Source organism: Natrinema sp. CBA1119, assembly GCF_002572525.1.
Taxonomy (GTDB): Archaea; Halobacteriota; Halobacteria; order Halobacteriales; family Natrialbaceae; genus Natrinema.
Genome location: NZ_PDBS01000008.1, coordinates 229567 through 342747, shown reverse-complemented (window position 1 = coordinate 342747; position 113181 = coordinate 229567). Strand labels below are relative to the sequence as shown.

The window sequence follows — 113181 nt, the reverse complement described above, 5'->3', positions numbered from 1 at the left end:
GAAAACGGTATCCGTCGGCTGCCCGTCTGTGAGGGTGATGAACTCGTCGGGATTATCACCGCCGACGACCTGACAGAACTCATCGCCGACGAGGAACAACAACTTGCCGAGATTATCCGAGCACAGCGGCCTGAGTACTGACCGTTTGCACCAGCGATAGACCGCATCTCCCCTTTTTCGCCCCACGTGCGCATCCGGAGTCACAATCGAAATCGACCTCGGTCTCTTCAACGGGGACGACCGCCACTGGCGACCCGTGTCCGTGCCGTCGCGGCTGATCGACGGGAAGACTGCTCGGCTCAGACGGTTTCGTTCACTGGGGTGGCGTAGTCACGGACTGTCAGTCGACAGGTCACAGGCGTGGCGCGCCCCGTATCACCGTCCTTGGTACCGCGACCTACCCCTCGTTGTCGGCAAGGCAGTTCACTGGAACATTCCGGTTTGTACCTGCTGTTGCTGATCCTCTCCCTCTTCGGTTATCTGCTGATACTGCTGTGCGACCTGTTGCATCCGCTGTTGGATATCGTCGGCCTGCTCGTCGAGTGCCGTCGTGTCGATATCGAAGTCGACGAGCGGCTCGAGCGCGGTCTCGATCACGGATTTGGCCGCCTCCGGATCAGGAAGGAACGGATGCGAACGGACGATCAGCAAGGCGGCCGGGACATCGGCTTGGTAGCATTCTTGGACGAGCGAGCCGGTGATCCCGCCGACGAGTCCCCGGTCGTCGGCTGTCGGAATCCCCGCGTCGACGAGATCGTCCCGTATCGAGTCGGTCGTCGCGACGCCGGTGACGTCACCCAGTTGTTCTTCCGCTTCAGCCGGCGCACCCGCAAGGAAGATCGCACGGCCGAATTCGTCGGCGAGGTCCTCGAGGACACACCGTGACAGCGGCTCGAACGCCGGTTGCGGAATCGCGAGGTCGCTTTCTAAGGACATCACCGCCGGATCGGATCCGGCCGAAACACGAACAAGATCTTGAACGAGTCCGTCTTCGAACGTCACGACCGGCGGGAACGCCTCGGACGTGATGGTTCCACAGTGTTCGAGGCCGAGCTGGTCCGTGATCTGATCGACCGCGATCGCCGCGACGAGCCCGTGGCCGGGTAAGCCCTCAATGAGTGTCGGCGAATCGGCCGGAATATCTGCGACCCTCTCGAACGACGCCTTCGTTGTTTGTTCGGTCATGCGGATACCGATACGTCGGCGCGGGATATGATTCTAGAGGGTGTTTTCAATCGATTAGAAGTCGGATGTTCGATCGCCGCCCGATCGACGGCTCCGTCCCGCATACTCGTACTCGAGAGGTGCTGGACGGTCGCTGTCGGTTCGATCGCGATCGACCGATCGCGGTCGACGGCAGATCATCCGCAGGACCGAGAACGGTTTCGGATCGGTCGCGACGGGCGGGGACGATGTCCGCGAGATGACGTTGCTAACTCGCCCAACGGAGCCCCACGTTCCGCCTTGGAACTGGACTACTCGATATCGATCGAGGTCTCCTCCGGTTCCGTCGGCTCTGTCTTCGGCAAGGTGACGGTGAGTACGCCGTTCCGGTACGATGCCTCGACGGCCTCCTCGTCGACCGACTCCGGGAGTTGGACGGCCCGACTCATCGATCGCCGTGTCCGCTCGTTCCTGATGTATGACTCGTTTTCTTCTTCGGTCGATTCCTTCGTTCGTTCCGCGGTGATGTGGAGCGTGTCGTCAGCGAGTCGGAGGTCGATATCGTCGGTCTCGAATCCCGGAACGTCGGCCGTCAGGACGAACTCGTCGCCTCGGTCGGCCAGATCGATTCCCATTCCGGCCGTCGCGATCTCCGTCGTCGGACCGTACCGATCACCGTCCCACGCGTCCAGCACGTCTTCGAGTTGCCGTTGCATCTGCTCGAATCGCCGTTCGAGACTCCTGAAAGGATTTTCATCAGAACTCATGCGTTCCCTTGGGGCGTACCCCGACTCGGAGTCCGACGACGGTCATGTTAAACCTTTCACTGGTTTCCATCGTGCGGAATCGTCCAGTTCGGATCCGCGTAGACGAAACGCAGACGGCCCAGTTGGAACTCGCCCGTTCGATTCCGAGTCTCCCGTCGCCCATCGGAGCGGATTTCGAGTGCCCCGAATCTCGTCGTCCGCACGCTGCCATCCGAACGAATCGTCGGTCTCGAGACGGCATCGATTCGCGCCTCGGCCGTTGCGTTGGTGATGAGGAGGCGAGACAGGAACGTCGTTGTCGGCCCTCACGTAGCTTTCACTGCTCCTCACCCCTCTCGACTGGACGGTCGCCTCCGTGGCGGGCCGGCCAATCTGGCGATTCGGGCCGCCCTCTTCGTTTTCCCGCGACTGTGAACAAGTCGCCGTCGTGATTCACGAACTCCATCGTCGTGGGCAGCGACGATGGGGCGCGCTATCCCTACACCGGAGAGTGATACCGTCTACGGGGGACCGGGGGCCGATCGGAACGGAAACGGCGTATTTCGAACGCGGAACGTGTGGCCGTCGATCGTGCATCGTTCGGCTCGGCTGCTCGCGGCGACGCGACCGTCGTCCGCTATTCCTGAACTGTTACGCTGTTTCGTCTGGTATGCCGAGAATATACCCGCTGTTTGACGGGGATTCAAGTCATATTTACATTAATATGCTTGTAATCTTTCTCGGTGCGAAAATAGATCCTTACCTGCTGTAGCGAGCCGTTAGATACCGATCAATACGCACGTTGAATCGGGAACTACTGCGAATGGCGGGGACTCTCTCGCTGTTGAAAGGTAGCACGTAGCTTGAAGTCCGTGGTCGCCGAGTAGACTGGTGCCATGAACTTCGACGAGTTCATTGGAACGGTACAGCACTGACTCGAGTTACCGGACACCGGCCGAACGGTTCGGACAATCCGGGCGACGCTCACGACCCTCGGACAGCGAATCCCGGAGGGCGCGGCCGAGGATCTCGCCGCATCGCTCCCGATGGAGATCAAGTGGTACATCACGGGGGCCGTCGACGACCACGGCCAACGGTTTGACTGGCAAGAGTTCATCTCGCGGGTCAGCGAGATCACGATTGATATAAATCTGCGGGAGCAGGCTATCGACACCAAGTCGTCGCTCGACATCGATTTCCTTCCGAATTCCTCAGCGTGTTCCGCCTCGAGACGTGTTTCAGGCCGTCATCACGGGGCGATCGACGTACCTGACGACGCGTTCTGCGGTGCTCCCGATTTCACCACCGGAATCCATACCGCGGTTGCCGAGGAGAAGCAGGTCCGCATCGATCTGGTTGGCGTACTCGCCGATCACTTCGTGTGGACGTCCGTCGTGAATTTCGATCGTTACATCGATGTCCGCCTGCGCGGCGATATCGTCTAAGATGTCCTGACCGCGCTCTCTCAGGCCTGTGATAACGTCCTCCGTGTCCGCCAGCGTCGATTTCCCGTACCGACGAGTGTCGACGACGTAGATCGCGTGGAAGTCGGCGTCAAACGTCGACGCGAGATCGAGTGCGTGATCGGTTGCGCGGGTCGCTGATTCGCTTCCGTCGGTCGCGACGAGGACTGTCTCGTACATGGCCGTAGTGGGTCCACCACTGGACCGTACAAATAGGTTCAGGCGCTGTCTCACTGCAGAGTGACGGTACCGTCCAATCTTGGATCGGCCTCAGCGGTCGTTCATCTATAGTAGCCACTGAAAGCCACTACACACCTGCTCACACGACGGTTGTGCGATCAGTGTGTGAATCGTTTCAGTTGTTACTATAGTGTTCTGTCGCGTCTGCTGCCGGCACGTCGCGAACGTCGTCCGGAGTCTCCTCGAGGAGTTCGTCGTGAACCGTTCCCGACTCGCCACAAGCGGCCCCGGCCGAACCGTCGCGATCACGGGAACATACCGGGAACGGTTTCTCGAAGGCCATCGAGCCAGCGAGCAGAATTACGAATCGGACTCGAGTACCGTCCTCGCTCGCCGTGCGGTGTCGCGCAACAGCGTGACGTCGTCGGTGAAGACTTCGACCGCGACGGTTCCCTCGAATCCCGCGAGGTGATCCGTAACGACGCCGTAGTCGATTTCGCCGGCACCGATCGGGAGATGGGTATCGCCCCGGCTTCGGGCGTCGTGGACGTGGAGATGCGAGACGAGGTCACCGTACCGCGAACAGAATCGATCGACGCCGTCGTCGCCGTCTTCCATGTACGCGTGACCGACATCGAAACAGACGGCCGTCTCGGTTTCGCGTGCGAGATCACCCAGAACGGTAAGCGGCAATCCGCGTTTTTGATGCCCGACGTTCTCGACGACGAGTTCCACGTCGGCGTCGGCGGCGGCCGTTCCGATCGCCTCGAGCTGGTCGGCAAAGACGGGTCGAAGGTCCGTATCGTGCGGGTTCCGAGCCGTTCCATGAAGAACGGCTTTCTCCGCATCTGCAGTCCCGGCCCACTCGAGCAACCGCGACAGGTAGTCGACGATCGCGTCGTTGATTTCCGGGACCGGCGTCGCGACGACCTGCTTGAACGGCAAGTGAACACACAGGTCGGCATCCGCAGCAGCGAGTATCGTTTCGAGTTGGCCCACGTCGATCTCGTCGGGATCGGTTCCGTCGCCGACCGACAGCTCCGCGAGGTCGAATCCCTCGATCGTTCGTTCCGTCCGCTCGAGCGAATCGCCGACCGTGAGACCAACGTCCATACGGACGCATTCGCCGCCATGGATATAATATAATGGCCACTGAAACGATTCACACACTGATCGGACAGCTGTCGTTCGAGCAGGCGTGCAATGACTTTCAGTGGCTACTATAGACTCCCGATCGTCTCGTAGTCTGTGTTCGACGGGATAGCGCTGGGCTCGGGCTACGTCGGCGGAACGGCGTTGACCGTTCGCGCGAGACCGGGTTCGACCAGCGATCGACGGCGGTGTGTCGAAACTCAGTACCGCTCGTACTACCGATCCAGAACGGTGTCGAAGAGCGCCAGCAACACGCCGAACGCGAGTAGCGCGATTCCGATCTGGTGGGGGACGCGACAGAGAAGACCACACGTTCCGTTGTCGTGACTGTGCCTCTCGATGGGAACGTGTTTCGAAGTCGTACCCGATCACATACATATACCATTATAGTCGCTCCTGCAGTCCATCTCAGTATGAGCGGGCGAATCCTCGTTCCATACGACGACTCCGGCCCTGCCGAAAAGGCACTCGAGTACGCCTTCGAAACGTTTCCCGATGCAGCAGTCACGGCCCTGTATATCGTGCCGATTCCTGCGGGGTACTGGGCTGCATTCGGAGACGCCGGGGAACTCGGCGCCGAACAAGGCCGCGAACACGGCGAGGAGATCCTCGAGAATGCGATGACAATCGCGACGGAATACGATCGCGAACTCGAAACCGAGATCGATACCGGAAAACCGGCTCAAACGATCGTCGACCGAGTTGAAGAGGGAGAGTTCGACACTATCACCATCGGCAGCCACGGACGGGAAGGAGTATCGCGGATCCTCCTCGGGAGCGTCGCGGAGATGGTCGTCCGACGCTCGCCGACCACCGTTATTGTCGTCAGATAGCCGTTCGTCGATCGGCCGGTCTGCAGCAATCGAACACGTAAGCGCGATCGTACACAGACGGTCCGTTGCGGTTCGACATCGAACTCGTTCAAGAACTCGAGCGTGCGAAAGCGGTCGCAGGTCCAGCCGGTGTGAATCCCGACATCGAGGTGCTCGACCAATGACGCCAGATGACCCTGATCCACAGGACATCCCTGAGTTCGACCGAGCTCTCGATGTTGACCTGGTTCCCGACTCTGAGTACGGCGATCAGGGATATCACCCAGAACGTGGTGCCGTGGAAGACGGGCAGATTCCCGTCGATGAACTGCACGAGATAGTCCTCGAGGCCGAACAGACGCTGAGAGAATCGACGAATTACTTCCCGAGCCACTGACGCTCAGCAGCTTACTCACTGAATTACGCGCCTCTGCAGACGCGTCTGCTCGGCTTAATTCTGAGCACCGCAACGGCGGGGACTAAGTTACTGTACGCAGCGCAGCCGCTCGTCGGAGGTAGATTCCTGTCTCTTCCGGGTTTGTGTTCTCCGCTGCAGGAGGGTGACTGAGTTACCCAACGGGTCCGAGGGATGAGTCCAAATCGTTGGTTAATACACCCGAAGCTTTGGGCCCTGCTTCACTACCCTCATTTGGTACCGATACTGAGTCTTTCGGCACCGTGAGGGGGCCGTGTTCAGTTTCGTTGATTCCATACGTAGGCGTAGCGCTGGAGCCACGTTTCGGCGGTATTCGGCTCGGCGTTTCTGAAGCAATTTCGAACTGGTAGGTCCACCGTTTTACCCATTGAAAGAGATGTTTGGCGGCGTTTCGATTTCCGTGTGTCTCGTGACGAAATCGGAGGCCATGTTGGTTGCGTGCAGCTTTCAGTCAGGGTCCGAAATCGACGAGAAACACGGCGTCGTCGACGTCGTGTTTCTCGGGGAATTCAGAGAGAAAGATCCAGGTAATACCCTCGTTTCGCGTTGGAAAAAGCCTGAATTGGAGACATTAGTTCGTTTTGGGATCGACAGCAGCGTACAGCCAGTAGCGCTGATCGTCGAGATGGATCACGGTCTCGTCGAGCGCGTTGTGATCCGACTGGGCACCGTCTGTCGGCTGTACGTCGGCCTTTTGGACCCACTTGTGAACAGTCGAGTGCGCCCGTTCGACACCGAAGCACTCTCAGATAGAGATAGTATCCAAAAGTGATGATTCGTACAGCTGGATACTGAGTTCCATGAGCTCGCGCGGTGTCTGCTCGCGATCCACAAAATATAGCTCGATCCCGATGCTAGATCCGTCGAGGCGGTCGAATTCTGGCATAGCACAACGAATTCCACCGCCTCACTCCTTCACACTCTACTCTGAACAGCGTCTAGAGCCGAGGAGGAACGTAAAGTAGAGTCACGTCTCGCCGTCGTAGCCGAACGTCAGCGGAAGGAGGTACGGGGCGTCCTCCTCGGTGAGGCCCAGAACGCCAGTTTTCTGGGTCGACAGGAAGCTCCGGATTTCGGTGTCACTCATCTTCTCCAGGTCGTACTCTTGCAATTCGTTAACTGATGTGTTATGGCGCTCACCACGGCGCTCAAAAAACCACTCTGCCGTGTGCACACCGCGAGAGGGAACCGAACGATGCCGGCAGCAGACCGCGGCGGGCCCTCGGTACCGTTTTCGCCTGGCTGTCGAAGAGTATCATATCACTGCCGATTCGATTTTGCTGCTCCGACGCGTAGTGGCCGCTCGCAGTGTCGGAAGCGGGGGGCAAGAATTACCCACTTCCACGTGGTCCGTTACCTATGGACGAACCACGTGACTTCGACGATATCCTTGTTCCAACCGACGGCAGCAAAGCCGCTCGCAACGGGGCCGAACAGGCGATCAAGTTCGCGCGGCGAAACGACGCGACGCTGCACGTCCTGTACGCGATGGACATGGGCGACGCCGACTACGTCGCGGTCCCGAGCGACATCGCACAGACGCGACGCCGCCTCGAGAAGAAGGGTGAAACGTTTATCTCGGAGATCGAGGACCTCGCCGCTGACGCCGAGGTCAACTGCGTCACGGCGGTCAAGGCGAATACGCCCGTCGAGGCCATCCTCGAGTACGTCGACGAACACGACATCGATCTCGTCGTGATGGGCAAACGCGGGCGTTCGGATCCCGACAAGCCGCTCATCGGGTCGATCACGAACCGGGTGGTCGGCTCGCTTGATATCCCCGTGTTCACCGCCTAAGAATCCCGATAATAAGCCTGATCTCGGGTGACTCCTCGAAACTCGATCCGGGATCCGACCCGGTTGTGCCGACCGAAACGGATCAATAACGGAGGTCCGCTCCGGTGCGCTCGAGCCGACGGCGGTCAGGTCTCCAGACCGAGCAGGAGGCCCAGGAGACCGATCCCGAACGCGTAGATTGGAATGATAGCGCCAGATCGCGTTCGGAGGGACCCGGACCGCGTGAGGGAGGATAATCACCGCGAGAGGAGCCGCCCCAGCGTGACGACGGGCCCGTAGCCTCCGCTACCGATACCGTTGTTCACACCGGCCAGTAACGCGAGCGCCACGGACCCGAGCATGGCGACGGAACTGGTGCCGACGAGCAAAACGAGCAGTTTCGCCTCCTCGTTGAGCGGACTGACGGAGAACGCGAGCGGCAATCCGACGACCATTGGCGAGGTACGTTACGCCCAGCGCCTCAACAGCGGGTGAGAAGCTTCTCGCAGCCGCCCGCGGACCAACAGGTGGGAGAGGACAAACGGCGTCGGAGCACCACCAGCCGGCCCCGACGCGGCTCTACGACCAGAGTGGGAACGGCATCCGCGACGAATCGCGCCCCAAAGTAGCCCTCGAGGACGCCGACGACGAGGGGGAGTTGGTTCCAGCGATGGCACTCACCGAGACGGCTGGCGCGGGTGAGTCGAATAGGCAGCCTCCGTCGGGGCCGACGACAGAGTACCTCGACTGTTAGAACTGCGGGAAGGCGACCGACCATCAGTTCATGACCCATGAATCGATCCCTGATGAGACGTGGACAGGGAAACCAATCTGGGAGTGCCAAGTGTGGTACAGCCCGCTACGGGCCTGCTCTCGAGTAGCCCAGAGACGAGCGTCCCGAGTAACCAACACAGATGAGTGGGATCGAGTTTCGGTGGTTAGCTCGGTAATCTCCCTCGATTCCGGCGACAACGAGATCGCTGGCATCCACATGGCCGGACCCGTGCTGCCGGTATAATCAGGGAAGCAACGTTGGCGGTGAAGTTCGGCCTGACCGTGGACGATATCATCGACACCGTACACCCGTTCTCGACGTTCAACGAGGCGTTCAAGCAGGCCTGCCAGGCGTTCCGACGCGATACGTCCAAGATGAGTGGCTGTATCGAGTGACTCCTCAAGCAGAGCCGTCCGGCGCAGTATCTCGGAGGAGCATCGTCTTCACGCGACCGACTCCATCGAAATCACGGAGCCGATACACGAGTTCCCTGACCCGCGCCGCATCGCCGTGACAGAAGACCGTCTCCAAACACCAGTCGCCCTGGTGAGTGTGGCTCATCGTTTCGATGACGTCCTGGAACTGGTGTTGGGCTGAGTGGAGGTCATGAATCACCTCGTGGTGCTGGTAATCAAAGGCCAGAACGGCGACGACCTCACCCGAGACCTCTTCGAGTTGTGAATGCCCTTCGATGTATTCCTGCATCGCTTCCCGAATCGCCCGTGAGCGAGAGTCCAATCCCTCGGCCTGCCACGTCTCGTCGAACTCGTCGAGAATATCCTCAGACACGTTCAAGCTCGTTCGCATAGTTCCCAGTTGGTCTCCGACTGTCTTGAGCCTTCGATTATTACGGAAGTCCCATTTCAGTCGTAACAACCGCTATACGATGCAGCGATAGAGGTATAAGCGAATGTTCCACGGTGAGGCAGTTCCACTACTCGCCGGCGCGATAGCGCTCGGATTCGTGCACGGCGTTGAACCCGGGCACGGATGGCCGGTCGCCGCGAGTTATGCGCTCGACCAATCCAACAAGTGGCTCTACGGGTTCGCCGCCAGCTTCCTCATCGGCATCGGACACCTCATCAGCAGTCTCGCGATGGTCGGCGTGTTCTTCTACACGAAATCGTACTTCCAGCTGACTCAAGTAAACGAGCCCATCTCGATTCTCGGCGGCAGCACCATCGGAGGCCCGGTGAGTATCGTTGCAGGGGTATTACTCATTGGCCTCGGAATTCGAGAGTATACACACAGCCACTCCCATGATCACGAGCAGAATGAACATACGGGGGACCATTCTGCTCATCACGATCACGCCACGTCACCGACGCGGGAACACTCCCCAAATGGGGTCCTTAAACACGTGAGAATTCGGCTTAGAGGTATCGGTGGACATTCTCACGAGCACGGAACAGAGCCAGCTACTGACGCCGACCGCGGACTGTTCGGAATCGCTTGGTTTGCATTCGTCCTCGGATTCGCCCACGAGGAGGAATTCGAAATCATCGCTCTCTGTGCCAGTTCGACGTACTGCTTAGAACTGATGACCGCGTACGCGCTGACGGTCATCATCGGTATCGTCGGGTTGACGATGCTGCTCATCGCTGGTTATCAGGAGTACGAGAAAACCGTTGAGAAGTACACACCGTACCTTCCGCTGTTCTCAGCGACCGTCCTCGTCGTCATGGGATTCGGATTCATCGCTGGCGTCTTCTGAACCGGAACGTGCCGTCCCCAGCGTCTCACCTCTCTGTGAGGTCTTTTGCGCCGCCAAAGGGTGGCGGCGTCCAGAATGGGTAACTCGTCAAAGGAATCCGAATCATCAGCAGAATTCTCACCGGAGAAGCGGCTTGAAGCGCCGAATACACGACTGATCGACGCGGGTATCGCGACGATTCCGGACATGAAGACGCTACGGGATTACTGCCGTACAGGAGGGACTCGGGTGGCCCCTATACTGCAAGTCCGTATAATCGAGTTTTCGGAAATTGGAATCGGACCCTTCGGCGAGTTGGGTTGGAGGTCCACCATGCATGGGACGGAAGCGAAGACGAGTCGATTTCGGAACTCGAGAGACTCGCTGAAGAATTCGGACGCGTTCTGCGGAGAGATGAGGGCGTCCGTGCGATCAGCTCCGGCATCGCGGAGCGTCTCCGTGGAGGCCGCATCGTCATTGAGAACAAGACAGTTGTACTGCCTCGACCCCCGCTCTGCGCGTTCCTCGTCGCGCTCGATGACGATGACCTCGTTGCCGCTCGGTCGGGAGTTCGACGGGCGGTGTCCCGATGTTGCCCGCACCCACGACGATCAGATATAGTCGCCACTGAACGTCACTGCACACCCGATCGCACGATTGGAGCGCGGTTCGGAGCGAGCGCGGTTCGGAGCGAACGGAGTGAGCGAGAACCGCGGGAATGCGAACGGCGAGCAAAGCGAGCCGTGAGCGAACGGAGTGAGCGAGAACCGCGAGCGAGAACCGCGGACTGTACGATCGGTGTGCAAACCGTTTCAGTTGTCACTATACACGTGACTGCCATTCAGAATTTATCACCGAAAGCCTATCGTTCCGTGACACGAGAGGGGGCGCGGACGGTGTCGGTGACGCCGATCAGTTGTCGGTTTCGCCGCCCTCGACCGGCGGCGTCGACGGTTCGGGCGTGGCGTCGGTATCGGCAGTGGGACCGTCGGAGTCGTCCGACCCGCTCGGCGCAGTCGCCCGGGCGCCGCTTCCGAACAGCCGGGCTCGGATACTGCGGTTGTCGCGCTTCTCGGCGAGGAGCACGGAACACTCCACGTCCTCGAGCACCTGCAACACGACCGATCCGCGGAACAGCCGCGAGAGCAGTCCCTTCTGGGTCGCGCCGATGATCAGCATCGTGGCGTCCCGCGCGGCGCGGTCGATGGCCGACTCGACGTCGCCGCTCTCGATTCGCATCGTCGCGTCGGCGAGGTCGTGCTCGGCGGCCCACTCGGTGAGGAACCGACGGCCCGCCGCCTCGTCGTCGGCGACGTGCAACAGGGTGACCTCACCGTCGAACTCGGTCTGGAGCATCTTCGCGACTGCGCCGGACAAGTCCGAGGCCGGACCGCCGGCGGTCGGCACGAGAATCTGCGAGGGGTCGAACCCGCGGTCGCGAAACACGAGGAAGTCGGACGGCAGCGAGTGAGCGAGCTCGTCGACCGCCGTCTCCGCGCGCCCCGGCGCCCCATGGGAGTCCTCTCCCCAGCCCATCACGGTGAGGTCGGCGCCGTAGGTGCGGGCCGCGTCGAACACCTCCTCGAACACGCGGTGTGATAACACGACGTGCGTCTCCACGTCAACGCCGAACGTCTCGGCGTCGTCACGGGCCCGGTCTAACAGGTCGTGTGCCGCCTCGTGGGCGCCGCGGTCACGCGCGGCCTCCAGCGACGTCTGGTCGGGGACGTTCGCGATGTTGACCGCGACGACTGTCCCGTTGCGCTGCTTGGCGATGGCCGACGCGAGCGTGATCAGGTGCTCCTCAGTCGCGGGGTTCGCGAGCGGCACCATCACGCGGTAGTCGTCGCCGCTCGGCTGGACCGACGTAGCCGCCGACACGGCGGCCTTCGGCAGCTCGTCGGAACGGTCGAGGATCCACGTGCCCAACACGCCGCGCGACTCCACCTTTCCGCGGGCATACAGCAGGTACCAGAGCACGGCGAAGGCGACGAGGCCGAACGAGATCAGAATTATCGTCGGCTCAATGTAGACAATCAGCGCGAACGACGACACCGTCCCGATTATCGGGACGGCGGGGTAGAAGGGGACCTCGAAGTCGGGATCGTACCCCTCGACCCCCGACTCCCGCATCACGATGAGCGCGAGGTTGAGCAGGCCGTAGACGATGAGGTGGAGCACGGAGCCCATGGTCGACAGCGACTCGACGCCGCCGGCAACGAGGAAGACGAGGATGAGCGCGCCGGTAAGTGCGATCGACTTGTAGGGAGTCCCGAACCGCTTGTGGATCTCGTTGAGCTTCGGGGTGACGATCTTCTCGCGCCCCATCGCGAAGTTGATCCGCGATGACGAGAGGATCGATGCGTTCGCCGACGAGGCAGTCGCGAGCAGTCCGCCGAGCAGGAGCATGCCGGCGCCGACGGCGCCGAGCGAGTAGCCGAACACCTCGTAGTTGCCAAACAGCAGGCGAGCGGCGTCGACGACTGCGGTCTCATTGTTCGCGACCAGTTCGGTCGGCACTGCCGCGAGTAACACGACCAGGAACAGCGCGTACACGACCGTGACGATGACGACCGATCCGAGGACCGCGAGCGGGAGGTTCCGCCCGGGGTTTTTGATCTCCTCGGCGACCGAGGTGATCTGGACGAACCCCAGATACGAGACGAAGATGATCCCTGTCACCGGGAGGACTTCGCTCGTCGTCCCCGGCGGCGCTAACGGTCGTAGCGATTCCATATCGGCGTTCAGCAGACCGACGACGGTGAAGACGGCGAGGATCCCCAGAAGCGACATGACGATGACGATCTGGAGTCCGCCGGTCTCTTTCGCACCGAAGTAGTTGACCGCGATAAAGAGCAGCGCGCCGGCGAGGCCGATCACCTGCGCGGCCTCCAGCGACACCGGTCCGAGTCCGACCGATCCGAGCCCGACGAGCGCGTTGACGTACTCGCCGAAGCCGTACATGTAGAACGCGGAGGCGAACGCGAGCCCGAGCCAGTTCGCCCACCCCGCGATGGAGCCGAACATGGGTCCGAGCGCCCGGTTGACGTAGAAGTACGCGCCACCGGACTTGGGCATCGCCGTACCGAGCTCGGAGGCCGACAACGCCGTGAACAGGGCGATGACGCCGCCGAGGACGAAGGTGAACGCCGCGAGGGGGCCGGCCCGCGAGACCGCGGTGCCGGGGAGAACGAAGATCCCGGCGCCGATCATTGTCCCGATCCCGATGGTAAGCGCCGCCAGCGGGCCGAGGTCCTTCGCGAGCTCTTCGTCGCTCATTCGGTCGCTCCCTCGCGCGGAAGCGCGATCACGGGCACGTGCGATCTCGTCACGAGCTTGATCGAGAGGTCACCGGAGAGGAACTGCATCAGGCGGTTGCCGTCTCGAGAGCGGTAGGCGATCGCGCTCGCGCCGACCTCGTCGACGGCGTCGAAGATCGCGCCGACGATGTCTCGGTCGTACGCGGTGTGGTCGTCGGCGTCTGGGAACACAGTTCGAACCGCGGCGTACGACTCGGCCGCGAGCTCCTCTGACTGCTCGACCGGCGTCTTGTCGGGGACGCCTCCGCCTTTCTCGACGACGTGCAGCGCGGTAACCTGCTCCGGGTCGTAGGGTTCAAGCACCCGTGCCGTCGCCAGCGCGTCCGCCTCGTGGGCGACGGGCAGGAGAATGTGGTCGAGGAGGTCCCGCTCGTCCGGTTGATCAGTCCTCGTCATACGAGCACTCATATCCTCGTCAGTTAAGAAGGTACGCTCTGCGCCACTGGAGCAGCAGAAGAGTTTAAAATACCTCTCCAGCGCTGAAAACTCGTCGTTTAGGTTCACCTCGGCTCGTCCGTCACCGACTGTCAATCGCGGAGATGAACACCGCCAGCACGGGGACTATCTCCAGTCGACCGATCCACATCAGGAAGACCAGAGTCGAGTCCACCCGTTCCACGACGAGTCCGTCGCGGCCCCGACGCCGCTGAATACGATACCGGCGCTGTCTGTGGATACTGCAGTTACGAGTGCTATAGTAGCCACTGAACGTCACTGCACACCCGATCGTACGACAGCAGCGCGGTTCGGAGCGAACGTAGTGAGCGAGAACCGCGGGGATGCGAACGGTGAGCGAAGCGAGCCGTGAGCGAGCACCGCGAGCGAGCACCGCGAGCAAGAACCGTGGACTGTGTGATCGGTGTATAAACCGTTTCAGTTGTTATTATATTTCCACCGCCATCGGAGGATCTTGAAGAGATCGGCAGCGAGCGGAGCGTCTACTTCCCGTCCGGATGTACTCTACCGGACTGAACAACCAGCCCATCCAGAGTGTCACATTGAGGGAGCTCGCGCAGAACCCATATAGCGGCTGAGCGATTACGACCTGGTGATGGAAGATTCGCCCTCAACACAGACGCAACCTCGTATCCACACGTCGCCGCGAACGGACATCTCGCAGAACCAGGGCACGTTCAGAATCCACCTCAACTTCCCTGGGAGGGCAGTCCCCGAACACGACGACCACGGATACGGGCCACTTGCGACCGTCGTCGAGTCGTTCATGGATCCGGAGACACTCATCCGAATGCACCAGCACCGCAACGAGGAGATCATCTCCTGGGTGCCCGACGGCGTGATGCGCCACGACGACCGGCAGGGTAACAAACTCGTAACGGACCCCGAACACCTGATGGTGATGAACGCCGGCAGCGGCTTCTGGCACGCCGAGGAAACGCTCGCGGACGACCCGCCGCTGCGGATGCTCCAGATCTTCGTTCGGCCGCACAGCCTCGACCTCGAGCCGAACATCCAGCACGAGCCGATTCCTGATCCCGTTGCGAACGAGTGGCGCCACCTGTTCGGGCCCGAGGGGACCGATGCACCACTGTTCGTCCGCAACGATGTCGACTTCTACGACTGCCGTCTCGGCGCCGGCGCCACGGTCACGCTACCGTCCCAGTCGGACTGGCACACCTATCTGTACGTCTTCGAGGGAACCGTCAACGTCGGCGAGGAGTCCGTCGGGTACACCGAGAACGCACTCGTGACTGACGACGGCGACGTAACCGTCACTGCAACCGAGGACTCGACCATCGTCGCATTTACCATCAACCCCGACGCCCCGATCACACGCCAGGGCACAATCGGCCGCTGAGACGCCGGCAAGCGGGCTACTGGTGATGTTTTTTGTCCCCTGTTGAGGGGTGCACCGCGGTCTGCACTGACGCAGTCGCCGTGAACTCGATTCGGTGAACACAATGGCTACGATCAGTGACTCGTCGGTTTCCTCGAAGGATACCGACACGAGATCCCAGGAGATGAACAGCACTATCGGAGCATGGATTGCCGAGCTCGTCGCCGGCGTCGACGACGCGGCAGGCCAGCGCAGAGTTCCTGGAGTGGCTCGAGGTCCAGCGTCGCTTCTATGACTCCTTGTATCGGAATACGCTCCTGATCAAGCGCCAGTGTCCACTTTGATTTCTGCAAAGCACGTCTTGGAAGCAGGAACCCCAGCTGCTCACGGGCGCGAAGCGCCCGTTCGCTTGGCCCGTGAGACCTTTGGTCTCCCGCTCCCCTCACGGTGCGAACGGCGTCAGCCGTGAGCAAGTTGGATGGGGAAGCTCGGTTTTCGGTGTCGGTCGTCGAGATGCAGCGGAACACACGTCAGATCGTTGGCGATAGAAACTGTTATATTACGGTCAGAATTAGACAAATACAACCAACTTCCGTTGTCGTACTCTCGCACAGATTCGTCGACGGGGTGGGTTGCCGCAAACTCATGGATTGTACGATACAGGAAGTTAGGCCTGGTGAACTGGTGGATGCAGTCGAACCGGACGAGGTGACGCTCGTTCTCGGTGCACCCGGTATCGGAACGTCACAGCGGCTGCGGTCGGTCGGTCGAACTGTCCGAGAACTGCCCGAGACAGTAGCCGTCGACGACGAACTCGTCATCCTCGAGGACTTCGTGTCCGCGGTGTTCGACCTCGACGATGAGAGCGTAGCGACCTACACGTACGAGTTCGGCGAGAAATCGCTGTTCGCCGGATCGGGTGGTGCAGTACTCCTCGCCCGACCGCGGAGTTTCGACTGGCTCTGCCAGCGTGATCTGGGGGTCGCCGGACAGTTCGTCGAGACGGTCGATACAGTGTTAGTGGTACGAACGCCGCCGACTGCTGCTCCGGCGGCAATAAACGAGGTTCGGCAGCGTCTCAGCAAGCGCGGTGTGGGCGACCTCCGAGAGGACGAACTATCGGTCGTGCTGGACCGGGCCAGATATCCGCCGTACTACTTCGAAACCCCGCAGCTCCAGGCACATCTCGGCTGGTACGATGCGACCGTCACGCCGGAAGCGTTTGCCTCCCTCTCGAAACAGGACGCTGCGTCGGTGATACTGCCCGGAGATGTCAGGCGAGCGTTCGGCGGCTACGACGTTTCGATCGACCCGTTCAGCGAAGAGTTCGCGGACGCAGTCTCACCACTCGTTCCGAGCGGTGGCCTTCCAAGCCGGATCCCCAACGAACGCGCACCACCGGTCCTCGCCGCGGTAGCGCTGGTCGCCGTTGGACTGGACGAGGAGGCGGACTGGCTCGAGTCACTCGCTCGGCTTCGAATAGTGTCCACGGCCGCTGAAGCACTGGAGATCGCACTGGATCTCCCGCCTGGAACGGTTGATCACCTCACGGTGTTCGCCGCCGATCCCGCACGGGCACTGATCGGCGACCGTCTCGCTGACGACGGCGACCGGGAATCGGTACTCGACGTGGCACGTGAGGCGGTCAGTGAGCCAGTCGACGTGCTCCAGTCGGCCAGTTCAACGTTCGGAGCGATTTCGACGGACCCCGAGGAGTACGGGTTGTTTAGACTCGTCGGTTCCTGGTACTGGGACGGGCCGCAGGCATTGTACGACGCTGCCGCCGAGCGCGAACTGCCGGCGCAGTTCCAGGAGACAAACGGTGAGGGCGAGAACGGGAGGGACTGGAGATCGTTCGCCGACGACACGGACCTCCTCGACGCACTCGATGGGGGACTGGTCGTTCTCTCCGGTCCCAAAGCGAGCGGGAAGCGTCACGTGGCCGCGTCCCTGGTCACGGAACTCGCCGAGTGGGGAGCAACTATCAGACTCCCCGCTCTCAACAATCCCGATCACATTCGCGAAGGGGTCGAGGCGACGCCGAACGCCGTCGTCGTCGCGACGTACGGTGCCGGGCCTGCGAGGATACCAGGCGACGACGGTCTGCGAGCACTCCCCGAGTGGGTCGACGAGGGGAGTTGTGTGGGTGCACTGCTCATTTGCGATGACGCCTACCGCGACCGACTCGACGACGTCTGTGAGCGGGCCGGCTGTGAGGAACTGACAGCCTGGACCGACCGCGTCGAGATCAGCATGGACGACATGTACGGCTCGCCCGATCGAGAGCCCGCAGCCGTCGCTGGGGACCTGCTCGATGCGATCGGGTGGAACGAGGTGCAGTCACCGTCCCGTCGGACAGTCGACGTCGAGTCGGTCACGGACCAGAGCACACTGGCAGCGATTGCGGGGGTTCCGGATCACTCGCTGGACGGGGAATACGTCGGGGCCACCGTCGCCGAGGCAGTCGACGCCATCTCCATGACCCACGGGCCAACCGCTGCCGGGCCGTGGCTCTCCGTCATCGACGACCTCGTGGCGGAGGTGGGCCTGAACCGGACTGACGACTCCGACGAAGCGCTCCTGTACCGAGGCGAGGTCTACGGGGCCGCCATTGCGGCCGTGGCGAGAGCGAAGTCAACGACCGACGAGTGGGTTCACGCCGTCGCACGCGGCGTGCTGGAGGTCACGAACGAGACCGCCGCTCCGCACGGTCGCGAAGCCGTCGGCGGCGACCTGGAGCCGTTTGCCACCGCTTTTACGGGCGCACTGGCGAGGCTCGCCCAGCCGCCAGACGGGTCGATCGTAAACCACGGCGCGATCGGATGTGTCGACGCGGCACTTCACGAGATGGTCGACGACGGGTGGCAATTCCCGCTCCACTTCGTCTACGGAGGCGCAGTCGGACGGATCGTCAGACGGGCCGACGATCCAGCGGCGGCCAACGGGGGCATCTCCACCATCGTCTCGCGCGTCCGCCAGTACGGGATGAGCCCCAACGACCGATACACCATGGGCATCCTCGGAAACAGTTTCGCGTCCATGCTCGGGGCAGTTGCGGATGTCGAGTGTTCGGCTGAGAAACTGTCGGCCTGGGTGGCCGATATCGCGTCCCGCGCCAGGGAGGCAGCCCAGGACATCACTGACCGGGAGAGCCAGTGCGTGATGCTCAAAGATGTCTACGTCGCCGGCCTGGGCATGTGGGTGTTCGAGCACGGCTGTCCTGACGAGGTGTTCGCCCCCTTCATCGACGCCGTCGGCCAGAGCGTGTGCCAAACGGCGACAGCGACGGAACTCATCGAGGACCCCGAGACGTTCGTCCTCGACGCGTATGGGCAAGCCGTTTGGGTCGTCGTCCGATCCGGTGATATCGACCACGCCGAGCAGTTGTTTGCAGGGTGTCACCGAATCGTTGATTCGATCGCCAGTGCAGAACCGTTCGAGAACGAGCGAACGGTCCGGGCAGGCCTCCATGCAGCGGCGCTCGCTGCTTTCGGCGAGGTCGAGAACGACGATCCGGATCAGGTCAGTCAGTACCCGTACGGTAGTAAAACGATTCCGTTCGAGTCCTCCCTCGGTTTCGAGGACTGGATGGAACGATACGACGCGTCGGTGATGCGAGGGATCGCAGCCGACGGACCTCCCGAGGAAACGACGCAGTATCTGACGGACGTGTATCGCGGTGCGCTGTCGACGCACGTTCGGGGGTACGAACCAGAATCGGCGGATTCGGACGGCGGCGTCACACCACGCGGGGAGCACACCTGGTATACCGGCCTCACGGATCGGATCGAGGCGAGAGCGACCACGAGCGACTCGGTCGACGATCCGACTACGTTCCTGGCCGACGTATTCGGCGGGGCTGCCAGGAACTGGGCGGCCAACGGGGAATCAGATCGCACCCAGGAGTGGATCGAAGTGCTCATCCACTCGTTTCGGACCAGTCGAGAGTCCATCGACGGGCCCGACAAGACGGACTGGTTCGACGCCTTCGCGGCGACGGACGCCGAGATCCTGGCGGCAGTGCTGACCCGAACTGACGTCAGCGAACGGACGCACGAACGGCTGGTCGAGTCGGTGTTGTCCCAGATCAAAACGGCCGCGAACGCGCCGGATAATCCGCCCCATCCGGTAGTCTACGTGGCTTCCGTCTTCGGCAGGGCACTCGCACTCGCTGCCGACGCCCGGCCGGAGGAGGTCCGGTTCGGAGTGACCCAGGTCCTTGCGGTATTCGACGGGGAGTTCTCGTTCGACTGGATCGATATCGAGCGAGTCGGAATCTTCGAACGGATCTACGCCGAGGCACTCGCGATTGTCGGCCGAACGCAGACCGATATTTCGGAGCTCGACGAATGGCTCGAGATCGTGAGCGCCAGGATCGAAGCGACCGCGACGAAAGAACTGCCGGAGCGTCCGGCCGAGTTCGTCGCCGCCGTGTACGTTCAAGCCCTCCTCGAAGCAGTCCACGACGGTGCCGACGAGTGGCGGCGACGGCTCGATGCCGAACTTCACGAGTTCACGAGGGGGCCTCACGTGAACGATCCAGCGGCGTTTCTGGAGGGTGTGTATGCCGACTTGGTCGTGGAGTCTGTAAAGAGCCAGGGGCCCTGGACGGAGATCGAAGTGTACATCGACGCCGTGAACGATTCGATCCAGGCCGCGATCGACGCGGACCTGCTCCGTGCCGACCTCGCACACGAACGAACGTTCTCGCAAGCGGGCGACACGCTATCGACGGCGAATGTCCGGGCCCGCGCGGACTACGTGGCACGCCTCGATCAGGGACTACAGGCGACGGGGAACGGCGACATCGCAAGCACCGTCTTCGTCGCGGAGGGGATCGACGAACCGGATGGCCCCAACATCGAACCGGACTCGACTACTGACGGCGGACCCGGACACAACCAGCCGGAACAGGAAGACCAGTGAGAGCGATGCTGCTGGGCACCGTCCGTAGCTGATCGTTTGACGACCGTCCAAGACCCGAAACACATGGATATCGAACGACGAGACGACGATATATCGTACTTCGAATCGCTGGAGGGAGCAGTGCTCTCGATCGATATCGACGGCAGTCTGTGTACAGTCGATCCGACGAGTCTGCAATCACTCACCGAGATACGGGACCACGCATCGGACGTCGATCCCGATGAAATCGCGGCCGTCCTCGGGTACCCTGTGGGAACGTTCGACGGCGTTCCCATCTATCACGGCCGAGTGGACGGGTCGGAACTGTCGTACGCCGTCGTCGATTCCGGAGCCTGGGTGACGATGCTGGTCGTCTCGTTCGGCGAAGTCCAGGCTGGCCGGTACGCCGCTACGGCCGAGGCGCTAGTGCGAACCAGTTCCGATCGGTCCTGAATACGGGTGGAGCGGACGAGCGGCCATAAGACTGCTGGGGCGATGTGCTGGCTAGTCGTTAGTCGACCCCCTAGTCGCACCGGAATCGGCGTACTCCCGTAGCACCTTCCGAATTCGAGGGACAGTCCCTACGCAGCCAGAACATATCAGTTGGTCCTAGACTGAACTTATTTTCTTGCTTAACGTGCGATGAGATCATGTGGCACAACAGCCGAGAAACGGGAGGGAGAGTGTAAATGTGTACCCGATTAGTATATCTCGGACCAGAGAACATCGTGCTCACCGCTCGGTCGATGGACTGGCACAGCGAGATTGGTACCAACATCTGGGTATTCCCACGCGGAATGGAGCGAACGGGCAACGTCGGCCCGGCCTCGATGGAATGGACTGCTGAGTACGGCAGTGTTATCGCGTCGGCGTACGACATCGCGACGACCGACGGGATGAACGAGGCGGGTCTGGCCACAAACGTCCTGTGGCTCACCGAATCTGATTATCCCGAGTGGGATGGTAACACACCCGGACTGGCGGTCTCGCTGTGGGCACAGTACCTCCTCGACAACTTCGCGACGGTGGCCGAGGCGGTCGAGAACCACCGGAAAGAGGACTTCGTCGTCGTTTCCGACGAAATCCCGGACGAAGGCCGGTTCGCCACCCTACACCTGTCCATCTCGGACGCCACGGGTGACAGCGCCATCCTCGAGTATGTCGACGGTGAATTAACAATCCACCACGATCAGGAATATCAGGTAATGACGAACTCCCCGCCGTTCGACCAGCAACTCGCACTCGACGAGTACTGGTCGGCAATCGGCGGCACCGTCATGTTACCGGGAACGAATCGCCCGGCTGACCGATTCGCCCGCGCAAGTTTTTATGTGGACGCGATCCCGCAAACCCAGAACCGTCGAACCGCAACGGCGAGCGTCTTCGGCGCGATCCGCAACGTTTCCGTGCCCTACGGCATCAGTACACCGGACGAACCACATATCTCCTCGACGCGTTGGCGCACGGTCGCCGATCACCGAGATCGACGCTACTACTTCGAGTCGGCGCTCTCACCGAACGTCTTCTGGTTGGATTTCGATGGAATCGACTTCGCCCCCGATGCCGGAGTTCGATCGCTACCACTCGGTGAGAATCAGGGGAATGTCTTCGCTGGCGATGTCGCTACTGAACTCGTCGAGACTGAACCGTTCGAGTTTCTTGGCGTTTCCGCTTCATCGAGTTGATCCGAACTGCGGGCACGTCGGCAGTCACGGACCTAACGGTCTGTGACGACCTCGCCTTTGTTACGTTCTACACAGACGACCGCAACGACCACCTCCGCGCCATCGTCGACGACGTATCGGGGACAGGCGGGCAGCTCACTTTTTCTCGTACTACCAATTCCGTCAACCCTCTCACTTATAAGAGATGAGACGCTTCGTTTCGTCTGGTATATTCATCTTTCTCGAGACAACGTTCGAACAAAAGAACAAGCGTATCGATACACTCCAAACAGAGATCGAGCGTCTCACGACTGAATTATAGTAACAACTGAAACGATTTATACACCGATCGCACAGTCCGTGGTTCTCGCTCACTCCGTTCGCTCACGGCTCGCTTCGCTCGCCGTTCGCATTCCCGCGGTTCTCGCTCACTCCGTTCGCTCCGAACCGCGCTCGCTCCAAACCGCGCTCGCTCCGAACCGCGCTCCAGTCGTACGATCGGGTGTGCAGTGACGTTCAGTGGCTACTATAGTTCTACCCCGATACTCTCCGATATCAGGCCTTGAGCAACCAATCGATCAGTATAGGCGAACCAGTTGCCAGATTGGCTATTGACTTCTCTGAAATCTCCTAAAAGTCGTCTACTGGATACAGGTCGCGAATGCACCACGACCTCTTCCATTATCGGGTGGGTAGAATCGCTCAATACAGGACGAGATAACGTGCACGGATGTTTACTAATGAAATGCGTTAACAGGTGAATGGGGAAGTCAACCCAACGATTTCACCAGGTGGTATATTTTCACTAGATAGCTTTATCGTGTTACTTGCTGGCGTATCTCACGGTGTTCATCAATGGTACAAGAATGGACCATCAAGGGAGACTACGTTGAAGCCTGTAACTGTGATGTTGCATGCCAGTGTGTATGGATGGAATCACCGGACGATGACGTCTGTACCGTCTCACTGGCGTGGCATATCGAGGAGGGAAGCTACGGCGATGTCGACCTAAGTGGGGTAGATGTCGGCATGCTCATTTCGACCGATGAGGGGGTCATGTTCGCCCCGAGACGGAGTGGGACATCGTGTTACTCATCGACGAGACAGCCAACGACGATCAGCGCGAGGCCCTCGAGGACATCTACTCCGGCCGCGCCGGTGGCATCTGGGCGCCCGTCGCTGACACACACGTCCGATCCGCCGACGTCACAACCGTTCCGATCAGCTTCTCGCGGGACGGGGCGGACTTCTCCGTTGAGATCGGGGATGCCATCGAAATGGATGCGAGCGGTGCGGTCGGGTTCAACGAGGAAGTCGGTACGATCTCACCCCACCCACTGACGAAGAGTACGGAGGTACAGACCGGGAAGTCAACCACGGCCACGGTCTCCTACGATGACCAGTTCACGTGGGACGTCTCCGGAAACAACGCCTATCTCGGCGACTTCGAATTGGCGAACTCCTGAGGGCGGTAGGACAGCGAGATAGTCACTCGATCATGGGGACACATGACTCATTTCGGAATCGGATCACTCACCGGCGAATCCCGATTATCGCGCTCATCACCTACGTAATCGCGCTGCTCGCGTGGGCAGCAGTCATTGGTCGCTGGCTCCCGATGCCTGGCGGACAGAGGGGTGTGCAAATGCACATGTCCGACCCGGGAGCACCGGAGGCGATGGCGCTCTCGAATGGGGTGACTGGTATCAGCTTGTACCTGCTCATGTGGGGGTAATGATGGTCGCCATGATGTACCCGTCGTCGGTCCCGCTCGTCCGGCTCTACGCCGAGACGCTCGAGGGAACGACAGCCACGGGTAAAGCAACGCGAGTTGGGGCGTTTATCGGGACGTACGCACTCGTTTGGACGTTGACAGGACTTGTCCCGCTTGCTGTCAATGCGCTGGTGCCGATTGTCGGTCTCACGAACGCCCACAGTGGGCTTCTGATGGGTGGGTCGTTGCTACTCTTATCGGGGTACCAGCTCTCACCATACAAATATCGGTGTCTGCGGTATTGCCGGTCACCGCTCGGGGTCCTTTTGAGCCATTATCGGACGGGAGTGCGCGGTGCCGTCCGGATGAGCTGGCAGTTCAGCGTCTTCTGTGTCGGGTGTTGTTGGGCGCTGTTCGCATTTATGGTGATCGTGGGTTCGATGAATATCGTCTGGATGGCACTCATCGCAGTTGTGCTCTCGCTCGAACGGACGGTTACGTGGGGTGAGCAGCTGGCACGTGGGGTCGGTATTCTTGCTGGTATTGGCGGCAGTGTCGTTATCGTGATCTCACTGGTTTAGGACAGCCTTTCGCCTGAGAAGCATGCACACGTAGTTATCGTTCACTACAGGGGACTCACATACCAGTGCAGGTCGAGATCTACCCGGTTCCTGTCAAGAACCGGCTACAAGATACAGATGGTGTATGCAGCACGTTTCTGCCTACCCTAGTATTGCCGGATGAGGGACGTCAAAAAGTGGACGAAGGATTACTCCGTCGAGAGGTCGACGACCCCTAACTGGCCGAGGGGGCTCAGATTATTCGCGCGACTCCAGACGTCTGTTATCTTTCCATCCTCGACCCGAATCAGTCTCAGCCCCGAGATGGTGACTTGCTTACCGGCTGGCTCGACGCCGCTATATACACCTTCGTGCGTGCCAACACTTGAATACCGGACGACCACCGTATCACCTTCGGCAACCATCTCTTCGAAGGCGACGGTCAGGTCTGGGAATGCCTTAAGGAGCTGTTCCAGGTATTCTACGTATCCGTTAACGCCGTGTATCTCCTCTATAGTAGTCACTGAAACGATTTACACGCTGATCGCAATGCAGTTGCGCGATCAGGTGTGCAGTGACTTTCAGCGGCTACTATAACTCTCGTTCGAGTACGAAGTCGTTCGCGAAAATCTCGCCAAAGGCGTCGTAATCTCTGGCATTTACGGCGTCTTCCGCCCGCCGGACTTGGCCTTTTATCTCTGTTGTTGACATTCTCTTCGCCTCCGTTGCGCCCGTTACAACTGTTCTCACCTCCCGACTATTCGCCGCAACGAGCATATGAGAATACAACCTATCCTTGCTAAATGTTACCATGAGTAAGAGTCTGGAGGTGAGTCTATAAAGTTTCGATACGGACTCTCAATGAATTCTCGCCGTCGATGCAGCAGAAGCAGTCATCAGGGGTACAAGGGTGTAGCCCCTGCACCGCTACAGACACTGATGGGTTGGAGTGCCCGTGCGACTGATCAGAAGTACATCCGGATCTCCGGAACTGCGACCGCCGACGCACTCCGTCGAGTCCACCACAAATAACGGAACGATCACCCCGCTGCCAAATCACCCGGTGCTGCATAGAGAGCATGAGTTCACCACGACGATCCCGTTTTATGCTTAATGAGCGTCAACTGTTCTATCAACGCGTACCGGCCCCTAAAAATCTATGCGGATATAGTAGCCACTAAAAGTCAATGCACACCAAATCGCACGAGTGCGTTAGGATCAGTGTGTACATCGTTTCAGTGGCTACTATAGGACGTCTATGGGTTTGGGGTAGCACTCTCAGCGGCTCCTTGCACACTTTCAGTGAGTTCGATAGCTGCCGGTAATTTAGCGCTAGCATTCATTAACTTCCGGTCGGACTCATACTGTAGGACAGCAGCATCGGCCAGTTTTGGAAGATGTTGGTGGTGGAGTTCGATACGAATCCGCCGGTAGGATTCCCTCTCTGATACGGGGCTATCGCGTTCAGTCTGTTCGTTCGTGGCGACGTGTGTCGCTACCTCCTCGAGCGTCACCGGGGTATCCTCAGTACCTTCCAGGTACTGACAAACTTTACGACGCCGTGGTGCCCCAACCGCTTCGTAGATAGACGTTTGAACTGCCATCAGTATAGAGAAAGAACGCTCGTAGACCTATCGCCTCGGTGGGGGAATATTCTGGGGTTTAAGTTCTATGGGGAGATGTCTGTGGCCTCAATCAAGGTTCGTATCCCTCGCTGGAGCCGTTCGGAGAGTGCCTGAGAAGAGATACCGACCTCTGCTGCAACGTCAGTTTGCGACGCAGTTTGCGGGATATCGAAATGCCCGATCTCATAAGCAGCGACAAGGGCCTCTTTCTGTTTGTCCGTTAACAATGCATCAACATCATTCCGTGCTTCAGACTCACGATAAACCGTTTGAAGGTGGAAAGGCCATCCCTGCTCCTGAAAAATCCTGTTATATTGTGTAAGTGCCTCCCGATCAGGAAACCGCATCCGATGTATCCAACCGTCAAGAGTTCCTTCTCCGTCAAGCAGCACAAGGTTAAGGTCACGCCAAACCTGGAGTCTCCCTGAGTCTCCTCCCTGTTCAGTAGATGTGACCCGGTACAGCTTACGCGTTTCCAGCTCGGTCAGAGTTTTCGAATTTGTGACCGTCGGGTCAGCATCAAGGCCCTCCTCAAAGGCATTGAAATCCCCGCCACTAGCCCAGAAAATATAGTGTGCCCTCTCGTCAATATACCCTTCTTCAGGATACACACTTATCTCTGGGACGTATTCGAAAGCGGTTTTCAGCAGAGGGGTATCTGTCCAATACTCCACGATAAGCATACAAAATGGTAATAGAGAAACGCAGAAAAAGAGCAGGAATGGACACGTATATGAATATTCCCACGCTTAGGACACTCCATGACGAGTTCTGAGGTTCCTCGTAGAAAGTAAATTACTCCCCATATACTATTGGTTTCATTCATATAAACGATATCCAAAAAGTGTTTTATGTGATTTTAATATCATCGGATATCGACATGTCTAGAGTAATTTCGGTCATGCTTTCACCTGTACTGAGCGATCACGACTTTCGTAGATTGGTCACTATCTCGTGCCGCATTCGCGCACTTTTTCTCGCACGAAGACAAGAACATCTGTCGCAGCTGGGAGGTTGACCGGCAGTACATTCACAGATATCCTTACCACCATTTCTCAAACCGCGCAGAGATAACTGACTCAGATGGCCACTCCAGCGTTCGAATCCACGAGTGTCCATCGCCCGACGACTGCGACTTTACGGCCGGCAATACAACCGGACGCCTCGAGCACGTCAACACCGAACATGCTGAAGAGTATCAACGGGAGGACTGGCCGGCTACCGACGTCGCCCAGAAAGAACGGCACCTGAACGAGGATGAGAACGACGAATCGGCTGACGAGTAAACGAGGCTACTCTTACGATCAGCTGCCGGTAACATCATTGTTACCAACGTATCCAGCCAATAGAGCTATTTGAAAACGGACATCACATGATGATGACGAGGGGGAATGGGTTCAGTCGTTACCTGACAGAACCCGTCCGACACGAGACATACGGTCCCTCGTCTTCCGAGATCGAATCACGTTCCGACGTGAAGCCAATCGTCACGCACACCGGTCTCGGACCCTCCCCTGGCGACAGATCACCTACAGGGGATGGGGGCTCAACGCTGGCCTCTGGCCGGCGTTTTTGTAACGCGAGAGTTTCTAGATGGGAAGCCGCGGCCAACGACAGCGATGTCCCTCACCGATAGACGCGAAGGTCCCTTGATCGCCGTCGCCCTGACCGAGTTTAGCGTCCACTACGAGCAAGCTAATCCCGAGCTCGCGGAACACGTCTTGCAGCTGGCCGCCGATCGCCTCGTCGGTCACGACGGCGAGCCCGCCGGAGCCGTCGACGCACTCGAGATCGGATAGCTATCGCTCGGCGTTTGATCGCTGTGAGAAACCTCAAAATGCCGCCCGGATAGGCACAGGGGGATGGCCGCCTGGCGGCATGGAAACTGGATCAGTGGGGATGGGTGGTGATTGGATCGTGTCGCGCCGTGGGAACGCGACAGTGAATGTGTTCGTCCTGTCCTATATCAACCCCGCTCCGATTCCAAGTGTGTTGGAATCGCCCTACTAACCCATTCATATCCCGCTGAGGACGGGTAGCCACTCTTCTGTGAGTTCGATACGCCAGCGATCGTCCTTTAGTAGCCACTGAAACGATTTACACGCTGATCGCAATGCAGTCATTCGATCAGGTGTCCAGTGACGTTCAGTGGCTACTATAGAGAACACCTCAAGTATACTTGAGTTACAGTACTGCCAATATGTATGACTGGAGACAATATTTATACCAGAGAGAGGATTACGGCACTCCATGAAACTCCTCGAGTTCGTCCGAGAGCGCCAGTGGATCCCCATCACTGGATATCTGATCTACGTGTCTGCGCTCACGGCCGGGTACTATTACAACCTCACGTTCGTCCAACTGGGACTGACCGACCTCGGAACACAGGAGATCGGTATGCCCCCGGGGACGTGTCGATAGTGATGGCCATACTTGCGCTTTTCACCCTCGTTGCAGCCGTCTCCAGCGGCGTCCTGATGGATCGCCGTGGATGGAGCACGGACCTGTACGTGAAGTTCCGGTTGCTCTTTCTGGTCGTTTTCGTCCAGTTGCTTCTGACGATCGCTGCCCCATACGTGAGTACGATCGAACAGTTCGTGCTTTGGGTGATCGTCTGTTCGATGGCGCTCGGCGTCGGAATTCCGGTGTCGTTTAGTTTCATGCTCGATTTCGTTCCTGTGAGGGATCGGGGATACGTCGCTGCTATCGTGGCAGGGTTGTCGTTTTTCGTCGCGGCCCTGTATCCAATCGAGTGGCAGATCGACGAGTTCAGTCTCGTCATGAGCGCGATGATGGGTCCAGCTGTCCTCGTTCTCGCCGTTCTCTCAGTCAAGCGGTTCCGATTCGTTGATAGTCTCGCCAGTCAACACGAACGCGACGCGTTCGGAACTGGCCGATTCTGTCGGCCAATACCGGTTCGAACGGTTAGCTTCGCGTTCTTGGGACCGGTTGTGCTGATGTTTGGCGTCTTCTTCATCGATAGCCTGGGCTTTCTCCGGATCATCGAAACGCCGTTGTATATCTACACGTCCTGGCAATCCCCCGACCTAAGCGTCCGGTTGTTTATCGCTGTCTTGCACGTCATTGGGGCGCTCGCCGCTGGCGTCATCTACACGAATTTCGACCGGAATTGGCTGTTCTTCTGGGTGTTCGGCCTGTTCGCGTTCACGCACCTCCTGTATGTCTTCCATATTCAGTTTGGTGCGGGTGATACCCCACCACTGGTACTGCCGATGTTCTACGTGCTCGCGGTCAGCTTCTACACGACACTCAACTTTGCACTCTGGCCGGATCTTTCGACGCCCGAGACGATCGGCACGCACACGGCCCTCGGTGTCGGGATAACGGGGTGGCTAGCGACCTTCTTGAGTACCTCGCTAGCGCTGTACTCCGAGGGGGTGGGACTCTCACTGCTGAGCCATCTGACGTACGTGAACGCGCTGGCACTGCTGTTCGTCGTTACACTGCCGGTGGTGCTATACGTGCATCGGATGGTTGAATTGGCTCGTGGAGGGATGACGCCATGAATCTGGAACTCATCCCGCTCTTGATAATCGTGTTGCTCATGATCTCGGCGGGTGGGGCAGACGTCGAGACCACTGAGTTCGTTATCGAAGGTGACCACGAGATGACCGAGCACCGAGGTGCATTGATCGTCGGGGACGCGACGGTCACGGTGCCGGCCGGCGAAGTAGTGTCCGGTCCGGTCTACGTTATCGGTGGCGAGTTTCGGGTCCATGGAACAGTCGAGGGTGACGTGACGCAACTCTCCGGATTACTCGTCGTTGAGGACGATGCAACGATCGGCGGAGAACTCCAGCATATCGGTGGGAGCGAGGAACTGTCCGCCGAAGCAACCATCACGGAGCGGACCACTGTCGCGTTTGAATCCTCTGAACCCGGTCCGATCGCCGCGTATACGCCGGTCGTGGTGACAACGCTAATACTAGCGCTTGTGGGGGTGTTACTCTCCCGAAAATATGAACCACTGCTCGATACTGTCGGGGCAGCCGCGCACGATCATCCACTGATTAGCCTCACCGTGGGAGCACTTCTCTCCGTAACGTTCCTCTCCGTGTTCGTCTTCATGGCGTTCACCCTGATCCTCCTCCCTGTGAGCATACTCGGCCTTCTAATCGGTTTCTTGACCATTGGTTACGGAATCATCGCACTGGGATATCTCGCTGGTCAACAGTTGAACATCCCACAAGTCGGACTAGCGACCGGTCTCGGAGTCGTTGGTATCATGGTGCTCTTACAGGTGATCGGAGTGATTCCGATCCTCGGGGACCTGATTGCGGGCGGACTTCTCCTGACCGGACTGGGCGCTGTCGTACTGACGTACTTCGGACTCCAAGAGTTCGAACCGGTATCGCTTCCGGAGTGACAATGGGATTAACAGGCAAGAAGTCGACGAATCGTCTCCTCACTTTCTAATTGAAACTGTTCCTGTATCGTCCATCTTGAGATGAATCGTCTCATCGTTCAGCGTAATTTCGAACGTAGCTGTAACCGAATCATCGGAGACGATATTCGTCACAATTACGTCAGATGTAATATACTCGAAAAACTCCCACAGTGGAACGTCCAGTAGCGAAATGTCGTGCTCCCAAAACTGGTAGAGGACTGTTGGGTGAAACGCAGCCGTCACTTCAATTGGAATGCTTATTATATGTTTACATTCTCGACACGTACTACTATAGAGGTGATGTGTTTTCCCATTGTGCTCGTACACATCAAAAGCCGTATCAACGCGGCCAAAACACTCCGGACAAACGTCCCCTCGTAGCTGGATGTGCATACTCCAGATGCGGTAGCCAACGCTTTCGAGAATCTCTGCAGTTGTCCGGCCACGCGTCTGACTCTTCGGAAAGAAATCGGTTACGAGGATCGCGTCACACGAGGTGCAGCGAATACGGAATTGCTCGGCGTCAAGTGTTGCTAGAAGTGACGCCTCTTCACAGAACAAACAGGTACCGGAGACTTCGCTGTCTTCGAATTTGGAAGTGCTTTCATACACATCGGAGACGACCGTACGAACGATTTTGTTCCCACTATATGTAAGTCGGTATCCATCAGGCGTTTCACTGACGAACTGTCCGACGAGTTGATCGAGGTGATACGAAAATTGAGACGTGCTATCGACGTCAACCGCGTCGTACAGTTCCGTAAAGGACATCGTATGCCATGGTTTCTGATGTTCTTGTTCCACCGTATCCAACGCGAGTAATATTTCCAGCCGTTTGGCATTTCCGAGCGCGGTAATAGCGTCAACGACGCCCTGATCGATTTGGCTATTCTGATCGGCTACCATATTCGTACGTGTTTAGCCCGAGCTAATTTCGGTACTGTCTCGTAGGAAGCGTTCAACGGACACGATATGAACAGGCAGCAGACATCGGATACGACTCTCAGGGATGGGCTCCACTGCGGAGCCCATCCCGTTGCCTCTGCTGTCATAACTCGTTGGTGGAGTCTGTGAACGCAGACGATTTCACCAAAGAAGAGCTCCTTTCTCGACTTCTTCAACTTGAACAACAAGTCGAAGAACTTCAACAGGAAGTCGATCAGAAGGACGAGCGGATAGAAGAACTCGAAACACGTCTTCGCAAGTACGAAAATCCGCACACGCCACCCAGTAAGCGACGGTCGGGGACTGACGAGTCCCCGACCTCGCAGGACGACGAAGACGAGAATGTTCGAACCGACGGCGGCACTCCTGGACGGAAGGACGGTCATGATCCAGAGTGGCGTGTAACAGCTGGTCCCGACAAAGAGATCGAAGTCACCCGTGACTGTTGTCCCGAATGTGGCAAACACTTCGACGAGTCGGTGGGCGTCAGCCCCCGACTCGTTGAGGAGGTTCCTGATCCGCAGCCTCCTGAAGTCACCCAGTACAACCGCCACTGCTACCAGTGCGACTCTTGTGGAACAGAAACTGTTGCTACACACCCCGACTGCCCCAATGAGGGGCAGTTCGGGGTGAACGTCATCTCTCAAGCAGCACTTTCTCGGTACGATCACCGCCTTCCCTACCGGAAAATCGCTGATCGCTTCGAGCAACTGCACGGGCTAGAACTCTCAGGCGCGTCCGCGTGGCACGCGACCGAGCGCGCTGCGCGCGCCGGTCGCTACGAATATGAACAGATTCGAAGACAGATTCAGCAAGCAGAGATCGTTCACGTCGACGAAACTGGTATCAAACGCGAGGGTGAGCAAGCGTGGATCTGGACGTTTCGGACGAGAGAGCACACACTGTACGCCGTAAGAGAAAGTCGTGGGAGCGATGTCCCCGCGGAAGTCCTCGGAGAGGACTTCGCGGGAACGGTCATCTGCGATGGGTGGACGGCGTATCCAGCGTTCACCAGTAATCTTCAGCGGTGCTGGGCACATCTTCTCCGGGAAGCCGAGGACATTGCTAGTGACCACGAGGAGGCAGAGCCGGTTCACCGGTATCTCAAACAGATGTTCGTCGGTCTCCAGTCGTGGCTGGAGACCGACCCGAGTCCTCGTGAGAGAGCACAGATGCACCGATCATGCCAGAACGGGCTTAGATCGCTCGTTGAGCGGTCAGTAACCGACGAAACAGTGGCAACACTACTCGGGAAGATCGAAGGAGGGATCGACCACTGGCTCACCTTCGTCGGTGAGCCAGCGGTCTCCCAGACGAACAACGCAGCTGAGAACGCACTGCGTGAACCAGTCGTTCTCCGGAAAATCATCGGCACACTCCGTAACGACCGAGGTATGTTCGTTCACGAGACGCTCTTGTCCCTGCTGGCGACATGGCGCCAGCAGGGACGCAATCCCTACGAAGAACTTCGTCGAGTCGTCAGCAACAATGAGATGATCTTACGGGCTCACGCTGTGCCGGCTGTCGAGACTTCGGGGTAAACACATACCCATATTCAATCTACTACTATCCATCTCTACTTCCACCGAGATAAGAGCGTCCAACTCCGTCAAATCAGTTTCTTCAGAAATCAATTCCAAATCGTGTATTTATTGTATAGTAACCACTGAAAGTCATTGCCCACCCGATCAGACCCCTCCCGGCTCGCGCCGTCGGCGCTCGCTGAGGAAGGGGGCTTACCGCCCTCAATTACAGCTAAAATAGACTCTTCACAGAAAGTGTGGCGCAGTTGTCCGTTTGCTCTTGGAAGCGATTGTCTCGACGCCGGGACTGTACAGATGAACCGGATCGGAATTCGGAGTCGTGAACCCGTTTGCCTCGAAAAGCCTGTTATCCCCGATCTTGACATCAGCGTCGTACAGCGGCCATGGTTCGTGCTGAATGTCAGCGTAACGGATGGCCCCGTTCGGGGCTTCGGTGTAATAGCGGTACCGCTCCGTAAGGAAGTGAGCGAGCGTTCCTGATTTCGCATCGATTCGACCGCCACTCGGTCCGTACGTCGCTTCGAACGCAACCGGTCTTGCTCCAGGGTGACGGCGACGAGACGTGAATCGAACCCGTCCGTTTTCTTCGGTGAGATCGATGTTGGCGTAGTAGTACGGGAGGTGGTGAAAGAGGCGGGCACCAACAACTCCCACGATGCCATCAGCATCGAGACTGAAGAAGTACACTCCTGGTTTCCCATCGTACGTAACGTAGGTTCGAAGGTTGAGTTCGGGGAGTGGAACTCCCGTTCCGGAGGGGAAGACCCGTGGTCGAACGTCGACATTCGTAAACGGTACCACCGACAGCCACGCCTGCCCATCCCGGGTATCGAGCGTCAGTCGTTCCGGGAGGTGTGGCTCGACGAGCCCCGGATCGATTGGCCAATTGGCGAAGCAAACGTGACGCCATTCCATGAAGAGTGATACTACCATGCTTTCTATTCCCGAATTGTGTGAACGATATTACGGAGATACGTCATAGTTCCTTTCCATTACGTGGTCTCTATGCACCTCTCTCGTGCGCTGGTGTCTTTTCTGATGAACACGGGGCCATTTCGAGTCGGCGAACGAGATGGCTGCGGCTGACCACACGGACCCCGTTCGGTTTGCGACAGCTCGAGATAGACTGCGCGACCGATGACTGCCACAGATACCGTTTCCACTGTGGGACGCGACGGAAGCAATGCCGTCCGAGACTATTCCTTCGAGGTCCGTCGATGATGAAGACGTTAAGTTAGATGAGTGTCTGTTTATCACCATCCTCGAGGCATTACGATAAAGGTTATACGATACGTGTAAAACACCATCCTATGAGCGATCAGCCTGCCGTCTTCACGAAAGGATTAACAAAGCGGTATGGCGATACGACCGCCATTAGTGGTCTAGATCTTTCTATCACAAGTGGATCGGTCTACGGATTTCTCGGGCCAAACGGCGCAGGGAAAACCACGACGATGCGACTGTTAACTGGACTGATACGTCCAACCAGGGGAACCGGTTCCGTTGCTGGCGTCTCAATCACGGACCGAGACGGCCTCCGCACGCACATCGGATACTTGCCCGAGGAACCACCACTGTACGACCAGGCGACGGCCTACGAACAGCTCGAGTACGCCGCCGGCCTCCGTGATCTCCCCACGGAAGCGACACGCGATCGAATCGATGTACTCCTCGACGAACTAGATCTCACGGCGGATGCTGACACGCGGATCGCGGATTATTCGAAGGGAATGCGGCAGAAAACCGCCTACATACAGGCCGTCCTCCACGAACCCGATGTGGTTTTCCTTGACGAACCCACATCCGGGCTAGATCCACGCGCTGCACGGACGCTCCGGAGAATGATTACGGAACTCGCCAACGCGGGAACGACCGTCTTTCTCTCGACGCATATCCTCCCTGTTGTCGAAGCGGTCGCCGACACGGTCGGAATTCTCTACGACGGAGGGGTGGTCGCTGAAGGTTCGCCCACTGCTCTCGAACGCCGCGCAGAGACCGGTGAGACGCGCTCGCTGGAGGATGCGTTTCTCGAACTCACGACCGACGAGCGCAGTACCGTGGGAACGGCGGACGGTGAGGCCAGCGTCGCCGATACCGATAGCCAGCGGGACGTCAAGGAGAACACCGATGGCTGAATCTGGCTGGTTCGGGCATGCCATTCGGATGGGCTGGTTCGACTATCAGCGTTCTGTCCGGGCGATTCGGGACGACACTGGTCGACTGATCTTGATGGCTGGCGGTGTCGTGCTCCCGACGCTCCTGCTAACGGGACTCGCGGTCCTGTTCGTTCCAGAACTCCGGGGGACGGATCCAGAGGTCTCGATAAATCGGGTCGGGAGAGGAACGCTCGCCATGCTCTGGATATTTGGTGTATTCATGCTCGCCCAGCGGACGACAACGGCACACAGTAAACCGGTCGCCGATGCGTTCGTGCTGACGTCCGTCTCACCTAGAACCGCCGTCGTCGGGGGAATCGTCGCCGAAAGCCTGCGAGTGCTGACGTACGCGTTTCCGGTCGGCCTCCTCCTCGCCATTGCCGGGGCGTACGCCTTCAGTTCACCACTGACCCTTCTGACAGTCCCGCTGGTCGGCAGTCTGTATGTCGCCAGCGCTGTCACGGCCGGTCGCCTGCTAGGGTACTGTGCCGCATGGCTTGTGGCCAAGGTGGCGTTCGTTGCTCGTCACAAGGGCGTGCTAGGCGGGACGGTTATGATGCTGTTCTTCGGCATCTACTTCTTGTTCCAAGTACCGCAACTGCCCATCTCTCTCAGTCAAGCCACGCTCGGAGTGATCCCGACTGGGTGGCTCGCGGACTTGCTGGTGGTTGGTACGCCCATCGACTGGTCGTCGACACATGCTTTCGGGGGAGTGGCCACGGTTGGTGTGGTGCTCGTCGGTGGAGGCTGGCTGGCCGAGCATATTGCAACCTCGTTCTGGTTCGACGAACCAATCGACGTTTCTGACACCGACAACCCCTCCGTCTCCACCCGCACCGAGGGCGATCAGCGAGCCCTCGAGCGGGCCATCAGTCCCCTCGGCGTACCGTTCATCACCGGTCCAACCCGTCACGTTGCTGAATGGTCCCTGTTGCGAGCCCGTCGGGAACCCCAGCGGTTAAACTTCCTGCTGATCCCGGTATTCGGAGGCGGCTCGGCAGTAGTGAACATGATGCTACAGGGGTACGGCTCGCTCGCGATACTGGGACCAACTACCGCCGTATTATTGGGGTGGGCCGCCGGCGCGGCGTTCGGTCTCAACCCGTTCGGCGACGAGGGAGCCGTCCTGCCGACGACCCTGACCGCCGTTTCGGGTCGGGCGTTCGTCCGCGGACTCATCGTCCCGAGTCTGCTGTTCACGCCCGCCATCACCGTCGTCACGCTTGGTATGGCACTTGTTGGAGGATACGGACTACTGGCAGCGATAGCGCTGGCACTGATCGGATGCTTCCTCACCGTCGTTGGGGCGACACTCGCACCGATAATCGGGATGTGGCTCCCGCGTTACAGCGCCATTCGCATCGGCAACAGCGACGGAGTACGACCACCCCGGTTGCTTGCAGGTGTGCTTCACGTTGTGTCACTGTTGCTTCCCGGCGCGGCGCTGGTTGGGCTCGTGGCAGCACCGGAACTGGTGAGGCTGGCGCTCTCTGGGATCGGTTACGTTCCGGGACTCATTCTCGGGTTGGTCGCCAACGGCGGAGTGCTCACCACCCTCGCGCTGTCGCTGAACGATGCTGGTGCGACAATTCGGGGACTCCCGCTCACTGCCTTCCAGGGCGGATTCGGCATGCTGCTGGCTTTCGGTGGGCTACTAGTCGCCTGGCGCGCCTATCACAGGGCGATACGACGGTTCGAGACCCACGAACTGTACTGACAGCACACGACAGCACGAGTGTTACCACCGGCACGACACAGAGGGTGGGCATCTCGTAGCTGGCCGACCCTGCGCAGTGGTCGTGCGCATTAAATGTGAAATACACCAGCGGGAGTGAACAGCCGAACAGCTCAACAGCGGTGTGATCGTCGTGTCTGAACCATGTTTGTACGACGGTCCGCACGTCCGATTCCAGCGCGGGGAGCGAGGCGCGATCATACAACGGCGTCGAATCGTATACTGGCCAGTCAGTGTCTGATTGGCTAGCGATCTGCCGAAAGACAGTCCGGCGAGAATCGAGCGTCGAAGCCACTACGAGACGCTGGCAACGACACGGTCAAGAATCCGTCTAACTGATTCGTATAGAGCGGCCGTATTGAAACCCTTGCTGAGAAACATAACGTGTGAGTAGCGCGGGATACTCCCCGCGAAAGAGCGTCGTCTATTCGAGCGTTTTCCACTCCAGTCCGTCCGGGTTGGCCGGTGGCTCGAGGGGGCTCTCGATCAGTTCTGTTCGAACCTCCGGTTCGTTGTATGCGCGCGGCGCTACGTCGTTTGGACCGTCGGGGTAGAACAGCGACGCGAGCAACTGTATGTGTCCGCGGCCGACACAGAGTTCGAACTGACCGCCACCATACATACTGATCCCCTGATCGTTGCAGTACTCGATCGTCTCGAACAGCGACTGAACCGTTCCGAACCGCGACGGCTTGATGGTACACCAGTTCGGCTCGAAGGGTCTGTCGCGAAGGTCGGCGACCCCTTGGATCGGCGCGTCCCAAGAGAGGCGGTCCGCGTTCGCTGCAAGCAGATTCTGGACGTCGTCGGAGACGGCCGGATCCTCCACGAGCGCATCGGTGAACGTCTCGAAAACTCGCCGATAGCGGTCGGAATCCGGAGGCTGTCTCCCAACGAACCCCTCGGCCTGCCCGTTCAGGTTGAGGACGCGAACCGCGTCAGTCGCTGCAAGCGTCGCGAACGTCTCCTCGCTCCACGCAGCGGTCGGACCGAGTTTGAACTCGCAAGTGGGGTTGACCGCGAGCGTTTCCTCGACTCGCGTCGGGTTTCCGTCCGGCAATCGGGTGCTGGCAACGAATCGGACTGGCGACCGTTCTTGACCGAGCAGCGACGCAAGGGTGGTATCGTTTTGCTTGAGCGCCAGATCGAGCGCGGCGCTCTCCATTGCCCACCGCCGATAGTTCCGGGATATCTCCCGCTCAGGCGGTTTCGTCGGAAAGAGGTCGATGTCCTCGAGCGTCCGGGAAAACTCGTCCAGCGTGTACTCGCCCGTGAGGTCGAACACCGATGGCTCGGGCAACACCTCGTGATCGACGGTATCGTAGGTGATGTCTTCCCCGGCGCCGAACTCGTCTCCGGCCAGCAGGACGAGCGTCGACGTAACGCGGGTGAAATCGCCTGCCAGCTCTCGGCGACGGCTGGTCCGGTCAGTGGTTTCGATCCTCAGTGTCAGGTCTGCAACGCGATCGTAGAGTGTCATCGTCGTTCTCGGCGACCGGGACTGGTTGCGATAGTCAGAGCGTCTGTGCCTCTCTCGATAGCGGGAATGAGAGCTGATTCTCGACGGCACGTCCGATGATTCTGATTCCTGTGTTCCATCGTGTATAGTATAGTGGCTTCTACACATACCTATTGGGATATGATTTACTCTCGGTGCAGGCTCGTGCTGTGTTCTCCGCCTACCGCTACCGCGTAGGAGCCGTTGTGCGAAACTGCCTCACAACCCCCGCTGACCAGCGATCAAACACCCCGCTAAAGCCTCTCTCAGTAATCCGTGATGTGGGGACATGAGATACGCGCTATGTATTCAGCAGGTAGTCTGAGAATTGTCACCGATTGAGGATTTCAACAAGGCCTATAGTGCCCAACGGCGGCATCGCTTCTGTACAACAGTGTACACGGGTCCAAGACGATTCCAGCCGGACGAACACTGCTTTTACTATTCAACCACTGTAGTTTTCGGTATGAGACAGCCAGAACGTCCCGAATTGGCGAGTCAGATGTCTCTTCTCGTGGCCAAGAGCGAGTCGTTGAGACTCCCGAACGAAAATATAGTAGCCACTGAAACGATTCACTCACTGATCGGACAGCTGTCGGTCGATCAGGCGTGCAATGACGTTCAGTGGCTACTATAGGAATCAGCCATGGTAGCGTTTCCAGATGAGTTCTACTGGATTGCAGCGTTTGCCATTATCGCGGCGCTGGTGAATAGTGCAGGAATCATCGCGATATTTCGACACCGGGAGTGGGCGGAACGATCGCTCCCGTCTCTCATGTGCCTTGCTGCGGGGATTCTTATCACGACGCCGTTGATTCATGCCCTCCCGAACGCGGTCGAAAACAACGCTGACGCGGGCTTCACCGCCTTGGCTGGCTTCCTCTTCATGTATCTCTCCAACCACGTGATCAAACGTCGCACCGGAGCGGAGACGCTCGCGTTCGGGGTAACTGCTGCGGAGGGCATCGGGATTCACTCGCTGGTTGACGGCGTCGTCTACACCGTCACGTTCAACATCTCGCTGCTGACCGGCGTTCTGGCCGGAACCGGACTGGTCGTCCACGAATTCGCTGAGGGGGTCATCACGTATCTCGTCTTGCTGAAGGCGGACGTGACGGAACGAACGGCGGCAACGTACGCGTTTTTCATCGCGGCATTGACGACAGCGATCGGTGCCTTCGTCGCTTATCCACTGGTGAGCGGGTTGGGACAAAGCGATCTGGGCCTCTTGCTGGGATTCGTCTCGGGCGTGCTGATCTACGTCTCCGCAGCCCATCTGCTCCCTGAAGCACAGTCCTACGAGACGGAACATTCGATACTCACCTTCCTGGTCGGCGTCGGTCTGGCGTTGTTCATCGTGTTCGCGCGGACGATGTGAGGCGATTTTGCACGTACACTCCGGGTTCAGCACCGATACGCGCCGACTGAAGCGCCAGAATGGCAGACTCAATCTGCTGAACTCACCTATAGTAGCCACTGAACGTCATTGCACGCCTGATCGCACGATGGCTGTGCGATCAGTGTGTGAATCGTTTCAGCGGCTACTATCGTCTTCTGGCGCCGTCACACGGAGTTCACCGTCAACCCCACAAAAGTAGCCTCGCTCGATCAACCGGGTCAGTGGGGTCGCATCCTCGAGTTCGAGTATCAGTGCACCGGTACTGCAGCGCTGTCTCAATCCGTGTCTCGAGTTGATTCGGCAATTACTGTCACGGATCGACCGGAGGAAGCGAATAGACCGGGGTTGTTCACACGAGGAGTTGGATGTCGGATTCGGCCATGTGTTGCAGCGCGGTGGCCGCGCCGACGCCCGTCGTGACGCCGTCGTAGAAGTCGTCCTCGTCGTAGTCCATGAGCTCGATCGTCATCTGGCACGCCTGCAGGTCGACGCCGCTCTCGAGCGAGAGATCGATCAATTCCTCGATGGTGGCGGTCCCGTTCTCGTCGATCTTCTTCCGCATCATCCTCGTTGCCATCGCGTCCATCCCGGGGAGTGCGGCGACGGCGTTCGGAACCGGCATATTCGGATTCCCGACGGCACTCAGCTTGAGGTCCCTCGACTTCTCCTCGTGGAGGATGTCGAGCCCCAGAACGTGTGGAAGACGACGACATCCCAGCCGAAGGCGGCCGCCGTGCTCGCGAGGATCAATGGCGGATACGCCATGTCGAAACTTCCCTGCGTCGCGACGATGGTCATCTTCTTCTGGTCGTCGCCAGTGTCCACCGCTGCCATCGATTCTTCTAGTTCCTCGACGCGCTCGCGCAGCGCCTGCAACTCGGCGGCGTCGAACTCGGCGTCCGTCTCGTCGGCCGACGTCGTTGGGTTGTCCGTACTCATTATTCCGTCTTCTTCACGTAGTGGGTGTAGAGATCGCCGTCCTCGACCTGGTCGAGGAGTTCGACGCCGCCGGTACCGTCGGCCCACCCTTGAATGTCACTTATGCTGCCCGAGTCCGTTGCGACAACCTCGAGCACGTCGCCGGCCTCGAGATCGTCGATTGCTTGCTTGGTCTTCACGATGGGCATTGGGCACGACTGTCCTTTCACGTCTAGCGTCTCAGTGGTTTGGTATTCCGAACTCATTGTTTCCTGTGCCCCGTATTGGAGCTATCATACAATATTGGGCGGTGCCACATAAGGGCATCGATTATTGTACAATACATGAACACCCCCACCGACCGCTAAACGAAGGTATGCGACAGTATTAGTGGTTTTAACGCCTATTAGCGCACAAACAACACTAACCACTGTCGATCTGTCCCGTACTTGCTGTGCTCAATGTATTGTAGGTATTGCGAAATACTATGCAAACCCTTAAGTGCCAGTAGCCGATACTGGAAACCGTACAACATGGACGACATGGACCTGCCAATGCCGGATGTCGAAATCGAATCGGTCAGCTCTGAGGAGCTGAAAGAGCAAATCGATGCGGGCGAGGAGGTCACGCTCCTTGACACTCGTATGGAATCGGAGTACGACGAGTGGAGCATCGACGGTGAGACCGTCGAGTCGATCAACATTCCGTACTTCGAGTTCTTGGACGACGAGATCGACGACGACGTTCTTGCGCAGATCCCCGACGACCGCGAAATTACGGTTCTCTGTGCGAAGGGCGGCTCGAGCGAGTACGTCGCCGGGACGCTGAAAGAGCGCGGCTACGACGTCGATCACCTCGAGGACGGGATGAACGGCTGGGCACGCATCTACGAGCGCGTCGAAGTCGAACGCTACGACGGCTCGGGGACGCTCTATCAGTACCAGCGGCCCTCGAGCGGCTGTCTCGGCTACCTCATCGTCGACGGCGACGAAGCGGCCGTGATCGATCCGCTGCGCGCGTTCACGGATCGCTACCTCGAGGATGTCGACGACCTCGGCGCCGACCTGCAGTACGCGATCGACACGCACATCCACGCGGACCACATCTCGGGCGTCCGTAATCTCGACGCGGACGGCGTCGAAGGCGTCATCCCCGATGCGGCGGTCGACCGCGGCGTCACCTACGCCGACGAAATGACGCTGGCCGCAGATGGCGACGAGTTCGCGGTCGGTGACGCGACGATCGAGACCGTTTACACGCCCGGCCACACCTCCGGGATGACCTCGTACCTGATCGACGACTCGCTGCTCGCCACCGGCGACGGGCTGTTCGTCGAGAGCGTCGCCCGCCCGGACTTAGAGGAGGGCGACGACGGCGCACCCGAGGCCGCAAGTCAGCTCTACGAGTCGCTGCAGGAACGCGTGTTGACCCTGCCCGACGACACGCTCATCGGCGGCGCGCACTTCAGCGACGCAGCCGAGCCCGCCGACGACGGCACCTTTACGGCACCGGTCGGCCAGCTCACGGAAGAGATGGACGCCCTGACGATGGACGAAGACGAGTTCGTCGAACTGATCCTCTCGGACATGCCGCCCCGTCCGGCCAACTACGAGGACATCATTCCGACGAACCTCGGCCAGCAGGAGGCCGACGACGAGGAGGCGTTCGAACTCGAGCTTGGTCCGAACAACTGCGCCGCGAGCCAGGAATCGCTCGCCGGTGACTAACGCCCAATGGTAGCTGATCCAGTCCCACTCCAGTTGGCCGCCGAGCTGTTCCCCAACGGGATCAGTCGCTACGCCGTCGGCGGGTTACTCGTCGGTCTCGGCGCGGTCGTGATCTATATAGGGACCGGCATCCCGGCCGGAGCGAGCACGTTCCTCGAGTCGACGCTGTCGTATGTCTCCGGGCAATCGCGGTTCCAGCAGTACGTCTCGTCCCGGGACTGGCGCGTCGTGTTCACGCTCGGCATCATTCTGGGCGGGCTGGCGTTCGCAGCGACGGTCCAGTCTGGAGTGATCACAACCTCGCTCTACCAGCCCGGGACGACTGGCGAACTGTACGAGGTCGGCGGCGTGACGCTTTGGTCGACCGACGTGCAGGCCTGGCGGCTGCTAGTCGGCGGCGTGTTCGTTGGGATCGGCACCCGAATTGGCAAAGGATGTACGTCCGGCCACGGAGTCTGCGGCGTCGGTTCGGCGTCGAAGACTTCACTCGTCGGCGTGGCGACGTTCCTGACGGTCGCGATCGTGACCGCACAGATCGTCGCGGCACTGGGGGTGTCGCCATGAGCGAGAACCGTCACCCGCTGTTCATGCCGCTGATCCTCGTCGGCGGCCTGATCTTCGGGTTCGGGCTCGGGTTCAGCCAGATGGCGCGTCCGGAGGTCGTGCTGAACTTCCTGCAGTTCGAGGACTTCGGACTGCTGTTCGTCATGTTCGGCGCTGCAATCGTCTCCGGGATCGCCTTCGCTGTGATGCCCCGGATCCGAGACAGCGCGCCGCTGACAGGTGACCGGTACGAACGGCGGCTGAAGCCGTTCGACCGGAACGTTCTGATCGGCGGCACGATCTTCGGCGTCGGCTGGGGGCTCTCGGGAATCTGTCCCGGCGCTGCCTACGCCAGCCTCGGCGTCGGCAACGTCTCGATCCTGTGGGCACTCGCCGGTATGTTCGCCGGCGCCTACCTGCAGGGCGTCTGGCGCAGCAAGCGCGCTGCGGCCGACGCAGCCCCAACGGGTGCCGACTAACGCCGTTCACATTTCGTGTTCCGCAAACTGAAACAGAGACTTTTCGTACACTAATGGATCCGGGAACGATACTACTGTTCGCAGCCGCCGCTCTCGCGAGCCTGTTCATGGCGTGGGTGATCGGCGCCGGCTCGAGCGGCGCAACGCCCTTCGCACCGGCCGTCGGCGCGAACGCGATTCCGACGATGCGCGCGGCGTTTCTCGTCGGCATCCTCGGTTTCGCCGGCGCGGTGACACAGGGCGGGAGCGTCTCCGAAGCCGTCGGGAGCGGCCTCATCGACGGAATCAGCCTCCCGGTAAGCGGCGTCATCGTCGTCTTGCTGATCGGTGCCGGACTGATGGCGATCGGTATCTTCACCGGGTATCCGATCGCGACCGCGTTCACCGTGACCGGATCGGTCATCGGCGTCGGATTCGCGCTCGGCGGCGATCCGGCCTGGGGGAAATACGCCGAAATCGGTGCGGTCTGGGTACTCACGCCGTTCGTTGGCGGGGGAATCGCCTACGGTATCGCGAGCGTTCTTCCGCGACCGGACGTTCCCGAGGACGTCAGCGTTCCACTCCTCGCCGGAATCGTCGGTACGGTCGTCGCGAACCTCGAGTTCGCGTTTCTCTCATCGGTCGGGGGACGCTCGCCGCGGCCGGAACCACCGCGATACCGTTCGACGGAACCGCCGCCACGGCCGCGGCCTCACTGGGCCTCGGAGCCGTCGCAGCGGCCCTCGTCCGCTGGGACATCGGTCGCGATCAGCCCGGCGGTCTGCGCCGATTCCTGCTCTCGCTGGGCGCGCTCGTGGCGTTCTCGGCGGGCGCGAGTCAGGTCGGGCTGGCCGTCGGGCCGCTGTTCCCGCTGCTCGAGGACCTGCCGTCGGTGTCGCCGATCGCGGTGTTGCTCGGCGGCGGCGTCGGGATCCTCGTCGGCTCCTGGACGAGTGCACCCCGAATGATCAAATCGATCTCGCAGGAGTACGCGTCGCTGGGGCCGCGCCGATCGATCTCGACGCTCGTCCCCTCGTTTCTCATCGCACAGACCGCGGTCCTCCTGGGAGTACCGGTCTCGTTCAACGAGATCGTCGTGAGCGCGATCGTCGGCAGCGGACTCGCGGTCGCCGGTGGAACCGGCGTCAACCCCCGAAAGCTGGGAGTTACCGTCGCCGCCTGGGTCGGGTCGTTCGTGCTCGCGTTCGGACTCGGCTACGGGTCGATGCAGGTCGCCGGTTTCTGACTGTCGAGCGTCGAACCATCTCGGTTCCGCCATCCAATACGCTCAACCCGATCGGTTCGAGTAGTAGTCGTATGTCGCTACTGAAATCACGTCGTACCGGCTACTACCTTCTGTTGGTGGCCGTGACGACCGTTTTCTTCACGCTTTTGTACAACCACGGAATGGGCGCGTGGGAGGACCGCCCGCAGCCCCTGTACCGGTCCCTCGAGATCGTCTTCCAGACGTACACGACGACCGGATACGGCGAAGACGCACCGTGGCAAACGCCACAAATGAACCTGTTGATGATCGGAATGCAACTCGCCGGGATCGGGCTCATCCTCACGGCGGCCGACGTCTTTGCGGTCCCGTGGCTTCGGAACGCGCTCTCGCCGTCGGCACCGACGACGACGGACGCGGTCGACCACGTCGTCATCTGCGAGTACACGCCGCGCGGCGAGGAGTTCGTCGCGGAACTGAACTCCCGGGGACAGGAGTACGTGATCGTCGAATCCGACGTCGAACGGGCGACGGCCCTCCACGAGGCTGACAACCGGGTCGTCCACGGCGATCCGGAGTCGATCAAGACCCTCGAGAACGCGGGTGTTGATCGGGCGCGGGCGGTCGTGGCCGACGCGGCCGACGACGTCAACGCGAGCATCGTTCTCTCGGCGAAAGAGGTGAACCCGGACGTCCGAACCGTAACGCTCGCCGAAGACGTGGCGCTCGAGGAGTACCATCGAATCGCTGGCGCGGATAGCGTCCTATCACCCCGACAACTATTGGGCGAGAGCCTTGCCCGGCAGGTCCCGACGGTCGTGACAACGGTCGTCGACGACGGCATCGAACTCGGTAACGACCTGGAACTGGTCGAACTCTCCATCGAGACGGGAAGCGAACTCTGCAACCGAACTGTCGACGAGGCGCGACTCAGGGAGCGGTTCGGGGTCGACATCGTCGGCGTCTGGGTCGACGGCGACTTCAAGAGTCCGATCGTTCCTGAGATCGAACTGAACGAGGACATCCGGCTGTTAGTCGCCGGCGAACCGAAACGGATCACGGCCCTGCGCGAGGAGGCGACGTCGTCCATCCAGTCGCTCTCGGTCCAGCGCGTCCTCGTCGCCGGATACGGCGAGGCGGGGTCGACCGCAGCCGACGTCCTCGCCGAGACGAACACGGAGGTGACCGTGATCGACAGCGAAGAGAAAGCCGGCGTCGACATCGTCGGCGACGCGCGAGAGCCCGCCGTCTTCCGCGAGGCCGGTATCGACGACGCGTCGGCCGTGATCGTCACTCTCAACGACGACACGACAGCGATTTTCACGACGCTGATTGCCAGCGACCTGAACCCGGACGTCGACGTGATCGTGCGGGCGAACGAACCGGAGAGCAAGGGCAAACTGTATCGAGCGGGCGCAGCGTACGTTCAATCGCTGGCGACGGTCAGCGGCCGCATGCTGGCGTCGACGATCTATGAGGACGAGTCGGTGTTAGCCGTCGGCAGGCAGATCGACGTCGTCGAACTCCCCGTCGGTCGACTGGCGGGTCGAACGCTCGTCGACGCTGACGTCCGTTCCGAGACCGGCGCGACCGTCCTCGTCGTCGTCCGCGACGGGGAGACGATCGCAGATTTCGATCCCGACACGTTTACTTTCGAGCCGGACGACGAGGTCGTCCTCGCGGGGACTGACGAGAGCGTCCGTCGGTTTGAAACGGAATTCCTCAGCGGGGTGTAGCAGTAGCCGGCGAACTCGAGGTCGACGGACCGACAGCGCTCTCACACGACCGACGGAAGCAACCGGCTGATCAACGGTCGGTTCGACGCGACGAGTCGATACACGAACTCGCGAACGCGGCCGTATCCCGGAACGCGACGGAACAGCGGGAACAGCTGCGACGGCGGGAGGCCCGTTCGTTCGTAGGCACGCTCCATCGCTTCGCCACAGGAGTACGTGGTCCGGTCGGTGACGAGGTGCGCACACTCCTCGTAGTCGGCCGGCAAACGGGCTCGTCGGTCGTCCGAGAGTTCCGAAAAGCCGACGATATCGATCGCCGCGCGGCGGTCCACGAACCGCGCCGCGCGAGTACAGACGCCGCAATCGTCGTCGTAGACGAGCGTCGGTGGTGGCATTCTCGAAACCCGCTCTTCGATGTGGCTGTGGCTCCGGAGTCACTAAAATCCGGTCCCAAAGATTACCGCCATGCTTCTCGTTCGGGTTCCTATGTCATCTGAGTCGGGGTCGGACGACGTTCGCGTGTGGCTCGTCGAACGCGGGTACAACAACCGCGATCTGATCATCCTCACGTACGCGACTCCCGACGGCGCTCGAGCCTTTCGGCGGGAGATCGCAGCGCAGGCGATCGACATGGACACGGTCACTGCCGCACGGGACGTCTCTCCCGACGATCTCGCGACCGTCGAGGACGCTGACGACCGGGAACGGTATGCCGAAGAAGCGACGCGGATGGCAGCTGAGCACGATCCTGACGAGACGATATGAACACGACGAGATTCTGAAAGTCGGCGGATACTGTCCGTCGTTATCTCCCGTCCCGCCCGTTCTGCTCGGAAATGGCTCGTCCAGCGCTTGCGTATTCGATCACGACGAAATTCGAACTCGAATACCCTGCGAGTCGCAGTATACTTTTCACCCCTGAGACTGCTATCTATGGTCGTATGCAGAAAATCGATATCGACGACATGAATCCGGAATCGGGACCCCAGAATCGACAAAGTGTGTCGGAGCCACTCGACGCCCAGGATTTCTCGATGAACTATTACGCACTCGAGCCGGGCGAGGAATTCGCTGGCAGTCTTCACACGCATCTCGACCAGGAGGAGTCGTTTTTCGTGCTCGAGGGAGAGGCCGCGTTCGAGACGAAGCCGGAGCTAGCGGCGGATAGCGAAACCGTCACCGTCAGCGAGGGAGAGATGATCCGGTTCGATGCGGGCGAATACCAGCAGGGTCGAAACGAATCGGACGACACCCTCCGCGCGCTCGCCCTCGGCACTCCACAGGAGTCGACCGACGTTCGGGTCGCAGTGCCGTGTCAAGACTGTGGTGAAAGCGAGTACCTGGAGTTCACGATGGTCGACGGGGAACCAGCAATGGAATGCCCGGACTGTGGCACCGAACTCGAGGTCTAGTACTGACGTCCTCTCCGCGCTACCGTGTACGGATCCAGCGTGGGAGGTTGTGGGCATCGAACGGTGTGTAACCGGCCGAATCAATCCCGACCGGCTACCTACCAACCTACTCTACCGCGCTCGAGGCTACTCGTCCCTCGCTTGGTGTATGTATAGTAACAACTGCAACGATTTACACACTGATCGCACAGTCCGCGGTTCTTGCTCGCGGTGCTCGCTCCGAACCGCGCTACTGTCGTGCGAGCAGGTGTGCAGTGACTTGCAGTGGCTACTATCGGTTTTCCTGTTTCTGTGTCGGTACGTACAGAACCGGTGAGCGTGACTCGGCCGTCGCGCTTCGTCCGAATTCACACGTCTGGTATGGACGTGTTCTACGACTCAGTGAAACGCCTGTTCGCCGGCCTCGATCGGGACCTCGAGCCAGTTTTCCGTCGGCGGGAGCGGACACTCGTATCGATCGGAGTAGGCGCACGTCGGGTTGTACGCCTCGTTGAAGTCGAGGACCCAGTTTCCGTCGTTCGTTCGATGGCTGTCGTACTCGAGGTCGAGATATCGACCGGCACCGTAGGTCTCGTCGCCGCTGGTCGTATCTCGGAACGGGACCCAGAGCCGCTCGTCGTCCGGATCCGCCTTGTAGGCCTGCAGTGCGACGTCTTCGCCGTCGACGGTGAACCGGAATTCACCCCAGCGCAGGTACTCCCGCTCGCCGTCGGTGCTCGTCCCGACGGTGACCGATTCGGGGTCGTCGTACTCGTCGAGGGGGAGTTGGAACCGGTAGTCCTCGTCGATCGGGTAGTACTCGAGGCCGTCGAACGACTCGCGTTCCGCGTCCGGGATCGGCGAGTGCGGATCGTCGCCGAAGTACCGGTCTTTCTCTTCCCGTTGCGTTTCGATCGCTCGTCTCCAGTCAGTGGACATGGGTGAACGTCAGTATGTCGTGGTCGCGTCGCCGGTCCCGTGTCGGGAGTCGGACCGGGGGAACTGTTCTGGTGGTCGCTATCGTCCGCCGTGAGCCGGGTCGGCGCTTCGCTACGCGTGTTGCTCGATCAATCCCTCGAGCGTCCCGCGGTCCTGGGCGCCGACCGTGCGTTCGACCGGCTGGCCGTCCGCGTAGAGGACGAGCGTCGGGACGCCGCGAGCGCCTAGTTGCTGGGCGATCTGCTGATGAGCGTCGACATCGACCTTCGCGACCGCAGCGTCGGTCTCCACGGCGAGGGCCTCGATCGTCGGCTCCATCATCTGGCAGGGGCCACACCAGTCGGCGTAGCAGTCCACGAGGACGACGTCGTGCTCCGCGACGACCTCGTCGAGGTGGCCCTGACCCGTGATCTCGATCGGCTCGTCGGGCGTGGTGCCCTCCCCGCCGGCATCGGCCGCGTCGAGGCTCCCGCCGTTCTCGAGGCGCTCCTGCAACTCTCGCTTCCTCTGTTCGCGGATCCGTTCTCGTTCGTCGTCGATGGACTCGCTCATCGGTCGACGGTACGGGCTCCACGATTATAACGATTTTGTGTATCGAGGACAATATTGAACCGGCGGAGCGTCCGGGGTTCCTCGCCGCGGCGACGTGACCAACTGATCGATGCTCGCGGCGGTCGTCCCGAGCAGCCCCGAACGGAGGGAAATACTACTCCTCCCGACACGGATCCTGTTGGGGAAGGGTGCCCGATGCGATCGCTCACTGCGGATCCGTTACGGAACGATCCGGTGAGCGGGAATCTGCTCGAGACCGGTTGCCGGGATATATTTATCGCCTATTCCTGCACAGGTGGTTTTTTCGATAGTGGCATTACTATACAATACTACTCTTCGAGTGTGATCGAACGATGACCGACCCATACGAAACGATCGGGCGGTATGCGAGCCGAGCGACAGCCTTCGGCGCCGTCCTCCTCGTCGCCGCGACCGCGACGGCGTCCGCACAGCCCCACGGCGGCGGTACCGGCGGAGCGATGGGCGGCTGGGGAGCGTTCGGCGGCTGGATGTTCCTCTGGCCATTCGTCCTGCTCGGCCTACTAGCCCTGCTGGTCGTCTGGGCCGGCAGTCGGCGCCGGGGTGACCGAACCGACCGCACCGACCGCGCCGACCGCGCTGACCGATCCGACCGTGCGCTCGAGGAACTCCGCGAGCGATACGCACGCGGCGAACTCTCGGAAGAGGAGTTCGAGCGACGACGACACAACCTGTACCCCTAGACCAATGACTGACGCACACAATCCGGACGTAACGATCGACTCACGAGACGCAACGTGTCCCGGCCCGCTAATGGACCTCATCGGGAAGGTGAAGAATCTCGATCCCGGCACCGTGGTCGAACTCCAGACCACCGAGCGCAACTCCACGACGGACGTTCCGGAGTGGCTCGAGGAGGCCGGCCACGACTTACTCGAGATCGAGGAGCGCGACGAGTACTGGAGTATCTATCTGGAGGTCAACTGAGATGCACCGAATCGCTATCGTCGGCGGCGGAACGGGCGGGACGGTCCTCGCGAATCGGCTCGCAAGCGAGCTACAGAGTGAGATCGAGGCCGGGGAGGTCGAGGTCCGGCTGCTCACGGCCGATCCGAACCACGTTTACAAGCCTACGTTCCTGTACGTGCCCTTCGGGAAGAAGACGGTCGACGACGCGAAGCGGCCGATCGAGGAGCTGGTCGACCGTCGCGTCACCCTGACGATCGAGGAGGTAACTGGCGTTGATACGGATCGAAACCGCCTGTCGTTCGCCGATCGGACGACCTCGCTGCACTACGACCAGCTCGTGTTGGCGACCGGCGCGACCCTCGAGCCCGAGGCCGTCCCCGGACTCGCCGAAGGCGGCCACCACTTCTACGGCCCCGACGGCGCCGAGCGGCTCCGGGACGCACTCGCCGACTTCACCGAGGGCCACCTCGTCCTGAGCGTCGTCGGCGTCCCGCACATGTGTCCGGCGGCGCCCGTCGAGTTCCCGCTGATGGTCGACGCCTGGCTCCGCGAGCGGGGCCGGCGCGAGGACGTCGAGATCACCTATACGTACCCGATCAACCGCGCCCACGGCCTCGAGTCGGTCGCCGACTGGGCCACCGACCTGTTCGAGGAGCGTGACATCTCCCTCGAGACGTTCTTCAACGTCGACGAGGTCGACCCCGACGCGGAAGTCATCGAGACGGTCGAAGGGAACGAACTCGAGTACGACCTGCTCGTGGCCATCCCGCCCCACCGGGGCAGCGATCTTGTGACCGACGCGGGGCTGGGCGATGACGGCTGGGTCGACGTCGATAGACACACGCTCGAGGCCACGGCGGCCGAGGACGTCTACGCGATCGGCGACGTCGCGGACGTCCCCACGAGCAAGGCGGGCAGCGTCGCCCATTACGAGGCAGGCGTCGTCGCCGATCGGATCGCCAGCCGCGCCCGCGGACGGTCCCGACGGCGACCTACGACGGGAAGACCGTCTGCTTCCTCGAGGCCGGAATGGACGAGGCCACGTTCATCGAGTTCTCCTACGGCGAGGAGCCGTACGTCCGCGAGCCGTCGAAACCGCTCCACTGGGCGAAACTCGGCTACAACGAGTCCTACTGGCTCACCGCACGGGGTTGCTGTAGATGTCCGAACCTGAATCCGAACCCGCGCCGGAAGCCGCCGAGGACGCAGCGACCCTCGAGGATCTCGTTGCCGACAACCCCGACGAAGTCGCTCGATTCCTCGAGCGCCTCGGCGTCGTCAACGAACTGCTCGACACCGCGGACCTCGCGACCGCCGCGATGGACGACCGGATGGTCGAGGAACTCGCTGGAACGGCGACGAACCTCGGCGCCGCGGCCGACGGACTGGCGACGCCCGAAGCCGCGCGACTCGGCGAGGCGACCGGCGAGAACGCCGACGAGTTGGCCGACGCGATCGAGACTCTCGCTCGCCTGCAGCGGTCGGGCACGCTCGACGACCTGCTGGCGATGGCGGACCTGCTCGCGCTCGCATCGAATGCGATGGACGACGACATGGTTACGGACCTCGCGGCGACCGGGACGCGCCTCGGTGAGGTCGCCGACACTGCGACCGACGACGACGTGGCCCGGACGCTCGAGGACGTGCTCGAGGCCGTGGGTGAAGCGGGTGACGAACCGACGAAACCGCTTGGTGTACGCGGGCTGGTGCGTGCCCTCAGAGACCTCGACGTTCGGCGGGGTCTGGGGTTCGTGATCGCCATCGCTCGCAATACGGGGCGGAGGCGACGGGAGCAGTCCGAGCGATAAGGTCCGCCACTGCATTCGCCTCGAGTATCAGCGCGAAATCCGTCGAACTTCTCGCACGCCAGACTCGATACCACGATCGGCGACGGTATTATCGGCTCGCGACGTGTTCGTGCATGACTTCGAGGGGAACGCCAAGTCGGGATGAACCAAGAGCTATGGTCCGTCCAACATAGGTATATCGGAGCGAAGAATCCGTTCTCGGTCGGCTCACGCCGCGATACCGACACAGATGGCCGCCCCCGACATCGGAGCCCGACAACAAACGAGGACACTGTCGGCCGGAAGAGGCAGCGTTCGGCCCGGCATGCGTCCACCAGCGTACTACTTCTCCCGTCGCAATCGTTCGCGGCGCTCCTCGAACTCCTCGTCCGTGAGGTCGCCGCGGGCGTAGGCGGTTCTCAGTTCCTCGAGTGCAGGATCCGCCCGTTGCCCGCCGGACTGGCGAACCGCGCTGTACAGGAGATATCCGAGACCGAGTATGACCAGTAACGGGATGATCGACATGAGCGGCCACATCCACGTGGCTCCAGTGCCGTTCCACATCCCGCCGTCCCACATATGACCCCCGCCCCAGACGCCCATCATGGGCATCGTGATCGCCATCATGAGAACCGGCAGGAGAAGGATCGCAACGATAACGATCAACAGTGTCCGAATCAGAGAATCGTCGGTTGCCATATATCCCCCTTTGGTTGCCACAGCCTTGAACGGTATGGTGGATACCGGTCACTGAAAACTGGTCGTCTGTCTGCGTCAGGGAAAGCAGTCGGTTTTCCGCGACGGCCACGCTCGAGCGTCGGACTCGGAGTCCGTACAGCAGCCGCCGTCGCGCTTCGAATTCGTCAGGGGCGATCTCGAACTCACCGTCCGACATGGTCGGAATACCCGCCTCGTAGAGGGAGCGGGCGACGAGCAGCGAGCCCGCGAGCGCGATCGGAAGCGCCCAGCCGAGGAAGAGAAAGTGCAATGCGCCGGTCTCAATCCACGGGTCGGGGATGCCGAGTGGCACGCCGAACAAGATGAACGGGGCAAAACTCGCCGGGCCGAGGATCCATAGCTGCACGACGAACACCTCGGCGCTCGTGGGCGCACCTGATGATACAGGCCGGGTTCGGTTCCAGTTTCGGGTCGCCGATCAGACTCGGCGGGCACGAGCGCGGCCGCCGTCGCGGCGGTAGACTCCGACGGCGGTTATCAGACCGACGACCGTGCCGACGACGATGGTCAGTGCAGTCCCGATCGGAAGGAGCAGTCCTGCGACGATCGCTACGAGAACGGCCATCGCGAAGGCGCCAAACGAGGACGCGATCCGCCGCCGCCGTTCCGGCGCGCCGTCGGCGTCTCCCCAAGCGACGAGGCCACCGGCGACCGCGCCGGCGACCAGCCCTGCCGGGATACCGACCAGCAGCGAGAATTCGATGCGCGACTGGAGAAGTTCTGTCACCGTAACGGTGACGAGCAGGAAGGTCGCCAGGCCGGTGGCGACGAGACGACCGATCGATCCGAAATTCATGTGTATCACTGGGACAGACGTGTCGGTACGGGATATACTCGAGTCCACATTCCTCCCAGCTGAGATTCAGCCTTCGCGCGGCGGAATCCACCTCGCTTTTCGTCGTCGCTCGAGAACGATCAACAACGATGGACAGAGAGTCGACGAAAGACGTCGATCCGAACGACGCAGAACACCGGGAGATAGGGGCCGGCCTCCTGGACGAAGACATGGGACCGAGTTCGGCCATGGCCCACCTCTACCGCGGCGAGATCCACCGGATGAAGTTCTGGCGCGAGCGGCTCGATCAGACGACGTACTGGGCGATCGTCGTGATGAGCGCGATCCTGACGTGGTCGTTCTCGAGTCGGAACAATCCCCACTACGTCGTGTTGCTGGGTGCGGCGGCAGTGACCGCGTTTCTGGTCATCGAGGCCCGTCGCTACCGCGGGTACGACATCTGGCGCGGACGCGTCCGAACGTTCCAGAAGAACGTCTTCGCGTACGGGCTCGACCCCTCCGCCGGTGTCGTCGATCCGTCGTGGCGCGAGAAGCTGAGTCAGGACTACCGACGACCGACGATCAAGATCTCAATCGAAGAGGCGATCGCCCATCGCCTGCGGCGGATCTACCTGGTTCTGTATACGATAATCCTGGGTGCGTGGGTCATCCGCGTCACGTCGTTCGCCAGCCGATCGTGGCCCGAAAGCGCCGCAATCGGCGAGATCCCCGGTCTCCTCGTCTTTGCGGTGGTCGCCGCGTGCTACCTCCTCGCCGTGTTCGTCACGGTCCGGCCGCGAACGTGGGAAGCCGAGGACGAACTCCACGAGGCGGAGATCGGCCGGCACCGCTGAGCCGGGAGCGACGACACCGGTCGGGGCGGAGCCGGAACGTGCCCCACACCGGCTGCGCCGCTTTTTCGAGGTACCCCTGCAGTTTATCCCCGTTTCTCGCGTATCGGACGGTCATGGGACGCCGCGAGACGGAACGACGACTGTCACGGGCGAGAATCGGACCTGAACCCCGAAACGCGACGGCAGGTGTCCGAACGTGACCGCTCCCGAAACGAGCGCGACGTTCGATCGCCTCCTCTTCCCAACCGACGGCAGTGAGGGGGCGGCCACCGCGCTCGAGCACGTCCTCGATATCGCTGCCGAACACGGGTCGACGGTGCACGTTCTCACCGTCATGGATACGGTGCTGTACAGTCCGTTTCAGATGGAGGGCGACGTTGTCGATGCCCTCGAGCGGGAGGCCGACCGAATCGTGCGCGACGCCGCCGACCGAGCAGAGGGCCGGGGAATCGACGCGGTCACCGCGGTCGAGAGGGGAGAACCGTATCGGGAGATTATCGACTACGCAGCGTCGCACGATATCGACCTCACCGTCATGCCGACGCACGGACGTCGGGGGCTCGAGCGGTTCCTGCTGGGCAGTACCACCGAGCGCGTCGTCAGGCGTGCGGACGGCCCTGTACTGACGATACGCCCGGACGCCGAAACCGAGTTGACGTATCCGTACCGACACGTGCTGGCCCCGACCGACGGAAGCGAGTGTGCGAGGGACGCGCTCGAGTTAGGCGTCGACGTCGCGAGCACGACCGGCGCGGCGCTTCACCTCCTTACGGTCGTCGACGTCGTCAGCGTTGGCGTCGACGTCCGCTCCGATATCAAAACGGCGATGCTCGAGGCGGCCGCGGACGAGATCCTCGACGAGGCGTCGTCGGTCGCGGAAACCCGTGGCGTCGAGCCGGCCGCTGAAACGGTTGCGTACGAGTCATCGGTCCAGGAGGCGATCCGCTCGTACATCGAGGAACAGGACATCGATCTCGTCGTCGTCGGGACCCACGGCCGGACGGGCTTCGATCGGTACGTGCTGGGAAGCGTCACCGAGCACCTCATTCGAACGGCTCCGGTTCCCGTCCTAACGGTCCGTGAATCGGCATCTGAGGGGTCGTAGTCGCATTCACGTCCCTCGGAAATCCCTCTTCCGAAACGTGTGCGTCGAAGAACGCTACTCGAGAGCGGACTCCCTTGGCGATGGGCGTGCGACGAGGTCGACGCGACGTCACCCTCGCCCGCTACACTCCGATAGCGTCGGCGGTAGCCCACCAACGATCACCGTTCGAGAGATCGTCCTGCAAGGCCGTCTCGAGGGAGACGGTCGACCGGGACCGGTTTTTTTCTCGCCTGACGTCGTACGATGCGGTATGTCACCAGACATCGGTGTCGAACTAGACGCCGAGGAGATCGACGCGTTTCTGCGGGAGCAGGGCCTCGGCGTACTGGGTATCGCGAAAGGCGGGCAGGCCTACACGATCCCGATCGCGTTCGCGTACGACAGCGGTTCGAATCGGTGTTTCTTCCGGTTCATAATGGATAATGACAGCACGAAACGATCGTTCGTCACGGAGACGAACGTCGCGAGCCTCACGGTCTACGAGTGGGCCACCAAAGATCAATGGAAGAGCGTCGTTCTCCGGGGACGGATCCGACAGGTCGATCACTCCGATCTGACCGACGCGGCGACACTGTTCTCCGAGGTCGGCGAAGAAGCAGCCCTCGAAGTGTTCAATAACCCGGTCTCCGAATACGAGACGGTGTGGTACGAACTGGACGTTACCGAAAAGACCGGCCGCGGTCAGTTCGTCGGATCGCGCGAGAGCGTCGTCTGATCGGTTCACTGACCGACACAGACGACAGTCACGCCGTTCGAAAAGCGCTCGCGGTTTCGAGCCAAGCAGAACTCGGAGCGTTCTGATGACGATGCTGATACCCAGCAGAAGGCGCGTGGAACGCATTCGTCTTGAAATCTCGAGCGTGACGGTTGACGTCTCGCTGCTATCGATGGGGAACGAGGACGAATTCGGCCATGTGACCCGTTCGAGTGGGAGCCGTGTATCCCTGTTCGTGGGTCGATCGTAAGCGACGTGGTCGCGATCCGAACGCTGCCGGTCGGCCTCCGTGGTGCGTTCGGCTGGCTCGTCCGGGAGTCGCTCACCGATGCCGGTCAGCCACGAAGTCCACCGTGTCGAGCGGATCGTCGAACGCACCGACCAGTTCCTCGAGCGCGTCCGTCGCCGTGAGGAGCCCGACGATGTCGCCGTCGGCTTCGACGAGTGCGAGTTCCTGATGGGCCGCCTGGAGGTCGTCGATGGCGTCACTGACGTGCGTGTCAGCAGAGAGCGTCATCGGCGGCGTCGCGAGGTCATCGAGCGTGACCGAACCGGCTCGGAGGTCGTCGATTTGGTCAACGACCGTCGGGACGTAGACGATGCCGACGAATTCCTCGGGTTCGTCCTCGATCAGCGGAAATCGCGTATGGGGACTCGATCCGATCCGGGCCAGGTTCTCCTCGACCGATGCCGTCCGCGAGAGAAAGACGATGTCGTCGATGTCGGTCATGACGTCCTCGACGGGCCGTTCGCCGACGGTGAACGCGTTGAGTATCTCCTCGCGCCGCTCGTCGGGGAGTTCGCCCCGCTCGAGGACGGACGCGAGTCGGTTCCGGAGGTCGGCCCGCGTCTCGATGATCTCGGTCTCGGTCTCGAGCCACGCGCCGGTCATCTCGATGCCGAACCGTCGGAGCGTCCACTTCGCGACCGCGTCGCCGAACCAGATGACGGGCGAGAGCAGCCACGCGTACCAGTACAGCGGTGTCGCGCCGTATTTCGCGACGAACTTCGTCCGCTCGACGCCGAGGTAGGTCGGCGTCTGTTCGCCGTGGGTGAGGTGAAGGAGGTTAATGATGACGAACGCGGTAACGGCGCCGGCGCCCGCGGACGCGAGGGTCGTGGTCTCGAACAGCGGACTGACCAGCGTCGCGAGGGCCGGCTCGGCGACGATTCCGACGGCGATGCTCGTCGCACTGATCCCGACCTGGCAGCTCGTGAGATAGACCTCGAGGTCGTCCGTCATCTCCCACGCCCTCCGGAGTCCCGGCTCGTCGAACACCGATTCCGGGTACTGTCGGACGCGGGTGAGGGCGAACTCGATCGCGACGAAGAAGGCGTTCGCGAGTATCAGCCCGATTCCGGCGAACAGCCTGAGACCGATTTCGAGGGAGTTCACTCGATCGGGGCTTCGCTTTAGCGTCGTATAAAATTGCCGTCACCTGTTTCACCGTGGGAACGCAAGCGCCGGTGACCGGCGTCCAGACGGCGGTCGAGAGTCCGGCCGGCGCATACAGCTATGGTGTTTCGGCTGTAAAATCGCGTCGTGTCCGAAGGCCCACATGAGCTGCCCGCCGAGCGCGTCGTCGAGCGGTTCGAGTCGAGACGCGACGGACTGACGGACGACGAGGTCCGACGCCGACTCGAGGAACACGGCGAGAACGACGTCGTTCGAAGCGGCGGACGGTCACCGGTCGACATTTTCGTCACGCAGTTCGACAGCGTCCTGATCTGGGTGCTGCTGGCCGCGGCCGTCCTCTCGGTCTGGGCGGGACACACCGTCGATGCAGTCTTGATCGCGATTATCGTGGTCGCCAACGGCATCTTCGGATTCGTTCAGGACTATCGCGCCGAGCAAAGCCTCGAGTCGCTGCGCGAACTGGCGTCCCCGACCGCGAGGGTTCGCCGGAACGGCGAGGTGCGCGAGGTTGACGCCACGGAACTCGTCCCCGGCGATATCGTCGTTCTTCGCGGCGGTGACGTCGTTCCCGCGGACGGCAGACTGCTCGAGGCGACCGACCTTGAGGCCGACGAGGCGGCGCTGACCGGCGAGAGCGTTCCGGTCGCGAAATCCGCAGCGCCGGTCGAGTCAGGGGCGCCCCTCGCGGAGCGCGAGAGCATGGTTTACAAGGGGACCAATGTCACTCGAGGGAAGGGCGTCGTGGTCGTCACCGGGACGGGGATGGCGACCGAAGTCGGCGGGATCGCTCGGGAACTCGCCGCGACCGAGGAGACGCGAACGCCCCTGCAAGATGAACTCGACGAACTTGGTCGGACCCTCGGACTCGGCGTTCTCGGTCTCTCGGCGCTGGTCGCGCCGTTGTTACTCGTGCGCGGAACGACCGCGGTCCAGGCCGCGCTGACCGCGGTGTCGCTCGCCGTCGCAGCGATTCCGGAGGGGCTGCCGGCCGTCGTCACGCTCACGCTCGCCCTCGGCGTCCGGAAGATGTCCGAAGAAAATGCGCTGGTCCGTCGGCTTCCGGCGGTCGAAGCGCTGGGCGCGGTCGACATCGTCTGTACCGACAAGACGGGGACGCTGACGAAAGGACAGATGACCGTCAGCAAACTCTGGGTGAACGACGCCGTGATCGACGTCGATTCGGCCGACACCGACGCTGCGGTGCGCGCCGACCGGACGGAACTCCTCCTGCGAATCGGCGCGCTCTGTAACGATTCGACGCTCGAGGACGACGGCGGCGATCCCACCGAACTGGCGCTGCTCGAGGTGGCCGATGGTCGCGGACTCGACCTCGACCGCCTCCGGTCCGACAATCCGCGGACCGACGAGGTACCGTTCTCCTCCGAACGCAAGTGGATGGGAACCGTCCACGACGACGTCGGCTACGTCAAAGGTGCGCCGGAGGTCGTGGTCGAGAACTGCGACCGGATCCTGACCGCCGACGGGGCGAAACCGATGTCCGACGATCGGCGCGAGCGAATCGAAACGACGGTCCGCGAGTTCGGCGACGACGCGCTCCGCGTGCTGGCGATGGCCTATCGCGACGACCCGGCCGGGGCCGACGACCTCGCTGACGGGTTGACCTTCGTCGGTCTGACCGGGATGATCGATCCGCCCCGCGAGGAGGTCGCCGATGCGATCGACGTGACGAAACGAGCGGGCATCGCCGTGAAGATGGTCACCGGCGACAACGTCCGGACCGCGCGGGCGATCGCGGAGTCGCTGGGGATCGGGACGGACGTACTCGAGGGCCCGGACATCGAAGGGATGGACGACGAGACGCTCCGCGAGCGAGTGGCGGCCGTCGACGTCTTCGCGCGGACGTCGCCCGAGCACAAGGTGCGGATCCTGCAGGCGTTACAGGCGCGGGGGAACGACGTTGCGATGACGGGCGACGGCGTCAACGACGCGCCGGCGCTGAAAAACGCCGACGTCGGCGTCGCGATGGGGATCCGCGGGACGGACGTCGCCAGACAGGCCTCGGACATCGTCCTGCTGGACGACAACTACGCGACGATGGAACGGGCCATCGAGCGTGGACGAGCAATTTTCGACAATATCTGGAAGTTCGTCGCCTACCTCCTCAGCGCGAACGTCGCGGAGGTGGCGATCGTCTTCATCGCCTCGCTGTACGGCTATCTCATCCTCCCGGCCGTGCAGTTACTGTGGATCAACCTCCTGACCGACGGACTGCCGGCGCTAGCGCTGGGCGCCGATCCGGAGAGCGGTGACGTGATGGAGCGGCCGCCGCGGGAGCCCGATCGAGGGATCATCGGGCGGCCGATGCTCGGACTGATCGGCGGGACCGGGGCCGTCACCACGCTCGTCATGCTCGCGCTCATGGTCTACACGCTCGAGGGAGCCGCCGAGGTGACGGCGTACGCGATGACGATGGTATTCACGGCGTTCGTCGTCCTCGAGTTCGGGAAGCTCTACGTCATCCGGTGGCTGCGTGAGACGCCGACGCTGTCGAATCCGTGGCTCATGGTCTCAGTCGCGGCGTCGATTGGTCTCCAGTTCGCGGTGCTGTACACGCCGCTCAACCGGTACTTCGGGACCGTTCCGCTCGAGCCGGCGGACTGGGGACTCATCGGCATCGTGCTCGCTGTGTGTCTGCCCGCCTACGTCGCGGTCGCCGCGCTCGTCCGACGAATCGATCGATGAAAGCGTCCCTCGACACTAAGGGTGTCGAGACCGACCATACGCGTCATGAACGCAGCTATCAGACGGCTCGTTCTCGACGCGATGAAGCCACAGGAGCCGGATATCCTCGAGTTCGCCGACACCGTCGCCGACAGTCCGGGCGTCGAGGCCGTCAACGTCGTTCTGGTCGAGACCGATCGCGAGGTCCAGAACCTCAAGCTGACGGTCGAAGGCGACGAAATCGACGCAAACGCTCTCGAGGAGGCCATCACCGACCTCGGCGGAACGGTGCACTCGATCGATCAGGTCGTCTGTGGCGATCGCCTCGTCGAACAGGTCGAGACGCCGCAGGACAAGTGACCGGAGGCGACACGTGAGTTCCATCGGCGACCTCCTCGAGGACGACGAAGTCAGGTCGATCTCGCGGCGATACTTCATCTCCAACGGGTTCGACGGGACGCTGACGAGCATCGGCGTCGTCGTCGGGGCCTACCTGTCGGGCATTTCGGACGGGCTCACCGTGATCACGATCGGTCTCGGCGCGGCCGTCGGATTGGGAACGTCCGGCGTCTGGAGCGTCTGGGAGATCGAACGGGCCGAGAAACAGGCCGAACTGCTGGTCATCGAGCGAGCGATGTTGACCGATCTCGAGGAGACAGCGGTCCAGCAGCGGCGGGTGGGCGCTCGCAAAATCAATGCGGTCGCGAGCGGAATCGGACCGCTCATCGGCATTTTGCTACCACTGGCACCGTTTCTCGCCGAAGGCATCGCCTTCTCTATGCTCGAGGCGACGCTGGTCGCCATCGCAGTCGGCGTCGCCGTGCTCTTTACGTTCGGTGCGTATCTCGGCTCGATCTCGAAACAGAACTGGATCGTCGCCGGGATCCGAATGGGGCTCGCAGGGATCGTGGTCGCGTTTCTGAACCTATTCTTGCCCGGGTGACGTCCCGAGGCGGCCGCGGGGCCTCGTTAGCTCTGCAACAGCGGTCGGTACAGCCACGCGGCGACCGCGGTAAACAGCAGCGCGACGACACCGAGTCCGACCGCGTTACCGACCGCGGCGTGGGGGTCGTCGTTGAGTCCCGTCGCTATCGACATCGCCGAGACGGAGATCGGCACCAGCGCGAACCAGCCCACGATCCCGGACACCGCCTTTCGAGCCCACGCCGCTCCTCGGACGAGGCCCCAGCCGGCCCCGAGCGTGACCGGTACCACGACACCGAGATCGAGCAGGAAGATCGACCAGTACATCGACGGATCGTCGCCGTACTCCGCGGGTATCGCGCCGCCGGACCCCAGCCCCTGAAACGCGGGTGCGTAGCGGGAGACAGTAAAGCCCGCAAGAAGGAGCAACACCGCGGCGAAAACCAGTTCCTGGCGCCGGGACAGCACCGGCAGGTGATCGACCGAGATCCGGTTCCACGCTCGGAGGAGTACGCCGCCACTGAGGACGAATATTCCGAGGCGAAGCGCGACTATCGGACGGTACTCGAGGGACTGCGGACCGACGACGTACTGGAGAAACATGTACGCCGCGTACGCGGCCGGCGGGACAGCCGCTACCGGGTCCCGCGCGATGCCCTCGAAACGCGAGTACCGCCGCCGCAGCGCTCCACGGAGCGACGATCGTTAGCGAGACGGCCCGCGGCCAGCCACCGGTCCGGTTCCATGACTGACGTCCCCTCGGGGTACGACCCTGCTACGTCGCGCACCGTGGAAAGATTTCCGCGACCGACGGGTCGAATCTGACGCCGTCCGAACCCCGTACCCGCAGGTCCGAGTTCCGGCCGAATCCACACGCGTCGCGAACCCGTCGCTATCGACGGCACCGTCACACTGACGGGGACACTTCCGCCGATTCCGCCCGTTCGGCGCGGTGTTTGATCCCCCGAAGCATCTTCCACTCCATGACGAAGTGCGCCGGCTCCCAGCAGAGGTACTCGATCGCCGCGGCGAGTCTCGGATGCGTCGTTCCCAGTCCGATCGACGATCGACTCGAGGCCGACCGCGTGCGAGCGAGCAGTCGCGTCGTCCCCTCTTCGAGCGGCTCGAGGACGAACGCCCACGTCCACGCCGGCGAGTCGCCGGGCGGCCTGAGGACGAGCGCTCGCTCGGGCTCGAGACGAGCGACTTCCGGCGCCGATTCGGGCGACGAGACGGGATAGTCCTCGGGCGCCAACCTGACCACGTCACCCTCCGCGAGGTCCTGGTATTCCGGAATGATTCGATCCACGTTGTGAATGTCGGCACCGACGGCCCGCTCGAGCAAATCGTAGCTGTAGAAGCCGCCGCGCCCCTGACCGATCTGGACGAGCCACGGCCAGACCGACTCGGCGGGCGCATCGATCTCGATCGCGTGGGTGACCTGATCCGTCGCGTCCGGGAGGAGGTCGTCGCCCGGGAGGGGACCTCGCGCTTCGCCTTCAGTCGTGCCCCAGCGACGGTGCCAGGGGCGTATCGCGACGTGGTACGCGCTCGCGGCGAGGAGCGCCGCGGCCGCGACGGTACCTCGGACGAGTCGGCTCGAGCGGCCTCGGTTTTCGCCCCCGCTGCCGGACGCCGTCTCCGGCGGTTTCCGATTCGGACGGACTTCAGCGTCGGCCGCGATGCGCTCTAGCGCACGCGACATCAGGTAGCCCGCGAACGGGCCGATGACGCGCCAGTACCGGCGGAAGTTCCGGCGGGCGGGGTCGTCGGTCGTCGCAGTGCGCGCCTCGTAGGACAACAGCGTCCGGTCCTCGCCGTACGGTCGGACGGACAGGCCGATCGCGAGTTTCGCGTACCCCGGCTCGTCGAACGCCGAGAACTCGTCTGGCTCCACCTGTCGCCACTCGATCGCCGGTCGCCAGAACTTCCCGACCGCACCGAAGACGAACTCCTCCCCATACGTTTCGTCGAGCAGCGTCCACTCATCGGTCTCCGGAACGTCGATGAACCGCATTCGTTCGGGCGGTGGCGATCCGGAATTCCCCCGAATCCGGCGCACGATCACCATCGGTGCGTTTCGCAGCGCGCCGAGGGCGCTGACGATCGGCCCGGTGTCCAGCAGATCGGCGGTGAGCATCGCCTCGTACGTCGTCTCGGGATTGGCGTCGACGACCGCGTGTCTGATCGTCGTGACGTCGTATTCGGGGAGTTGACGGTCGATCAGCATTGACGAATCGGTGCCGACTGACGGATCGCTCGCGAAGGGGTTTCGTCTCATGCGAACTCACCGGATCACTGCAACGGCAGTGGACCTAAATCGGGTGCCTCGATTCGCTGAATCCGTCCTCGAGCACTCCTCGACGCGAATAACGGCGAGACCGTGAGAACACGCCGGCTGTCGGCCACTGGGCCGGTATTGTGCCGTCCGGTCGACCGCGCTAGTCGCCGGTCCGCCGCCCGGTAATCGACTCGACCTCGAGTTCAAAGATCTCGAGATCGACCGCCGCGACGTCCTCGTCGAAGATCCGAAGCTCGAGGAACGACTCGTTGACCGCCGCCTCGTCGAACTGCGTCCGCTCGCGACCGGTTAGTTTCCGGAGCGGCCCGGTGACGACGATGCTCCAGGAGTCGCCGGACTCGCCGATGTCGTACAGCGTGAAACACGCGGTTTTCGTCTCCTCGAGGTACGAGAGCTTCGTGCTCGAGCCGTCGGTCGATAGTCGGACGTAGAGTGAACCCGAGTCGTAGTGGTGTGCGACGGGAATCGCGTACGCGTCGCCGTCGGCGGCGAGCGCGAGTACACCGGTGTCGACGCGCTCGAGGTGCTCTCGGACCGCTTCGTCGGTCATCCCGACCGTGTAGACGTACTCGACGTGCTCCATGCGGAAACGAACGCGCGCAATCAGCATGAAGAACGGGGGTAGGGTGTTCGTCCTGCGTGCCGATAGCGGCTGACCCCGCCGTGTGGGGATCGCGTCGGAGACGGAGAAGCGAGCCGTCGAACGCGTCGCGTTCGACGAGCGATCAATCGGCGTGCTGTTCGGGCCGTCCCGACCGATCGACCCCCAGCGGATTCGCCGCGGTCCCGGACGTCACCAACCGCAGATACGTGCCGGCGTTCGCCATGAGCTTGTTCTCCGCCTTCCGGAGGTGTTCTTCGTACGTCGAGCGGGCGACGGATGTCCGGGACGCCAGCTCTCGGAGCGACGTTCCTCGCGGCTGTTCGTAGTAGCCCTGCTCCAGCGCCAGCTGTAACGCCGCCAGCTGCCGGTCGGTGAGGTCCTCGAACAACCGATCGACCGGTGCCAGCATGCTGTGTGGGATCCCTTGCTCCGTGATAGCGGTCTTGGAGAGCAGTTCGATGTCCCGATCCGCATCGAGGTCTCGAAGCAAGGCCCGAACATCGGACTCGTCGAACGCGATCACCGTGTAGTGCTCCCACCCCTGCCGGTGAATCGTCGGTGGCTGGTAGAGGCAGTCGTGTTCCTCGAACCGCTCCAGGATCGACCCCTCGAGCGCGCAGAGACAAGACTGGGTGACGACATGGATCCCCGAGTCGTCGATTGACTCGTGGAGGACCGTCCCGATCTTCCGGATCTCCGCCAGCAACTCGTCGGTGGGGCCTCCGCGGAGCTAATCTCGAGCACCTGACAGTCACTCAGGTACCACTCGCGAATCGTCAGATCCGGAAATCGCTCCGAGATCTCCCGGTAGGGACACTCGTGTTTCAGTCGAAACGAGGCCTCGTACAGACTCATATGCCGTCGTTCGGTCTCGAGAGAATTAACGGTGCCGGTCATGTCCCGCACCACTCCTATTCGGGTACTGACCGTACGAGTGAGTATCGATGGCAGAAATCAGTCCGACGGAACTCAGTGATCGGTTGCGGGACGGCGACGACGAGAGTGAGGACGTCCTCGTCCTCGATATACGCCACCGGGACGAGTACGACGAGTGGCACGTTCCGGACAGCGTCAACGTCGACGTCTACGACGAACTGACCGACGATCCGGAGACGGCGAAAGACGCCCTCGAGGATCTCCCGGCCGACCGCGAGATCGTCACTGTCTGTACCGCAGGGATCGTTTCACAGACCGCAGCGGAGGTCCTGCGCGAGATGGGCTACGACGCCAGCACGCTCACCGACGGCATGAACGGGTGGAGCCGTGTTCACCGGAGCGCCCCCGTCCCGACCGACCTCGAGGGGACGCTCGTTCAAGTTGCTCGTCCCGGGAAGGGCTGTCTCTCGCACGTGCTGATTTCGGACGGCGAGGCCGCCGTGTTCGATCCCTCCCACTACCTCGAGGAGTACGAGGCGATCATCGACGCCCGCGACGCCGAACTCGTCGGCGTCTTCGACACGCACGCCCACGCCGACCACGTCTCCGGCGGCGCAGACCTCGCCGAGCGACACGACGTTCCGTACTTCCTCCATCCGACGGACGCGATCGCGATTGATGCGACCCCGATCGAAGACGGCGAATCGATCGCGATCGGGTCGGTCGACGTTGAGGTGATCCACACGCCCGGCCACAGCGAGGGTAGCGTCTCGTTCGATCTCGAGGGGGAAGCCCTGCTCACGGGCGATACGCTCTTCCACGAGAGTGTCGGCCGCGTCGAACTCGGCGTCGAGGCTGGGCTCGAGGATTCCGACGTTGAAGGGAACGCTGCGACGCTCTACGAGAGCCTCCAGCGCCTGCTGGACCGGCCCGACGACGCGGTCGTCCTCCCGGCACACGATCCGGGGTCGCCTGAACCGCCGGTGACTGAGACACTCGGTGACGTCAAAGAGCAAAACGCGGATCTCGACCGCGAGCGCGAGGAGTTCGTCGAGACGCTCGCCTCGGACATCCCGGACCATCCGCCGAACTTCGAGCGCGTCAAGCGAACGAACGTCGGTCAGGAGGACGTCCCCGACGAGGAGCTGTCCGAGCTTGAGCTGGGGCCCAACCGCTGTGCTGCTGAGTAACCGATGAGTGGACAAACGAAACTGAGACAGGGAATTCGCGAACACCTCGGACAGTTCTCGCTGCACGTCTTGCTGGTGTTCGCGACCGGCCTGACGATCGGTTCGGAACGGACCGTCGTCCCCGTGCTGGGCGAGGAAGTACTCGGTGTCGAATCGTTCTTCGTCATCGGCTCGTTCGTCGTCTCCTTCGGCTTCGTCAAGGCGCTGCTTAACCTCTACGCCGGCAAGTGGGGCGAGGAGTACGGGCGCAAGCCGGTGCTCGTACTCGGCTGGATCACCGCGCTCCCGATCCCGATTATCCTCATCTACGCCCCGAGCTGGAGCTGGATCACCGTCGGGAATATCCTCCTCGGTATCAACCAGGCGCTGACCTGGAGCATGGCGATCAATGCCAAGATCGATCTCGCCAGCCCCGACCAGCGTGGACTCGCCGTCGGCATCGACGAGGCCTTTGGCTACACCGGCGTCGCCGTGGGCGCGTGGATCACGGGCGTTATCGCCGGCCAGACGAGCCTTCGGCCGGAGCCGTTCTACTTCCTCGCTATCGTGGTGGTGCTTGCGTTCCTGATCTCGGTCTTCCTCATCAAGGAAACGGTCCAGCTCGCACAGCTGGAGGCCGACCAGGACCACCACGACGCGAACCTCCCGTTCAACGAGGTGCTGAAGCGGGCCACGTACGGCGACAAGACGCTGTTCGCGGCCGCACAGGCCGGCCACATCGAGAACTTCGTCGACACGCTGTTCTGGATCGCCGTGCCGCTGTATCTCACGAGTCAGGGGCTCGCGATCGAAGCCGTCGGGGTCGTTGTCGGCGTCCATAGCGCGATGTACTTCCTCCAGATCGGCACCGGCGGTCTCGCCGATCGGATCGGACGACGCCCGCCGGTCATCGCCGGGATGTTCATCGCCGGAGCGGGCGTCCTCGGAATGGTGTTCGTCGACAGCTACCTCCCGTGGACGATCCTCGCCGCGCTCTCCGGGCTCGGCATGGCGCTGCTCTACCCGAACCTGATGACTGTCCCCAGCGATGCGGCCCATCCGACGTGGCGGTCGGCCGGCATGGGCGTCTACCGGATGTGGCGTGACTCCGGCTACGGCGTCGGCGCGATCTTGATCGGGCTCTCGATGGAGTTCGTGAGCGACGAAGCCGCGTTCTACATGACCGCAATCTTGATGTTCCTCTCCGGTGCCGTCGTCTACGTGTGGATGGAGGAGACCCATCCCGAGTTCGGCACCCACGAACCGCCGGCACCGGCCCCGGAGACGGCACACGGCGCGGCGCTCGAGGACTGACCGGACGGCGGTCGCTCGACCGAACGATCGGTTTCGCGTCCCGTCGAGGTGGGTCGTTCGGTACCGACATCGCCAAGAGAACGCACTGAATCAGAGTACAACGACGGCGATTCCGAGAACCGAGACGATCCCGAGTGCGACCGTCACCCGTCGACCGAGTTTTACCGTTCCCAGTAGCCACGCGAGCCCGGCCTTCATGAACGTGTTCGCGATCGCACCGATGACGATACCGGTCGTCGCGACCGAGGGGGATATTTCGCCGTCCGCTTCGAGCGCGCTCAGCGTGAGGGTGATGGCGTCGACGTCAGCGAGCCCCGAGAGGAACGCCGTCGCGTAGATCCCCGAATCGCCGAACCAGGAATTGGCGGACTGCGAGACCAGAAGGACGATCGCGAAGACCGCGCCGAAAAACAGCGCCGGTCGGAGTCGAAACGGGTTCTTGAGGTCCGTTTCGACCGTCGGCTCTCTGGTCGATTGCCAGTATACGACGCCCGCGATGAGCATGCCGATACCAGTCATCGCCCCGAGCGGAACGACGACTCGAGGGAGCAGTGTCGGGTTGACGACGGCGACCTCGAGGAGTGCTCGCGGGAACATGACGATCGACGCGACGATGATCGAGAACGAGCTGATCTCGTAGAGATCGGGAGCTTCCCGCGTCCGTTCGGCCATCGAGACCGTCGTCGCGGTCGAGGAGACGAACCCGCCCAGAATCCCCGTCAGGGCGATCCCGCGTTCGGCTCCGACGACGCGGCCCAGAACGTAGGAAACGAAGCTCAGCCCGGTGACGAATCCGACCATGAGCCAGACGAATCGCGGGTTCAGTCCGTACAAGGCGTCGAGCTCACGGTCAGGCAAGATGGGAAGGACCACGAAAACGACGAGAATGAATTTAAGCGACGCACGGCGTTCGTGTTCATCGATCCGGTCGACGAGTCCGTGAATCGTCGGCTTCGCGGAGAGGAGGACGGTGACGATCCCGCCGACGACAATCGCAAAGAGCGCCCCGCGCTCGGAGTGGGCTGTCAACGCACCAAGGAGGACAGTGAGGATGGCTGCGGTCAACGTCGTGAGTCCAACGTCCCCTTCGGTCAGAATTTTCCCGGCGTAGGCGACGGTCAGGGAAGCGCGATAGCGAGCACCGTAACGGGTAACAGCTCCGGAAAGAACGCCTGCACGATCGCACCGATGAGTGCAAAGAGCGGAAAGGTGCGGCTTCCCGCGAACGTGCCACCGGACTCCGCCTGTTCTCGTTCCAGCCCGATGAGAGCACCGATACCGAAGGCGATGAGGAGGCGAAGGAGAAACGAGTCGATAATCGGTTCTGCCATTCGCTGTCGTATTTCACCTACCCAGTTGTCAAACTTCGGGACTCGGGCGGTTCATACGGTCTACTGTCAGTCATTGTCGGTGTGACCGCGACCGCCTTGCGGTCCCACCGGTAAATCGGTACAGCAACCCGTATCAGTCATCGAAACCCTGACTCCGATCGATCGACTCCCGTCGACCACTGTGCCCGATTCGGGCCGGCTACGGCCGGTCGTCACCGCGACGGAGATCCGCCGGACCACACCAAGGCAAGACGACGAGGACGAGTGCTCGATTCACCTGACGACGGTCACCGGAACCGGTGCGCGACGGACCACCCGTTCGGCCACGCTGCCGAGCAACACGCGTGAGACGCCCGATCGACCGTGACTGCCGATGACGATCTGATCGACGTCGTTTTCGGTCGCGAATTCGACGATGCCGCGAGACGGGCGACCGATGACGATCTCGGTCGTGACCGAGGCGCCGTGATCGTCGGCGATCTCCCGGGCGGTCTCGAACAGCGTCTCGGCTTCTTCCTCCTCGAGCCCCATGAGCCGTTCGTAGTCGCCGGCCATCTCGCCGTGACGCATCACCAGTGACGGATTGATCACGTGTAATACCGTGATCTCGGCGTCCGGAAACGTCGTGATGGCGTGTTCGAGCGCTTCTCGAGCTGGGTCGGAGTCGTCGATCGGGACGAGTACACGCATACATGTCGGTCAACGGATCGGAGTATATACGTTGGGAGAAAACCCACCGGCGTGGAATCGGTCGGGTCGACCTGAGACGAACAGGGCGTCACGACTCATCGCTCTCGCGACCCCGCCTCTCGCTCTGCTCCAGATCCGACGACGGGAGCGAACGCTCCCGATTTCGGTGCCGCCTCAGCCGGTCCACCGCCGCCGAACGTACAGTCCGAGAAAGACGAGCGCGAGACCCACACTCCCGACTTCGAGGGGCAATTCGTGGAACGTCAGCACGGCGGCCGCGACGAACAGGGATCCGGCCACGATCGCGTAGCCGACTGCCGGATCGCCGCCGCTTGGCGGGTCGACAGGATCGGTTCTGACGACGAGTTCACCCCGCTCAAGTTGGCCGAAGACGCTATCGAATCGGGCGGGGGCTCGCGCGAGCACCGGTGCCGATTCGCGGAGGTCGGCCCGGACGTCTTCGAACAGCGCCTCGAGTTCGCTCTCGATGATCCCGTAGTCGACGAGAAACGACCGCGTGGCGGCGATGAAGTCGAACTCCGGATCGAGCGTTCGACAGACGCCTTCGCCGACCGTTCCGACGCGGACGAGCAACATCACATTCGGCGGGATACGAAACGGAAACTCGTGGAGCCGAGCGAACAACTCGGTGATGATCGAGCGCCAGGTAATGTCGGACCGCCCCTCGAGGTTCTCGATCAGCAGTTCGAGGACCTGTCGAGCCGCGACGCGATCGACCGTCGGCTCGAGGACCTCGAGCGCGATGAGCGTGTTCAAGAGCCCATCGACGTCGCGACGGACGAGGGTGCGATAGAGACTCGTAATATCGTCTTGCTCTTGGGGACTCAGTCGCTGGCTCATCCCGTAGTCGTAGATGACCAGCCGGCCCTCGTCGGTCACGGCGAGGTTGCCTGGGTGTGGATCGGCGTGGAACACGCCGTCGACGAGGCCCATTTTCAAATACGAACGGGCGATCAGCGTCGCCATGTCGGTCGGTTCGACGCCGACGTCCTCGAGAGCGCGGTCGTCGGTGACCTTCTCGCCGCGGACGTACTCCATCGCGACGACTCGCTCGGAGCACAGTTCCGGATGAACCGTCGGGACGACGACGCGATCCTGGTCCGCGAAGTTGTCCTTGATCTCTGCCATGATCGACGCTTCGCGACCGAAATCGAGCTCCTGAAGGATGATGTTCTCGAAGTCGTCAGCGACGTTTTCGATCGAATATCGCTGGCGCTCGTCGGCGAACGCTGCGAGCAGCGGCACGAATCCGCTGATGACTCGGAGGTCCCGTTCGATGCGGGACACAATCCCCGGTCGGCGGACCTTCAGGGCGATCCGTTCGCCCTCGTACTCGGCGGTGTAGACGAACGCGAGCGACCCGCCGGCGACCGGCTCGAGCGTCTCGAGATCGAGGTCGTCGCCGAGTTCCGCCTCGACGACGGTCAGTGGGTCACCGCCCGCGTCCTCGGGTACCTCGTCTTGCAGCGACGCGAACGCTTCGACGTACGTCGGCGGAACGATGTCCGGGCGCGTCGACAGCACCTGCCCGACCTTGATAAACGCCGGGCCGAGCTCGAGCATCGTCTCGGTGAGCCGTTCGGCTCGGTCGCGATGCACCGCCGTCGAAACGCGGCGGGACGGCCCGAACAACAGGAACCGCCGACGATCCCTGAGAAACGCGATCGCGAATGGCAGGAAGCGAACGAGTACCGTCAGGAACCGAGGGTAGTATCCCATCATCGTCGGTGGGTCATCCAGTTGCCGATCGACCGATCGTTCATAGCCCATCTTCGAACACCGGGCACAAATACGTCAGTGATCCGGACGGCACCCGGTCGCCCTCAAATGACTTCCTTCGCGACCGTTCAAGACGGGTTCGCGAGGGCTGTTCGCGGCCGCAAGCCTCGAGAACGGACGTCGACGCGACGGTAGCGTTGACCGCCAGATCAGGGCACCCACCGCGACAGCGTCAGTCAGGGACGCTTCCGTCGATCGGGGCCCGTACGTTAGACCGCCTCTTTTCGTCCGCTGATCGTCTCGGGAACGAGGCGAAAGTCGTGAAACGGGATCTCGTCCCGCGGGCGATCGAACATATCGACCGTCGGGATGCTGACCGCCCACATCCGCTGGACGGCGGCCGACTCCTCGGGGAGTTCCGCTAATTCCTCGAGGGTACCCGTCGCGACGACGCTTCGCCATCCCGCATCGGTTTCGCCGTGGACGACGAACGACACCGGTCTCTCGACGAGGTCCGCCTTGGAACTTCCCGACGGAAACGAGAGCCGAAAGTAGAAGTCGCCACTGTCCGCGTAATAGCCGTACGACACTGGTAACGACGTCGGCGACTCGTCCGCACCCGTCGCGAACGAGAGGACGCCGGTACCGCCGTCGCTGAGGAACTCGTTTCGTTCGTCCTCGGGCAACTGCACCCATCGAAGTCCGGTCATCATCCGTTGTCACCACTCGAACGGTAAAAAAACTCAGTCTCAGGTGACATCCTCCCCGCCGTAAACGGCGGGGCTTCCCGTACCGGCGCTGTTTCGTTAAGCGTGAAAAGTGAGGCGGTACGATTTTATGGTGTCCATGCCAAAAATCGACCGCCTCAGCGGGTGTAGCGACTGGATCGATTTGAGTTTTGTGGAGCGAGAGCGGACACCGCGTCAACTGATGGAACTCGGTATTCGACTCCATCTCGCTGGCCGTTCGCTTTCGAATACCGTTCGAGAATTAGAAAGGTTCGGTGTCGAGCGCAGTCGCAAGGCAGTCCATGATTGGGTTCACAAGTGCGATCTACAGCCGGCGGATGACGAGAAGCCGAATCACATCGCGCTCGACGAGACAGTGATTCAACTCGACGAACATCGTTATTGGCTGTACACTGCTGTTGATCCGGGAACAAACAAGATTCTCCATATACGGCTGTTTTCGACGACTACGACCGCGTTGACAGAACGGTTTCTGCACGAACTCACTGAGAAACATGATCTTGATGATGCCGTGTTTCTCGTCGATGGAGCAAGACATCTCCAGACTGCACTCCGTCGATCTGGGCTCCGATTTCGATATGAAAAACATGGAAACCGGAACGCTGCGGAACGTGTCTTCCGCGAGATAAAGCGACACACCTCTTCGTTCTCAAACTGTTTCAGTCACGCACAACCGTCAACAGCCGAATCGTGGCTCCAAGCCTTCGCAGTCTCGCACAATGCTACAAACTAAACACGATCATACAATGTGAGAGAACGTGTACAAACGCGGAAACAAAACACTTGACGGAAAATGAGTACCACGAATTGCTCATGGCAGAGCCGAGAAGAATGGCGCTTGACATCTTGACGAACACAACCACCCCTGTGGACCTCAAAGACCTGGCGGCGATGATTGCTGCACGAGAAAACGATGTGGAGGTTGCCGACGAAGAGACCGCTGAGCGTGTTGCATTCTTTCTCCACCACTCTCACCTCCCAAAGATGGCTGACCTCGGGGTTATTGACTATAATCCGGACGCATCCCGCGTTGAGTCGTGTCTCTGACGACGTAATTCCAGACGGCTGGGGTTTCATCGGTCATCAATATCACTTACAAAATCGTCACGGCTGGGAGGCGGCGGACCGAACCAAGTACTCGATACTGGAAATAACGTGACCAATACTGATGGATTTGCCGAAAGTGCTGAGCACGAAGACAGTCGTCAGCAGTGCGGTAGTCGCAGGTCCGTTCATACGCTCTCTTTCACTTCCACACGGCCGTTAGACTCAGTGCAATAACCTGTTTCTGATCACTAATGGCACCACTGGGTAACTGCTCTGGTAAACTGTGAACCGTGTACTCACTGGTGAAGATATTGTTGCACTGTGGAAACTTCTAGAGGCCTTTTGTTGTCTGAGTTACAACGACCTCGTATGGAAATACCAGTGAACCGCCTCGGCATCCTTGGTATTTTTGGGACCATAGGTGTGTGGACGAACGAACCCGCCTTTTACGCGCTCTTCGCCCTCTTTGCCTTGTTCGTCAGTGACCGGACGATATCTCTCCCGATTGGGGATACTGGCTGAAGAGACGAGGTCCGTTCGATATTTCTCACAGTCGCTTTCACAACGAGTTCACGAAACTGCCTGGATCACGTTCGCGCCCGAAGCGTGTCGCCGTACCGCTTCTTGAGCGCGAAAAACGCAGCCTCAATGTTTGACGCTGGTGAGAGGTTCCGTCATCAAATGAAATGAACTTCAGAGCACTATAGTCTAGTTGGCACTGAAACGATTTACATACTGATCGCATTGTCCGCGGTGCTCGCTCACGGCTCGCTCCGCTCACCGTTCGCGTTCCCGCGGTTCAATACCATCAAAAATCCACCAGAACAGATCTTTGCTCCCCTAGCCACTCTGAATGAGCGCCGTTTCCAATTCTCTACCCCGTAAGGGCTTCATCAATCGGTGACATTCAGTCGGCTGAGAGGAGCGCACCGGTCCCGAAGCGGATTCGCCACTCACTCCGTCGGCGCCTCGAGCAGTTCGAACAGCGGGTCGAAGTCGTCGGGCAACTGATCGCGAATTTTCTCGAGGTTCCCCGCCGGGACGTCGTCGGCGACGACGGTCATGACCTGCTGGGCGTGGTAGTTGGCGTCCGAGCTATCGACGCCGTCGCGTTCGGCGACCCGGTCGAGAAACTCCTGATAGTCGAAGCGCTGACCGTGTTCGGCTTCGGTCAGATAGCGATCGATCTCCATCGGGAGGGGACTGGCGAGATCCGTCGCTTCCCCCTCCTGTATCCGTTCGCCGAGCGTCGTCAGGACGGCCCGGGTCGTGCGGACCGCGTGACCGAACTGGCCGTACTCGAGTCTGTGCTGAACCTGTCCGATGAATTTCTTGTAGTTCATTACGGTAGTACCCCGTGATCTTCCGCGAGCGCTCGGCGTCTATGCCGATGAGACGGACGAGTGGAAGCGGCCGCGATCGCCTCGAATCGACCACCGCTGTCGAAGCGGTATCGGAAACGGCGAGCTCGCAACCGTCAGACTGCCTGTGACTGCTGTGCTTGAACGTACCCCGCCCACCCAGATAAAGGTAGTCGAGTGTACCATCACCGTTCTCGCCACTGACCGGATAGTATTTTCACGCTCGGGAAAGTACGAGCGGTCGATGTCTCGTCACCTGCTCGTTCCCGTCGACGGATCGCCGTTATCCAGGCAAGCGCTCGAGTTCGCCCTCGAGGAGTACGACAACGCGTCGATCGTCGCGTTTCACGTCCTCGATCCGACGGACCCGGGGTACAGTTCCGCGACCGAGATAGACGTTCGAAACGAACCGCGACACGGCTCCGACGAGTGGTACGAGCGAGCGAACGAGGAAGAAAAGCGCATCTTCGAGGACGCCCGCGAGTTGGCGGCCGACTCCGATGCGGATCTCGAGACGGAACGCGCGGTCGGCGACCCCGCACGCGAGATCGTCGACTACGCCGAGGACCACGAGATCGATCAGATCGTCATGGGCAGTCACGGTCGAAGCGGCGCGACCCGGCTGCTGCTCGGGAGCGTCGCAGAGTTGGTCGTCCGCCGCTCCCCGGTGCCCGTCACGGTGGTTCGCGACGAAACCGAACGGTGAACCGCCTCGGGGCATGACCCCGGAGCAATCGGCCCGTTTCTGCCTGTAGATCGCGTCCGACCGGCTCGTCGCAGGCGCTATCGGACGACAGTCACTGGAACGGAAGCGCGCCTGACCACGTGTTCGGCGGTGCTGCCCATCCGCACCTCGGCGGGCCCGCCCCGACCGCGGCTTCCCATGACGATCTGGTCGGTTTCGGTGTCGCCGACCGCGGCTACGATCGTCTGCGCCGGCGAGCCGACTGCCGTCTCGATTTCGATCGTCGCTGATCCGTCTTCGACGCCCTCGCGTGCTTCAGCGAGGAGTTCGGTCGCTACGCCGCGCTGTTCGTCGAGCCATTCGTCGGTCAGCGGTGGGTGCCGGTCTCCCTCGGCCTCGGGCGTCGGCTCGAACGGATCGATCGCGTGGAACAGAACGATCCTGGCGTCCGGAACGGTCTCGAGTGCGTACTCGAGCGCGGCCTGTGCGTGGGACGATCCGTCGTGTGGAACGAGAATCGATCTGGACATCTCGTGTCAGCCTTGGCGGGGAACCAAGGTAAAGCTGCCAGTGAATACGGGTACCGCTGGTACGCCGTGACGCGAGAAGAGCAGTCCGCTCGCGCGGAGGAAGGGATCACGCTTTGGCGTCGGCAGTCGCTTCGGGAACGATCAGAACAGGGGTCGACGCCGTTCGCACGACGCGGTCCGCCGTACTCCCGAGTAAGGGTGCCGAGATCCCCGACCGCCCGGACCGTCCGAGAACGATCAGTTCGATATCCCGCTCGTCGGCGTAGTCGACGATCGTTCGGGCGGGCCGTCCGCGACGGACGGCGCCGGTCACGTCGGCGTCGTGGTCGGCAGCGGTCGCGACGACTTCGTCGACGAGTCGCTCTTTGGCGCGCTCGAGGTCGGACACGAGTGCGGCGTCGAACCGCATCGGATCCGCCGTGACGTCGACGACCGCGAGGACGTGGACGATCGCGTCGGTTCCGTCAGCGAGGGACAACGCGAGGTCGAGCGCTGCTGAAGCGACATCGCTCCCGTCGATCGGGACGAGGATCGTTTGCGGGGTCCCGTCACTGTGTTCCGTCGCCACCGTATCAGTGCGTGTATCTGACGCTGACGATGGGGATCGGTGATCGTCGGACGACGTTCGCTGCGACGGCATCAGAACGCCGTCCACCCGCCGTCGATTGGGATGTTCGCCCCGGTGATGTACGACGCCTCGTCGGAGGCGAGGAACGACGCCATGGGCGCGATCTCCTCGGGTTGGCCGTGGCGATCCATCGGCGTTCGCTGCTTGAGCAAGTTATAGAACCGTTCGGACTCGAGCAGGTCTTCCGTCATCGGTGTTTCGACGAACCCCGGACAGATGCTGTTGACGCGAACGCCGCTGTCGGCGTAGTCGACCGCGACCTGCTGGGTGAAGTTTACGACGCCCCCTTTCGCCGCCGAGTAGGACGCGGCACCCTTGCCGCCGACCAGTCCGTAGATCGACCCGAGGTTGATGATACAGCCGTCGGACTCCTCGAGGTGCGGTATCGCCGCTTTCGTGCCGTGCATGACGCCGTCGAGGTTTGTCTCGATCACCGCCTCCCACTCCTCGAGTTCCATTTCCTCGACCGACGTCTCGCTCCCGATGCCGGCGTTGTTCACGATGACGTCGAGTCGTCCGTACTCGTCGACTGTCTTCTCGACGAGCGCTTCGACCTGATCGTACTCGCGCACGTTACAGCGTTCGAACCGACAGTCGAGTTCGTCGGCCGTCGCCGCCCCGGTCTCCTCGTCGACATCCGCGATGACGACGGTCGCGCCGTCGTCGACGAACCGCTCGGCGATCGCCTTGCCGATACCGACTGCTCCGCCGGTCACGATCGTGATTTTGTCCTCGAGCATTGGACCACTTCCTACAGTCAGTACCGACAAAGCGGTTTGTATCGGTCTAATAACCTGTCTTTCACGATTCCGGACCAGTCTAGTCTGATCCGTTGCGAGAGAGATGAAGACCGGGACCGTCGCAGGGGGAGGCGCATGACCGCACAGATCACGCGCACCGTCGGAAGAAACGACGCGAGTTGCGTCGTGAACGTCCTACAGCGGGAGGTGGATGAGTATGCAGCAATGGTTCGTCGACGTCGCCGAGGGCATCGACGACGGAGACCCGGACTCTCTCTTGCGAGGTGTGCGGGCAGACCGCGCTGCCGCCCCGGACATCCGTCCCGAGTGCAGGACGCGGCGCTCGAGATGACCCTCCGGTGGTCCCGTCGCGACCACGTGTAGCAGCGCAATAGTTGCGTTTGGGAACGATTCGAGGGCGTAGTCACGCGCCGTTCCGCTCGTTCTGACCCATCGATCGAGGGGAGGACGTTCTTTTCGTTCCGTTGAAGTAGTTGTTCCATCCGATTTTCTGTCGCCCAGTTCCCAAACGTCGGGAACGATCGGGCTACTTCCGTTGATTGGGATAGTACTCTCCGATAGAGGAACGGGCCAATGTTCGACTACTACGACAAGGTCATCGCAGGCATCGCGGGAAGTATTCTGGGGGAATGCTGCTCGGAATCGCGACCGCTATTGGGGTGACGACCGGTCTCTTCGCCGGGACGCTCGTCGCGACGCTGCTGGTGTACGATGCGATGTTCCGGAACCCGCCGCTGCCGGCGACGGATCCGCGAGTTGCGGCGTCGATTGTCGTCTGGCACGCGGTCCTGTTCGCCGCGGCGTTCGCTGCATACGTCGGGTAGAACGTCCGCCACAAGTCTCAAGACGGACGACCGCGCGATACTCGTGCCGAGCGGACCGAATCCGATGAATTTCGGTAGGTAGCAGACGACTGTCACGGACCAGCACGAGAACCATCGATTCCGTCTCGAGGACTGCCTGTCTATACGTGTAAATTATTCGAGTATAAACTATTTAGCCGGTTTCGACGTTGGTACCAGTGCCCGATGTACGACACGATACTCGTTCCGACCGACGGGAGTGACCCGGCAAACCGCGCTGTCGAACACGCGATGGAACTGGCAGATAGGTACGAAGCCGACGTCCACGCGCTCTACTGCGTCGAGACGCACCGGTACGGCGAACCTGCACTGAGTAGCACCGAAATTGTCCTCGAGCGACTCGAGGAAAAGGGCGCGGCGATGCTCGCTGAACTCGCCGATCGGGCGGACAACGTCGGCATCGACTGGACCAGTACCGTCTGCCACGGTCTGCCCTGGGAAGCAATCCACGAAAAAGCCGACGAGGTCGACGCCGACCTGATCGTGCTCGGCTATCAGGGGCAGAGCCACCAGCGCAGCAGCAAGATCGGGAGCGTCGCCGAACGGGTCGTTCGACACGCCGATCGGCCGGTGTTGACTGCCTGATGTCTCCCACGGCCGCGGCTGTGGGATTTCCCGCTGCGACTGCTGTGATCGAGCGACCCGGATCGATTGGGGTTGCACCGGCGAATTCTCGTTACGACCGCGCTCGCGTTCTCGTCGAGTCGCGTTACCCGCAGCGTAGCCCCCCGGAAATCCGGGTCAGTGACCGCGGTCATCGCGCTCGTCTCCGGTTGGCGCCGAGCGCGTCCGGTTCCGTCAGTCAGTCAATCCGGTATGCGGATCGGATCCGCCGATGTACACGGCCCATAATAGCAATTGTCTGTGACTTACCAGACCGTTTCGATCGTCTCGGTGCCCGTTCAACATCACCCACCGTATAGCGGGAATCAGCCACTGATTTTACAATTGTATTGTCGTAAACAATTTCGTCGGTAATTTCTTATTTTGCCAGTGACAAGTTACCCACCAATAGTATTGTTTACACTATTGGCTCGTGCTTGCTGCCGGAACGATAGAGCCCGCTTACGACGACCGACCGAACGTCCGCGAACGGGTATCGGCCCGGCAATTCCAGCGAGAGACGTGAACGGATCGCCACCGGACGAATACTGGCCCACGAAGTTATTGATCAGGGGATGGAGAGAGGACGTATGACGTTCGTCGTCCCATTCGATGGATCGAATCTCGCCGAAGCCGCCCTTGTCAGGGCCGTCGAGTACGGTACCGCCCTCCAGGAAGACGTCGCGGCCGTGACCGTCGTCCCGGAACGAAAGGGATACGCACGCCAGAAGGGGTGGATCGAGGAGGGCGAAGCGTACGATGTCGAGGCAGTCGTCGAGTCCCTTCGAGAACGGGTTCGGAGCCTCGCGCCGGACGCCTCGTTCGAATACGAGCGCATTCGGGAGTTCCCGCCGGAAGCGCAACTCGCCGAACACGTCGAACGATTGGCCAGAGCGCACGATCCAAGCGTCGTCTTCCTCGGCAGTGAGAACGTCGGCCGCGTCGTGACCCCGTTGACGAGCGTCGGCGTTCATGTCGCCGCCGAAGAGACATACGATGTCTTTATCGTCCGACACGCCGGACCACCCACGGTCGACGCGATCGAACCCCACGCCGACTTCTACCGAGCTGACGATGCGAACGGAGGATGAGAAACGGCATGCCGAAATCGGAACTGTTCGAACGGCACGCGGACCGATACGACGACTGGTTCGAGGCGAATCCTGACGCCTACCGATCCGAAGTCGAAGCGCTTCGGCGGCTGCTCCCGGAGCCGGGATTCGGTGTCGAGATCGGCGTCGGTAGCGGCCGGTTCGCATCACCCCTCGGAATGCAGGTCGGTGTCGACCCCGCCAGCGAGATGTTGGCCCACGCTCGCGATCGCGGTATCGACGTCGTCAAAGGCGTCGCCGAAGCGCTCCCGTTTCCGGCAGACACGTTCGACACCGCGCTGCTCGTGACGACGATCTGCTTCGTCGACGACATCTCCCGGACGATAACCGAAGCCCGGGGGGTGCTCCGTCCCGACGGCTCGTTCGTCAGACGCTACCCGGACGCAGCCGATCGACACCACGACGTCCGTATGTTCCGATCGCGACGAGTCACGTTCGTGTCGTCAGCGGACGATCGACTTTCGTCACGGATACGCCGACGGGGACTTCGATTTCGACGTCATCACGGTTCTCGCCTGGTACGACAACGAGTACGGCTTCTCGACGCAGATGCTCGATCTCGCACGGTAGGTCGCGTCCGCAACCGAGTCCATCGGTATCGATCCGTCGCTCGCCTGCTGAGACCGGCGACCGGACGTTTCCGCACGGCGGTGTAACGTCGACGGGACGAGAACCGTCACGGTTCCGTGACGGTGACGGCGACGGGCGAGAAGCTATTTCGGGGTCGCTGTGGAACGACTGCGGACACGCGATGGCCATGCTAACGACCGGCGCGTTGCTCGTCTTTCTGATCATCGCTGCCGCGCTCGTGCTGTTCGTTACCGAGCCGGTGCCCATCGACGTCACTGCCATCGGGATCATGGTTTGCCTGATGATACTCGGTCCGTGGACCGGCGTCTCCCCGAGCGACGGCGTCGCCGGATTCTCGAACCCCGCGACGATCACGATTCTCTCGATGATGATCCTGAGCGAGGGCGTCCGACGAACCGGTCTCATTCAACGTCTCGAGACGACCGTCGCGACCTACACCGGCACGAACGAACGCAAACAGCTCGCGGCGACCGTCGGGATCGTCGGTCCGCTATCAGGACTGATCAACAACACGGCGGCGGTCGCTGTGTTAGTGCCAATGGTAAACGACCTGGCTCACGAGAACGGGACCTCCCCGTCGAAGCTCCTCTTGCCGCTGTCGTACGCATCGATGTTCGGTGGTATGCTCACCCTCATCGGAACGTCCACGAATCTGGTCGCGAGCAGCCTCTCGGCGGAGTACCTCGGTCGGCCCTTCTCGATGTTCGAGTTTACCAAACTCGGCATCGTCGTCTTCTTGGTCGGGGCGGCGTACTTGCTCACGGTCGGCTACTGGCTCGCGCCGTCGCACGTCACGCCGCGAAGCGAGCGAGCGACGACGGCGCGGGAGGAGTATCTCACGGAACTCGTCGTTCGCCAGGACTCGCCTGTGGTCGGACTAACCATCCGAGAAGCCCTCGAGGAGGTCGATCACGAGGCCGACGTCACCCAACTCATTCGAGACGGCCGGTACGTCTCCAATCCGCCGCTGTCGACTGAGATCCAGAGTGACGACGTCTACACCGTTCGGCTCACCAACGGCGCGCTGCAGACGCTGATCAACATCGAAGGGATCGATCTCGTTCCCGGCGCGACGACCGAAGCCGACCTCGACTCACTCGCGCCAGAACAGACGCTCGTCGAGATTGTCCTCACGGCGGGGTCGAACCTGATCGGCGAGACGATCGAGTCGGCCCGCTTTTCCGACACCTATCACGCTCGCGTGCTCGCCGTTCGACGCGGCGGCAGGATCACCCACGAACGGCTCTCCGAGTTCACCTTTCGACCCGGTGACGCGCTCCTGATCGAGTCCGAGGCGGAGACGGTCGACCGCCTCGCCGACGATCCGAACGTCATCGTCGCCGGCGATCTCGATCTCCAGCAGTTCCGGAGTTCGAAGCTGCCAGTCGCCATCGGCGTCGTCCTCGCTGTCGTGGGCCTGGCCGCGCTCGACCTGCTGCCGATCATGGTCTCCGCCCTGGCCGGCGTCGTCACGATGCTCGCCGCGGGCGTCATCAAACCCGCCGAGGCGTACGAGGCCGTCCAGTGGGACATCATTTTCCTGCTCGCCGGCGTCATCCCACTTGGAAACGCGATGGCTGAAACGGGCGGCGCGGACATTCTCGGCGCGCTCGTCGTCTCGAGTGCAGACATCCTGCCGGCGGTCGGCGTTCTCGGCCTGTTCTACCTGCTGACAGCACTGATGACCAACGTCGTCAGCAACCAGGCGAGCGTCGTGTTGCTCGTCCCGGTAGCGGTCGACGTCGCCGGGCGGTTGGGTGCCAACGCCTTCGCGTTCGTCCTCGCGGTGACGTTCGCCGCCAGCACCGCGTTTATGACGCCGGTCGGCTACCAGACCAACCTCTTCGTCTACGGACCGGGAAAGTACCAGTTCAGCGACTTCATCCGCGTAGGTGGACCGCTCCAGCTCTTGCTCGTCGTCGTGACGACGGGGGGTATCGTCTTCTTCTGGGGCCTCTGATCGGTCGCGGGCTGTGTCGTGCGCTCGCGGCGATCGAGGCCTCGAATCGGGCGACGTCGTCCTCCTCGAGATCGTCCCCTACGTCGGCGACGCGGACGATACCGGACGCTGATCGAGCAGTTCGGGTGTCGGGTTCGGAACCGGTTTGCACGTACGGGACGGCGTCGCACGTCTCTATTTCAGCGTCTCGGCGAACCAGTCGGCTGCCACGTCGGCGACTTCCTCGAGTTCCCCCTCGCCTTCGAAGAGGTGTCCCGCTCCCTCGACGACGTGAAGGTCCTTCTCGCAGGTGAGCTGGTCGAGCGCGTCGCGATTGAGTTCGAGCACTTGCGTGTCGTTCCTGCCGACGATGAACAAGGACGGTGCCTGAACCTCGTCAAGCACCTCGGACGCCATGTCGACGCGACCGCCACGCGAGACGACGGCGTCGACATCGCCCCGCAGACGCGCTGTGCCCCGGAGTGCGGACGCGGCACCCGTACTGGAGCCGAAATATCCGATATTCACGTCGGGGACGTCCTCGCGATCCCACAGCCACTCGGTAACCGCGACGAGACGGTCCGTCAACAACTGGATATCGAACCTGTTCTCACGGTACTGGTCTTCCGCTTCGGTGAGCAGGTCGAACAACAGGGTCCCGAGACCCTGATCGCGGATGACCTCCGCGACGAAGTTGTTACGGGGGCTCTTCCGACTCGATCCACTCCCGTGAGCGAAGACGACGACTCCGGGTGCGTTAGCCGGGATTTCGAGCATCCCCTCCAGTTCCACGTCGTCGACCGGAATGGATACGAGAGTCTCTGAGTGCTGTGCCATATCTGGTCCAACACCGCCGATGACAATTATACACGGGGGTGTCCCCCGTTCGGGTGGGTGACCGTTCGCTTCTGTGATACTACCCGTGTATTATGTAGACACGTGCTGTTCATCAAGCCGGGACTCATGGAGACAGATCGGCAATTCAGAGACCGGACGGAGGCGGGAGAGCAACTCGCGGAGTCGCTCCGGGAGCGAGAGATCGATGCGGATATCGCGCTCGCCATTCCTCGGGGCGGCCTTCCGCTCGGACGGGCAGTCGCCGACGCGCTCGACGTCCCGCTCGACATCGTCGTCGCGAAGAAGATTGGCGCCCCGGGAAATCCAGAGTTCGCTATCGGTGCCGTCGCGAGCGACGGAAGTGTCTGGCAGAACGAGCCGGCGTTCCGCGGAACGGGCGGTGACGAGGAATACTTCGAGCAACAGCGCGAGGAGGAAGCGGCAAACGCACGGCAAAAAGCCGAACGCTACCGAGGCGATCGGGCCGAACCAGTCCTGACGGACGAGACCGTGGTCGTCGTGGACGACGGCGTGGCGACGGGATCGACCGTCAGGGCCTGTCTCAAGAAGCTGCAGGGAAGTGACGCCGATCGTATCGTCCTCGCAGTACCGGTCGGTCCGCCGGACACCATCGACGAACTCGAGGAGGAGACCGACGAGGTCGTCTGCCTCGAGACGCCGCGGGACTTCAGGGGCGTCGGGCAGTTTTACGCGAACTTCGGGCAGGTGTCCGACGAGGAGGCGATGGCGTATCTCGATCGGTAATCGGAAGCGGACGAGAACGGCGATGGATTCCTCGAATCCGGGAATCACCACGTCGATACTTGGAGTTCGGTGACCAACTGCCACTGCTGGCAGCGTCGTTCCGGCGGGATAGCAACACGATCGATCAAAAAAAGTCACCAACCATGGATATTGCAGATATCGTTTCAGAGGAGTACGTCGAATTCACGCCAGAAGCAACCGTTTCGAAGCTCGTCGGGACGTTCGCGGATTCCGCGGTCAAGGGCGTTGTGATCCGTGACGACGAGTTCGAGGGGGTCGTCACCAGGAGACAACTCGCGACCTCGCACCGCCAACCCGACGAAAAGCTCGGATCGCTCGTCTGGCACGTGCCGCGGCTCGCGCCGGACGAGGACGTCCGCAAGGTGGCACAGCTCATGATCGACAGCGATTCGCAGTTACTCCCAGTGTTCGAGGGCCAAGAGCTTGTCAGCGTCGTCACCGTCGACGATATCCTCCGGAAGGTCGAGCCGTTCCTCGACGCGGCGACCGTCACCGAGGCCCACTCCGCCGATCTCGTCTCGATCGGCCCGGCGACCACCCTCGGAGACGCACTCAATGTCTTTCGTGAGAATCACATCACGCATCTTCCGGTCGTCGAGGGGAACGAAGCAGTCGGTATCCTCAGCCTCTACGACGTGACCGGTATCACGGTTCGAGCCGAGGTGCAGAGCCAGGGCGGCGATGCGGGCGGGACGGATCCGTTCGGGGGTGAAATATCCGCCAGCACCGCCCGCGCGGGACGCGGCGGCTTCGGCGCTCGAGAGGGGGAGTCCGAGCGGATGCTGGACCTCCCGGTCCGGGACATCATGGTCTCGCCGGTGCGCACGATTCAGCCGGACGAGACGCTCGACGTCGCTGTCGACGAAATGTTCGAGATCGACGCGTCGTCGCTGGTCGTCACCGAGAACGGCGCGCCACACGGCATCATCACGAAGACCGATGTCCTCGACTCGCTCACGTGGGAGGCCGGCGGGACACGCGGCGTTCAGGTCTATGGCACCGATCTGATTGACGACGTGGCCTACGACGAAATCGTGGCAATAGTCGAGAAGTTCGACGACAGGGACCACGGGATGAACGTCCTCGACGCGAGGGTCCACCTCCACGAACACGACGAGACGCGCCGCGGGCGGCCGCTCCTGCTCGCGCGGATTCGACTGCACACCGATCGCGGGCTGTATATCGCCTCCGGCGAGGGCTACGGCGCGAGCCACGCGATAAACGAGGCCAAGGAGGTCCTGGAACGACAGATACGCGACAAGAAGACCTATGGACAGAGCAAGAAGCCCCCGAGTGAGGAGTTCTGGGAGAAACGCTTCGGCTGGCTGCTCGAGGAGTAATCGACCCTGAAACCGTCCGTGACGAAGACCAGCGGGGCGCGGTCAGCGAACCACGGTCACTGGAACGGTCGCCCGTTCGACGATCGACTTCGCGACGCTGCCGAGCATCAGCCCCGCACGCTCCGATCGCCCCCGGTGGCCGACGAAGATCGTGTCGAATCCCTCGGACTCGGCGTAGTCAGCGATCTTCGCGACCGGATTGCCGTAGAGGAGTTCGACCGCGACGTCGTGACCGAGTTCGTCGGCGAAGGCGGCCGCCTCGTCAGTGAGATCCAGGCCCCGCTGTTCGGCGTCCGCGACGCTCTCGAGGATCAAGCGCGCGTCCGCATCCGAAAGCGACGTGATCGGTTCGCTCCCACCCTCGTCGTAAGCGGTGGGGTCGACCGCGTGGACCACCGTGATCGATCCGTCCGTCGCGTCCGCAATGTCGGCGGCGTAGGCGAGGGCGTTCTCGGACTCTTCGGATCCGTCGACGGCCACGAGGAGTTGCATACGTCTCCGTCCATCGACGACGGAGTTAAACGTGGTCGGCTGTCTTACTCAGTGATAGTTTCCGATCGGGTTCTGGAGGCCCCGTCACCGACGGGTTCGCGCCGGAGAGACGGCGTCAACCGAACGTCAGGCGGGACACCAGCGGTCCGAACGAGACGAGGTCGACGATCGGATTCGTATAGTAGCCACTGAAACGATTCACACACTGATCGGACAGCTATCAATCGAGCAGGCGTGCAATGACTTTCAGTGGCTACTATAGTCAGTGTCACCTGTACCGAGTCGCGTGGTGGCAGACTGGCTGAACGACCTTCTCGAGCCGACGGCCGGCCGAGGCCGACATCGAACCGGATATCGATCGCTGAGAGCGCACGTCGCCCCGACGATTGCAGGTACCACTGGCTTATGCTGCCTACTGCTAGTCAATAACATGTGTGTCCTCTTCACGGACGACGATGTCGGTAAGCCGGTCGAGAACGACGACGGAGAGAAGGTCGGCGTCGTCGCATCGGTAGACGGTGACGTCGTCCATGTCCGGTCCAACGCAGACGCCGTCAATTCGGGCGACTCCTCAGACGGTGCGGCGGGCGTCGTCGACCGGACGCGCCAACTGGACGCGGACTCCGTCCGCGAAATCACCGACGACGCCGTCCGACTCGAGGGCGACCTGCCGATGGAAGACGAGGCAGTCGAGGAAAAGCGATATCACGGCCTCGAGGCTGATCCGACCGCCCTGACCGGTGACGGAGACCCCGTCACGCCGAACGAGTTCTCTGTCGAACCGGACGAAGATATGGAACCGACCGATGCGGCCGTCGAACCGGACGAAGATATGGAACCGACCGACGAACCGCGTCACACGGACGGGGACGACGAGCAGGAGGTGGCGACAGTCCGCGACGACACGGACGACGACGAAAGCAGGGACGAATCGACGTAACGGTCTCGCCGAGGGTTTGTTTGTCGGCCGTCATCAGTCTCACAACCCCTCGTCCTCGAGTTTTCGGTCTCGAGAGGCAGTCAGGTCGACGGCTGCGAACCGCTGCTCACGCCAATCTTTATTAGAGGGATTATCGTAGCCAACCGGATGGTTCGCGGTACAGAGGGTGACACTGTGTTTCGATCCCCGAACAGGATATCTATGAACTCCGACGAGAACCCCTATCAGTGCTCGCTTGCGGAAGGAGCTACAGCGTATGTCTAAACCGGATGATGGGTGGATCGTACTTTTTTCGGGCGGCAAGGAGTCCTCGTTGGCACTCTACCAGGCCCTCGAGAACGGCCGTGACGTCCGCAGACTGGTCTTTGTCCACTCGCCGACGGCCGCCTCGGCATACCACGCGCCCGCGGCGCCCGTGGTCAGACTTGCCGCACAGAGTATCGGAATCCCGCTCGTCAACGCCGGACTCCCTGCCGTCGACGTCGAGCCTCCCGACATCGACGCGGACTTCGCGCCTGACACGGAAGTAGCGGAGGGAACTGAGATCGACTCCTTCGAAAACACCATCCACGCGCTGGACGCCGAGCTCAACGGCGGCGTCACCGGGATTATCGTGGGTACCGTCGAGAGCGAGCACCGGACGGATCACGTTCGATCGATCTGTAACCGTGTGGGCTGTGACTTCTGTGCACCGCTGTGGGGTGTGAACCCGCGTGAGCTCGCGGAGACGATGATCGAGTCAGGGCTCGAGATCGTCGTCGTCGAAGTGACGGCCCCTGGGTTCGACGAGTCCTGGCTCGGCCGGCGACTGGATCGCGACGCGCTCGCCGAGTTGGAAGCCCTTCGTCGCGATCAGGGCGTCCACCTCCTCGGAGAGGGCGGAGAGTTCGAGACGGACGTCACCGATGGGCCACACATGTCCCGTCCCATCGCCTTCGAGTCCCACCGCGAGTGGCACGGCTCTTGGGGCCGATTGCGGATCACCGACGCGTGGCTCGAAGCGCCGGACGAAGCGGACCGACACTGATCGCTGAAATCATTTTCCCGCTCGAGAGCGAACCGCTACGTATGCAATACGGCGAGATCACGTGACAGGTGCGCGAACGCGACGGGCAGCGAACGTACGAGATTGACGGCTACTTTCGACCCCACCTTGAGTCGAAGTCACCAGAGTACAGACGGACCACCATCGCCGATCTGACGGAAGACCAGGCGCGGACCCTGTACGAGGTCATCGGTGAGCGGCTACCGGAGAAATCAACGGCACAGTATTCCTATCGGCTGCGACGCTCGAGGGGCGTTCCGATACCGAACCGAAACTGAGTGCTGGACGGTTAGCGTGGCCGTCCCATCCTCGTTGAGACCGCCGTCCGGTTCGAACGAACCCGTCGGGTACCTGTCAGACAGCATGTTATCAGGGTCGGTGGTCCATCCAGCCATGGACGATACTATCGAATCGTCGGCGGTATCCGGAACCGAGGTTGCACTGTCGTTCGATCACCGTTCGTAACAAAATCGGCCGAATGGACCGATTCCGGAGACACTCGATCGGGAGCGCTTCGATCGACAACGAACGGATATCGATGAGGGCAACGCCGACGACGACGTGGACGTCACGGTCCTCCAGGGCATCGAAGCCGAAATCACGGCGGACGGACTCGAGATTTCCGAGAACGGTGTGCAGACTGCGATCTGGTAGTCGCCGGACTCCACGTCGGTTACGGAATCCGACCGACCGCGTGATCGACGCGTTCTGGGAGTCCCCGATCGACATGTTCGCACATCCGACGAACCGCTTGCACACGGGACGCGAACCGCTCGATCTCGAGTGCGAATCGGTCAAAGAGTACCGGGAGACGGTCCGAGACGTTGTCTCGACCGACGCCCATACGACGGGAGAACTGGATACCATGAACCTCGGTATCTCCCAGGCCCGCCGCGGCTGGTGCGAAGTCGATGCCGTCCTCAATACTCGTCCACTGGAAGAACTTCGGTCGTACTTCGACGGGTGAGACCTTGACCAATCGATACTGATGCGATGCACGACGGTGTATGATCGACTCGAAAATCTCTCGACTACTCCGAACCACGTCCTGTGTTCCGTATATCTACTATATAATCATCTTCTACCAGCTTGCCACAGCAGGTAACAAGCTATTTCCGACGCAAATTTCGTGACACCCATACGGTTGTAATAGAAGACTTAAATTCCCATCATATAATGGATGTATTCCCGAAATACCCAGTGAAATAGTCGTAACGGTTCGGCGGTGGGGAACATCTCACGTCATCGTGGCCCGAAGACGATCTGTCTCCCGAGGACGTTCGTCTGGCTCGACCTCGAGGAGCTATCGCGTGTGGCCCGCACGATCGTCGCGCACGGTTCCCGGCGTCAGCTCGTCGACGACCACGAACGCACGCTAAACGGTCAGGACGACGGCGCTAGCGGCCGCGCTATGGTAGTCTTCATACTCATATCGTTCTCGGTTGCCGAGAGAAACTCGCTCGTCGATCCAAAAACGTCGTCCGCGGAGTCGACGGTGGTCGTCCACGGCGACGAGCCGTACCAGTAGTCACCGTTCACCACGGTCTGGTCTCTGAACGAGTCAGTGAGGCTGGTGCCCGGCACCCACGCCATGTCGACGTCGACGTTCTTACTCGCCAGTTGTTCGACCGCGATAACCGCGTCTTCCTGATAACCCTCGAGGCCGTCAACCAGTTCCGCGAATAGCCGTTTCGCCCACTTGGAGTCGAAACGCTCGCCACCGAACGGCGTTTCGGCCGTGATACGGTGTTTGGGTTTTAGATTTGCTGTGCTCAGTGACTGTAATGGAGTGTACTGTCCGTCAGTCCGTTCGAACGCAGTTCACTTCGCGCACAAACCCGCAGGTTGCCTCCGTAGGACGGGAGCCGAACTCCCAACGTGAGGAATCTTCGCGCGTTTGCGCAGAGCGGATGTCAAGTATCGTGCTCTGCGAACGCATCGCCGGCGTCTTTGGCCATTTCTTTTGCCTCGATATGTGAGTAGGACTTCCGAACTACTTCCTCGCTATTATCGAGAAGGCGAGCAGCAGAAGTGAACCCACGCTGTCGGACCATCACTTCACCAGCACCACGACGGCCACCGTGCAGTGCGAGATACCCGTGGGTATCGTCGAGATCAATCTCGGCTTCCTCGCACAACCGTCGCATAACACGGCGAGCGCCGTCGGTGTTAATCGAGGACGGCGCCAATTCATGTTCACGGAGCGCTTCGAAAACGGCCGGTTGTCCCGTAAGCTCGTCGACGAACTCCTCAATATCATCCGGAGACCAATCGTGTTCTTCACGAAGCCCCGTTTGAAGCGTCTCGTAGAGCGTCGGAAGATGAAACGTTGGAAATACCGGCCAGTCGTCCCCGGCGGGATCGAGCAAGTCTTTGTATCGCGACATAGGATTTATAACTTGTTTCGTCAGCGATCGATCGGACCAGTTCTGTTTTTTCGCGAGAACGGTCATTGTTCGATCCTCGAGAGAGACGTCACCCCATTTGAGGCCGTTGCGCCGCTCGTCCTTCGGATCCGCAACTATCTCCCCGCCACGAACGCCGGAGTAGCAGAGGACGTAGACGAGCGCTCGGTCCCGAAACTCCTGAATAGCGTCGAGCCCCTTCTCGTCAGCGGCATCGTGTGCGCGTTTGTCGACGTACCGTGTAATCAGTGACCGGTGTTCGTCGGTCCAGGCCTGTTGATCCCCAGACCGTCGGCCATCGTTTTCGGGGAGCGGTTCCTTCGCGACGTTCCGCTGGGCGTAGTTCGCCTTGAGGAGCCCCTCGCGAACACACCAGCCGATATAGGCGCTGACGTGCGCGTAATACGTTTGAACCGTCCCCGGAGCGAGGTCCCGACTCGTGAGCTCGCGCGTGTATCGTCGGAAGGTTCGCTCGTCGAGTTCGTCGAACGTCCCGCCCGAGTAGGAATCTGCCTCGAGCCAACTGAGAAAGTCATCGACGCAGCGCTCGAGATTCCGCTGGTAGTTCCCACTCCCCTTCTCACCCTTCGACTTCGATCGAAGGAATGCCTCGAGTGGCTCTGCAACTGCTGTCGATCCACGATTCAAACTCGCTCACCCTCGAGAGCCGATTTCCTGCTGGATTCCATCGTTCGTGGTTCGGAGAGGAAGTCGACCCACATAAAACCACGCTTGATTATTCAACTAATCAAGTGTGTTCTGTCCACGCTGAATTCTCCCGGTATCTGTGGGTAGAGGCGTGGAGCGCCCCAGATCCACCTATTATAAACTATATATTGCTATACCAAATATCGTAGCTGAACACGAGGCCCGCTGGCATCCTGATACGGCCGACAAGTCCCACATGTGCGACCATCGACTCCGATATGATCGAGCTTGGGATGCCCGGCATCTCAGTAATCATCCCGGATTCGGTAAGAACGCCGAGGTGGACGCCAGCGGGGGGATTCACACGTACATCATCACATTTCCAGAGTACGTCTCGACCATCCGTGCCACTTCCGGTTGCAGTCATCTCCGAACGGCTGCTGCTGACCGCTGTACATTACATGTGTATGATTGTCAAGTAGAATGGGTTCAAGCGGTGACGATGGTTTTGTTGTCATTGCATACCGTAGAACGGGCTTATCATCCCCCGGATCAGTCGCAGCAAACGAATTATTTTCGCCCGTCTCGCGCTTCGGTTACTCTGGCCCCCTTCGCATCGACTCCAGCGACGAGAGATCCGCTCACTCCCGGCGGTTTTGCTTTACAATCGTATAATTGTAAATACCATGTTACCGATCTCATTATACAATTTAAGTTCTGAACGGCGGAGAAAGACGGGCGAAAATAGCAGAAGGGAAACCGATATCGAACGGACGGCCGACAGCCCCTGTTCTATATCGTGAAACGGACGTCACTGATGTTGGATATTGAGCTCTATTACGTTCGCGATTCCCAAAACTGTCTCCGGGAGTTCCTCGTAGAAATACGCTCCCTGCATGCGATGCGTGGGGCCGGCAACGCTGATCGACCCGATGACCTGACCGGTAGCGTCGAAAACGGGCGCGGCGACACTTCGGAGCCCGTTCAACCGCTCTTCGTCATCGAACGCGATCTTCCGTTCGCGGATTTCCTCGAGTTCCTCGCGGAGGACATCCTCATCAGTGATCGTATTCTCGGTGATACGGGCCAGGCCGTGTCGGTCGATGATACCATCGCGACGGTCGGCAGAGAGGTGTGCCAGAATGACTTTTCCGAGCGCCGTACAGTGGAGGGGGACGCGATCACCGATGCCGGTGTCGATATGGGCAGCCTCTGATCCACTATCCCGGTAGATGAAAACGCCCTCCCCGTGTTCTTCGACCATCAACCCCGAAATTTCGTCGGTCTTCTCGGCGAGTTTCTCGACTTCGGTGTGAGCGACCTGGTACAGCGCGTGCTGTCCTCTCGTGCGTTCGCCGGCCCGGAGGAATTTCAATCCCGTTCGATACTCACCGTTCTCTCGGACGACGTACCCCGCCCGCTCTAACGTCAACAGGTGATGGTGAACGGTGCTTTTCGGAAGATCGACGTGATTTGCCAGCTCCGTCACTCCCGCTCCCTCGAGTTCTATCATCGCTTCGACGATTCCGAACGTCCGGTCGATCGCTTGTATGCCGGTCGTGCCTTCCTCTGCCATGGAGTAGGTATTGGAACCCACCCACATAGTTGTTCGGTATCGTAGAACGCAACTCGTTTTCCCGGACAATTGTTTACTATCTCGCTCATATCACACACGTTCCAATTCCAAATATTCTGTGGAGTTTATCACCGTAACTTCAGAAACGACTCGTGGGAAGCGCGTACTCACGAACCCCCTGCTCGAGTTCCGTCCTGTATCGTGGAACGGCCATGGTGTGGAATAACACATATACTATTCGAGCCAGTGTGTTCGAGTATGAGTACGACAGGGGACGGAGACCCGTGGGGAATAACGACGCTCGACCTCTTCGAGTTGCTCGAGGACGCCGTTCAATCAGACCGATCGTGGGTAGTCGCGACCGTTATCGCCGTCGACGGCTCCGCGTACCGCAGACCGGGTGCGAAGATGCTGTTCGGGCCCGACGACTCGGCGTTTGGCGGTATCACGGCCGGCTGTCTCGAGGGCCCCCTCGCAGATGTCGCCAGCGAGGTCCGTCGGGCGGACGAGCCGGAGATTGCGACGTTCGACCTGACGTCCGACGATGACGGATGGGGGCTCGGTCTCGGATGCGAGGGAATCGTCGACATACTGGTCGAGCCCGTGACTCGGTCGTGGCAAGCGCCAGTCGAGGCGTATCACCGCGGGGAACCGATCGCGCTCGCTACGGTGACCGACGACACGGCGCCGGTTCCGGTGGGGACCCGCGCGGGTATCGCGGTGGACGGGACGCCGATTGAAACCGGCGGGCCGTCACTCCCGTCGTCAGTTCTCGAGGGCGTCTCCGAACGAGCCGGGGAACTGGCGGCCGCCGGTCGATCCGAGACGGTGACCGTTACGACAGGGGACGGATCCGTCAACGTCTTCGTCGATGGAATCGACCCGATCGACCGGCTACTGATCTTCGGCGGCCAGCCCGATACCCGCCCGGTCTCGCGGCTCGCGCGTTCGGTTGGCTTCCACGTGACCGTCGCGACCGCGCGAGGCGGCCAAGCCGACCCGGACCGGTTTCCGAACGCGGATCGCGTTGTCGCGACGCATCCGACCGACCTCGAGGAGTTAGTCGACGACCGGACATCGGTCGTGCTCATGTCTCATAACCTTCTCGACGACCGCCTCGCTCTCGAGGGGCTGCTTGAGACCGCTGCGCCGTTCATCGGACTGATGGGACCGCGCGAGCGATTTCAGCGGATCCGCGAGGGCCTCGAGGACGACGGAGTGACGCTATCGGCGGCCGATCGGGACCGCATCGCCACGCCGGTCGGTCTCGATCTCGGGGGCGGAGAGACCGTCGAAATCGCGCTGAGCATCGTCGGAGAAGTCGTTGCAGCGAGTAATGGTCGCGACGGCGGACGACTTCGCGATCGAGAGGGGCCGATCCACGACCGGGTTCAGTCGCAGCCGGAGTGACGCAGGCGTCGGAGATCAGCCACCGTATCGACGTCGATCGCAATTCCTGAATCATCCACGGGAACGAGACTGACCTCAGCCGACTCGAACAGCGCTCGCCCGCCGATGTCGCCCGAAACGTCCGTCAGGGAGTCGAAGTGGCGCGCATCGAAAAGCACCGGATTTCCGCGCCGATCGCCGTCGGTCGGCGCGACGATCCCCTCGCTGCCGTCGCGGTAGCCGTCGACGACCGCTCGAACGGTCGCCGGATCGACGCAGGGCATGTCGCCGGGAAGAAAGAGGACGGCGTCCGCATCGGCGTCGCGCGCGGCGCGAGCGCCGAGACGAACCGATCTGCTCTGTCCGCGGTCGTAGTCGTCGTTTTCGATCGTGTCGTCGACGAACGCCGCCACGGCGGGACGGACGCGATCGGCGTCGTGGCCGACGATGGCGATCGTGTGCTCGAGCGGTGACGTCGCGAGCGTGCGCGCTGCGTGGCTGACGATCGGTTCGTCCTCGAGTCGAGCCAGCAGCTTGTTGCCGTCCTCGAACCGCGACCCGGTGCCGGCAGCGAGTAACACGCCCACGACGTCACTCATGGCTCACTCGAGCGAGACCCCTTCGGTGCCGCGGGGCAGGTAGTTCCGGTCGCCGGGTTCGGCGAGCAGTTCGTCGTCCTCGACGACGACCTCGCCGCCGACGATCGTGTGCGTCGGGAGCCCGGTCAGCTCGTCGCCGTGGAACGTGGAGTAGCCCGGTTCCATCGTGTGGTAGAAGTCGTCATCGACGACGGTGCTCTTCTCGAGGTCGACGATGACCATGTCGGCGTCGGAGCCCTCTGCGAGCGCGCCTTTGCGCGGGTACAGGCCCCAGCGCTTGGCGTTGTTCGTCGAACAGACCTCGACGAGGCGCTCCATGCTGACGCGGTTCTTGTTGACGCCCTCGCTCATCATCACGGGCAGGAAGTACTCGATGCCGTTGTTGTCGCCGGGAATCGCGTCCCAGATGTCGCCGTGTTTCCCCGTGTCCTTCTCCTTGAACTCGAGCTTGTGTGGACAGTGATCGGTGCCAACGTAGTCGATAACGCCGTTTCGAATCCCTTCCCAGAGGCGCGTCTTGCTCTCCTCGCCGCGAAGCGGGGGCGAAATCTTCCCCCAGACGCCGAGATCGTCCTGCTCGTAGGTGTGGGAGAGGAACGCCGGCAGCGTCTCCGCGTGGAGGTTGACGCCCTGCTCCTGGTAGCGCTTACAGATGTCGACGCCCTCCGCCGTGCTCATGTGGACGATGTACGCCCGAGAGTCGGTGTACTCCGTGAGTCGACCGATCTGCTCGATCTGCATCGCCTCGCAGATGTTCGGTGCCGACTCGGACCAGGCCTCGAGGTCGTTGCGCCCCTCCGCCTGCAGTTCCTTTCGGCGCTGGATTGCGAGGTCCTCGTTCTCGGCGTGGAACATGACGACGCCGCCGGGGATATCGGACACCCTATCGAGCACCTTGTAGACTCCGCCCGCGTCGGAGTGGTCGATCCCGAGTTCGGGGGAGGCGTTCTTGTACCAGTTGAAGAAGATCTTATAGGAGCGGATCCCCTCGTCGGCGAGTCCCTCGATCTCCTCGACGTGGTGGTCCTGGTGGACGATCGCGTGGTAGGCGAAGTCGATGTAGGAGTTTTCCTCGCCCGCCCGCTTGAAGAAGTCCATGTCGGGCAGGTACGGCTCCTTTTGCAGGAGGAAGTTGACGACCGTCGTCACGCCGCCGTGGATCGCACCGCGCGTTTCGGTTTCGAAGTCGTGCTCGAGGCCCTCGTGGTAGTCGAACTCGTACCGGGAGAGCCCCCAGTGAACGTGCGGGTCGATGAAGCCGGGGATCAGATAGTTGCCCTCGGCGTCGATCTCTCGATCGGCCTCGGGGAGGTTCGATTCGGTGCCGACACCGACGATGATGCCGTCGTTCGCCGCTACGCTGCCGTTGATAGTGCCATCAGGAGTGACCACTCGTGCGTTGACCACTCGAAGGTCTACAGTCGATTCGACCATACGATGTGTACTCTTCCCACCCTACTTGAGTGTAATCGTTCGAACGCGCGGGCACCCGAATCGCAACACAACGTTTATGGGCTGTTCGAAGGTAGAGGTACCATATTCCATGAGTACAGATAGCACAGACGGTGCTGCCGAGCGACCGACCGAAGAGATCACCGTGATCGTCAACGGTGAACCGGTTACTGCGGAAGTCGAACCGCGACTCAAACTCTCGGATTTCCTCCGGTACGAGTGCGACCTGCACGGCGTCCGCGTTGGGTGTGAACACGGCGTCTGCGGCGCGTGTACCGTCCAGCAGGACGGGCGGAGCACGAAGAGCTGTCTCTCCTACGCCGTTCAGGCCGACGGTGCCGAGATCGAGACCGTCGAGGGACTCGCCGAGGAGGAGACGGACTCGCTGCATCCCATTCAGGAAGCGTTCCACGAGACCCACGCGCTCCAGTGTGGCTTTTGCACCAGCGGCTTCGTGATGGCGACCAAGGAGCTCCTCGAGGAGAATCCGGATCCGACACGCGAGGAGATCGAGGAGGGGCTGGCGGACAACATCTGCCGCTGTACCGGCTACCAGAACATCTACGAGGCGGTCGAACGGGCCGCCGACGCGATGGAGGACTGACCATGTCTACGTCACACCCGGCCGAAACCGACGCCGACGCCGAATCGGACTCGAGCCGCGAGTCGTTCACGGGGCAAGGGCTCCCTCGAGTCGAGGACCACCGCATTCTGACGGGCGAAGCCGAGTACATCCACGACATCACGCCGGAGAACTGCCTGCACATGGCGCTGGTGCGCAGCATGCACGCCCACGCCGACATCGTCTCCATCGACACCGAGGAGGCCGAGGCCCACCCGGACTGCGAACTCGTCCTCACCGCCGAGGACATCAAGAGTGAGTACAACCCGATGCCGACCGGTGTCGGCCGCATCGCGACGGGTGAAGACGGCGAACCGGCCGCACTCCCCGAGTGGGCGCTGGCCGACGAGAAGGTCCGGTTCGTCGGGGAACCGGTCGTCGCCGTCGTCGCGTCCGACAGATACGCCGCGGAGGACATCGCCGATCTGGTGGACGTCGAGTACGAGGCCATGGACGCGGTCGCCGACGGGATGGCCGCCCGCGAAGACGAGGTCGTGCTCCACGAATCCGTTGGCTCGAACGTCGTCGACAACGAACGCCTCGAGTTCGGCGACCCCGACGCGGCGTTCGAGGACGCCGATCACGTCGTCGAGGGAGAGTACACGTGGGGACGCATCTCGGGCGTCCCGCTCGAGACGGCCGGTGCCGTCGCTACCTACGACGAGGAGTCCGACTCCTTCGACATCGACTGTAACATCCAGTTGCACACCCTCGTCGACAACATGATCTACGAGACGCTGGGCTACGAGGCCGACGACGTGCGGGTGAACGTTCCCGCCGACGTCGGCGGCAGCTACGGGACGAAGATCGGCATCCATCGCTACTGCTGTCTGACGTCGATGGCGAGCCAGCAACTCGAGCGCCCCGTGAAGTTCGAGGAAGACCGGCTCGAGAACCTCCAGGGCGGGGACATGCACTCCTCGGACCGGGAGTATCAGATGCGGATGGCCGTCGACGATGACGGCACGATGCGGGGACTCGACGTCTGGTTCGTCGACGACTTTGGCGCGTACCCCCGCTATCCGATCAACCAGGTGCTCAAGCCGCTGTCGGTGCTGACGAACTCCTACGAGATCGACGACGTCACCTACGAGTACGACCTCGTACTGACCAACAAGACGTCCCAGACCGCCTACCGCGGGTTCGGCGTCGATCCCCACATCTACGCCCTCGAGATGATCGTCGACGAGGCGGCTCGAACGCTCGACATGGATCCGACGGAGTTCCGCCGCCGGAACCTGATCCGGCCCGAGCAGATGCCGTACACGCTCCCCTCCAAGAACCTCTACGACTCGGGCGACTATCCCGCGACGCTCGACCGGATCGAGGAGATCATCGCGGACGAGCGCGACGGCGGCCTGCTGGATCCCGACGTCGTCGCCGCGAAACGCGAGGAGGGGAAGTACCGCGGCGTCCAGCCGAGCGTCATCATCGAACCCGGCGCCAGCGGCTCCGACTGGACCGATCGCCAGCGAACCGACAAGGAAGACCTCGCGGACCGCTCGCGCGACGAGGTAGAGGAGTTGCCCGAGCACCTCCGCGCCGAGATCCGCGAGGACGGGTCCATCCACGCGTTCCTCGCGACCGACTCGTCCGGACAGGGCCACCAGACGCTGGTCTCCCAGCTGCTCGCGGACGAACTCGAGGTCCTGCCGAGCGACATCGAGGTCGGCTACCTCGACAGCGTCGACGCGCCGACCGAGTACGGGAGCGCGGCGTCCCGGATGGCCGTCATGCTCTCGGGCGCGACGGTCGGCGTCGCCGAGCGACTCCTCGCCAACGTCGAGGAACTCGCGGCCGACCACTGGGACGTCTCGACCGACGACGTCACCTACCACGACGGGACCGTCGATCGCCTCGGCGGCGACGGCTCGCTCTCGCTGGCCGAAATCGCCGAACTCGACGCGGAGACGAACGCCGCCGGCGAGCGGCGGACGCGCGTGAGCTACAACTACGACCATCCCGCGACGGATCTCGAGGAGTTCGACGAGGCGCTGACGCAGAAGTTCCCGGTGTATCCGACGGCCGCGTTCGGCGCGAACGCGCCCATCGTCGAGGTCGACGTCAACACCGGCTCGGTGGAGATCCTTACGTTCCACACCGTCCGCGACTGCGGAACGATGCTCAACCCGATGATCGTCGAGGGCCAGGCCCACGGCGGCATCGCGCAGGGGATCGGTGCCGCCCTGCTCGAGGAGTTCGGCTACGAGGAGGACGGCCAGCCCCAGGCGATCACGCTGTTCGATTACCTGCTGCCGTCGATCGAGAACGTGCCGGAGATCGAGATGGAACACACCGAGACGCCGTCCCCGTTCACCGAAACGGGCGCGAAAGGCGTCGGCGAGGGCGGGATGATCGACGCGCCCGCGAGCATCGCGACCTCGATCAACGCGGCCCTCGATCCGCTCTCGGTCGAGGAACCCGCGAGTCAGATCCCGGTCGCCCCGGACCACCTCCGGAAGAAGCTCCGCGAGTCCGAGCAGTAGCCGACTCGGCGTCTCCGTTCCCGTTCGTTCGCTGTTCGGTTCGAACTCTCCGCACGGATCACTCTCGCACTATCCGCACGGAACGGCAGTGCTGCCCCGAGTGGCGAGTGGACGTTTTCTCCACAGCCTAGAACGGACGGCTCGAGAACACGCTGGTGGACCGACAGTCGCCACTCGACACTCGAGCGAGAACACATCGAACGGGCCGAAAAACCATCGAACGGGCCGAAACGAAACCGGGGCCGCGGTCGGCCGAAAATTACGCGACTAGTCGTCCGTCTCGAGCGTGGCGTCTTGCTCTGGCGCGGCCTCAAGTTCGGACTCGGCCTCGACGCCCTCGTCGGCTTTCGCCTGCATCTTCGAGAAGAATTTCTTGACCAGCCGTTTGGTGACGCTCTTGAGCGCGCGGCCGCCGAGGCTCGCGATCGTTCCGGAGACGTCGGCGGTCGCCGACCAGACGACGGTCGTGCCGCCGCTGGCGTTCTCCTTGAGTTCCATCTCCGCGACCGTCTCGAACTCGTTTCGCGGCGCGTGGCCGACCGCTTTCATCTCGAGGACGTCCGGACGATCGGCGCGAGTGACGACGACATCGACGTCGAATTCGGGCTTGACGCTCCCGACGCCGACGGCCATGACCGCCTCGATCTCGTGTGGGGAAATGAGGGTCATCTCCTTGCAGCCGGGCGCACACTCCGTGAGGATATCGGTGTCCGTAAAGTACGGCCAGAGCTCATCTTTCGACTGTTCCATCTCGTTTTCGCCGGTGAATTCTAACATTATGTCTCGGTTGCTACTGCGCGTTCGTACGATGTTTCGAGCGAGCGTTTGGCGTACTCGCCGGCCACTTCCTCCTTGTAGTCCCGATCGGCGTGCATCTCCGATTCGGGGGTGACCGCTGACGCGACGGTCTCGACGACCGCCTCGAGAGCCTCCGCCGAGAGTGAACCACCTTCGACGTGGGCCTCCGCGTCCTCGACACGGAGCGGGATATCTGCGGCGTTCGCCATGGCGATCCGGGCGTCCTCGACGACCGGTTCGTCCGCGGTCGGATCGTCGACCCGGATCGAGGTCGCCGCGCTGACGGTCGGAAACGTCTGGGCCGCCCGTTTGAGCTCGAGGAACGTCATCCCGGTTCGCTCGGGCGGGAACGGCTCCGTCGGGATCGAGACGGACTCGATGAGCTCCTCCTCGCGGAGGTCCGTGAACATGTAGGCGATGAAGTACTCGTCGACGGGAACGTCGCGGGTCCCGTCGAGCGAGCGGAGGTGAATCGTCCCCTCGAGCGCCGCCAGCGCTGCGGGATAGTTCCCGGCGGGGTCGGCCTCGCCGATGCTTCCGCCCAGCGTCCCCTGATTGCGAACTGACGGGCCGGCGATCTGTCCGGCGGCCTCGGGGAGCATCGGCATGCACTCGGCGAGCCGGTCGGAGCGCTCGATCGTCCGGTGACGCGTCATCGCCCCGATCCGGACCGCGTCGTCGTCCACGTCGATGAACGCGAGCTCGTCGACGCCGTTGAGATCGACGAGGTGGTCGGGCGTCGCCAGTCGGTTCGCCATCACGATGCCGAGCGACTGGTTCCCCGCGAGGAGTTCGGCGTCCTCGAGTTCTGCGAGGCGCTCGAGGGTTTCGTCGACCGTCTCCGGTCGGTGGTGGGTGAACGGTGCTGGCTTCATACTCCCTCGGGGCGCGTGATCGCGGAGCCGATAGCGGCCTGTTGGCAGTCGAAACTGAACCGATGCGTGTGGGTGGTATGGGTAATCATGGGTCTGTCACACGGATACCAAACGATTTGATCAACTGCACTAATAAATGTTGTCACAATTCGTTGTGAGAAACCGGCTGACTGGATCCGTATCGGGGATCCGAACGATCCGTTCGATGGCAGACGACTACCCGCGGTAGTATCCGACAACCCGGTTTACGTAGGTTTAAGTGAAATGCCCGGAAAGTAGCGTCTATGCTCGATGGCTACGAGATGTACGATTTGACGCAGCCGTGGTCAGTTGACACGCCAGCGTGGCCGACGTATGACAACCCCAAGGTCTGGTACGAAAAGAGCCTGGACACGGAGAAGGTGAACGGGCAGAAAATCGAGTTCATGAACCACACCGGGACGCACCTCGACGGCGAGAAACACTTCGTCGCTCACGGTCGGGACATCGAAGAAGTCGGTCTCGACGAGCTCGTCGGTGACGCGGTCGTCGCCGACATCTCCGACAAGGTCGACGACTACGATGTCTACACCAGCGAGATGATCGAGGACGTCTGTGACGTCCAAGAAGGCGACATCCTGTTCATCCACACGGGCTACCAGGACTACGCCTGGCACACCGACGAGGCGGACCCCCACCGGTACTTCTGTAAGCACCCCGGTCCGAACGCGGAGTTCGCCGACTGGTGCAAGGAGATGAACCTCAACTACCTCATCCTGGACTGCGGGAGCGCCGATCACCCGATGAACACGGTCATCCAGGAGATCCGACCCGAACTCGCCGAGGAAGCGGCCGACCACTTCGGCGTCGACGACCTCGACGAGGTCTTCCCGCCCGAGGGCTACCAGCTCATGCACAACGAGCTCTTCCCCGAGGGGATCATCCACGTGGAGAACGCCCAGGTTCCCGAGGAACTGCTCAACGAGCGCGTTCAGATCGGGACCTTCCCGTGGCGCTTCCGCGGCGGAGAATCCAGCGTCTCCCGCGTCGTCGCGTTCAAGTAATCCGGTCGCAGCGGTTCGTTTTTCGGCCGTTTCTCGAGTCTGATAGCGAGGCGCCCGTCGGTCCGGCGTGTCAGAGAAAAAGAACGGAAGCTGCCGAAAACGATGCTGAAAACGGAGTGGAACCGACTCGCGGTTATCGCTGGAAGTCGACCGATCGATCCCCCTCGTCGCGGACGACGTGCGTGCTCGCGGGTTCCGTTCGGGCGATTTCGCGGCCCTCCTTGAGCACCAGCGTCCGAGGCGCTCGCGTTCGAAGCGCATTGAACGGGTCCGGCGCGTCGTAGACGACGAGCGATCCGTCGGCTCCGACGGAGAGCCCGTAGTCGTCGACCCCGAAGACGCTCGCGTTCGCCGTCGTGAGCATGTCCCAGATCGGCTCCACGTCGCCGCGGCCGTTCATGTGCGCGTAGTGGACGAGGATGAAGGCGGCGTCGAGGGGATCGCCGCGGCCGTAGTGATACCACGGATCCATCACGGAGTCGTGCCCGAGCCCGACGGTGACGCCCGCCTCGCGCAGTTCGTCGATTCTGGTGTGGCCCCGACGTCGCGGGTAGTCGTCGTATCGCCCCTGTAGTACCGCGTTATCCGGTGGGTTGGTGACCACGTCGATGCCGCTTTCGGCGAGCAAGGCGGTCACCTTCGCCGCGTAACTGTTCGGATAGGAGTGCATCGCCGTCGTGTGGCTCGCCGTTACCCGCTCGCCGATATCGCGTTTGATCGCCTCGCTGGCGAGCACCTCGGTGAACCGCGATCCCGGATCGTCCGTCTCGTCGATGTGGAGGTCCGCGGGTCGGTCGGTCGACTCCGCGAGGTCCATCGCGAGTTCGACCGAGGCGACGCCGTCCTCGCGGGTGTGTTCGTTGTGCGGAATCCCACCGACGACGTCCGCGCCCAGCTCGAGCGCCTCCCGGAGCAGGTCCTCGTGAGTCGGATCGGTGAAGATCCCGTCCTGCGGAAACGCGACGACCTGCAGATCGACGAGGTCCGCGACCTCCTCCCGGAGCTCGAGCAGGGCCCTGACGCCGGTCAGCGACTCCTCCGTCGTGTCGGCGTGGGTCCGGACGCGGGTGACGCCGTGGGCTGCGAGCCACTCGACCGCCCGCTCGGCCCGCGCTTTCACGTCGTCAGCATCGAGGGTCTCCTTCCGGTCGCCCCAGATGCGGATCCCCTCCGCGAGCGTCCCCGAATCGTTCCACTCGGGCTGGCCGGCGGTGAGCGTCGCGTCCAGGTGGATGTGCGGTTCGGTCAGCGACGGCGTCACGAGCCGTCCCTCAGCGTCGTAGTGCTGGGACTCCGAAACGGCCGTCGGATCGATCGATCCGGCCGCCTCGAGGCGCGAGATACGACCGTCTTCGATCGCGATGTCGATCGACGACCCGTCGACAGTGGTGGCGTCGGTGATGATCCACGAGGGCATACGCATCGATTCCAGTCCACGCTAATAATAGTACCGCGGGTTGTGAACTGGTACTGTCTCACCCAATCGATGGACGATTAGGCAGGAGTCGTCGATACTCTCCCCTCACTGTTAGAAAGATTGATTATCACGGAATCGAGAACCATGTTATATGGCAACATCCGACGGTGGATTCGACTGGCGCCGCATCGTCTTCGGTGACGAGACCCTCCCGGATCCCGACTATCCGCTCGATCACGTCCCGAAGAACGAACGGAAGGGATTGGTCAGCCTCTCGGCGGTCCTGCTCGGCCTCGTTTTCTTCGCGGGGACGATGTGGGCGGGCGCGGAAGTCAGCGCGGCGATGGGATTCCAAGAGATGCTCACCGCGATGGTCGTGGGCCACATCATCCTGGGCGGGTACGTCGCACTCCTCTGTGGAATCTCCGCGAATGCGGGTCTCACAACCGTCCTGCTCGCTCGATACTCGTTCGGTCGGATCGGTGCTAAATGGGCAGACCTGCTGTTGGGCGGCACGCAGGTCGGCTGGTTCGGCGTGACCATTCCGATGGTCGCCGTCCCAACGGCGACGTATTTCGGCCTCGAGAGCGCGGCGATGGTCAGCGCACTGGTTCTCATCTGGGGGCTGTTACACATGTCGACCGCGTACTTCGGGTACGACGGGATGGAGAAGCTCTCGTACGTCGCGGTCCCGTTCCTCGTGATCGTCGGGTTGCTCTCGATCGGGCTCGCCGTCGGCGACGCGGGCGGGATCGACGGCCTCCTGTCGCAGACCGGCGGGGGCGAGATGACGTTCGGTCTCGCGGTGACGATCGTCGTCGGGACGTTCATCAGCGCGGGCACGCAGGCTCCGAACTGGGCGCGCTTCGCCGTCAACTCTCGGGTCGCCTTCTGGGCCGGATTGATCGCGTTCCTCGTCGGAAACAGCTTCCTCTTTCTCAGCGGTGCGGTCGGCGGTGCCGTCTACGACGTGACGCCCGCGGGCGACCTCTACGAAGTGCTGGTCGCACAGGGGCTCGCGAGCGTCGGCCTGATCGCGTTGATCCTGAACATCTGGACCACGAACGACAACGCCGCCTACGCGTTCAGCGTCGCCGGAGCCGAGGCGTTCGACTTCGATCGCAAGCGGCCGTTCGTCATCGTCGGCTGTGCGATCGGGATCCTCCTCGCGCTGGCCGGCGCCGACGGGCTCCTCCTGCCGTGGCTCGAACTCCTCGGACAGTACATCCCGCCGCTCGGCGCGATCATCATCGCCGATTTCCTGCTCTGCTGGCGCGGCGGGATCCCGCGGATGGACGACGTTCAGTTCACGAGCGTCCGGTGGACGGGCGTGCTGGCGTACGTCGTCGGGTGTCTCGTCGCGGTCCTGACCGCCGGATCGGTGCTACCGGGCGTCACTGCACCGGCGCTAATTCCGGGCATGGCGGCCCTCAACGGGATGCTCGCGGCCGCAGTCGTGCACATTGTCGGCTACTACGCCCTCGAGGAGACCGGTCTCCTCCCGTCTCACCGGGTTCCCGAGGACGCAAATCGAGTCTGACCGTATGAAAAGCAGGGCGATACCGGTGTCGTCTCCGCAGTCGATCTATCGAACGACGAGGACGGGGACGGACGACCGCCGCACGACTTTCTCCGCGACGCTCCCGAGGAGGACGCGTGCGACGCGGTTCCGACCGTGACTGCCGATGACGATCATCTCGTAGTCGCCGTCCTCGGCGCGCTTGACGATCAGCCGATCCGGTCGGCCCCGACCGCGTTCGGTCTCGATCTCGGTTCCGCGTTCCGCCGCGAACTGATGAGCGGACTCGAGGATCTCTTCGGATCGCTCGTGTTCTGGACTGTCGTCAGGAATATCACCAGTCATTCCGGAAAACGCCCCGATGTCGCCGTGCCCCGCCTCGACCACGTGGACAGCCGTGATCGAGGCGTCCGGGAACGTTTCGATCGCGTACTCGAGTGCGTCTTCCGATCTGTTCGAGCCATCGACGGGGACGAGGATCCGTTCGGGCATAGTCCGTAGTTGGGTGCCAAGCGACGTATTTCTTCCCCGAACTACAGCGAATCGGGAACGTCTGCCGCGAGAGGAACGCTATTACTGTTGTGGGACTCTCTAGCAGGTATGAAGGCATGTGTCCTCGACGAGTGGGGCGGATCGCTAACGGTCGACACGGTTCCCGATCCGGAGCCCGAACCGGACGAAGTGTGTATCGACGTCCGCGCCTGCGGCGTCACGCGGACGATCGAGAACTCGATTCAGGGGGGCCTCGAGGACGATCCGGCACTCACGCCGCGGGTGCCGGGTCACGAGTTCGCGGGCATCGTCGACGACGTCGGCGACGACGTGTCGGGAATCGTACCGGGCGATCGCGTGCTGGCGTACTTCTATCTCACCTGTGGCGACTGCGACGCGTGTCGGCGCGGCGCGACGAACCAGTGTGCGAATTTCGGCGGCTGGTACGGGGCCACTCGAGACGGCGCGTACGCCGAGCGAGCAGTTATCCCCGCCTCGAACGCGCTCCCGCTTCCGGACGGGGCGAGCTTCGTCGACGGCGCGATCGCCGCAGACGGGCTCGCGACGCCGCTACACATCTGTCGCCGGGCCGAGGTCGACGACGCCGATACGGTGCTCGTCGTCGGCGCGGCCGGTCGCGTCGGAATCCACCTCTCGCAGCTGGCCGCGCTCAGGGGCGCTCGCGTGCTGGCGGCCGACGTCGCGGACGACCGGCTCGCGCACGTCGATTCGGTCACCGGCCCGGCGGTAGAGCCGATCGACGTCCGCGGCGACGACGTCGCGGCGCGGCTCCGCGAGGCGACCCCCGGCGGCGACGGACCGACGGTCGTCGTCGACACGGTCGGGAACACGGACACGCTCGCGGACGCCTGGGACGCGCTCGCGATGGGCGGGCAACTGATCTCGCTGACGACCCACCACGACCGATCGTTCGCACCGCCGCTAACGGAGTTCGTCGTGAAGGAAGCCGCCATCAGCGGGTCGCGGTACGCGACGAAAGACGAGGTCGTCCGGGCCGCGCGATTGCTGGCCGACGGCCGGATCGACCCCGTCGTTACCGAACGGGTCGGCCTCGAGGACGTCCCCGCCGTTCACGAACGGATTCGGACGGGCGAGAGTCACGGGATGATCGTCCTCGAGCCGTAGCGGCGGGTAGAAGCGGGGTGAAGCGCGGAGTCCCCACGATGAAGGACCGTCGCCGATTCAAGCGTCAGCGCCGGCGTCGGCCGACGTGAGGCCGCCGTCGCCGGGGATAATCGCGTTCAACACGAGCGCGGTGACGCCGCCGACGAGCAGCCCAGAGCCGAGCAGCACCTGGAGATCGTCGGGGAACTGTGCGAGCGCGTCCGACTGCACCTCGACGCCAAGGCCGAGAACGATCGAGGAGGCGATGATCGTCAGGTTTCGCTGCGTCAGTTCCACGTTCTGGGCGACGAGTCTGAGTCCGATCGAGAAGATCATCCCGAAGAGGACGATCGCCGCACCGCCGAGGACGGGTTCGGGCATCGCCGAGACGATCGCGGCGACTTTCGGAATCAGGCCGAGCACGACGAGGAAGCCCCCACAGATCGCGACGACGAACTTGCTCGCGACGCCGGTGAACCCGATCAGGCCGACGTTCTGGGAGAACGACGTGTTCGGGAAGGCGTTGAAGACGCCCGCGATCATGCTCATCACGCCATCGGCCAGCAGGCCGCCCCGCATTTCCTCCGAAGTCGCACGTCGGTCAACCGTTCCGGTCGTTCCCTCCACGTCGCCGATCGTCTCCATGGAGGTGACGACGTACGCGAACGCGGCGATGACGATCGCGCTCGGGTGGAACTCGACGCCGAACTCGAGGGGCATCGGGACGGCCACCCACCCGGCATCGGCGACGCCGGAGAGATCGAGCAGTCCGAGCGGCGCGGCCATCAGGTAGCCGACGACGACTGCGATGAGCACGCTCGCGACCGAGAGGAAGTTATCGAAGTACTGGTTGAACAGGACCGCGATCAGGAACACGACTCCGGCCACGCCGAGGTTCGCGAGATCGCCGTAGGTTTCAGCGCCCGGCCCACCGGCGGAGTACTGGATCGCCGTCGGAACGAGCGTCAGCCCGACGAGCATGACGACCACGCCCGTCACGAGCGGGGGAAACAGCGACCGGAGGTCGTCGTAGAAGTAGCCGATGACGATCTCAACCGGGGCAGCAACGATGACGGCACCGAAGATCGCGGCGATCCCGAACGAGTTCCCGATGTCGATCAGGGGCGTGACGAAGATCGCGCTCGTTCCCATGACGATGGGGAGACGGGAGCCGACCGGTCCGACCGAATACACCTGTACGATCGTGGCGACCCCGGCGACGAGCAACGCCATCTGCACGATGAAGGTGGTCTCGCTCTGCCCGAGCCCGATCGCTCCGGCGATGACGAGCGGGAGCGCGACCGTCGAGAGAAACATCGCGAGCAAGTGCTGGATCCCGAGCGGAATGGCTTCCGAAAGGGGCGGTTCGTCGTCGATTCCGTATCGAACGATACCGTCGTCAGTACTCGATTCTAAAGACTGATCGTCCACGTTTGCGTCCGTCATTGCACGGATACCACCACAAATACGGGAAATATATATCTTTGGGAGATTTTCCAGCGCGATGCAGTTCGATTCGGCTGGAAATGGCACCCAACTGACGGTTGCCGCGACGAAGCCGTCGCCGCTGCCGTGATACAACGCTTTTTGTGGATCCGATGGTTAGCCGGCCACGTGTTACGGCAAATGTCGTTCAGTGACGAGTCGCAGACCGTCCCCTGGACAGCCATCGGCGGGATCGGTCTGGGGCTGTTCGGTCTCGGACTCGCCGTCGGCGGCTACGGCGCGTACGTCTCCGCGCTCATCGCCCGCGGCGTCTCGCCCGATGCGGCCGGATTCGGCATGTCGCTCTTTCTCCTCGGACAGCTTCTCGTCGTCGTTCCGGCAGATCGACTGACGCGGACGGTGCCCGTCGAACGCGTCGCGGCGCTCGGGTTCGCCGTCGCCGGCGTCGGAATCGCCCTCGGCGGCGCGATGAGCCTCGAGGCCACGTACGTCTCGCGGCTCCTCCTGGGGCTCGGTCAGGGGACGGCGTTCGTCGGCGGAATGAAGTACGTCGGACTGCGGACGACCGGCGCGGACACCGCGACCGCCCAGGGGATGCTCGGCGCGCTGTTCACGCTCGGGCTGGCCTGTGGACTGGCAGTCGGTCCCGTCGCCGTCTCCGCGCTCGGACCGACGCTCCCCGCCGTCGTCGCGGCTATCGTGGCCCTCTCGGGAGGCGCGTTGGCGAGTCGATTGCCGGCCGTCAGCGCGAACGCGAAGACGCCTCTTCGAGCGTATCTCGACCCGTTCACGTCCGCGAGCGGCCTCGCACTCGGGCTCGGGAACATGGCGACGTTCGGATTTCTCATGGTGGCCTCGACCTGGTACGCGGAACTCCTTTCAGGGGTCGCGCTCCCCGCGATCGCCGTGCTCGTCGGATTCGCCCTGGCGACGGTGCTCGGTCGGGGGCTCGGCGGCTGGCTCTCTCGAGGCTACGGGGAGCGAGCGACCGTCGCGGGTACGCTACTGGGACTGGCGCTCGTCCTCGTCGGGTTAGCGGCAGCGATCGCGACCGGCTCCGAAGCAGGGATCGGAATCGGACTCGTATTGACCGGGTTCGGCTTCGGGATCCCGTTCGGGCCGCTGTTCAGTCTCGCGTTCTCCGAACTGGCTGACGACCCCGGCGTGACGCTGTCGGGAATGTTGCTCGTGGGTAACGGCGGCGCGCTGGCGTACCCGTGGCTCGTGGGCCGGCTGTTGACCGCGACGGAGAGCTATGCCGCGGGATTCGGGGCGATGGGACTGACCGTCGCGGCGGTCTGGCTTCTCTGGATAGCGACGATCGGTCGGTGAACCGAAGTCGATGCTTCGAGATGAGATTCTCCGCCGACGAGGAGTCCCCGATGACGAGAAGAGAGCGAATGCGGCTCGAGTGAGCGCGTGGTCCCACGTCCGCCGGCGGTCACGTCGATCGGCGGAACGACCGCGACCGCGAACGCGTTACCGCGGCTGAACCGGCAGTTCGATATGCGTCGCGTACTCGGCGTCGTGGTGGACCGTGTTGGTGGCGGTCTGGGACTCGCGGTCGCCGTACAGCGGCCCGCCGGTGTTGTGGTTCACGTCGAAGCGCGGGTAGTTCGACGAGGAGATGTCCAGTCGGATGCGATGACCTTCCTTGAAGACGTTCGCCGTCGGGTACGGCTCCATCTCGAACTCGTAGACTTCGCCGGGCTCGAGCAGGTCGGGCTCGTCCCGGTAGCCCCGGTAGCGCCCGCGGCAGATGGAGTCGGCGAGGTTCACCGCGAAGCCGTTCGGGAACTCCTCGCTGGGCGGGTACTCGTCGATGAGTTTCGCCGTGAAGTCGGTGTCCGGCGCGTCGGTCGAGCCGAAGACGCTCACGCTGATCGGGCCCGTGATCTCGAGGTCCTCCTCGAGGGGCTCCGTCCGGTAGACGAGGACGTCGTTGCGCTCCTCGAGGGGGCCGTACGGCGAGTCGGCGCCGAGGGTATCGGGGCGGGTGCGCTGGTCGAAGCCGCCGCGGCCGGTGATGTCGTGCAGGTTTCGATTGGCGAGCGGGTACTCGATGAGGTTCTCCTCTCGCGGTTCGTAGGTGATGTACGACGAGCAGTTGCCCCCGAGGGTCGGGACGGGATCGCTCGGATCGAACTCGTAGCTCGTCGCGGCGTTTTGAACGGTCGGTTCGTCCGTCGACAGCCGCCCGTCCTCGTGGATGTAATAGGTCGTGAACTCGGTGTCCGGCAGGGGCCACTCCTCGCCGGAGCGCCACTCGCCGCTGTGGCGGAGCCGGCCGTCGCGCGTCTGTGAGCCGTCGCCGGTCCCCATCTGGAAGTACTGGACCGTCGGCTGGTCGCCCCAGGTGTCCTCGCCCTTGAGGTAGTGATCGAAAAAGCGCAGCCGCGTCTCCTGGTAGTCGCGCAGGGCCCGCTCGCCGAACTCGAGTTCGCCGGAGTAGGACTTGTTCCACGAGGGCAGGGGATAGGTGTTCCAGCCGTGGGTCCACGGCCCCATCAGGAGGTAGTGGTCGCTGTCCTTGCGCTCGGCGAGCGCCTCGAAGTTGTCGCAGGTCGCCTTCGTGTAGGAGTCGTACCACGCGCCCGAATAGACGGTCGGAACGTCCGCCGACTCGTCGTAGTACGCCTCGAAGTTGAGCCCGGGTTCCTGCCAGAGTTCGTCGCTCGCGGCCCCCTGCGTCATGATGTCGAACGCCCACTCCTCGTAGTCGGGGATGTGTCGCAGCGGCGACTGCCCCGGCTGGATCGGCCCGTTCTCGAGTACGTCCCGCACGTCGACGTTCGCGAGTCGGTGCTGGACGTCCGAGTCCTCCAGCGCCCGCTTGGCGAACCCGCCGCCGAGGGTGTACGCCCAGCAGAGCCACCGGAGCTCGAAGGCACCGTTGTGACGGAAGGTCGCCTTCCGTCCGTTGGCGGCTCCCTGGTTGATGAACATGGCCTCGAGGTGGGGCGGATCCTGCGTGGCGAGCGCGTTTTGCACCCACGCACCGTAGGAGGTCCCTATCGTCCCGACCTGCTCGTCACAGTAGGGCTGGTCGGCGAGCCATTCGACGGTGTCGTAGCCGTCCTCGGGTTCGTTGACGAAGATGTAGTACTCGCCGCCGCTGTTGAATCGACCCCGACAGTCCTGAATCGCGACGACGTAGCCGCGCTCGGCGAACCACTCGCCGTGTCGTTCCATGCGTCCTCGCTTGCCGTAGGGAGTCCGATCGAGAAGCGCGGGCTTGGGATCGTCGATCGGTTCTCCCGTGTCGGGGTCAGCCGGGCGGTAGATGTCGGTCGCCAGTTCGACACCGTCACGCATCTCGACCATCACATCTAGTTCAGCAGTGACTGCGTACTCCGGATCAGATGCCATCACGTCTACCGATACGGTCGAACTGTAATAGTTCATTCCCTCCGATCTCGAGCCGTGACGCTATTCGATCGACTCGGAGGCTACGTCGGCAGGATCCGGGATCGACCGTCCGATCGGTGAGCGGTCGACGAAAAGGGGACGGTGCACTCGTCCGTCCGCTCAGTTCGCGAACGGGGTGAGCTCGAGTCGCTCGAGCGTCTCGTCGGTCGGAACGCCGTCGTCGTCCCAGCCGCGGAACGCGTAGTACTCGTCCAGCATCGCCTCGAGTTCCGACGGCGGACAGAACATTCCGGCCGACGGTCCGTCTGGGATCGCCTCGTGCATGACGCGGTAGGGGAGCGTGTCGTCCGCACGGCTGGCGATTCCGCGCTGGACGTTGACGAGTCGCTCCAGGTTGTAGATGCGCTCGCCGATCCGTTCGAGTTCGGCCGGGTCGAGGTCCCAGCCGGTCGCGGCGTTCACCGCATCGCTGTAGCGCTCGTTCAGTCGTTCGCCCCACCCGCCCTCGCTGACGAACCGACACTGGGTCAGCGAGTCGCCGACGGCGGTGAAGTGCTGCGAGCGAGCGGCGAACTCGGCGGTCCCGTCCGTCGTTTCGTCGTGTTCTCCCTGATACTGGAGCGTCGGACGCGTGTCGTGGTGTGACCCGCCTCGAGTCGCGGTCGCGTATCCGATCGACATCCCCTTGAGACCCCGCGGCGAGTGGGCTGCGAACTCCAGCCCCTTCGCCCCGTGCAGGTACCGTTCCGCCGCGTCGTCCAGCGAGTCGGCGAATCGGAACGAACCCGCCGCGAGCCGATCCCCGATTCCGTCGCGTCGCGCGGTCTCCTCGGCGAGTTCCACGAGACCGTCGGCGTCGCCGAACTCGAGGTGCGGTGAGGCGTCCGCGGACAGCAGCCCCTCCTCGTAGCACTCCCGCGCGAACGCGACGGTCACGCCCCAGCTGATGGTGTCCATCCCCAGCCGGTCACAGAGGTCGTTCGCTTTCATCACGCGCTTGATGTCGTACACCTCCTGCATCGTCGCGGTCCCGAACAGGCTCTCGAACTCCGGAATCTTCGCCTCGGTGATCCCCTCCGACTGGACCGCGACGTGTTTCCCGCAGGCGACCGCGCAGTTGGCGCACGTGGTGTCCTCGGTGACGAACTCTTCGTGGAGCCGTTCGCCGCTGATCGCCTCCGCGTTCTCCCGGGACGTCCGCTCGGTTTGGTTGTTGCGCTGGCCGAGCTTTCCCGTCTCGTTGACCGGGTTGACGAGGCCGCTGGTCCCGTAGTCCTGCAGCATCTCGGTCCCCTCCATCAGCGGTTTCATCCGCTGGGTGGCGAGCGTCCGGAGCTGATCGGGTGCAGCGAGTTCGGGCTCGAAGTCGCCCTCCCGGACGGCGACGGCTTTCACGTTCTTCGAGCCGAGAACCGCCCCGCTGCCGCCCCGACCGGCGACGCCTTCGCGCCGTTTCGACTCGTGCAACAGGCAGGCGTAGCGCACTCGGTTCTCACCGGCCGGGCCGGCGGCGATGACGTGCGTGTCGTAGCCGACGTCCTCGCGTTCGCGTACCCGCTCGCAGGTCTCGTACGTGTCCAGGCCGGCCATATCGGCGGCGGGTTCGACGGTCGCGCCGTCCGCCGTAATGGTGACGTACGAGAGGTCGTCGGCCGCGCCGTGTAACGCGATCGCGTCGAATCCCGTCGTCTTCTGGGCCCGCGGGAACGTCCCGCCGAACGTGCTGTCGAAGAACCCGTCGGTCATCGGGCTGACGAACCCGACGACGCCGCGGCTCGTGCTCTGGAACGGCGTGGCGTTCATCGGTCCGACCGCGAAGACGACGACGTTCTCCGAATCGAACGCGTCGGCAGACGCGGGGACGTGTTCGGCGACGAGCTTGACGGCGAGGCCGTTCCCGCCGAGGAACAGGCGCGCGTCCTCGGGCGCGAGTTCCTCGCGCTCGCTCTCACCGCTCTCGAGGTCGACGTGGAGGATTTCACCGCCGTACGCCGGCGGGAGGTCGCTCATCCGTTCAACCCTCCATCTGGGCGTCCGAGTACTCGAGCGCGGCGTCTAACGCTTCGATACCTCGGTCGAGGTCCGCTTCCGTCAGTACCAGCGGCGGCGCGATGATGAGCGTGTTGATCATGTTCGCGACGTAGACGCCGTGATCGCGGGCGCGGGCCGCCACTTCGTCCACGACCGTCGTCCCCGTCGAGATCTTGTCCGATCGCTCCCCGAACGGGACGCGCTCGTCGGCCGACCGGGTGAGTTCGAGACCGCGGAAGAGCCCGACGCCGCGCGCCTCGCCGACGCTCGGATGATCCGCGGCGAGTTCCGCGAGTCGCTCGCCGAGGACGTCGCCGACCTCGCTCGCGCGCTCGATGAGGTTCTCCTCCTCGTAGGTCTCGACGGCGGCGAGTCCGGCCGCACAGGCGACGGGATGACCCGCGTAGGTGTGGCCGTGACAGAACATCTCGTCCTCGAAGTAGTCGGCGATTTCCGGCGTGACGATCGTCGCGCCGAGGGGCGCGTACGCGCCGGTGAGGCCCTTCGCCATCGTCATGATGTCGGGAGTGACGTCGAAGACGTCGCTGCCGAACCACTCGCCGGTGCGGCCGAATCCGGACATCACTTCGTCACAGATGAGTAACGCGCCGTGATCGTGGGCGATTCGCTTCAGTTCGGGGAGGTACTCGTCCGG

At 62.0% G+C, this 113181-nt stretch carries 104 protein-coding genes and 16 pseudogenes (2 of these 120 cut by a window edge); 66 read left to right on the top strand and 54 right to left on the bottom strand.

From position 1 onward, the window contains the following. On the top strand, window positions 1–141 hold the final stretch of the coding sequence (locus tag CP556_RS23860; protein ID WP_098728069.1) for a CBS domain-containing protein. Its footprint begins 279 nt before the window's first position; only the last 141 of its 420 coding nucleotides appear in the window; the start codon falls outside the window, past its left edge; the stop codon is at window positions 139–141. A 282-nt stretch (window positions 142–423) separates the two neighbouring features. Here CP556_RS23860 and CP556_RS23855 read toward each other — a convergent pair whose 3' ends face one another. Beyond that, a complete protein-coding gene (locus CP556_RS23855; RefSeq protein ID WP_098728068.1) occupies window positions 424–1185 on the bottom strand; it encodes a proteasome assembly chaperone family protein in 762 nt (253 codons plus the stop codon). A 290-nt stretch (window positions 1186–1475) separates the two neighbouring features. After that, window positions 1476–1880, bottom strand: a complete 405-nt coding sequence (locus CP556_RS23850; protein WP_255291591.1) for an Hsp20/alpha crystallin family protein — start codon at window positions 1878–1880, stop codon at window positions 1476–1478. 926 nt (window positions 1881–2806) lie between these two features. Between CP556_RS23850 and CP556_RS23845 the strand changes: the two are divergent. Beyond that, window positions 2807–3046: pseudogene (locus tag CP556_RS23845) on the top strand (DUF2267 domain-containing protein); the annotation flags it as partial. A gap of 102 nt (window positions 3047–3148) precedes the next feature. On the opposite strand, the gene CP556_RS23840 reads toward CP556_RS23845, so the two are convergent. The 3 genes from CP556_RS23840 to CP556_RS23835 form a co-directional block, all read right to left on the bottom strand. Next, complete coding sequence (locus tag CP556_RS23840; protein WP_098728066.1) at window positions 3149–3553, bottom strand: universal stress protein; 405 nt, start codon at window positions 3551–3553, stop codon at window positions 3149–3151. 175 nt (window positions 3554–3728) lie between these two features. Beyond that, a complete protein-coding gene (locus tag CP556_RS26300) occupies window positions 3729–3896 on the bottom strand; it encodes a hypothetical protein (protein ID WP_176548333.1) in 168 nt (55 codons plus the stop codon). 17 nt (window positions 3897–3913) lie between these two features. Continuing rightward, a complete protein-coding gene (locus CP556_RS23835; protein WP_098728065.1) occupies window positions 3914–4666 on the bottom strand; it encodes a sugar phosphate isomerase/epimerase family protein in 753 nt (250 codons plus the stop codon). 452 nt (window positions 4667–5118) lie between these two features. Here CP556_RS23835 and CP556_RS23825 point away from each other — a divergent pair, with 452 nt between their 5' ends. Together CP556_RS23825 and CP556_RS23820 are read left to right on the top strand one after the other, a co-directional pair. After that, window positions 5119–5538: a universal stress protein gene (locus CP556_RS23825; protein WP_098728063.1), complete on the top strand. Its 420-nt coding sequence runs from the start codon at window positions 5119–5121 to the stop codon at window positions 5536–5538. A gap of 160 nt (window positions 5539–5698) precedes the next feature. Then, window positions 5699–5914 carry a hypothetical protein gene (locus CP556_RS23820; protein WP_141551757.1) on the top strand — a complete coding sequence of 72 codons (216 nt, stop codon included), beginning with the start codon at window positions 5699–5701 and terminating at the stop codon, window positions 5912–5914. A gap of 296 nt (window positions 5915–6210) precedes the next feature. Here CP556_RS23820 and CP556_RS23815 read toward each other — a convergent pair. Both CP556_RS23815 and CP556_RS23810 read right to left on the bottom strand, forming a co-directional pair. Further along, window positions 6211–6839: pseudogene (locus CP556_RS23815) on the bottom strand (IS6 family transposase). Window positions 6840–6923: 84 nt separating this feature from the next. Next, window positions 6924–7040, bottom strand: a pseudogene (locus tag CP556_RS23810) (pyridoxamine 5'-phosphate oxidase family protein); the annotation flags it as partial. Between the two features lie 272 nt (window positions 7041–7312). Here CP556_RS23810 and CP556_RS23805 point away from each other — a divergent pair. After that, window positions 7313–7750 carry a universal stress protein gene (locus CP556_RS23805; RefSeq protein WP_098728062.1) on the top strand — a complete coding sequence of 146 codons (438 nt, stop codon included), beginning with the start codon at window positions 7313–7315 and terminating at the stop codon, window positions 7748–7750. 236 nt (window positions 7751–7986) lie between these two features. On the opposite strand, the gene CP556_RS23800 is transcribed toward CP556_RS23805, so the two are convergent. Beyond that, window positions 7987–8184 (bottom strand): hypothetical protein, encoded by a 198-nt coding sequence (locus CP556_RS23800; protein WP_098728061.1) that lies wholly within the window; start codon window positions 8182–8184, stop codon window positions 7987–7989. A gap of 23 nt (window positions 8185–8207) precedes the next feature. On the opposite strand from CP556_RS23800, the pseudogene CP556_RS23795 reads away from it, so the two are divergent. Both CP556_RS23795 and CP556_RS27465 read left to right on the top strand, forming a co-directional pair. Then, a pseudogene (locus CP556_RS23795) lies at window positions 8208–8610 on the top strand (biosurfactant protein 1); the annotation flags it as partial. A gap of 8 nt (window positions 8611–8618) precedes the next feature. After that, window positions 8619–8899 (top strand): annotated as a pseudogene (locus CP556_RS27465) (mercuric reductase); the annotation flags it as partial. 4 nt (window positions 8900–8903) lie between these two features. Here the strand turns inward: CP556_RS27465 and CP556_RS23785 are convergent. Next, a complete protein-coding gene (locus CP556_RS23785; protein WP_098728059.1) occupies window positions 8904–9311 on the bottom strand; it encodes a CopG family ribbon-helix-helix protein in 408 nt (135 codons plus the stop codon). A gap of 103 nt (window positions 9312–9414) precedes the next feature. On the opposite strand from CP556_RS23785, the gene CP556_RS23780 reads away from it, so the two are divergent. Next, window positions 9415–10218 carry a hypothetical protein gene (locus tag CP556_RS23780; RefSeq protein ID WP_098728058.1) on the top strand — a complete coding sequence of 268 codons (804 nt, stop codon included), beginning with the start codon at window positions 9415–9417 and terminating at the stop codon, window positions 10216–10218. A 75-nt stretch (window positions 10219–10293) separates the two neighbouring features. Next, a pseudogene (locus CP556_RS27655) lies at window positions 10294–10422 on the top strand (DUF8129 domain-containing protein); the annotation flags it as partial. Window positions 10423–10607: 185 nt separating this feature from the next. On the opposite strand, the pseudogene CP556_RS27460 reads toward CP556_RS27655, so the two are convergent. The 3 genes and pseudogenes from CP556_RS27460 to CP556_RS23765 form a co-directional block, all read right to left on the bottom strand. Then, window positions 10608–10842 (bottom strand): annotated as a pseudogene (locus CP556_RS27460) (NAD-binding protein); the annotation flags it as partial. Window positions 10843–11109: 267 nt separating this feature from the next. Next, complete coding sequence (locus CP556_RS23770) at window positions 11110–13476, bottom strand: amino acid permease (protein ID WP_098728057.1); 2367 nt, start codon at window positions 13474–13476, stop codon at window positions 11110–11112. After that, on the bottom strand, window positions 13473–13913 hold the full coding sequence (locus CP556_RS23765; RefSeq protein WP_098728056.1) for a universal stress protein: 441 nt from the start codon (window positions 13911–13913) through the stop codon (window positions 13473–13475). The genes CP556_RS23770 and CP556_RS23765 overlap by 4 nt, the downstream gene beginning before the upstream one ends. A 655-nt stretch (window positions 13914–14568) precedes the next feature. Between CP556_RS23765 and CP556_RS23760 the strand changes: the two genes are divergently transcribed. From CP556_RS23760 to CP556_RS23730, 7 genes and pseudogenes are all read left to right on the top strand, one after another. Then, on the top strand, window positions 14569–15333 hold the full coding sequence (locus CP556_RS23760; RefSeq protein ID WP_098728055.1) for a pirin family protein: 765 nt from the start codon (window positions 14569–14571) through the stop codon (window positions 15331–15333). Window positions 15334–15436: 103 nt separating this feature from the next. Continuing rightward, a pseudogene (locus CP556_RS27070) lies at window positions 15437–15650 on the top strand (DUF955 domain-containing protein); the annotation flags it as partial. Between the two features lie 346 nt (window positions 15651–15996). Next, window positions 15997–20238, top strand: coding sequence for a hypothetical protein (locus tag CP556_RS23750; protein ID WP_255291590.1), 4242 nt, complete (start codon window positions 15997–15999; stop codon window positions 20236–20238). A 63-nt stretch (window positions 20239–20301) separates the two neighbouring features. Then, window positions 20302–20670, top strand: coding sequence for a hypothetical protein (locus tag CP556_RS23745; protein ID WP_098728053.1), 369 nt, complete (start codon window positions 20302–20304; stop codon window positions 20668–20670). 236 nt (window positions 20671–20906) lie between these two features. After that, window positions 20907–21902 carry a linear amide C-N hydrolase gene (locus CP556_RS23740; protein ID WP_098728052.1) on the top strand — a complete coding sequence of 332 codons (996 nt, stop codon included), beginning with the start codon at window positions 20907–20909 and terminating at the stop codon, window positions 21900–21902. A gap of 909 nt (window positions 21903–22811) precedes the next feature. Beyond that, window positions 22812–23347, top strand: a pseudogene (locus CP556_RS23735) (DUF1326 domain-containing protein). 32 nt (window positions 23348–23379) lie between these two features. Beyond that, window positions 23380–24176: pseudogene (locus CP556_RS23730) on the top strand (DUF2182 domain-containing protein). 188 nt (window positions 24177–24364) lie between these two features. On the opposite strand, the gene CP556_RS23725 reads toward CP556_RS23730, so the two are convergent. From CP556_RS23725 to CP556_RS23715, 4 genes are all read right to left on the bottom strand, one after another. After that, window positions 24365–24679, bottom strand: a complete 315-nt coding sequence (locus CP556_RS23725) for an ester cyclase (protein WP_176548331.1) — start codon at window positions 24677–24679, stop codon at window positions 24365–24367. Between the two features lie 67 nt (window positions 24680–24746). Further along, window positions 24747–24968 (bottom strand): hypothetical protein, encoded by a 222-nt coding sequence (locus CP556_RS23720; RefSeq protein WP_098728050.1) that lies wholly within the window; start codon window positions 24966–24968, stop codon window positions 24747–24749. 443 nt (window positions 24969–25411) lie between these two features. Beyond that, window positions 25412–25759 carry a DUF7344 domain-containing protein gene (locus CP556_RS27650; RefSeq protein ID WP_486187792.1) on the bottom strand — a complete coding sequence of 116 codons (348 nt, stop codon included), beginning with the start codon at window positions 25757–25759 and terminating at the stop codon, window positions 25412–25414. 65 nt (window positions 25760–25824) lie between these two features. After that, window positions 25825–26463 carry a helix-turn-helix domain-containing protein gene (locus tag CP556_RS23715; RefSeq protein ID WP_098728049.1) on the bottom strand — a complete coding sequence of 213 codons (639 nt, stop codon included), beginning with the start codon at window positions 26461–26463 and terminating at the stop codon, window positions 25825–25827. A gap of 936 nt (window positions 26464–27399) precedes the next feature. Between CP556_RS23715 and CP556_RS23710 the strand changes: the two genes are divergently transcribed. From CP556_RS23710 to CP556_RS23700, 4 genes are all read left to right on the top strand, one after another. Then, complete coding sequence (locus CP556_RS23710) at window positions 27400–27579, top strand: hypothetical protein (RefSeq protein ID WP_098728048.1); 180 nt, start codon at window positions 27400–27402, stop codon at window positions 27577–27579. Window positions 27580–28030: 451 nt separating this feature from the next. Next, complete coding sequence (locus CP556_RS26475; protein ID WP_218012005.1) at window positions 28031–28201, top strand: hypothetical protein; 171 nt, start codon at window positions 28031–28033, stop codon at window positions 28199–28201. A 2-nt stretch (window positions 28202–28203) separates the two neighbouring features. Then, window positions 28204–29307 (top strand): hypothetical protein, encoded by a 1104-nt coding sequence (locus CP556_RS23705; protein WP_218012004.1) that lies wholly within the window; start codon window positions 28204–28206, stop codon window positions 29305–29307. Beyond that, window positions 29304–30167 carry a hypothetical protein gene (locus CP556_RS23700; protein ID WP_098728047.1) on the top strand — a complete coding sequence of 288 codons (864 nt, stop codon included), beginning with the start codon at window positions 29304–29306 and terminating at the stop codon, window positions 30165–30167. Before CP556_RS23705 ends, CP556_RS23700 begins: the two co-directional genes overlap by 4 nt. A gap of 39 nt (window positions 30168–30206) precedes the next feature. On the opposite strand, the gene CP556_RS23695 is transcribed toward CP556_RS23700, so the two are convergent. Beyond that, on the bottom strand, window positions 30207–31094 hold the full coding sequence (locus CP556_RS23695) for an ArsR/SmtB family transcription factor (RefSeq protein WP_098728046.1): 888 nt from the start codon (window positions 31092–31094) through the stop codon (window positions 30207–30209). Window positions 31095–31258: 164 nt separating this feature from the next. Between CP556_RS23695 and tnpC the strand changes: the two genes are divergently transcribed. Further along, the gene (gene tnpC, locus CP556_RS23690) at window positions 31259–32674 is read left to right on the top strand and encodes an IS66 family transposase (protein WP_098727245.1); all 1416 of its coding nucleotides are present in this window, start codon (window positions 31259–31261) and stop codon (window positions 32672–32674) included. Between the two features lie 228 nt (window positions 32675–32902). Here tnpC and CP556_RS23685 read toward each other — a convergent pair whose 3' ends face one another. Then, window positions 32903–33610, bottom strand: a complete 708-nt coding sequence (locus CP556_RS23685; protein ID WP_176548330.1) for a YqjF family protein — start codon at window positions 33608–33610, stop codon at window positions 32903–32905. Window positions 33611–33987: 377 nt separating this feature from the next. Between CP556_RS23685 and CP556_RS23680 the strand changes: the two genes are divergently transcribed. Both CP556_RS23680 and CP556_RS23675 read left to right on the top strand, forming a co-directional pair. Beyond that, window positions 33988–34812 (top strand): ABC transporter ATP-binding protein, encoded by an 825-nt coding sequence (locus tag CP556_RS23680; RefSeq protein WP_098728045.1) that lies wholly within the window; start codon window positions 33988–33990, stop codon window positions 34810–34812. After that, complete coding sequence (locus CP556_RS23675; protein ID WP_255291586.1) at window positions 34805–36550, top strand: hypothetical protein; 1746 nt, start codon at window positions 34805–34807, stop codon at window positions 36548–36550. The genes CP556_RS23680 and CP556_RS23675 overlap by 8 nt, the downstream gene beginning before the upstream one ends. A 442-nt stretch (window positions 36551–36992) precedes the next feature. Here the strand turns inward: CP556_RS23675 and CP556_RS23670 are convergent, their stop codons facing one another. Beyond that, entirely contained in the window at window positions 36993–38048 is a 1056-nt protein-coding gene (locus CP556_RS23670; RefSeq protein WP_098728044.1) for an enolase-like domain-containing protein, read from the bottom strand. Window positions 38049–38712: 664 nt separating this feature from the next. On the opposite strand from CP556_RS23670, the gene CP556_RS23665 reads away from it, so the two are divergent. Then, entirely contained in the window at window positions 38713–39444 is a 732-nt protein-coding gene (locus CP556_RS23665; RefSeq protein WP_098728043.1) for a ZIP family metal transporter, read from the top strand. 370 nt (window positions 39445–39814) lie between these two features. Here the strand turns inward: CP556_RS23665 and CP556_RS23660 are convergent. Beyond that, window positions 39815–40404: pseudogene (locus CP556_RS23660) on the bottom strand (DsrE/DsrF/DrsH-like family protein). Continuing rightward, entirely contained in the window at window positions 40404–40649 is a 246-nt protein-coding gene (locus CP556_RS23655) for a sulfurtransferase TusA family protein (protein ID WP_098728042.1), read from the bottom strand. Before CP556_RS23655 ends, CP556_RS23660 begins: the two are co-directional and overlap by 1 nt. 267 nt (window positions 40650–40916) lie before the next feature. On the opposite strand from CP556_RS23655, the gene CP556_RS23650 reads away from it, so the two are divergent. The 5 genes and pseudogenes from CP556_RS23650 to CP556_RS23630 all read left to right on the top strand — a co-directional run bounded on the left by CP556_RS23650 (window position 40917) and on the right by CP556_RS23630 (window position 46072). Continuing rightward, window positions 40917–42110: an MBL fold metallo-hydrolase gene (locus CP556_RS23650; protein ID WP_098728041.1), complete on the top strand. Its 1194-nt coding sequence runs from the start codon at window positions 40917–40919 to the stop codon at window positions 42108–42110. Between the two features lie 6 nt (window positions 42111–42116). Beyond that, a complete protein-coding gene (locus CP556_RS23645) occupies window positions 42117–42674 on the top strand; it encodes a YeeE/YedE family protein (protein WP_098728040.1) in 558 nt (185 codons plus the stop codon). Then, the gene (locus tag CP556_RS23640; protein WP_098728039.1) at window positions 42671–43132 is read left to right on the top strand and encodes a YeeE/YedE family protein; all 462 of its coding nucleotides are present in this window, start codon (window positions 42671–42673) and stop codon (window positions 43130–43132) included. Before CP556_RS23645 ends, CP556_RS23640 begins: the two co-directional genes overlap by 4 nt. Window positions 43133–43185: 53 nt before the next feature. Beyond that, a pseudogene (locus CP556_RS23635) lies at window positions 43186–44357 on the top strand (anion permease). Between the two features lie 71 nt (window positions 44358–44428). After that, window positions 44429–46072: a potassium channel family protein gene (locus CP556_RS23630; protein ID WP_098728038.1), complete on the top strand. Its 1644-nt coding sequence runs from the start codon at window positions 44429–44431 to the stop codon at window positions 46070–46072. 41 nt (window positions 46073–46113) lie between these two features. On the opposite strand, the gene CP556_RS23625 is transcribed toward CP556_RS23630, so the two are convergent. Next, window positions 46114–46467 carry a thiol-disulfide oxidoreductase DCC family protein gene (locus CP556_RS23625; RefSeq protein ID WP_098728037.1) on the bottom strand — a complete coding sequence of 118 codons (354 nt, stop codon included), beginning with the start codon at window positions 46465–46467 and terminating at the stop codon, window positions 46114–46116. 91 nt (window positions 46468–46558) lie between these two features. On the opposite strand from CP556_RS23625, the gene CP556_RS23620 reads away from it, so the two are divergent. Next, the gene (locus CP556_RS23620) at window positions 46559–46837 is read left to right on the top strand and encodes a DUF7967 family protein (RefSeq protein ID WP_098728036.1); all 279 of its coding nucleotides are present in this window, start codon (window positions 46559–46561) and stop codon (window positions 46835–46837) included. Window positions 46838–47013: 176 nt separating this feature from the next. Beyond that, the gene (locus CP556_RS23615) at window positions 47014–47484 is read left to right on the top strand and encodes a cupin domain-containing protein (protein ID WP_098728035.1); all 471 of its coding nucleotides are present in this window, start codon (window positions 47014–47016) and stop codon (window positions 47482–47484) included. A gap of 378 nt (window positions 47485–47862) precedes the next feature. Here the strand turns inward: CP556_RS23615 and CP556_RS23610 are convergent, their stop codons facing one another. Next, complete coding sequence (locus tag CP556_RS23610) at window positions 47863–48402, bottom strand: DUF1684 domain-containing protein (RefSeq protein ID WP_098728034.1); 540 nt, start codon at window positions 48400–48402, stop codon at window positions 47863–47865. Window positions 48403–48513: 111 nt separating this feature from the next. Further along, window positions 48514–48954, bottom strand: a complete 441-nt coding sequence (locus tag CP556_RS23605) for a thioredoxin family protein (protein WP_098728033.1) — start codon at window positions 48952–48954, stop codon at window positions 48514–48516. 353 nt (window positions 48955–49307) lie between these two features. Here CP556_RS23605 and CP556_RS23600 point away from each other — a divergent pair, with 353 nt between their 5' ends. From CP556_RS23600 to CP556_RS23585, 4 genes and pseudogenes are all read left to right on the top strand, one after another. Beyond that, entirely contained in the window at window positions 49308–49676 is a 369-nt protein-coding gene (locus CP556_RS23600) for an SHOCT domain-containing protein (protein WP_098728032.1), read from the top strand. Between the two features lie 4 nt (window positions 49677–49680). Then, window positions 49681–49920: a sulfurtransferase TusA family protein gene (locus CP556_RS23595; protein ID WP_098728031.1), complete on the top strand. Its 240-nt coding sequence runs from the start codon at window positions 49681–49683 to the stop codon at window positions 49918–49920. Between the two features lies 1 nt (window position 49921). After that, window positions 49922–51054: pseudogene (locus CP556_RS23590) on the top strand (NAD(P)/FAD-dependent oxidoreductase); the annotation flags it as partial. Between the two features lie 8 nt (window positions 51055–51062). Continuing rightward, complete coding sequence (locus CP556_RS23585; protein WP_098728030.1) at window positions 51063–51710, top strand: helical membrane plugin domain-containing protein; 648 nt, start codon at window positions 51063–51065, stop codon at window positions 51708–51710. Between the two features lie 321 nt (window positions 51711–52031). Here the strand turns inward: CP556_RS23585 and CP556_RS23575 are convergent, their stop codons facing one another. Both CP556_RS23575 and CP556_RS23570 read right to left on the bottom strand, forming a co-directional pair. Then, on the bottom strand, window positions 52032–52388 hold the full coding sequence (locus CP556_RS23575; protein ID WP_098728029.1) for an SHOCT domain-containing protein: 357 nt from the start codon (window positions 52386–52388) through the stop codon (window positions 52032–52034). Window positions 52389–52845: 457 nt separating this feature from the next. Beyond that, complete coding sequence (locus tag CP556_RS23570) at window positions 52846–53223, bottom strand: DUF8147 domain-containing protein (RefSeq protein ID WP_098728028.1); 378 nt, start codon at window positions 53221–53223, stop codon at window positions 52846–52848. Between the two features lie 128 nt (window positions 53224–53351). Here CP556_RS23570 and CP556_RS23565 point away from each other — a divergent pair, with 128 nt between their 5' ends. From CP556_RS23565 to CP556_RS23555, 3 genes are all read left to right on the top strand, one after another. Further along, on the top strand, window positions 53352–54056 hold the full coding sequence (locus CP556_RS23565) for a DUF2270 domain-containing protein (protein ID WP_098728027.1): 705 nt from the start codon (window positions 53352–53354) through the stop codon (window positions 54054–54056). A 196-nt stretch (window positions 54057–54252) separates the two neighbouring features. Then, window positions 54253–55161, top strand: a complete 909-nt coding sequence (locus tag CP556_RS23560; RefSeq protein WP_098728026.1) for a universal stress protein — start codon at window positions 54253–54255, stop codon at window positions 55159–55161. A gap of 250 nt (window positions 55162–55411) precedes the next feature. Continuing rightward, window positions 55412–55876, top strand: coding sequence for a pyridoxamine 5'-phosphate oxidase family protein (locus CP556_RS23555; protein WP_098728025.1), 465 nt, complete (start codon window positions 55412–55414; stop codon window positions 55874–55876). Between the two features lie 322 nt (window positions 55877–56198). Here the strand turns inward: CP556_RS23555 and CP556_RS23550 are convergent, their stop codons facing one another. Beyond that, window positions 56199–57272, bottom strand: coding sequence for a CNNM domain-containing protein (locus CP556_RS23550; RefSeq protein ID WP_098728024.1), 1074 nt, complete (start codon window positions 57270–57272; stop codon window positions 56199–56201). A gap of 147 nt (window positions 57273–57419) precedes the next feature. Here CP556_RS23550 and CP556_RS23545 point away from each other — a divergent pair, with 147 nt between their 5' ends. Genes CP556_RS23545 through CP556_RS23535 form a run of 3 tightly spaced genes read left to right on the top strand, consistent with a single transcriptional unit; the run spans window position 57420 to window position 60918 of the window. Further along, the gene (locus tag CP556_RS23545) at window positions 57420–59996 is read left to right on the top strand and encodes a calcium-translocating P-type ATPase, PMCA-type (RefSeq protein ID WP_098728023.1); all 2577 of its coding nucleotides are present in this window, start codon (window positions 57420–57422) and stop codon (window positions 59994–59996) included. 45 nt (window positions 59997–60041) lie between these two features. Next, on the top strand, window positions 60042–60335 hold the full coding sequence (locus CP556_RS23540) for a DUF211 domain-containing protein (RefSeq protein ID WP_098728022.1): 294 nt from the start codon (window positions 60042–60044) through the stop codon (window positions 60333–60335). 13 nt (window positions 60336–60348) lie between these two features. After that, window positions 60349–60918 (top strand): VIT1/CCC1 transporter family protein, encoded by a 570-nt coding sequence (locus CP556_RS23535; protein ID WP_098728021.1) that lies wholly within the window; start codon window positions 60349–60351, stop codon window positions 60916–60918. 26 nt (window positions 60919–60944) lie between these two features. Here CP556_RS23535 and CP556_RS23530 read toward each other — a convergent pair whose 3' ends face one another. The 4 genes and pseudogenes from CP556_RS23530 to CP556_RS23515 form a co-directional block, all read right to left on the bottom strand. Next, window positions 60945–61502 (bottom strand): hypothetical protein, encoded by a 558-nt coding sequence (locus CP556_RS23530; protein WP_255291584.1) that lies wholly within the window; start codon window positions 61500–61502, stop codon window positions 60945–60947. A gap of 304 nt (window positions 61503–61806) precedes the next feature. After that, window positions 61807–63180, bottom strand: a complete 1374-nt coding sequence (locus CP556_RS23525) for a hypothetical protein (RefSeq protein ID WP_098728020.1) — start codon at window positions 63178–63180, stop codon at window positions 61807–61809. Between the two features lie 160 nt (window positions 63181–63340). After that, complete coding sequence (locus tag CP556_RS23520) at window positions 63341–63784, bottom strand: pyridoxamine 5'-phosphate oxidase family protein (RefSeq protein ID WP_098728019.1); 444 nt, start codon at window positions 63782–63784, stop codon at window positions 63341–63343. Between the two features lie 142 nt (window positions 63785–63926). Continuing rightward, window positions 63927–64660: pseudogene (locus tag CP556_RS23515) on the bottom strand (helix-turn-helix domain-containing protein). An 89-nt stretch (window positions 64661–64749) separates the two neighbouring features. Between CP556_RS23515 and CP556_RS23510 the strand changes: the two are divergent. Next, a complete protein-coding gene (locus CP556_RS23510) occupies window positions 64750–65871 on the top strand; it encodes an MBL fold metallo-hydrolase (protein ID WP_098728018.1) in 1122 nt (373 codons plus the stop codon). 3 nt (window positions 65872–65874) lie between these two features. After that, window positions 65875–67164 carry an MFS transporter gene (locus CP556_RS23505; protein ID WP_098728017.1) on the top strand — a complete coding sequence of 430 codons (1290 nt, stop codon included), beginning with the start codon at window positions 65875–65877 and terminating at the stop codon, window positions 67162–67164. A 90-nt stretch (window positions 67165–67254) separates the two neighbouring features. Here CP556_RS23505 and CP556_RS23500 read toward each other — a convergent pair. From CP556_RS23500 to CP556_RS23485, 4 genes and pseudogenes are all read right to left on the bottom strand, one after another. Continuing rightward, window positions 67255–68495, bottom strand: a pseudogene (locus CP556_RS23500) (MgtC/SapB family protein). Between the two features lie 273 nt (window positions 68496–68768). Beyond that, a complete protein-coding gene (locus CP556_RS23495) occupies window positions 68769–69185 on the bottom strand; it encodes a universal stress protein (protein WP_098728016.1) in 417 nt (138 codons plus the stop codon). A 174-nt stretch (window positions 69186–69359) separates the two neighbouring features. Beyond that, window positions 69360–70928, bottom strand: coding sequence for an ABC1 kinase family protein (locus tag CP556_RS23490; RefSeq protein WP_098728268.1), 1569 nt, complete (start codon window positions 70926–70928; stop codon window positions 69360–69362). Between the two features lie 266 nt (window positions 70929–71194). Beyond that, on the bottom strand, window positions 71195–71635 hold the full coding sequence (locus CP556_RS23485; protein WP_098728267.1) for a pyridoxamine 5'-phosphate oxidase family protein: 441 nt from the start codon (window positions 71633–71635) through the stop codon (window positions 71195–71197). A 136-nt stretch (window positions 71636–71771) separates the two neighbouring features. Between CP556_RS23485 and CP556_RS23480 the strand changes: the two genes are divergently transcribed. The 3 genes from CP556_RS23480 (at window position 71772) to CP556_RS26295 (ending at window position 73243) form a co-directional block, all read left to right on the top strand. Beyond that, the gene (locus tag CP556_RS23480) at window positions 71772–72407 is read left to right on the top strand and encodes an IS6 family transposase (protein ID WP_098728266.1); all 636 of its coding nucleotides are present in this window, start codon (window positions 71772–71774) and stop codon (window positions 72405–72407) included. 80 nt (window positions 72408–72487) lie between these two features. After that, the gene (locus tag CP556_RS23475) at window positions 72488–72721 is read left to right on the top strand and encodes a DUF7344 domain-containing protein (RefSeq protein ID WP_218012003.1); all 234 of its coding nucleotides are present in this window, start codon (window positions 72488–72490) and stop codon (window positions 72719–72721) included. 369 nt (window positions 72722–73090) lie between these two features. Beyond that, the gene (locus CP556_RS26295; protein WP_176548329.1) at window positions 73091–73243 is read left to right on the top strand and encodes a hypothetical protein; all 153 of its coding nucleotides are present in this window, start codon (window positions 73091–73093) and stop codon (window positions 73241–73243) included. A gap of 431 nt (window positions 73244–73674) precedes the next feature. On the opposite strand, the gene CP556_RS23470 is transcribed toward CP556_RS26295, so the two are convergent. Further along, window positions 73675–74064, bottom strand: coding sequence for a DUF2267 domain-containing protein (locus CP556_RS23470; protein ID WP_098728015.1), 390 nt, complete (start codon window positions 74062–74064; stop codon window positions 73675–73677). Between the two features lie 262 nt (window positions 74065–74326). Between CP556_RS23470 and CP556_RS23465 the strand changes: the two genes are divergently transcribed. After that, window positions 74327–74788, top strand: a complete 462-nt coding sequence (locus CP556_RS23465) for a universal stress protein (protein ID WP_098728014.1) — start codon at window positions 74327–74329, stop codon at window positions 74786–74788. A 77-nt stretch (window positions 74789–74865) separates the two neighbouring features. Here CP556_RS23465 and CP556_RS23460 read toward each other — a convergent pair whose 3' ends face one another. The 3 genes from CP556_RS23460 to budC form a co-directional block, all read right to left on the bottom strand. Then, the gene (locus CP556_RS23460; RefSeq protein ID WP_098728013.1) at window positions 74866–75297 is read right to left on the bottom strand and encodes a universal stress protein; all 432 of its coding nucleotides are present in this window, start codon (window positions 75295–75297) and stop codon (window positions 74866–74868) included. A gap of 106 nt (window positions 75298–75403) precedes the next feature. Next, window positions 75404–75865, bottom strand: a complete 462-nt coding sequence (locus tag CP556_RS23455; RefSeq protein ID WP_255291581.1) for a universal stress protein — start codon at window positions 75863–75865, stop codon at window positions 75404–75406. 71 nt (window positions 75866–75936) lie between these two features. Then, window positions 75937–76665 carry a meso-2,3-butanediol dehydrogenase gene (budC, locus tag CP556_RS23450; RefSeq protein WP_098728012.1) on the bottom strand — a complete coding sequence of 243 codons (729 nt, stop codon included), beginning with the start codon at window positions 76663–76665 and terminating at the stop codon, window positions 75937–75939. A 217-nt stretch (window positions 76666–76882) separates the two neighbouring features. Between budC and CP556_RS25620 the strand changes: the two genes are divergently transcribed. From CP556_RS25620 to CP556_RS23425, 6 genes are all read left to right on the top strand, one after another. After that, window positions 76883–77017 carry a hypothetical protein gene (locus tag CP556_RS25620; RefSeq protein ID WP_255291580.1) on the top strand — a complete coding sequence of 45 codons (135 nt, stop codon included), beginning with the start codon at window positions 76883–76885 and terminating at the stop codon, window positions 77015–77017. Between the two features lie 298 nt (window positions 77018–77315). Next, complete coding sequence (locus tag CP556_RS23445) at window positions 77316–77510, top strand: DUF8015 family protein (protein ID WP_176548328.1); 195 nt, start codon at window positions 77316–77318, stop codon at window positions 77508–77510. A gap of 204 nt (window positions 77511–77714) precedes the next feature. Further along, on the top strand, window positions 77715–78134 hold the full coding sequence (locus CP556_RS23440; protein ID WP_098728011.1) for a universal stress protein: 420 nt from the start codon (window positions 77715–77717) through the stop codon (window positions 78132–78134). A 608-nt stretch (window positions 78135–78742) separates the two neighbouring features. After that, a complete protein-coding gene (locus tag CP556_RS23435; RefSeq protein ID WP_098728010.1) occupies window positions 78743–79243 on the top strand; it encodes a universal stress protein in 501 nt (166 codons plus the stop codon). Between the two features lie 8 nt (window positions 79244–79251). Then, a complete protein-coding gene (locus CP556_RS27455; RefSeq protein WP_394340756.1) occupies window positions 79252–79920 on the top strand; it encodes a class I SAM-dependent methyltransferase in 669 nt (222 codons plus the stop codon). A gap of 95 nt (window positions 79921–80015) precedes the next feature. Beyond that, a complete protein-coding gene (locus tag CP556_RS23425) occupies window positions 80016–81815 on the top strand; it encodes an SLC13 family permease (RefSeq protein WP_098728009.1) in 1800 nt (599 codons plus the stop codon). Window positions 81816–81989: 174 nt separating this feature from the next. Here CP556_RS23425 and CP556_RS23420 read toward each other — a convergent pair whose 3' ends face one another. Then, a complete protein-coding gene (locus tag CP556_RS23420; RefSeq protein ID WP_098728008.1) occupies window positions 81990–82631 on the bottom strand; it encodes a dienelactone hydrolase family protein in 642 nt (213 codons plus the stop codon). Window positions 82632–82757: 126 nt separating this feature from the next. On the opposite strand from CP556_RS23420, the gene CP556_RS23415 reads away from it, so the two are divergent. Together CP556_RS23415 and CP556_RS23410 are read left to right on the top strand one after the other, a co-directional pair. Continuing rightward, window positions 82758–83396, top strand: coding sequence for a phosphoribosyltransferase (locus CP556_RS23415; RefSeq protein ID WP_098728263.1), 639 nt, complete (start codon window positions 82758–82760; stop codon window positions 83394–83396). Window positions 83397–83539: 143 nt separating this feature from the next. Continuing rightward, window positions 83540–84757 carry a CBS domain-containing protein gene (locus CP556_RS23410; RefSeq protein WP_098728007.1) on the top strand — a complete coding sequence of 406 codons (1218 nt, stop codon included), beginning with the start codon at window positions 83540–83542 and terminating at the stop codon, window positions 84755–84757. Between the two features lie 42 nt (window positions 84758–84799). Here the strand turns inward: CP556_RS23410 and CP556_RS23405 are convergent, their stop codons facing one another. Continuing rightward, entirely contained in the window at window positions 84800–85249 is a 450-nt protein-coding gene (locus CP556_RS23405) for a universal stress protein (RefSeq protein WP_098728006.1), read from the bottom strand. Window positions 85250–85679: 430 nt separating this feature from the next. On the opposite strand from CP556_RS23405, the gene CP556_RS26290 reads away from it, so the two are divergent. The 4 genes from CP556_RS26290 to CP556_RS23375 all read left to right on the top strand — a co-directional run bounded on the left by CP556_RS26290 (window position 85680) and on the right by CP556_RS23375 (window position 88762). Further along, window positions 85680–86189 (top strand): hypothetical protein, encoded by a 510-nt coding sequence (locus tag CP556_RS26290; RefSeq protein ID WP_176548327.1) that lies wholly within the window; start codon window positions 85680–85682, stop codon window positions 86187–86189. Window positions 86190–86445: 256 nt separating this feature from the next. Further along, window positions 86446–87216, top strand: a complete 771-nt coding sequence (locus CP556_RS23395) for a Dph6-related ATP pyrophosphatase (protein WP_098728005.1) — start codon at window positions 86446–86448, stop codon at window positions 87214–87216. Window positions 87217–87928: 712 nt separating this feature from the next. Beyond that, on the top strand, window positions 87929–88201 hold the full coding sequence (locus tag CP556_RS23380) for a PHP domain-containing protein (RefSeq protein ID WP_141551754.1): 273 nt from the start codon (window positions 87929–87931) through the stop codon (window positions 88199–88201). Window positions 88202–88546: 345 nt separating this feature from the next. Continuing rightward, window positions 88547–88762 (top strand): hypothetical protein, encoded by a 216-nt coding sequence (locus CP556_RS23375; RefSeq protein WP_141551753.1) that lies wholly within the window; start codon window positions 88547–88549, stop codon window positions 88760–88762. Window positions 88763–88887: 125 nt separating this feature from the next. Here the strand turns inward: CP556_RS23375 and CP556_RS27195 are convergent. The 3 genes and pseudogenes from CP556_RS27195 to CP556_RS23365 form a co-directional block, all read right to left on the bottom strand. Beyond that, window positions 88888–89010, bottom strand: a pseudogene (locus CP556_RS27195) (DUF6735 family protein); the annotation flags it as partial. A gap of 137 nt (window positions 89011–89147) precedes the next feature. Beyond that, complete coding sequence (locus CP556_RS23370; RefSeq protein WP_098728001.1) at window positions 89148–90287, bottom strand: tyrosine-type recombinase/integrase; 1140 nt, start codon at window positions 90285–90287, stop codon at window positions 89148–89150. A gap of 811 nt (window positions 90288–91098) precedes the next feature. Continuing rightward, window positions 91099–91863: an IclR family transcriptional regulator gene (locus CP556_RS23365; protein ID WP_098728000.1), complete on the bottom strand. Its 765-nt coding sequence runs from the start codon at window positions 91861–91863 to the stop codon at window positions 91099–91101. A 258-nt stretch (window positions 91864–92121) separates the two neighbouring features. Between CP556_RS23365 and CP556_RS23360 the strand changes: the two genes are divergently transcribed. Continuing rightward, entirely contained in the window at window positions 92122–93273 is a 1152-nt protein-coding gene (locus tag CP556_RS23360; protein ID WP_098727999.1) for an XdhC family protein, read from the top strand. Here the strand turns inward: CP556_RS23360 and CP556_RS23355 are convergent. Together CP556_RS23355 and CP556_RS23350 are read right to left on the bottom strand one after the other, a co-directional pair. Beyond that, window positions 93255–93851 (bottom strand): nucleotidyltransferase family protein, encoded by a 597-nt coding sequence (locus tag CP556_RS23355; protein WP_098727998.1) that lies wholly within the window; start codon window positions 93849–93851, stop codon window positions 93255–93257. The genes CP556_RS23360 and CP556_RS23355 overlap by 19 nt on opposite strands. Window positions 93852–93854: 3 nt before the next feature. Next, a complete protein-coding gene (locus CP556_RS23350; protein ID WP_098727997.1) occupies window positions 93855–95285 on the bottom strand; it encodes a dihydroorotase in 1431 nt (476 codons plus the stop codon). A 109-nt stretch (window positions 95286–95394) separates the two neighbouring features. Between CP556_RS23350 and CP556_RS23345 the strand changes: the two genes are divergently transcribed. Together CP556_RS23345 and CP556_RS23340 are read left to right on the top strand one after the other, a co-directional pair. Beyond that, window positions 95395–95907 (top strand): (2Fe-2S)-binding protein, encoded by a 513-nt coding sequence (locus tag CP556_RS23345; protein ID WP_098727996.1) that lies wholly within the window; start codon window positions 95395–95397, stop codon window positions 95905–95907. A 2-nt stretch (window positions 95908–95909) separates the two neighbouring features. Further along, window positions 95910–98411: a xanthine dehydrogenase family protein molybdopterin-binding subunit gene (locus tag CP556_RS23340; protein ID WP_098727995.1), complete on the top strand. Its 2502-nt coding sequence runs from the start codon at window positions 95910–95912 to the stop codon at window positions 98409–98411. A gap of 267 nt (window positions 98412–98678) precedes the next feature. On the opposite strand, the gene CP556_RS23335 is transcribed toward CP556_RS23340, so the two are convergent. Both CP556_RS23335 and CP556_RS23330 read right to left on the bottom strand, forming a co-directional pair. Next, window positions 98679–99188: an SRPBCC family protein gene (locus CP556_RS23335; RefSeq protein WP_255291579.1), complete on the bottom strand. Its 510-nt coding sequence runs from the start codon at window positions 99186–99188 to the stop codon at window positions 98679–98681. Next, window positions 99188–100084 (bottom strand): FAD binding domain-containing protein, encoded by an 897-nt coding sequence (locus CP556_RS23330; RefSeq protein ID WP_098727994.1) that lies wholly within the window; start codon window positions 100082–100084, stop codon window positions 99188–99190. The genes CP556_RS23335 and CP556_RS23330 overlap by 1 nt, the downstream gene beginning before the upstream one ends. 284 nt (window positions 100085–100368) lie before the next feature. Between CP556_RS23330 and CP556_RS23325 the strand changes: the two genes are divergently transcribed. Next, a complete protein-coding gene (locus CP556_RS23325) occupies window positions 100369–101127 on the top strand; it encodes a cyclase family protein (RefSeq protein ID WP_098727993.1) in 759 nt (252 codons plus the stop codon). A gap of 133 nt (window positions 101128–101260) precedes the next feature. Here CP556_RS23325 and CP556_RS23320 read toward each other — a convergent pair whose 3' ends face one another. Then, window positions 101261–102544, bottom strand: a complete 1284-nt coding sequence (locus CP556_RS23320; RefSeq protein ID WP_098727992.1) for a cytosine deaminase — start codon at window positions 102542–102544, stop codon at window positions 101261–101263. A 151-nt stretch (window positions 102545–102695) separates the two neighbouring features. On the opposite strand from CP556_RS23320, the gene codB reads away from it, so the two are divergent. Beyond that, the gene (gene codB, locus CP556_RS23315) at window positions 102696–104084 is read left to right on the top strand and encodes a cytosine permease (RefSeq protein WP_098727991.1); all 1389 of its coding nucleotides are present in this window, start codon (window positions 102696–102698) and stop codon (window positions 104082–104084) included. 45 nt (window positions 104085–104129) lie between these two features. On the opposite strand, the gene CP556_RS23310 is transcribed toward codB, so the two are convergent. After that, a complete protein-coding gene (locus tag CP556_RS23310) occupies window positions 104130–104555 on the bottom strand; it encodes a universal stress protein (RefSeq protein ID WP_098727990.1) in 426 nt (141 codons plus the stop codon). 108 nt (window positions 104556–104663) lie between these two features. Here CP556_RS23310 and CP556_RS23305 point away from each other — a divergent pair, with 108 nt between their 5' ends. After that, window positions 104664–105701, top strand: a complete 1038-nt coding sequence (locus CP556_RS23305) for an alcohol dehydrogenase catalytic domain-containing protein (RefSeq protein ID WP_098727989.1) — start codon at window positions 104664–104666, stop codon at window positions 105699–105701. Between the two features lie 57 nt (window positions 105702–105758). On the opposite strand, the gene CP556_RS23300 is transcribed toward CP556_RS23305, so the two are convergent. After that, complete coding sequence (locus CP556_RS23300) at window positions 105759–107126, bottom strand: uracil-xanthine permease family protein (protein WP_098727988.1); 1368 nt, start codon at window positions 107124–107126, stop codon at window positions 105759–105761. Window positions 107127–107306: 180 nt separating this feature from the next. Between CP556_RS23300 and CP556_RS23295 the strand changes: the two genes are divergently transcribed. Beyond that, entirely contained in the window at window positions 107307–108458 is a 1152-nt protein-coding gene (locus tag CP556_RS23295) for an MFS transporter (protein WP_098727987.1), read from the top strand. Window positions 108459–108605: 147 nt separating this feature from the next. Here CP556_RS23295 and CP556_RS23290 read toward each other — a convergent pair whose 3' ends face one another. From CP556_RS23290 to CP556_RS23280, 3 genes are all read right to left on the bottom strand, one after another. After that, the gene (locus CP556_RS23290) at window positions 108606–110495 is read right to left on the bottom strand and encodes a CocE/NonD family hydrolase (RefSeq protein WP_098728261.1); all 1890 of its coding nucleotides are present in this window, start codon (window positions 110493–110495) and stop codon (window positions 108606–108608) included. Window positions 110496–110654: 159 nt separating this feature from the next. Next, complete coding sequence (locus CP556_RS23285; RefSeq protein ID WP_098727986.1) at window positions 110655–112505, bottom strand: aldehyde ferredoxin oxidoreductase family protein; 1851 nt, start codon at window positions 112503–112505, stop codon at window positions 110655–110657. A gap of 4 nt (window positions 112506–112509) precedes the next feature. Further along, window positions 112510–113181, bottom strand: the 3' portion of a protein-coding gene (locus CP556_RS23280; protein WP_098727985.1) for an aminotransferase family protein. The gene runs 657 nt beyond the window's last position; only the last 672 of its 1329 coding nucleotides appear in the window; its start codon lies beyond the right edge, outside the window — the gene reads right to left on this strand; it ends in the stop codon at window positions 112510–112512.

Excerpts from the sequence above, each read along its gene's own strand:
- CP556_RS23525 (WP_098728020.1), bottom strand. The coding sequence starts at position 63,180 with ATGAGACGAAACCCCTTCGCGAGCGATCCGTCAGTCGGCACCGATTCG.
- CP556_RS23320 (WP_098727992.1), bottom strand. The coding sequence starts at position 102,544 with ATGCCCTCGTGGATCATCACCGACGCCACCACTGTCGACGGGTCGTCG.
- CP556_RS23740 (WP_098728052.1), top strand. The coding sequence starts at position 20,907 with ATGTGTACCCGATTAGTATATCTCGGACCAGAGAACATCGTGCTCACC.
- CP556_RS23410 (WP_098728007.1), top strand. The coding sequence starts at position 83,540 with ATGGATATTGCAGATATCGTTTCAGAGGAGTACGTCGAATTCACGCCA.
- CP556_RS23365 (WP_098728000.1), bottom strand. The coding sequence starts at position 91,863 with ATGGCAGAGGAAGGCACGACCGGCATACAAGCGATCGACCGGACGTTC.
- CP556_RS23330 (WP_098727994.1), bottom strand. The coding sequence starts at position 100,084 with ATGAAGCCAGCACCGTTCACCCACCACCGACCGGAGACGGTCGACGAA.
- CP556_RS23655 (WP_098728042.1), bottom strand. The coding sequence starts at position 40,649 with ATGAGTTCGGAATACCAAACCACTGAGACGCTAGACGTGAAAGGACAG.
- CP556_RS23720 (WP_098728050.1), bottom strand. The coding sequence starts at position 24,968 with ATGGTAACATTTAGCAAGGATAGGTTGTATTCTCATATGCTCGTTGCG.
- CP556_RS23520 (WP_098728019.1), bottom strand. The coding sequence starts at position 63,784 with ATGGAGCACGTCGAGTACGTCTACACGGTCGGGATGACCGACGAAGCG.
- CP556_RS23630 (WP_098728038.1), top strand. The coding sequence starts at position 44,429 with ATGTCGCTACTGAAATCACGTCGTACCGGCTACTACCTTCTGTTGGTG.
- CP556_RS23485 (WP_098728267.1), bottom strand. The coding sequence starts at position 71,635 with ATGACCGGACTTCGATGGGTGCAGTTGCCCGAGGACGAACGAAACGAG.
- CP556_RS23510 (WP_098728018.1), top strand. The coding sequence starts at position 64,750 with ATGGCAGAAATCAGTCCGACGGAACTCAGTGATCGGTTGCGGGACGGC.
- CP556_RS23490 (WP_098728268.1), bottom strand. The coding sequence starts at position 70,928 with ATGATGGGATACTACCCTCGGTTCCTGACGGTACTCGTTCGCTTCCTG.
- CP556_RS26300 (WP_176548333.1), bottom strand. The coding sequence starts at position 3,896 with ATGGCCTTCGAGAAACCGTTCCCGGTATGTTCCCGTGATCGCGACGGT.
- CP556_RS23820 (WP_141551757.1), top strand. The coding sequence starts at position 5,699 with ATGACGCCAGATGACCCTGATCCACAGGACATCCCTGAGTTCGACCGA.
- CP556_RS23825 (WP_098728063.1), top strand. The coding sequence starts at position 5,119 with ATGAGCGGGCGAATCCTCGTTCCATACGACGACTCCGGCCCTGCCGAA.
- budC (WP_098728012.1), bottom strand. The coding sequence starts at position 76,665 with ATGCTCGAGGACAAAATCACGATCGTGACCGGCGGAGCAGTCGGTATC.
- CP556_RS23665 (WP_098728043.1), top strand. The coding sequence starts at position 38,713 with ATGGTAGCGTTTCCAGATGAGTTCTACTGGATTGCAGCGTTTGCCATT.
- CP556_RS23855 (WP_098728068.1), bottom strand. The coding sequence starts at position 1,185 with ATGACCGAACAAACAACGAAGGCGTCGTTCGAGAGGGTCGCAGATATT.
- CP556_RS23355 (WP_098727998.1), bottom strand. The coding sequence starts at position 93,851 with ATGAGTGACGTCGTGGGCGTGTTACTCGCTGCCGGCACCGGGTCGCGG.
- CP556_RS23310 (WP_098727990.1), bottom strand. The coding sequence starts at position 104,555 with ATGCCCGAACGGATCCTCGTCCCCGTCGATGGCTCGAACAGATCGGAA.
- CP556_RS23600 (WP_098728032.1), top strand. The coding sequence starts at position 49,308 with ATGACCGACCCATACGAAACGATCGGGCGGTATGCGAGCCGAGCGACA.
- CP556_RS23585 (WP_098728030.1), top strand. The coding sequence starts at position 51,063 with ATGTCCGAACCTGAATCCGAACCCGCGCCGGAAGCCGCCGAGGACGCA.
- CP556_RS23475 (WP_218012003.1), top strand. The coding sequence starts at position 72,488 with ATGGCAGAGCCGAGAAGAATGGCGCTTGACATCTTGACGAACACAACC.
- CP556_RS23850 (WP_255291591.1), bottom strand. The coding sequence starts at position 1,880 with ATGCAACGGCAACTCGAAGACGTGCTGGACGCGTGGGACGGTGATCGG.
- CP556_RS23700 (WP_098728047.1), top strand. The coding sequence starts at position 29,304 with ATGAATCTGGAACTCATCCCGCTCTTGATAATCGTGTTGCTCATGATC.
- CP556_RS23350 (WP_098727997.1), bottom strand. The coding sequence starts at position 95,285 with ATGGTCGAATCGACTGTAGACCTTCGAGTGGTCAACGCACGAGTGGTC.
- CP556_RS23480 (WP_098728266.1), top strand. The coding sequence starts at position 71,772 with ATGCCAAAAATCGACCGCCTCAGCGGGTGTAGCGACTGGATCGATTTG.
- CP556_RS23565 (WP_098728027.1), top strand. The coding sequence starts at position 53,352 with ATGGACAGAGAGTCGACGAAAGACGTCGATCCGAACGACGCAGAACAC.
- CP556_RS23595 (WP_098728031.1), top strand. The coding sequence starts at position 49,681 with ATGACTGACGCACACAATCCGGACGTAACGATCGACTCACGAGACGCA.
- CP556_RS23785 (WP_098728059.1), bottom strand. The coding sequence starts at position 9,311 with ATGCGAACGAGCTTGAACGTGTCTGAGGATATTCTCGACGAGTTCGAC.
- CP556_RS23710 (WP_098728048.1), top strand. The coding sequence starts at position 27,400 with ATGTCCCTCACCGATAGACGCGAAGGTCCCTTGATCGCCGTCGCCCTG.
- CP556_RS23530 (WP_255291584.1), bottom strand. The coding sequence starts at position 61,502 with ATGTTTCTCCAGTACGTCGTCGGTCCGCAGTCCCTCGAGTACCGTCCG.
- CP556_RS23360 (WP_098727999.1), top strand. The coding sequence starts at position 92,122 with ATGAGTACGACAGGGGACGGAGACCCGTGGGGAATAACGACGCTCGAC.
- CP556_RS23290 (WP_098728261.1), bottom strand. The coding sequence starts at position 110,495 with ATGGCATCTGATCCGGAGTACGCAGTCACTGCTGAACTAGATGTGATG.
- CP556_RS23505 (WP_098728017.1), top strand. The coding sequence starts at position 65,875 with ATGAGTGGACAAACGAAACTGAGACAGGGAATTCGCGAACACCTCGGA.
- CP556_RS23800 (WP_098728061.1), bottom strand. The coding sequence starts at position 8,184 with ATGGTCGTCGGATTGCCGCTCGCGTTCTCCGTCAGTCCGCTCAACGAG.
- CP556_RS23625 (WP_098728037.1), bottom strand. The coding sequence starts at position 46,467 with ATGCCACCACCGACGCTCGTCTACGACGACGATTGCGGCGTCTGTACT.
- CP556_RS23645 (WP_098728040.1), top strand. The coding sequence starts at position 42,117 with ATGGTAGCTGATCCAGTCCCACTCCAGTTGGCCGCCGAGCTGTTCCCC.
- CP556_RS23650 (WP_098728041.1), top strand. The coding sequence starts at position 40,917 with ATGGACGACATGGACCTGCCAATGCCGGATGTCGAAATCGAATCGGTC.
- CP556_RS23680 (WP_098728045.1), top strand. The coding sequence starts at position 33,988 with ATGAGCGATCAGCCTGCCGTCTTCACGAAAGGATTAACAAAGCGGTAT.
- CP556_RS23460 (WP_098728013.1), bottom strand. The coding sequence starts at position 75,297 with ATGTCCAGATCGATTCTCGTTCCACACGACGGATCGTCCCACGCACAG.
- CP556_RS23405 (WP_098728006.1), bottom strand. The coding sequence starts at position 85,249 with ATGCAACTCCTCGTGGCCGTCGACGGATCCGAAGAGTCCGAGAACGCC.
- CP556_RS23840 (WP_098728066.1), bottom strand. The coding sequence starts at position 3,553 with ATGTACGAGACAGTCCTCGTCGCGACCGACGGAAGCGAATCAGCGACC.
- codB (WP_098727991.1), top strand. The coding sequence starts at position 102,696 with ATGGCAACATCCGACGGTGGATTCGACTGGCGCCGCATCGTCTTCGGT.
- CP556_RS23675 (WP_255291586.1), top strand. The coding sequence starts at position 34,805 with ATGGCTGAATCTGGCTGGTTCGGGCATGCCATTCGGATGGGCTGGTTC.
- CP556_RS23835 (WP_098728065.1), bottom strand. The coding sequence starts at position 4,666 with ATGGACGTTGGTCTCACGGTCGGCGATTCGCTCGAGCGGACGGAACGA.
- CP556_RS23805 (WP_098728062.1), top strand. The coding sequence starts at position 7,313 with ATGGACGAACCACGTGACTTCGACGATATCCTTGTTCCAACCGACGGC.
- CP556_RS23685 (WP_176548330.1), bottom strand. The coding sequence starts at position 33,610 with ATGGTAGTATCACTCTTCATGGAATGGCGTCACGTTTGCTTCGCCAAT.
- CP556_RS23295 (WP_098727987.1), top strand. The coding sequence starts at position 107,307 with ATGTCGTTCAGTGACGAGTCGCAGACCGTCCCCTGGACAGCCATCGGC.
- CP556_RS23780 (WP_098728058.1), top strand. The coding sequence starts at position 9,415 with ATGTTCCACGGTGAGGCAGTTCCACTACTCGCCGGCGCGATAGCGCTC.
- CP556_RS23715 (WP_098728049.1), bottom strand. The coding sequence starts at position 26,463 with ATGCTTATCGTGGAGTATTGGACAGATACCCCTCTGCTGAAAACCGCT.
- CP556_RS23760 (WP_098728055.1), top strand. The coding sequence starts at position 14,569 with ATGGAAGATTCGCCCTCAACACAGACGCAACCTCGTATCCACACGTCG.
- CP556_RS26475 (WP_218012005.1), top strand. The coding sequence starts at position 28,031 with ATGAAACTCCTCGAGTTCGTCCGAGAGCGCCAGTGGATCCCCATCACT.
- CP556_RS27455 (WP_394340756.1), top strand. The coding sequence starts at position 79,252 with ATGCCGAAATCGGAACTGTTCGAACGGCACGCGGACCGATACGACGAC.
- CP556_RS23610 (WP_098728034.1), bottom strand. The coding sequence starts at position 48,402 with ATGTCCACTGACTGGAGACGAGCGATCGAAACGCAACGGGAAGAGAAA.
- CP556_RS23670 (WP_098728044.1), bottom strand. The coding sequence starts at position 38,048 with ATGACACTCTACGATCGCGTTGCAGACCTGACACTGAGGATCGAAACC.
- CP556_RS23325 (WP_098727993.1), top strand. The coding sequence starts at position 100,369 with ATGCTCGATGGCTACGAGATGTACGATTTGACGCAGCCGTGGTCAGTT.
- CP556_RS23555 (WP_098728025.1), top strand. The coding sequence starts at position 55,412 with ATGTCACCAGACATCGGTGTCGAACTAGACGCCGAGGAGATCGACGCG.
- CP556_RS23435 (WP_098728010.1), top strand. The coding sequence starts at position 78,743 with ATGACGTTCGTCGTCCCATTCGATGGATCGAATCTCGCCGAAGCCGCC.
- CP556_RS23695 (WP_098728046.1), bottom strand. The coding sequence starts at position 31,094 with ATGGTAGCCGATCAGAATAGCCAAATCGATCAGGGCGTCGTTGACGCT.
- CP556_RS23570 (WP_098728028.1), bottom strand. The coding sequence starts at position 53,223 with ATGAATTTCGGATCGATCGGTCGTCTCGTCGCCACCGGCCTGGCGACC.
- CP556_RS26290 (WP_176548327.1), top strand. The coding sequence starts at position 85,680 with ATGTGTGTCCTCTTCACGGACGACGATGTCGGTAAGCCGGTCGAGAAC.
- CP556_RS23470 (WP_098728015.1), bottom strand. The coding sequence starts at position 74,064 with ATGAACTACAAGAAATTCATCGGACAGGTTCAGCACAGACTCGAGTAC.
- CP556_RS23705 (WP_218012004.1), top strand. The coding sequence starts at position 28,204 with ATGGCCATACTTGCGCTTTTCACCCTCGTTGCAGCCGTCTCCAGCGGC.
- CP556_RS23770 (WP_098728057.1), bottom strand. The coding sequence starts at position 13,476 with ATGAGCGACGAAGAGCTCGCGAAGGACCTCGGCCCGCTGGCGGCGCTT.
- CP556_RS23425 (WP_098728009.1), top strand. The coding sequence starts at position 80,016 with ATGGCCATGCTAACGACCGGCGCGTTGCTCGTCTTTCTGATCATCGCT.
- CP556_RS23495 (WP_098728016.1), bottom strand. The coding sequence starts at position 69,185 with ATGCGTGTACTCGTCCCGATCGACGACTCCGACCCAGCTCGAGAAGCG.
- CP556_RS23300 (WP_098727988.1), bottom strand. The coding sequence starts at position 107,126 with ATGACGGACGCAAACGTGGACGATCAGTCTTTAGAATCGAGTACTGAC.
- CP556_RS23440 (WP_098728011.1), top strand. The coding sequence starts at position 77,715 with ATGTACGACACGATACTCGTTCCGACCGACGGGAGTGACCCGGCAAAC.
- CP556_RS23445 (WP_176548328.1), top strand. The coding sequence starts at position 77,316 with ATGCTGCTCGGAATCGCGACCGCTATTGGGGTGACGACCGGTCTCTTC.
- CP556_RS23420 (WP_098728008.1), bottom strand. The coding sequence starts at position 82,631 with ATGGCACAGCACTCAGAGACTCTCGTATCCATTCCGGTCGACGACGTG.
- CP556_RS23415 (WP_098728263.1), top strand. The coding sequence starts at position 82,758 with ATGGAGACAGATCGGCAATTCAGAGACCGGACGGAGGCGGGAGAGCAA.
- CP556_RS23640 (WP_098728039.1), top strand. The coding sequence starts at position 42,671 with ATGAGCGAGAACCGTCACCCGCTGTTCATGCCGCTGATCCTCGTCGGC.
- CP556_RS23285 (WP_098727986.1), bottom strand. The coding sequence starts at position 112,505 with ATGAGCGACCTCCCGCCGGCGTACGGCGGTGAAATCCTCCACGTCGAC.
- CP556_RS23765 (WP_098728056.1), bottom strand. The coding sequence starts at position 13,913 with ATGACGAGGACTGATCAACCGGACGAGCGGGACCTCCTCGACCACATT.
- CP556_RS23605 (WP_098728033.1), bottom strand. The coding sequence starts at position 48,954 with ATGAGCGAGTCCATCGACGACGAACGAGAACGGATCCGCGAACAGAGG.
- CP556_RS23540 (WP_098728022.1), top strand. The coding sequence starts at position 60,042 with ATGAACGCAGCTATCAGACGGCTCGTTCTCGACGCGATGAAGCCACAG.
- CP556_RS25620 (WP_255291580.1), top strand. The coding sequence starts at position 76,883 with ATGCAGCAATGGTTCGTCGACGTCGCCGAGGGCATCGACGACGGAGAC.
- CP556_RS23345 (WP_098727996.1), top strand. The coding sequence starts at position 95,395 with ATGAGTACAGATAGCACAGACGGTGCTGCCGAGCGACCGACCGAAGAG.
- CP556_RS23465 (WP_098728014.1), top strand. The coding sequence starts at position 74,327 with ATGTCTCGTCACCTGCTCGTTCCCGTCGACGGATCGCCGTTATCCAGG.
- CP556_RS27650 (WP_486187792.1), bottom strand. The coding sequence starts at position 25,759 with ATGGCAGTTCAAACGTCTATCTACGAAGCGGTTGGGGCACCACGGCGT.
- CP556_RS23335 (WP_255291579.1), bottom strand. The coding sequence starts at position 99,188 with ATGTTAGAATTCACCGGCGAAAACGAGATGGAACAGTCGAAAGATGAG.
- CP556_RS23340 (WP_098727995.1), top strand. The coding sequence starts at position 95,910 with ATGTCTACGTCACACCCGGCCGAAACCGACGCCGACGCCGAATCGGAC.
- CP556_RS23305 (WP_098727989.1), top strand. The coding sequence starts at position 104,664 with ATGAAGGCATGTGTCCTCGACGAGTGGGGCGGATCGCTAACGGTCGAC.
- CP556_RS23620 (WP_098728036.1), top strand. The coding sequence starts at position 46,559 with ATGTCATCTGAGTCGGGGTCGGACGACGTTCGCGTGTGGCTCGTCGAA.
- CP556_RS23615 (WP_098728035.1), top strand. The coding sequence starts at position 47,014 with ATGCAGAAAATCGATATCGACGACATGAATCCGGAATCGGGACCCCAG.
- CP556_RS23575 (WP_098728029.1), bottom strand. The coding sequence starts at position 52,388 with ATGGCAACCGACGATTCTCTGATTCGGACACTGTTGATCGTTATCGTT.
- CP556_RS23745 (WP_098728053.1), top strand. The coding sequence starts at position 20,302 with ATGGATATCGAACGACGAGACGACGATATATCGTACTTCGAATCGCTG.
- CP556_RS26295 (WP_176548329.1), top strand. The coding sequence starts at position 73,091 with ATGGAAATACCAGTGAACCGCCTCGGCATCCTTGGTATTTTTGGGACC.
- CP556_RS23395 (WP_098728005.1), top strand. The coding sequence starts at position 86,446 with ATGTCTAAACCGGATGATGGGTGGATCGTACTTTTTTCGGGCGGCAAG.